This is a genomic window from Aeromonas sp. FDAARGOS 1407 (assembly GCF_019048725.1).
GTDB lineage: Bacteria > Pseudomonadota > Gammaproteobacteria > Enterobacterales > Aeromonadaceae > Aeromonas > Aeromonas enteropelogenes.
Genome location: NZ_CP077399.1, coordinates 875,001 through 982,500, shown reverse-complemented (window position 1 = coordinate 982,500; position 107,500 = coordinate 875,001). Strand labels below are relative to the sequence as shown.

General features: G+C 60.4%; 99 protein-coding genes (2 of these 99 only partly in view). 66 read left to right on the top strand and 33 right to left on the bottom strand.

Translation table 11 applies throughout. The features are described from left to right. The 3 genes in view from I6L37_RS04660 to pepQ are tightly spaced (at most 36 nt apart) and all read right to left on the bottom strand, a layout consistent with a single transcriptional unit that may run on beyond the window. Nucleotides 1-1,057, bottom strand: the 5' portion of a protein-coding gene (locus I6L37_RS04660) for a TrkH family potassium uptake protein (RefSeq protein WP_061476969.1). The gene continues 401 nt to the left of window position 1, outside the view; only the first 1,057 of its 1,458 coding nucleotides appear in the window; its start codon is at nt 1,055-1,057; the stop codon falls past the left edge of the window. 36 nt (nt 1,058-1,093) lie between these two features. Continuing rightward, a complete protein-coding gene (locus I6L37_RS04655) occupies nt 1,094-1,711 on the bottom strand; it encodes an IMPACT family protein (protein ID WP_216993389.1) in 618 nt (205 codons plus the stop codon). Next, nucleotides 1,711-3,033 carry a Xaa-Pro dipeptidase gene (gene pepQ, locus I6L37_RS04650; protein WP_216993388.1) on the bottom strand — a complete coding sequence of 441 codons (1,323 nt, stop codon included), beginning with the start codon at nt 3,031-3,033 and terminating at the stop codon, nt 1,711-1,713. Before pepQ ends, I6L37_RS04655 begins: the two co-directional genes overlap by 1 nt. A 191-nt stretch (nt 3,034-3,224) precedes the next feature. Between pepQ and I6L37_RS04645 the strand changes: the two genes are divergently transcribed. From I6L37_RS04645 to I6L37_RS04620, 6 genes are all read left to right on the top strand, one after another. Then, a complete protein-coding gene (locus I6L37_RS04645) occupies nt 3,225-5,162 on the top strand; it encodes an acetoacetate--CoA ligase (RefSeq protein WP_216993387.1) in 1,938 nt (645 codons plus the stop codon). Nucleotides 5,163-5,365: 203 nt separating this feature from the next. Continuing rightward, on the top strand, nt 5,366-7,513 hold the full coding sequence (gene fadB, locus I6L37_RS04640) for a fatty acid oxidation complex subunit alpha FadB (RefSeq protein ID WP_216993386.1): 2,148 nt from the start codon (nt 5,366-5,368) through the stop codon (nt 7,511-7,513). Next, nucleotides 7,514-8,698, top strand: a complete 1,185-nt coding sequence (gene fadA / locus I6L37_RS04635) for an acetyl-CoA C-acyltransferase FadA (RefSeq protein WP_216993385.1) — start codon at nt 7,514-7,516, stop codon at nt 8,696-8,698. A 268-nt stretch (nt 8,699-8,966) separates the two neighbouring features. Further along, a complete protein-coding gene (locus tag I6L37_RS04630) occupies nt 8,967-9,689 on the top strand; it encodes a response regulator (protein ID WP_042073435.1) in 723 nt (240 codons plus the stop codon). A 51-nt stretch (nt 9,690-9,740) separates the two neighbouring features. Further along, the gene (locus tag I6L37_RS04625) at nt 9,741-11,183 is read left to right on the top strand and encodes an ATP-binding protein (RefSeq protein WP_042027102.1); all 1,443 of its coding nucleotides are present in this window, start codon (nt 9,741-9,743) and stop codon (nt 11,181-11,183) included. Nucleotides 11,184-11,190: 7 nt separating this feature from the next. Then, a complete protein-coding gene (locus I6L37_RS04620; protein WP_216993384.1) occupies nt 11,191-12,429 on the top strand; it encodes an ABC transporter substrate-binding protein in 1,239 nt (412 codons plus the stop codon). Nucleotides 12,430-12,498: 69 nt separating this feature from the next. On the opposite strand, the gene I6L37_RS04615 is transcribed toward I6L37_RS04620, so the two are convergent. Then, on the bottom strand, nt 12,499-12,690 hold the full coding sequence (locus I6L37_RS04615) for a hypothetical protein (RefSeq protein WP_026456803.1): 192 nt from the start codon (nt 12,688-12,690) through the stop codon (nt 12,499-12,501). Between the two features lie 169 nt (nt 12,691-12,859). On the opposite strand from I6L37_RS04615, the gene tusA reads away from it, so the two are divergent. Further along, on the top strand, nt 12,860-13,105 hold the full coding sequence (gene tusA, locus I6L37_RS04610; protein WP_026456802.1) for a sulfurtransferase TusA: 246 nt from the start codon (nt 12,860-12,862) through the stop codon (nt 13,103-13,105). A gap of 20 nt (nt 13,106-13,125) precedes the next feature. Next, a complete protein-coding gene (locus tag I6L37_RS04605; protein WP_216993383.1) occupies nt 13,126-13,473 on the top strand; it encodes a RidA family protein in 348 nt (115 codons plus the stop codon). Nucleotides 13,474-13,590: 117 nt separating this feature from the next. On the opposite strand, the gene I6L37_RS04600 is transcribed toward I6L37_RS04605, so the two are convergent. Both I6L37_RS04600 and I6L37_RS04595 read right to left on the bottom strand, forming a co-directional pair. Then, the gene (locus tag I6L37_RS04600; RefSeq protein WP_124239956.1) at nt 13,591-14,247 is read right to left on the bottom strand and encodes an OmpA family lipoprotein; all 657 of its coding nucleotides are present in this window, start codon (nt 14,245-14,247) and stop codon (nt 13,591-13,593) included. A 145-nt stretch (nt 14,248-14,392) separates the two neighbouring features. After that, complete coding sequence (locus I6L37_RS04595; RefSeq protein WP_216993382.1) at nt 14,393-14,989, bottom strand: DNA-3-methyladenine glycosylase I; 597 nt, start codon at nt 14,987-14,989, stop codon at nt 14,393-14,395. Nucleotides 14,990-15,198: 209 nt separating this feature from the next. Between I6L37_RS04595 and glyQ the strand changes: the two genes are divergently transcribed. Together glyQ and glyS are read left to right on the top strand one after the other, a co-directional pair. Continuing rightward, entirely contained in the window at nt 15,199-16,122 is a 924-nt protein-coding gene (gene glyQ / locus I6L37_RS04590; protein ID WP_005339464.1) for a glycine--tRNA ligase subunit alpha, read from the top strand. A gap of 9 nt (nt 16,123-16,131) precedes the next feature. After that, on the top strand, nt 16,132-18,201 hold the full coding sequence (glyS, locus tag I6L37_RS04585; RefSeq protein WP_005339462.1) for a glycine--tRNA ligase subunit beta: 2,070 nt from the start codon (nt 16,132-16,134) through the stop codon (nt 18,199-18,201). A gap of 64 nt (nt 18,202-18,265) precedes the next feature. On the opposite strand, the gene I6L37_RS04580 is transcribed toward glyS, so the two are convergent. Beyond that, entirely contained in the window at nt 18,266-19,171 is a 906-nt protein-coding gene (locus I6L37_RS04580) for a hypothetical protein (protein ID WP_216993381.1), read from the bottom strand. A 152-nt stretch (nt 19,172-19,323) separates the two neighbouring features. On the opposite strand from I6L37_RS04580, the gene I6L37_RS04575 reads away from it, so the two are divergent. Continuing rightward, nucleotides 19,324-20,088, top strand: a complete 765-nt coding sequence (locus tag I6L37_RS04575) for an EAL domain-containing protein (protein WP_199416946.1) — start codon at nt 19,324-19,326, stop codon at nt 20,086-20,088. 124 nt (nt 20,089-20,212) lie between these two features. Here the strand turns inward: I6L37_RS04575 and I6L37_RS04570 are convergent, their stop codons facing one another. Together I6L37_RS04570 and I6L37_RS04565 are read right to left on the bottom strand one after the other, a co-directional pair. Continuing rightward, on the bottom strand, nt 20,213-21,430 hold the full coding sequence (locus I6L37_RS04570; RefSeq protein WP_199416945.1) for a 4Fe-4S binding protein: 1,218 nt from the start codon (nt 21,428-21,430) through the stop codon (nt 20,213-20,215). A 156-nt stretch (nt 21,431-21,586) separates the two neighbouring features. Further along, the gene (locus tag I6L37_RS04565; protein WP_216993380.1) at nt 21,587-22,294 is read right to left on the bottom strand and encodes a GntR family transcriptional regulator; all 708 of its coding nucleotides are present in this window, start codon (nt 22,292-22,294) and stop codon (nt 21,587-21,589) included. 282 nt (nt 22,295-22,576) lie between these two features. Between I6L37_RS04565 and I6L37_RS04560 the strand changes: the two genes are divergently transcribed. Together I6L37_RS04560 and I6L37_RS04555 are read left to right on the top strand one after the other, a co-directional pair. Further along, nucleotides 22,577-24,172, top strand: coding sequence for an alpha-glucoside-specific PTS transporter subunit IIBC (locus tag I6L37_RS04560; RefSeq protein ID WP_216994122.1), 1,596 nt, complete (start codon nt 22,577-22,579; stop codon nt 24,170-24,172). Then, nucleotides 24,169-25,488 (top strand): 6-phospho-alpha-glucosidase, encoded by a 1,320-nt coding sequence (locus tag I6L37_RS04555; RefSeq protein ID WP_199416328.1) that lies wholly within the window; start codon nt 24,169-24,171, stop codon nt 25,486-25,488. Before I6L37_RS04560 ends, I6L37_RS04555 begins: the two co-directional genes overlap by 4 nt. 64 nt (nt 25,489-25,552) lie before the next feature. Here the strand turns inward: I6L37_RS04555 and I6L37_RS04550 are convergent, their stop codons facing one another. Beyond that, on the bottom strand, nt 25,553-26,557 hold the full coding sequence (locus I6L37_RS04550; protein ID WP_199416329.1) for a substrate-binding domain-containing protein: 1,005 nt from the start codon (nt 26,555-26,557) through the stop codon (nt 25,553-25,555). Nucleotides 26,558-26,967: 410 nt separating this feature from the next. On the opposite strand from I6L37_RS04550, the gene I6L37_RS04545 reads away from it, so the two are divergent. Both I6L37_RS04545 and I6L37_RS04540 read left to right on the top strand, forming a co-directional pair. Continuing rightward, on the top strand, nt 26,968-27,915 hold the full coding sequence (locus tag I6L37_RS04545; protein ID WP_216993379.1) for a transposase: 948 nt from the start codon (nt 26,968-26,970) through the stop codon (nt 27,913-27,915). A 381-nt stretch (nt 27,916-28,296) separates the two neighbouring features. Then, the gene (locus I6L37_RS04540; RefSeq protein WP_026457318.1) at nt 28,297-28,704 is read left to right on the top strand and encodes a hypothetical protein; all 408 of its coding nucleotides are present in this window, start codon (nt 28,297-28,299) and stop codon (nt 28,702-28,704) included. A 71-nt stretch (nt 28,705-28,775) separates the two neighbouring features. On the opposite strand, the gene I6L37_RS04535 is transcribed toward I6L37_RS04540, so the two are convergent. The 3 genes from I6L37_RS04535 to I6L37_RS04525 form a co-directional block, all read right to left on the bottom strand. Then, nucleotides 28,776-30,002, bottom strand: a complete 1,227-nt coding sequence (locus tag I6L37_RS04535) for an aromatic amino acid transporter (RefSeq protein ID WP_216993378.1) — start codon at nt 30,000-30,002, stop codon at nt 28,776-28,778. 250 nt (nt 30,003-30,252) lie between these two features. Then, nucleotides 30,253-31,470, bottom strand: a complete 1,218-nt coding sequence (locus I6L37_RS04530) for a 4Fe-4S binding protein (protein WP_216993377.1) — start codon at nt 31,468-31,470, stop codon at nt 30,253-30,255. 190 nt (nt 31,471-31,660) lie between these two features. Continuing rightward, nucleotides 31,661-32,665 carry a substrate-binding domain-containing protein gene (locus I6L37_RS04525; RefSeq protein ID WP_042027085.1) on the bottom strand — a complete coding sequence of 335 codons (1,005 nt, stop codon included), beginning with the start codon at nt 32,663-32,665 and terminating at the stop codon, nt 31,661-31,663. A gap of 434 nt (nt 32,666-33,099) precedes the next feature. Between I6L37_RS04525 and I6L37_RS04520 the strand changes: the two genes are divergently transcribed. The 6 genes from I6L37_RS04520 (at nt 33,100) to I6L37_RS04495 (ending at nt 38,982) form a co-directional block, all read left to right on the top strand. Then, on the top strand, nt 33,100-34,221 hold the full coding sequence (locus I6L37_RS04520) for a branched-chain amino acid ABC transporter substrate-binding protein (protein WP_026457077.1): 1,122 nt from the start codon (nt 33,100-33,102) through the stop codon (nt 34,219-34,221). A gap of 67 nt (nt 34,222-34,288) precedes the next feature. Further along, nucleotides 34,289-35,215 carry a high-affinity branched-chain amino acid ABC transporter permease LivH gene (gene livH / locus I6L37_RS04515; RefSeq protein WP_026457078.1) on the top strand — a complete coding sequence of 309 codons (927 nt, stop codon included), beginning with the start codon at nt 34,289-34,291 and terminating at the stop codon, nt 35,213-35,215. Further along, the gene (locus I6L37_RS04510; RefSeq protein ID WP_216994121.1) at nt 35,215-36,483 is read left to right on the top strand and encodes a high-affinity branched-chain amino acid ABC transporter permease LivM; all 1,269 of its coding nucleotides are present in this window, start codon (nt 35,215-35,217) and stop codon (nt 36,481-36,483) included. The genes livH and I6L37_RS04510 overlap by 1 nt, the downstream gene beginning before the upstream one ends. A 97-nt stretch (nt 36,484-36,580) precedes the next feature. Beyond that, on the top strand, nt 36,581-37,348 hold the full coding sequence (gene livG, locus I6L37_RS04505) for a high-affinity branched-chain amino acid ABC transporter ATP-binding protein LivG (protein ID WP_216993376.1): 768 nt from the start codon (nt 36,581-36,583) through the stop codon (nt 37,346-37,348). A 14-nt stretch (nt 37,349-37,362) separates the two neighbouring features. Beyond that, the gene (locus I6L37_RS04500; protein WP_026457081.1) at nt 37,363-38,064 is read left to right on the top strand and encodes an ABC transporter ATP-binding protein; all 702 of its coding nucleotides are present in this window, start codon (nt 37,363-37,365) and stop codon (nt 38,062-38,064) included. A 72-nt stretch (nt 38,065-38,136) separates the two neighbouring features. Then, complete coding sequence (locus tag I6L37_RS04495) at nt 38,137-38,982, top strand: AraC family transcriptional regulator (RefSeq protein ID WP_216993375.1); 846 nt, start codon at nt 38,137-38,139, stop codon at nt 38,980-38,982. Here the strand turns inward: I6L37_RS04495 and I6L37_RS04490 are convergent. Beyond that, nucleotides 38,961-39,554, bottom strand: coding sequence for a LysE family translocator (locus I6L37_RS04490; RefSeq protein WP_254203544.1), 594 nt, complete (start codon nt 39,552-39,554; stop codon nt 38,961-38,963). The genes I6L37_RS04495 and I6L37_RS04490 overlap by 22 nt on opposite strands. A 169-nt stretch (nt 39,555-39,723) precedes the next feature. Between I6L37_RS04490 and glpE the strand changes: the two genes are divergently transcribed. The 10 genes from glpE (at nt 39,724) to I6L37_RS04440 (ending at nt 53,050) form a co-directional block, all read left to right on the top strand. Beyond that, a complete protein-coding gene (gene glpE / locus I6L37_RS04485) occupies nt 39,724-40,047 on the top strand; it encodes a thiosulfate sulfurtransferase GlpE (protein ID WP_026458642.1) in 324 nt (107 codons plus the stop codon). Then, nucleotides 40,044-40,874 (top strand): rhomboid family intramembrane serine protease GlpG, encoded by an 831-nt coding sequence (glpG, locus tag I6L37_RS04480; protein ID WP_042027077.1) that lies wholly within the window; start codon nt 40,044-40,046, stop codon nt 40,872-40,874. The genes glpE and glpG overlap by 4 nt, the downstream gene beginning before the upstream one ends. 89 nt (nt 40,875-40,963) lie before the next feature. Beyond that, the gene (locus tag I6L37_RS04475) at nt 40,964-41,221 is read left to right on the top strand and encodes an accessory factor UbiK family protein (RefSeq protein ID WP_042027076.1); all 258 of its coding nucleotides are present in this window, start codon (nt 40,964-40,966) and stop codon (nt 41,219-41,221) included. Nucleotides 41,222-41,470: 249 nt separating this feature from the next. Next, nucleotides 41,471-43,438 (top strand): ATP-binding protein, encoded by a 1,968-nt coding sequence (locus I6L37_RS04470; protein WP_216993374.1) that lies wholly within the window; start codon nt 41,471-41,473, stop codon nt 43,436-43,438. A gap of 76 nt (nt 43,439-43,514) precedes the next feature. Continuing rightward, nucleotides 43,515-44,864, top strand: coding sequence for a glutathione-disulfide reductase (gene gorA, locus I6L37_RS04465; protein ID WP_017785126.1), 1,350 nt, complete (start codon nt 43,515-43,517; stop codon nt 44,862-44,864). A 279-nt stretch (nt 44,865-45,143) separates the two neighbouring features. Next, nucleotides 45,144-46,838 (top strand): potassium-transporting ATPase subunit KdpA, encoded by a 1,695-nt coding sequence (kdpA, locus tag I6L37_RS04460; protein WP_216993373.1) that lies wholly within the window; start codon nt 45,144-45,146, stop codon nt 46,836-46,838. 55 nt (nt 46,839-46,893) lie between these two features. Then, nucleotides 46,894-48,951, top strand: coding sequence for a potassium-transporting ATPase subunit KdpB (gene kdpB, locus I6L37_RS04455; protein ID WP_216993372.1), 2,058 nt, complete (start codon nt 46,894-46,896; stop codon nt 48,949-48,951). A 158-nt stretch (nt 48,952-49,109) separates the two neighbouring features. Beyond that, nucleotides 49,110-49,637: a potassium-transporting ATPase subunit C gene (locus I6L37_RS04450; protein WP_216993371.1), complete on the top strand. Its 528-nt coding sequence runs from the start codon at nt 49,110-49,112 to the stop codon at nt 49,635-49,637. A gap of 102 nt (nt 49,638-49,739) precedes the next feature. Beyond that, nucleotides 49,740-52,328, top strand: coding sequence for a sensor histidine kinase KdpD (locus tag I6L37_RS04445; RefSeq protein WP_216993370.1), 2,589 nt, complete (start codon nt 49,740-49,742; stop codon nt 52,326-52,328). A 38-nt stretch (nt 52,329-52,366) separates the two neighbouring features. After that, nucleotides 52,367-53,050, top strand: coding sequence for a response regulator (locus I6L37_RS04440; protein WP_216993369.1), 684 nt, complete (start codon nt 52,367-52,369; stop codon nt 53,048-53,050). A gap of 4 nt (nt 53,051-53,054) precedes the next feature. Here I6L37_RS04440 and I6L37_RS04435 read toward each other — a convergent pair whose 3' ends face one another. Next, nucleotides 53,055-54,182, bottom strand: coding sequence for a multidrug effflux MFS transporter (locus tag I6L37_RS04435; RefSeq protein ID WP_216993368.1), 1,128 nt, complete (start codon nt 54,180-54,182; stop codon nt 53,055-53,057). A 92-nt stretch (nt 54,183-54,274) separates the two neighbouring features. On the opposite strand from I6L37_RS04435, the gene I6L37_RS04430 reads away from it, so the two are divergent. Next, nucleotides 54,275-55,099: a helix-turn-helix domain-containing protein gene (locus I6L37_RS04430; protein WP_042027066.1), complete on the top strand. Its 825-nt coding sequence runs from the start codon at nt 54,275-54,277 to the stop codon at nt 55,097-55,099. Here I6L37_RS04430 and I6L37_RS04425 read toward each other — a convergent pair. Further along, nucleotides 55,029-55,262, bottom strand: a complete 234-nt coding sequence (locus I6L37_RS04425) for a hypothetical protein (RefSeq protein ID WP_005307116.1) — start codon at nt 55,260-55,262, stop codon at nt 55,029-55,031. The genes I6L37_RS04430 and I6L37_RS04425 overlap by 71 nt on opposite strands. Nucleotides 55,263-55,544: 282 nt before the next feature. Here I6L37_RS04425 and I6L37_RS04420 point away from each other — a divergent pair, with 282 nt between their 5' ends. Beyond that, nucleotides 55,545-56,795, top strand: a complete 1,251-nt coding sequence (locus I6L37_RS04420) for a valine--pyruvate transaminase (protein WP_216993367.1) — start codon at nt 55,545-55,547, stop codon at nt 56,793-56,795. A 73-nt stretch (nt 56,796-56,868) separates the two neighbouring features. Here I6L37_RS04420 and I6L37_RS04415 read toward each other — a convergent pair whose 3' ends face one another. After that, complete coding sequence (locus I6L37_RS04415; RefSeq protein WP_010635613.1) at nt 56,869-57,309, bottom strand: Hsp20 family protein; 441 nt, start codon at nt 57,307-57,309, stop codon at nt 56,869-56,871. Between the two features lie 93 nt (nt 57,310-57,402). Further along, on the bottom strand, nt 57,403-57,816 hold the full coding sequence (locus tag I6L37_RS04410) for an Hsp20 family protein (RefSeq protein WP_216993366.1): 414 nt from the start codon (nt 57,814-57,816) through the stop codon (nt 57,403-57,405). Nucleotides 57,817-57,845: 29 nt separating this feature from the next. Here I6L37_RS04410 and I6L37_RS22030 point away from each other — a divergent pair, with 29 nt between their 5' ends. After that, nucleotides 57,846-58,106 (top strand): hypothetical protein, encoded by a 261-nt coding sequence (locus I6L37_RS22030; protein WP_254203543.1) that lies wholly within the window; start codon nt 57,846-57,848, stop codon nt 58,104-58,106. 120 nt (nt 58,107-58,226) lie between these two features. Here I6L37_RS22030 and gyrB read toward each other — a convergent pair whose 3' ends face one another. The 4 genes from gyrB to dnaA form a co-directional block, all read right to left on the bottom strand. After that, a complete protein-coding gene (gyrB, locus tag I6L37_RS04400) occupies nt 58,227-60,638 on the bottom strand; it encodes a DNA topoisomerase (ATP-hydrolyzing) subunit B (protein WP_216993365.1) in 2,412 nt (803 codons plus the stop codon). Beyond that, nucleotides 60,635-61,738: a DNA replication/repair protein RecF gene (recF, locus tag I6L37_RS04395; protein WP_216993364.1), complete on the bottom strand. Its 1,104-nt coding sequence runs from the start codon at nt 61,736-61,738 to the stop codon at nt 60,635-60,637. Before recF ends, gyrB begins: the two co-directional genes overlap by 4 nt. 2 nt (nt 61,739-61,740) lie before the next feature. Continuing rightward, nucleotides 61,741-62,844, bottom strand: coding sequence for a DNA polymerase III subunit beta (gene dnaN, locus I6L37_RS04390; protein WP_026456354.1), 1,104 nt, complete (start codon nt 62,842-62,844; stop codon nt 61,741-61,743). A gap of 83 nt (nt 62,845-62,927) precedes the next feature. Further along, complete coding sequence (gene dnaA, locus I6L37_RS04385; protein ID WP_042027058.1) at nt 62,928-64,298, bottom strand: chromosomal replication initiator protein DnaA; 1,371 nt, start codon at nt 64,296-64,298, stop codon at nt 62,928-62,930. A gap of 312 nt (nt 64,299-64,610) precedes the next feature. Between dnaA and I6L37_RS04380 the strand changes: the two genes are divergently transcribed. From I6L37_RS04380 to mnmE, 8 genes are all read left to right on the top strand, one after another. Further along, entirely contained in the window at nt 64,611-65,369 is a 759-nt protein-coding gene (locus I6L37_RS04380; RefSeq protein ID WP_216993363.1) for an amino acid ABC transporter substrate-binding protein, read from the top strand. Next, the gene (locus tag I6L37_RS04375; RefSeq protein ID WP_124239400.1) at nt 65,370-66,038 is read left to right on the top strand and encodes an amino acid ABC transporter permease; all 669 of its coding nucleotides are present in this window, start codon (nt 65,370-65,372) and stop codon (nt 66,036-66,038) included. Between the two features lie 11 nt (nt 66,039-66,049). Next, nucleotides 66,050-66,784, top strand: coding sequence for an amino acid ABC transporter ATP-binding protein (locus I6L37_RS04370; protein ID WP_216993362.1), 735 nt, complete (start codon nt 66,050-66,052; stop codon nt 66,782-66,784). Between the two features lie 270 nt (nt 66,785-67,054). After that, nucleotides 67,055-67,189 carry a 50S ribosomal protein L34 gene (gene rpmH / locus I6L37_RS04365; protein ID WP_005307156.1) on the top strand — a complete coding sequence of 45 codons (135 nt, stop codon included), beginning with the start codon at nt 67,055-67,057 and terminating at the stop codon, nt 67,187-67,189. Then, on the top strand, nt 67,189-67,548 hold the full coding sequence (gene rnpA, locus I6L37_RS04360; protein ID WP_026457269.1) for a ribonuclease P protein component: 360 nt from the start codon (nt 67,189-67,191) through the stop codon (nt 67,546-67,548). Before rpmH ends, rnpA begins: the two co-directional genes overlap by 1 nt. Further along, nucleotides 67,515-67,763, top strand: a complete 249-nt coding sequence (gene yidD / locus I6L37_RS04355; RefSeq protein WP_010672280.1) for a membrane protein insertion efficiency factor YidD — start codon at nt 67,515-67,517, stop codon at nt 67,761-67,763. Before rnpA ends, yidD begins: the two co-directional genes overlap by 34 nt. Before the next feature lie 5 nt (nt 67,764-67,768). Beyond that, a complete protein-coding gene (yidC, locus tag I6L37_RS04350; protein WP_026457270.1) occupies nt 67,769-69,415 on the top strand; it encodes a membrane protein insertase YidC in 1,647 nt (548 codons plus the stop codon). Nucleotides 69,416-69,513: 98 nt separating this feature from the next. Beyond that, nucleotides 69,514-70,875, top strand: a complete 1,362-nt coding sequence (gene mnmE / locus I6L37_RS04345) for a tRNA uridine-5-carboxymethylaminomethyl(34) synthesis GTPase MnmE (protein ID WP_216993361.1) — start codon at nt 69,514-69,516, stop codon at nt 70,873-70,875. Between the two features lie 145 nt (nt 70,876-71,020). Here the strand turns inward: mnmE and I6L37_RS04340 are convergent, their stop codons facing one another. Further along, entirely contained in the window at nt 71,021-71,638 is a 618-nt protein-coding gene (locus I6L37_RS04340) for a LysE family translocator (RefSeq protein WP_254203542.1), read from the bottom strand. Nucleotides 71,639-71,645: 7 nt separating this feature from the next. Next, nucleotides 71,646-72,752: an NADH:flavin oxidoreductase gene (locus I6L37_RS04335; protein ID WP_216993360.1), complete on the bottom strand. Its 1,107-nt coding sequence runs from the start codon at nt 72,750-72,752 to the stop codon at nt 71,646-71,648. A 114-nt stretch (nt 72,753-72,866) separates the two neighbouring features. Between I6L37_RS04335 and I6L37_RS04330 the strand changes: the two genes are divergently transcribed. Continuing rightward, nucleotides 72,867-73,799 carry a LysR family transcriptional regulator gene (locus tag I6L37_RS04330; protein ID WP_216993359.1) on the top strand — a complete coding sequence of 311 codons (933 nt, stop codon included), beginning with the start codon at nt 72,867-72,869 and terminating at the stop codon, nt 73,797-73,799. Nucleotides 73,800-73,905: 106 nt separating this feature from the next. Here the strand turns inward: I6L37_RS04330 and fhuB are convergent, their stop codons facing one another. The 5 genes from fhuB to I6L37_RS04305 all read right to left on the bottom strand — a co-directional run bounded on the left by fhuB (nt 73,906) and on the right by I6L37_RS04305 (nt 81,446). Further along, nucleotides 73,906-75,888, bottom strand: a complete 1,983-nt coding sequence (gene fhuB, locus I6L37_RS04325) for a Fe(3+)-hydroxamate ABC transporter permease FhuB (RefSeq protein ID WP_216993358.1) — start codon at nt 75,886-75,888, stop codon at nt 73,906-73,908. Further along, complete coding sequence (locus I6L37_RS04320) at nt 75,885-76,778, bottom strand: ABC transporter substrate-binding protein (protein ID WP_216994118.1); 894 nt, start codon at nt 76,776-76,778, stop codon at nt 75,885-75,887. Before I6L37_RS04320 ends, fhuB begins: the two co-directional genes overlap by 4 nt. A gap of 31 nt (nt 76,779-76,809) precedes the next feature. Then, the gene (locus I6L37_RS04315; RefSeq protein ID WP_216993357.1) at nt 76,810-77,574 is read right to left on the bottom strand and encodes an ATP-binding cassette domain-containing protein; all 765 of its coding nucleotides are present in this window, start codon (nt 77,572-77,574) and stop codon (nt 76,810-76,812) included. A gap of 46 nt (nt 77,575-77,620) precedes the next feature. Then, nucleotides 77,621-79,267 (bottom strand): multidrug ABC transporter permease/ATP-binding protein, encoded by a 1,647-nt coding sequence (locus I6L37_RS04310; protein WP_216993356.1) that lies wholly within the window; start codon nt 79,265-79,267, stop codon nt 77,621-77,623. Nucleotides 79,268-79,349: 82 nt separating this feature from the next. Next, complete coding sequence (locus I6L37_RS04305; protein ID WP_216993355.1) at nt 79,350-81,446, bottom strand: TonB-dependent siderophore receptor; 2,097 nt, start codon at nt 81,444-81,446, stop codon at nt 79,350-79,352. Between the two features lie 383 nt (nt 81,447-81,829). Here I6L37_RS04305 and mioC point away from each other — a divergent pair, with 383 nt between their 5' ends. From mioC to glmU, 15 genes are all read left to right on the top strand, one after another. Then, nucleotides 81,830-82,279, top strand: a complete 450-nt coding sequence (gene mioC / locus I6L37_RS04300; RefSeq protein WP_042025374.1) for an FMN-binding protein MioC — start codon at nt 81,830-81,832, stop codon at nt 82,277-82,279. A 508-nt stretch (nt 82,280-82,787) separates the two neighbouring features. Then, entirely contained in the window at nt 82,788-84,677 is a 1,890-nt protein-coding gene (gene mnmG, locus I6L37_RS04295) for a tRNA uridine-5-carboxymethylaminomethyl(34) synthesis enzyme MnmG (RefSeq protein WP_042025385.1), read from the top strand. Between the two features lie 8 nt (nt 84,678-84,685). Further along, nucleotides 84,686-85,312 (top strand): 16S rRNA (guanine(527)-N(7))-methyltransferase RsmG, encoded by a 627-nt coding sequence (gene rsmG, locus I6L37_RS04290; protein WP_042025373.1) that lies wholly within the window; start codon nt 84,686-84,688, stop codon nt 85,310-85,312. Nucleotides 85,313-85,338: 26 nt separating this feature from the next. After that, nucleotides 85,339-86,142 carry a ParA family protein gene (locus I6L37_RS04285; RefSeq protein WP_026455863.1) on the top strand — a complete coding sequence of 268 codons (804 nt, stop codon included), beginning with the start codon at nt 85,339-85,341 and terminating at the stop codon, nt 86,140-86,142. After that, the gene (locus I6L37_RS04280; RefSeq protein WP_042025372.1) at nt 86,139-87,047 is read left to right on the top strand and encodes a ParB/RepB/Spo0J family partition protein; all 909 of its coding nucleotides are present in this window, start codon (nt 86,139-86,141) and stop codon (nt 87,045-87,047) included. Before I6L37_RS04285 ends, I6L37_RS04280 begins: the two co-directional genes overlap by 4 nt. 190 nt (nt 87,048-87,237) lie before the next feature. Continuing rightward, a complete protein-coding gene (locus I6L37_RS04275; protein ID WP_042025370.1) occupies nt 87,238-87,648 on the top strand; it encodes an ATP synthase subunit I in 411 nt (136 codons plus the stop codon). A gap of 8 nt (nt 87,649-87,656) precedes the next feature. Beyond that, complete coding sequence (gene atpB / locus I6L37_RS04270; protein WP_042025369.1) at nt 87,657-88,439, top strand: F0F1 ATP synthase subunit A; 783 nt, start codon at nt 87,657-87,659, stop codon at nt 88,437-88,439. 58 nt (nt 88,440-88,497) lie between these two features. After that, nucleotides 88,498-88,740 (top strand): F0F1 ATP synthase subunit C, encoded by a 243-nt coding sequence (atpE, locus tag I6L37_RS04265; protein WP_005307205.1) that lies wholly within the window; start codon nt 88,498-88,500, stop codon nt 88,738-88,740. 55 nt (nt 88,741-88,795) lie between these two features. Beyond that, nucleotides 88,796-89,266 (top strand): F0F1 ATP synthase subunit B, encoded by a 471-nt coding sequence (gene atpF, locus I6L37_RS04260; RefSeq protein WP_026455860.1) that lies wholly within the window; start codon nt 88,796-88,798, stop codon nt 89,264-89,266. Between the two features lie 13 nt (nt 89,267-89,279). Next, nucleotides 89,280-89,813 carry a F0F1 ATP synthase subunit delta gene (gene atpH, locus I6L37_RS04255; protein WP_026455859.1) on the top strand — a complete coding sequence of 178 codons (534 nt, stop codon included), beginning with the start codon at nt 89,280-89,282 and terminating at the stop codon, nt 89,811-89,813. Nucleotides 89,814-89,828: 15 nt separating this feature from the next. Next, nucleotides 89,829-91,370, top strand: a complete 1,542-nt coding sequence (gene atpA, locus I6L37_RS04250) for a F0F1 ATP synthase subunit alpha (RefSeq protein WP_026455858.1) — start codon at nt 89,829-89,831, stop codon at nt 91,368-91,370. A 42-nt stretch (nt 91,371-91,412) separates the two neighbouring features. Next, entirely contained in the window at nt 91,413-92,279 is an 867-nt protein-coding gene (atpG, locus tag I6L37_RS04245; RefSeq protein ID WP_026455857.1) for a F0F1 ATP synthase subunit gamma, read from the top strand. A 33-nt stretch (nt 92,280-92,312) separates the two neighbouring features. Further along, entirely contained in the window at nt 92,313-93,701 is a 1,389-nt protein-coding gene (gene atpD, locus I6L37_RS04240) for a F0F1 ATP synthase subunit beta (protein ID WP_026455856.1), read from the top strand. 18 nt (nt 93,702-93,719) lie between these two features. Beyond that, nucleotides 93,720-94,148, top strand: a complete 429-nt coding sequence (locus I6L37_RS04235) for a F0F1 ATP synthase subunit epsilon (RefSeq protein WP_026455855.1) — start codon at nt 93,720-93,722, stop codon at nt 94,146-94,148. A 95-nt stretch (nt 94,149-94,243) separates the two neighbouring features. After that, nucleotides 94,244-95,605, top strand: coding sequence for a bifunctional UDP-N-acetylglucosamine diphosphorylase/glucosamine-1-phosphate N-acetyltransferase GlmU (gene glmU / locus I6L37_RS04230; RefSeq protein WP_216993354.1), 1,362 nt, complete (start codon nt 94,244-94,246; stop codon nt 95,603-95,605). 51 nt (nt 95,606-95,656) lie between these two features. Here the strand turns inward: glmU and creD are convergent, their stop codons facing one another. From creD to blrA, 3 genes are all read right to left on the bottom strand, one after another. After that, on the bottom strand, nt 95,657-97,027 hold the full coding sequence (gene creD, locus I6L37_RS04225; RefSeq protein WP_216993353.1) for a cell envelope integrity protein CreD: 1,371 nt from the start codon (nt 97,025-97,027) through the stop codon (nt 95,657-95,659). 145 nt (nt 97,028-97,172) lie between these two features. Then, nucleotides 97,173-98,594, bottom strand: a complete 1,422-nt coding sequence (blrB, locus tag I6L37_RS04220; RefSeq protein ID WP_216993352.1) for a beta-lactam sensor histidine kinase BlrB — start codon at nt 98,592-98,594, stop codon at nt 97,173-97,175. Between the two features lie 37 nt (nt 98,595-98,631). Then, complete coding sequence (gene blrA / locus I6L37_RS04215; RefSeq protein WP_216993351.1) at nt 98,632-99,306, bottom strand: beta-lactam response regulator transcription factor BlrA; 675 nt, start codon at nt 99,304-99,306, stop codon at nt 98,632-98,634. 122 nt (nt 99,307-99,428) lie between these two features. Here blrA and I6L37_RS04210 point away from each other — a divergent pair, with 122 nt between their 5' ends. Both I6L37_RS04210 and glmS read left to right on the top strand, forming a co-directional pair. Further along, entirely contained in the window at nt 99,429-100,202 is a 774-nt protein-coding gene (locus tag I6L37_RS04210) for a DeoR/GlpR family DNA-binding transcription regulator (protein WP_216993350.1), read from the top strand. Between the two features lie 57 nt (nt 100,203-100,259). Further along, nucleotides 100,260-102,092: a glutamine--fructose-6-phosphate transaminase (isomerizing) gene (gene glmS, locus I6L37_RS04205; protein WP_216993349.1), complete on the top strand. Its 1,833-nt coding sequence runs from the start codon at nt 100,260-100,262 to the stop codon at nt 102,090-102,092. Between the two features lie 69 nt (nt 102,093-102,161). Here the strand turns inward: glmS and I6L37_RS04200 are convergent, their stop codons facing one another. Next, on the bottom strand, nt 102,162-102,938 hold the full coding sequence (locus I6L37_RS04200; protein ID WP_026456834.1) for a LuxR family transcriptional regulator: 777 nt from the start codon (nt 102,936-102,938) through the stop codon (nt 102,162-102,164). A 210-nt stretch (nt 102,939-103,148) separates the two neighbouring features. Here I6L37_RS04200 and I6L37_RS04195 point away from each other — a divergent pair, with 210 nt between their 5' ends. The 6 genes in view from I6L37_RS04195 to I6L37_RS04170 are tightly spaced (at most 2 nt apart) and all read left to right on the top strand, a layout consistent with a single transcriptional unit that may run on beyond the window. Continuing rightward, nucleotides 103,149-103,910, top strand: a complete 762-nt coding sequence (locus I6L37_RS04195; protein ID WP_216993348.1) for a DUF3450 domain-containing protein — start codon at nt 103,149-103,151, stop codon at nt 103,908-103,910. Next, nucleotides 103,907-105,214: a MotA/TolQ/ExbB proton channel family protein gene (locus I6L37_RS04190; protein WP_216993347.1), complete on the top strand. Its 1,308-nt coding sequence runs from the start codon at nt 103,907-103,909 to the stop codon at nt 105,212-105,214. The genes I6L37_RS04195 and I6L37_RS04190 overlap by 4 nt, the downstream gene beginning before the upstream one ends. Continuing rightward, entirely contained in the window at nt 105,211-105,738 is a 528-nt protein-coding gene (locus tag I6L37_RS04185; RefSeq protein WP_026456831.1) for a MotA/TolQ/ExbB proton channel family protein, read from the top strand. The genes I6L37_RS04190 and I6L37_RS04185 overlap by 4 nt, the downstream gene beginning before the upstream one ends. Next, nucleotides 105,735-106,136, top strand: coding sequence for a biopolymer transporter ExbD (locus I6L37_RS04180; RefSeq protein WP_216993346.1), 402 nt, complete (start codon nt 105,735-105,737; stop codon nt 106,134-106,136). Before I6L37_RS04185 ends, I6L37_RS04180 begins: the two co-directional genes overlap by 4 nt. Further along, entirely contained in the window at nt 106,133-106,795 is a 663-nt protein-coding gene (locus I6L37_RS04175) for an energy transducer TonB (protein ID WP_042025357.1), read from the top strand. The genes I6L37_RS04180 and I6L37_RS04175 overlap by 4 nt, the downstream gene beginning before the upstream one ends. Nucleotides 106,796-106,797: 2 nt before the next feature. After that, nucleotides 106,798-107,500, top strand: partial view of a hypothetical protein gene (locus I6L37_RS04170; RefSeq protein WP_216993345.1) — the 5' portion only. Its footprint extends 476 nt past the window's final position; the window shows 703 of its 1,179 coding nt (coding positions 1-703); the start codon lies at nt 106,798-106,800; the stop codon falls past the right edge of the window.

Sequence of the window (107,500 nt, the reverse complement as noted above, 5' to 3'; positions counted from 1 at the left end):
CGGTACTCCCGGCGCAGCCCCCCACAAACGAGGAGAACATCAGCAGTACCGGCAGGAACAACGGCCATTCGGCAAATCCTGCCGTACTGAAGCCCGCCGTCGTAGCGATGGAGACAGACTGGAATAGCGCATGATCCAGTGTTTCCTTCCAGCTGTCGTAGTTGCCGTGTGCCATCAACACCAGGAAGCAGACCAGCGTCAAAGCCAGCTGGATGGCAAGGAAGACCTTCACTTCGGGATCCCGAAGATAGACACCGATCCGCAATGGCCGATGGGTGAAGGCCGCAAAGTGCAGAGTGAAATTCACCCCAGCGATCAACAGAAAGATCACCGTAATGAGGTTGATGGTCGAGCTGTTGAAGTAGCCCATGCTGGCATCGTGGGTCGAGAATCCACCGATCGCCACGGTCGCGAACGAGTGGCAGATGGCATCGAACAGCGTCATCCCTGCGGCCCAGAATGCCAGGGCACAGACAGTGGTGATGAACAGGTAGATATACCAGAGCGCCTTGGCCGTCTCGGCGATGCGCGGGGTCACCTTGTTGTCCTTGACCGGCCCCGGGATCTCGGCACGGTAGAGCTGCATGCCCCCGATCCCCAGCAGCGGCAGTATGGCAACCGCCAACACGATGATCCCCATCCCCCCCAACCATTGCAGCAGCTGGCGATAGAACAGGAACGCCTTGGGCAGCTCATCGAGCCCGGTCAGCACGGTTGCCCCTGTGGTCGTCAACCCGGAAAAGGATTCGAAAAAGGCCTCTGAAACCGACATGTCAGGCACATCACCCAGCATAAAGGGCAGAGCACCGACGCTGCCAAGCACGGTCCAGAACAGCACCACGATGAGGAATCCCTCTCTGGAGCCCAGTTCCCGCTTGTGATGACGATTGGGAAACCAGAGTGCCACCCCGAGCAGCAGGGCAATCACAAAGGCACTGACAAATTCAGAACCGCCCCCATCCCGATAGCCAAACGCCACCAGCGCTGGCAACAACATGGTCGAGCTGAACAGCGCCACCAGCAGGCCAACAATGCGGATAATGCTCAGGATGTGCATTCCTGCTCCCTATCAAGAATCAAAGAGCGATGGATTCTAGCCATCTAAGGGGCCAAGGGATACCCGCCCATGAGTCCGATCGGTCAATTCCCGATCGACCTGAGCCCAGACGGACGATTCCCAGGCCACCTGCAGGGAGACCTGTTGACCATACTCGGCCGCCAGCACCTCGCCACCGTAGTTGCCAACCAGAGCCTCGACCACTCCCATATCACCGTAATCACAGTGGATGATAGAAGGGGTGCGCGGTACCTTGAGTAAAGTGGTCAGCTGCTTGAGGGCGGTTCCGACGCCACCGCCATAGGCCTTGACCAGACCGCCGGTGCCAAGCTGGATCCCGCCGTAGTAGCGCACCACCACGGCGCAGATTTCGCCAAGTCCGGAGCCCATCAGCTGGGCCAGGATAGGTTTGCCCGCCGTCCCCGAGGGCTCACCATCATCGCTGAAGCCATAGACCTGGCTGTCTTGTGGGGCGCCCGCGACAAAGGCCCAGCAGTGGTGACGGGCCGCTGGGTGTTGTCGTTTGACCTCGTTCACCCACGCCTTGGCCGCCTCCACCGTCGGGGTATGGGCGATCAGGGTGATGAAGCGGCTCTTCTTGATCTCTTCGCTAAGCTCCAGCGGTGCTGCCGGGATGGAATAGGCAACCGCCATCAGAGCCCTGCTTGTCTGGTCATGTTCTCCACCCCGTCTGAGTGCAGCACCACGTTATCTTCGATGCGGATGCCACCAAACGGGCGCAGCGCTTCCACCTTGTTCCAATTGACCCGTTTGCCCTGTTCGCCTTGGCGCAGCGGCTCCAGTAGGGTGTCGATAAAGTAGAGCCCCGGTTCGATAGTGAACACCTGGCCCACCTCCATCACCCGGGTACAGCGCAGATAGGGGAACAGCTCGGGCGCCGCCAGATGAGTGCCACGTTCGTCCTGCATGAAGCCACCGGCATCGTGCACCTGCAGACCGAGGAAGTGACCGAGGCCATGGGGGAAGAAGACATTGGTCACCCCTGTGTTGATCATCTCGTCCACCGACATGTCCACCAGCTCGGTGGCCTGCAGCAGGCGCGCCAGCTTGTGGTGCATCAGCAGGTGCAGCTCGCTGTAACGGCGACCAGGCTTGATTTCCTTGATGATTTCCTGCTGCTGCACATCCAGCGCGGCAATAAGGTCGGCAAACTCGCCACGGCGCCACGCCCAGGTACGGGTAATGTCGGAGGCATAGCCATGAAAGTCGACGCCGGCATCGATGAGGAAGGAGTAACGCTCGGCATCCGGCACCCGCAGGGCGGAAAGGTGGGTGTAGTGCAAAATGGCCGCATTGCGGTTGATGGCGACGATATTGCCGTAGGGCGCCTCATTGGCCCCCTGCCCGACCGCCTTCATATAGGCCAGGTTGATCTCGAACTCGCTTGCCCCCGCCATGAAGGAGTCCTTGGCCGCGATATGGCCGCGCACCCCGATCCGGTTCGCCTCACGCAGGCACTCCAGCTCGTAGTCCGTCTTGTAGGCGCGGTGATAATGCAGATAGTTGAGGACCGCCTCCGGATTGGGCTGGGTCAGCCCCAGCAAGCCGGCCACCTCGAGATGTCCGCCCAGATAGGCCCACTCCTGCTTGTCGGCAGGCAGATGATCCGCCACCTGCTCAGGTCGGGTGAGGAAGCGGATCTCGAAGAAGTCGACCCAGAAGGCATTGGGCAGGTCCGCTACCTTGTGCCAGAAATCCACCGGGCGATAAAACAGCAACACCGGCTTGCTCACGCCATCCACCAGCAACCAGCAGTGGGGGTTGTCCAGCACTGGCAACCAGGCCTTGAAGTGCGGGTTCACCTTGAAGGGGTAATCCTGATCGTCGAGGAAGATGCGATGCGTCTGGCCGGAGTGGATGGCCAGCCCGCTGAGCCCCTGCTGTTGCAGTATGTCGCGGGTGCGCTGCTGCAAAGTGTCGAGGTGCTGGGCAAAAAGTTGGCTGTAGCTGCTCATGGCGTCCTGCTCCGAGATGAATGTGATTGCAGCATAACATCATGCACGGTGAGGCTCGACCCGTCACGCTGCCGCTTCGTGAGGTAACGCATACGTTACAAAACGTTTGTTATCAACAGGAAACCAATAATTAACAAATGAGGAACAATTCAATACACTGCCGGTAGATAACATGAAGTCAGGGATCACTCATGGACAACCTCTGCCTGTGGCAACCGGATCCGCTCAGGATGCAGCAATCCAACCTCTATCGCTTTATGGCCGAGGTCAATCGCTTCCATGGCCTGCAGCTACAGGACTATCCCCAGCTCTATCAATGGTCGGTGGAGAAGACGACCCGTTTCTGGCCGCTGGTGTGGCAGCATTGTGGCGTCAAGGGGGAGCTCGGCAACATAGTGGCGGAGAACCGCCAGGATATGCAGCGCACCCGCTGGTTTCCCGACAGCCGGCTCAACTTTGCCGAAAACCTGTTGCGCCGCCAAGATGACAGCCCGGCCATCATCTCTCGCATCGAAGGAGGCGCCAGTCGCACCCTGAGCTGGCGCGAGCTGGCAGATCAGGTTGCCCGGCTGGCCCAGTGGCTGCGCAGCCAGGGCATAGGCCGTGGCGATGTGATAGCGGCCTATCTGCCCAATATCCCGGAAACCGTGGTGGCCATGCTGGCGACCACCAGCCTGGGGGCAATCTGGACCTCCACCAGCCCGGATTTTGGCGAGGCCAGTGTGGTGGAGCGCTTCGGTCAGACCCGGCCCAGAGTACTGTTTGCGGTGGATGGCTATCGCTATAACGGCAAGGCCATCGACATCCAGGATAAGGTGGCGGGGGTCATCGGACAGCTCGACAGCATAGAGCAGACTGTGTTGATCCCCCTGCTGGACCACCCCCTGCAACTGGGCCACGACTGGCGCCAGATCCTGGCCAGTCAGCCGGATGCGGGTCTGCAGTTCGAGCCCATGGCCTTCAACGATCCGCTCTATATCCTCTATTCGTCAGGTACCACCGGCAAGCCCAAGTGCATCGTGCACGGCATCGGCGGCACCCTGCTGCAGCATTTGAAAGAACACCAGCTGCACTGCGACATCAAGCCGGGGGAGCGCATCTTCTATTTCACCACCTGCGGCTGGATGATGTGGAACTGGCTGGTGAGCGCGCTGGCCTCCGGCGCCACCCTGGTGCTCTACGACGGCTCTCCCTTCTACCCGGATGGCAACGTGCTGTGGGATCTCGCCCTCGACGAAGAGGTTGCCCTGTTCGGCACCTCCGCCAAGTATCTCGATGCGCTGCACAAGCAGGGCTATGCCCCGATCAAGACCCACAAGTTGCCGCAGTTGCGGCTGATTTGCAGCACAGGTTCCGTGCTATCGCCGGAGGGGTTCGACTACGTCTATGAGCAGATCAAAACAAATGTACAACTGTGCTCCATCTCCGGCGGCACCGACATCTGCTCCTGCTTCGTCATCGGCAATCCCTTGAGCCCCGTCTATCGCGGCGAGAGCCAGGGACGCGGCCTCGGCCTCGCGGTCCAGGTGTTCAACGAGGCGGGCCAGCCAGTGCAGGGTGAAAAGGGCGAGCTGGTCTGCACCAAGCCCTTCCCGGCCCAGCCCATCGGCTTCTGGGGGGATGAGAGCGGCGAAAAATACCACGCAGCCTATTTCGATCGCTTCGACAACATCTGGTGTCACGGCGACTGGATTGAACTGACCGCGACCGGCGGCATCCTCTTCTACGGCCGCTCCGACGCCACCCTCAACCCAGGGGGCGTGCGCATCGGCACCAGCGAGATCTACCGCTACGTCGAGCAACTCGACGAGGTGGAGGAGAGCATCGTCATCGGCCAGCAGTGGCAACAGGATGAGCGAGTGGTGCTGTTCGTCAAGCTCAGGGCTGGCCTCAAGTTGGATGATGCCCTGCGCGAACGCATTCGCCAGCAGATCCGCCAGCACTGCACCGCCCGTCACGTGCCCGCCCGCATCCTGCAGGTAGACGCCATCCCCCGCACCAAGTCCGGCAAGATAGTGGAGCTGGCGGTACGGGAAGTGGTGCACAACCGCCCCGTCAACAACACCCACGCCCTCGCCGATCCCGAGGTGTTGAACCAGTACCGCAATCGGGTAGAGCTGGCCAGCTGACAAAAATCTCAGTTCACAACAGGCGCCGCAAGGCGCCTGTTTTTTATCCGTTTTGTGATGGCGAGCCGCCCCACAAAAACTGTTAAACAAATGTTTTAAATAGGTGTTGAAAATGTCTCCTTTTGGATCAATAGTGAGCCTCGCCCCCTGCTGGGGATAAAGGAGCACCACGCCCCACTGTGTGGGAACAAGGAGACACTCTCATGATCTACCAAGGCGAAACCCTGTCGGTCAGCTACCTGGAAGACGGCATTGCCGAACTCAGGTTCGACGCACCGGGTTCAGTCAACAAGCTGGATCGCGCCACCCTGCTCTCCCTGAGCGAAGCGATCGCCGCATTACAACAAGAACGTGAACTAAAAGGTCTGATCCTCACCTCCGGCAAAGACGCCTTCATCGTCGGCGCCGATATCACCGAATTCTTGGAACTGTTCGATCTGCCGCAGGAAGATCTGCTCGGCTGGCTGAAAAAGGCCAACGACATCTTCAATGCCATCGAGGATCTGCCAGTGCCGACCCTGTCCGCCATCAAGGGCCACGCCCTGGGCGGCGGCTGCGAAACCATCCTCTCCACCGACTTCCGGCTGGCTGACACTACAGCCAAGATCGGCCTGCCCGAGACCAAGCTCGGCATCATGCCCGGCTTTGGCGGCACCGTCCGCCTGCCGCGAGTGATCGGCGCCGACAACGCGCTGGAGTGGATCACCACTGGCAAGGATGTCCGTGCCGATGACGCTCTCAAGGTCGGCGCCATCGATGCCGTGGTCGCCCCGGATGCGCTGCAGAGCGCCGCCGTGCAGATGATCAAGGACGCCATCGCGGGCAAGCTGGACTGGCAGGGCCGCCGCGCCGCCAAGAAGGCCCCGCTGCGCCTCTCCAAACTGGAAGCCATGATGAGCTTCTCCACCGCCGCCGGCATGGTTGCCGCCGTGGCGGGCAAACACTATCCGGCACCGATGGCCGCCGTGAAGACGGTGGAAGCCGCCGCCGGTATGGGTCGGGACGAGGCGCTGGCCGCCGAGGCCGCCACCTTCATCAAGCTGGCGAAAACCGACGTGGCCAAGGCGCTGGTCGGCATTTTCCTCAACGATCAGCACATCAAGGCGCTGGCCAAGAAGGCCGCCAAGCAGGCGAACAAGGCCACCGGCCATGCCGCCGTGCTGGGTGCCGGCATCATGGGGGGCGGCATCGCCTACCAGTCCGCCAGCAAGGGCATCCCGGCGGTGATGAAGGACATTAACGAGAAGGCGCTGGCGCTCGGCATGAATGAGGCCACCAAGCTGCTTAACGGCCAGCTCGAAAAGGGTCGCATCGACGGCATCAAGATGGGCCAGGTGCTCTCCGCCATCACGCCGACCCTCAGCTATGACAACGTCAAGCATGTGGATCTGGTGGTCGAGGCCGTGGTCGAAAACCCGAAAGTGAAGGCGGCCGTGCTGAGTGAAGTGGAAGGCGTGATCGGCGATGACGCCGTGCTCGCCAGCAACACCTCAACCATCCCCATCTCCCTGCTGGCCAAGAGCCTGAAGCGCCCCGAGAACTTCTGCGGCATGCACTTCTTCAACCCGGTGCACCGCATGCCACTGGTGGAGATCATCCGCGGCGAGCAAACCTCGGACGACACCATCAATCGCGTGGTGGCCTACGCCGCCGCCATGGGCAAGTCACCTGTGGTGGTCAACGACTGCCCGGGCTTCTTCGTCAACCGCGTGCTGTTCCCCTACTTCTTCGGCTTCAACAAGCTGGTTGCCGACGGCGCCGACTTCGCCGCCGTCGACAAGGTGATGGAGAAGGAGTTTGGCTGGCCCATGGGCCCCGCCTACCTGCTGGACGTAGTCGGCATCGACACCGGCCACCATGCCGGTGATGTGATGGCGCAGGGTTTCCCGGCCCGCATGACCAAGGAAGGCCGCACCGCCATCGACGTGATGTATGAGGCGAGCCGCTTCGGTCAGAAGAATGGCAAGGGCTTCTACGCCTACGAGGCCGACAAGAAGGGCAAGCCGAAGAAGGTGGCCGACGCCGCCAGCTACGAGCTGCTGACCCCCATCGCCAAGCCGAAACAGGATTTCGACAAGGAGGCCATCATCGCCCGCATGATGATCCCGATGATCAACGAGGTGGTGCTCTGTCTGGAAGAGGGCATAGTTGCCACGCCAGCCGAAGCCGATATCGCGCTGGTCTACGGTCTGGGCTTCCCTCCCTTCCGCGGCGGCGTGTTCCGCTATCTGGACACTATCGGTCTGGATCGCTATGTCGCCATGGCCGACCAGTATGCCGATTTGGGCCCCCTCTACCATGTCAGCGACAAGCTGCGTGAGATGGCCGCCCAGGGCAAAACCTTCTACTGATTGCGGAAAGGAGATCCATTCATGAAAGACGTAGTCATTGTCGACTGTATCCGGACCCCCATGGGCCGGTCCAAGGGTGGCGCCTTCCGCAACGTGCGTGCAGAAGACTTGTCCGCGCACCTGATGAAGTCCATCCTGCTGCGCAACCCCAACCTCGACCCGAACGAGATCGAGGATATCTACTGGGGCTGCGTGCAGCAGACCCTGGAGCAGGGCTTCAACATCGCCCGCAACGCCGCCCTGCTGGCCGGCATCCCGAAACAGGTGGGGGCGGTCACCGTCAACCGCCTGTGCGGCTCCTCCATGCAGGCGCTGCACGATGCCTCCCGCGCCATCCAGGTGGGTGACGGCGACATCTTCATCATCGGTGGCGTCGAGCACATGGGTCACGTGCCCATGAGCCACGGGGTGGACTTCCACCCCGGCATGGCCAAGTCGGTGGCCAAAGCCTCCGGCATGATGGGGCTGACCGCCGAGATGCTCGGCAAGCTGCACGGCATCAGCCGTCAACAGCAGGACGAGTTTGCGGCCCGCTCCCACCGCCGTGCCCACGCCGCCACGGTGGAGGGTCGCTTCGCCAGGGAGATCGTCGGGCTGGAAGGGCACGACGCCAGCGGCGCCCGCTTCTTCTACGACTATGACGAGGTGATCCGCCCCGAGACCACAGTCGACACCCTGAGCCAGCTGCGCCCTGTGTTCGACCCGGTCAACGGTACCGTCACCGCGGGCAGCTCCTCGGCCCTGTCCGATGGCGCCGCCGCCATGCTGGTGATGAGTGCGGATCGCGCCAAGGCGCTCGGCCTCACGCCCCGCGCCAAGGTACGAGCCATGGCCATCGCCGGCTGCGACGCCGCCATCATGGGTTACGGCCCGGTGCCGGCAACCCAGAAGGCGCTCAAGCGTGCCGGCCTGACCGTCGGCGACATCGACTTGTTCGAGCTGAACGAGGCGTTTGCCGCCCAGTCCCTGCCCTGTGTGAAGGATTTGGGTCTGCAAGACCTGGTGGACGAGAAGGTAAACCTGAATGGCGGTGCTATCGCCCTGGGTCACCCCCTGGGCTGCTCCGGAGCCCGCATCTCCACCACCCTGATCAATCTGATGGAGGAGAAGGACGCCACCCTGGGGGTCGCCACCATGTGCATCGGTCTGGGTCAGGGCATCGCCACCGTGTTCGAGCGGGTGTAATACCGGCATCCTTGTACTACTGAACGTTGTCCCTTTCGGGGCCAGTTTGACTGGCCCCTTTTCAGATCTGTGGTCGCCGCCACACGGGGTGGCGACCTGACGTCAGAAACTGGTTATGGGCCGTCCCGTTTGGGTCGGCCTTTTTTTGTTTTCCTCTTCCCGACCCGCGGATATTGCCCCTAACCTCACATTAGATGGGGGGCTTGCTTGCTTTTTGCTCCCCCGACAGGTTCAATCTGCACAAAAAAATGGGTGGATGCACATACATATGTCAATGAGCAAACAACTGCTGATCGTCGATGACGACCAAGAGATCCGCGAGCTGCTCAACGAGTACCTGACCCGGGCAGGCTTCGAGGTATTGACCGCAGCGGAGGGCAACGAGATGCGCCAGCAACTCGCCCAGCACAGCCCGGACCTGATCATTCTGGACATCATGATGCCCGGCGACGACGGCTTTACCCTCTGCCAGCAGATCCGTCGCGACTCCCAGGTTCCTATCATCATGCTGACGGCGGCCTCCGACGAGGCGGATCGGGTGATCGGTCTCGAACTCGGTGCCGACGACTACATCGCCAAGCCGTTCAGCCCGCGCGAGCTGCAAGCCCGCATCAAGGCGCTGCTGCGCCGCGCCGAATTCCGCCAGCCGGAGAAAGAGAAAGAACCTAGCCGCCGGCTGCGTTTTGCCGAGTGGACCCTGGACACCCTGAGCCACCAGCTGACCCACGAGGATGGCAGCCTGCTGGATCTCTCCGGCAGCGATGCCATGCTGCTCGGCATGTTCCTGCAGCAACCCGGCGTGGTGCTCGACCGCGACACCATCTCCGATGCGACCCGTGGCCGCGAGAGCCTGCCGATGGAGCGCGGCATCGACGTACAGATCAGCCGGCTGCGCCAGAAGCTGGGTGACAACGGCAAGAGCCCGCGCATCATCAAGACCATCCGCGGCAGCGGCTACATGCTGATCGCCGAGGTTCACGAGCTCCCATGAAGAGCAGACAGGTAGCAACAGCATGCTGATCAACCACAGGCACGAACGGCCATGACCAATAAATGGTCCTGGGGGATACTGGTGCCCCGCTCCCTGCTATCGCGGATGCTGCTGCTGTTGCTGCTGGCGATCCTGCTCTCCCAAACCATTCTCACCGGCATCTGGATGCAACAGATCCAGAAGCGGGAGCTGGAGGGGATGCTCAGCACCACCCGCAACCTGGCGCTATCGGCCGCCTCCACCGTCAACTTCTTCAAGTCGCTGCCGCTGCAGTATCGCCACATCGCCCTGGACCAGCTGCGCAACATGGGGGGCAGCCGCTTCTTCGTTTCCCTGAACGAGGAGGAGATCCACATCAGCGCCATCCCCGACAGCGAGCGCAAGATGCTGGTGCTGCAGGAGGTCGAAGGGGTGCTGAGCCGCAAGCTCTCCGACGCCATGGCGATCAAGGTGGATTTCTCCCGGCCCGAAGATCTCCACGTCTTCAACAACGACACCCTGCTGGCGGATCTGCCCTCCTCCTGGGCCCGCTATACCCTGTCGCTGGAACCCATCAACCCCCCGGTGCTGGTGACCCAGATCGAGATAGAGCCGGGCGAGTGGCTCTATCTGGCAGCCCTGTTGCCGGCCCCTTACATGACGCTGGATGACACCGTCATGCCGAGCAACCAGGTGCGCTTCATCGCCCTGATGACAGTGTTCCTCTGCTTCTTTACCTTCATGCTGGTGCGCTGGCAGACCCGGCCCCTGCGCCGCCTCGCCAAGGCGGCGGTCAACCTCGGCAAGGATATCGACCAGCCACCCCTTCGGGAGGAAGGCGCCTCCGAGATCGTCGCCGCCACCCGCGCCTTCAACATCATGCAGCACCGCATCCGGCGCTATATCGATGACCGGGAGCGGTTGTTCAGCTCCATCTCCCACGACCTCAAGACCCCCATCACCCGGCTGCGGCTGCGGGTCGAGCTGCTGGACGACGAAGTCCAGATCGGCAAGTTCAACAAGGATCTCGACGAGCTGGAGCTGATGGTCAAGGGGGCGCTGCAGACGGTGAAAGAGACCGACATCCACGAGAACATCGAAGAGATCGACATCAACGCCCTGCTGGAGCAGATGGCCGAGTCGATGAACCTGCACGACGAGCGGCTGACCATAGAAGGGCACTGCAAATGGCCTTATCGTGGCAAGCTGCTGGCCCTCAAGCGCTGCATCGGCAACCTGGTGGACAACGGCATCAAATATGGCCAGAAGGTGCGCATCATCATCATGGACGACGAGGAGATGCTAATCCTCTTCATCATGGATGAGGGCCCCGGACTGCCGGAAGATCAGTTCGAACGCATCTTCGAGCCCTATTACCGACTCAGCACGGATCAGGCAGGGACCGGCCTCGGGCTCGGCATTGCCCGCAACATCGCCCATGCCCACGGCGGCGATCTGGTGCTGGAAAATCGTCCGCAAGGCGGCCTGCAGGCCACCCTCTCCCTGCCAAGGTAGTACTCCCATGAAGTGGCTTCCCCTCACTCTGTTTGCTCTGTTGTCCGGTTCTGCCTACGCCTCCCAGGTGGAGGTGCTGCACTGGTGGACATCCGGGGGCGAGGCAAAAGCAGTCGAAGTGCTCAAATCCGAGTGGATCGCCAAGGGCAACGAGTGGAACGACTTCGCGGTACAGGGGGGGGGCGGCAAGAGCGCCATGACGGTGCTGAAAAGCCGGGCGCTGGCGGCCAATCCGCCGGAGGCGGCCCACCTCAAGGGATTCGAGCTCAAGGAGTGGGCCGGTCTCGGCTTCCTGCGCGATCTCTCCCCCATGGCCGAGCACCTCGGCTGGTATGACAGCATGCCCCCCATGGTGCGGGAGACCCTCAGCCAGAACGGCGCCCTGATGGCGGTGCCCACCGGCATCCACCGGGTCAACTGGCTATGGCTCAACCGCAAGATTTTCGACAAGTACCAGCTCACCCCACCCACCGACTGGGCCCAGTTTGTGGCGGTCGCAGAACGGCTCAAAAAGCGCGGGATCACCCCGCTGGCCATTGGCAACGAACCCTGGCAGCTGGCGGTACTGTTCGAAACGGTGGCACTCGGTGAAGGGGGCAAGGAGTTCTACCGCAAGGCCTTTATCGAACAGGATAATGACACCCTGACCGGCCCCGTGATGGTGAAGGTGTTGACCCGCTTCCAGCAGCTGCGCGCCTATGTGCCGGAGAAATACGCCGGACTGAAGTGGCACCAGGCCACCAACTTGCTGGAGAGCGGTGGCGCCGCCATGCAAGTGATGGGGGACTGGGTCAAGGGGGAACTGAGCGCCGGCAACTACCGGCCTGGCGAGGATGTGGCCTGCCTGCCAAGCCCGGGCAGCGAGGGACTGTTCAGCTACAACCTGGACTCCATCGCCATGTTCAAGCAGCGGGATCCGGCCCAGCTGCAGGCCCAGGGCGAGCTGGCCAGCCTGCTGATGACCCCCTCCTTCCAGCAGGAGTTCAACCGGGTCAAGGGTTCGATCCCGGCACTGGTCAACCCGGACATGAGCAAGTTCGATCGCTGCGCGGTGCGCTCCTATCAGGACTTCCTGCAAGCCGAGAAACAGCACAACCTGCTGCCCAGCATGGCGGAGGGGATGGCCACCTCCACCAACATGCGCCAGGCAATCTTCGATGTGCTGAGCAACTTCTTCAACGACCCCAGAGCCAACCCGCAGCTGACGGCGCAGCATCTGGAGCGGGCCATGCGCTCGACCCGCTGATAAACCACCGGACGGCGGAAATGACAAAGGCGGAATTGCTCCGCCTTTGTGGTGAACCCTGCATCAGGTTCAAGGTTGATCGTTCTCGTCCTCATCTTCGTCGTAGTAATCGCTGAGCTCGATCCAGAGCCCCAATCCAACCATCACCAGAGAACCGAACCAGGTGCCTGTGTTCCCGATCGGGCTGCCCATCACTATCATGGCGAAAGACAAGAACCCCATGCCTGCGTAGGCCTGCAATCTGCCGTAGGAGACTTGCATATTCACCTCCTTGTTGAATATGGTGCAATTTTTATATTACTCATCCGGCGCAAGGTGGGTAGGCCCGTGACAACATTTCAGTTACATGTGCCAAGAAAAGGCCGATAATTTGCTTATTTTTTAGCCCTGAGTATCATTGGCAGCCGAATTGGTTGAAGGTTAACAAGAGATGAGTGATTTATTCTGCGACGCAAACCATGAGTTGGACGCGATCGGGCTCCGTTGTCCGGAACCCGTGATGATGGTGCGCAAAAAAGTACGCCTGATGGCCGAGGGCGAGACCCTGCTGGTCAGTGCCGATGATCCCTCAACCACCCGCGACATTCCCAGCTTCTGCCGCTTCATGGATCACACCCTGATCGCCAGCGAGACAGAACAGGCCCCCTATCGCTATCTGATCCGCAAGGGTCAGTGAATCCTGCACAGGAGCACACCATGACAACCATTACCCGTATCGGCACGACCCAGCGTTGGTCAGACGTGGTCATCCATAACGGCACCCTCTATGTGGTGGAAGTACCTGCCAGCGAAGAGGCCGACATCCACCAGCAGACCCGCGAGGTGCTTGAGAGCCTGCAACGCCTGCTGGAAGCCAACGGCTCCGGCGTCGACAAGATCCTGATGGCCAACATCTATCTCAAAGACATCGCTGACATCGCCGCCTTCAACGAGCAGTGGGATGCCTGGATCCCGGCAGGTACCGCCCCCGTTCGCGCCTGCGTCCAGGCCCGCCTGGCCCATGAAGGCTACAAGGTGGAAGTGCAGCTGACCGCTGCGATCTGATCCGGGACGACATTGACCCGACGACACAGTATCCGCCGGGCCGCCCATCCGGCCACTGGATAACAAAAGGCCCCGCCATCGCTGGCGGGGCCTTTTCGTAGACGACAACCGGACCGCTTAACCGATCGGGGTCAGGGTGATGGTCACCCGGCGGTTCTGAGCCTTGCCTGCGGCCGTGCTGTTGGTGGCGATCGGCTGATCCGGACCCACGCCGTAGGTGGAGATGCGGCTACCGCTCACGCCCTGGCCGATCAGCTGGGCGGCGACGGCGTCGGCACGCTCGCGGGAGAGACGCATGTTCAGCTCGCGGGAGCCGGTGCTGTCGGTGTGACCGACCACGTTCAGGCGGGTCTTGTCGAACTCGGAGACCACCATGGCCACGCCGGACAGGGTGTTGGCACCGGCCGCTTTCAGCTGGGCACTGGAGCTGTCGAAGGTGACGTTGTTCGGCATGTTGAGGATCAGCTGATCACCGTTGCGGGTCACGCTGACACCGGTGCCCTGCAACTTCTCGCGCAGCTTGGCTTCCTGTACGTCCATGTAGTAACCGATACCACCGCCCAAGGCGGCGCCGGCGGCCACGCCGGTCAAAATGCCCTTCTTGCGATCGCCCTTGCTGGAGGAGAGTGCCCCCACGGCCGCCCCGGCCGCCGCACCCGCCAGCGCGCCCCAGGCGCCCTTGGAAGTCTGGGATTCACCGGTATAGGGGTTGGTAGTACAGCCGCTCAGGGCAACGGTCAGCGCCAGAGCTGGCACCAGAATCTTGGCTCGCATGAAAAAACCTCTGTAAAAACAATCCGGCACCATGCCGGGGGCCGGATTGTAGCGTGCCATCGCGCCATTGTCTGACGCAGACCTGAACGGCTGGCGAGAGTGCTGTTTTTTTATACGAAACCGAGTGAGGCCACCACGCGGCTGGCTACCCGCGGACCTGATCAGCGGGCCTCATCACCTGCTGGCACTCGGCGTGGCAGGGGCAGGTCACCAGATGATCGTTCACCATCCCCACCGCCTGCATGAAGGCGTAGCAGATGGTGCTGCCGACGAAGGTGAAGCCGCGCTTCTTGAGCGCCTTCGACATGGCATCCGACTCCGCTGAGGTCGCCGGAATGTCGCCGTTGCCCTGGCGCTGGTTGACGATGGGGGCGCCACCCACGAAGCCCCACAGATAATCGACAAAGTCGATGCCTTCGACCTCCAGCGCCAGATAGGCGCGGGCGTTTTTGATGATCGACTGCACCTTGAGCCGGTTGCGGATGATGCCGGTATCCTGCATCAGCCGCTCCACGTCCTGCTCGTCGAACTGCGCGATGCGCACCGGATCAAAATCCGCATAGGCGCGATGGTAGCTCTCGGTGCGCTTCAGGATGGTGATCCACGACAGCCCCGCCTGCTGGCCGTCGAGGCAGAGCTTGGCAAACAGCTCGCGCGAGTCATGGACCGGCCTTCCCCACTGCTTGTCATGGTATTCAATGTATTCCGGGTCTTTGGTCACCCAGGCGCAACGCAACTCCATTCCCTCTCTCCTGTCATTTCATCCAATCCCCGGGGTCGATGCCAACCCGGGCGTGGGAGTGCCGACAACCCCTCTCGCCCAGGCCCGGCGCAGCGTCATCACATTAATCCGCTGTAATTTCGCCTATTATCCGACCATGCCAGACGGTATACTCCTTCGGTTCACATTCAGCAAATCTTGCTCTGATTTCATTTCGCGCGAAAAAAATTATGCAAAAATTCGATGTCAAAACCTTTCAGGGCCTGATCCTGCAGCTGCAGGACTATTGGTCCCGCCAGGGCTGTACCATCATTCAGCCGCTGGATATGGAAGTGGGTGCCGGTACTTCTCACCCCATGACCTGTCTGCGTGCCCTGGGCCCGGAGCCCATCGCCTGCGCCTACGTGCAACCGTCCCGCCGTCCGACTGACGGCCGCTACGGTGAAAACCCGAACCGCCTGCAGCACTACTACCAGTTCCAGGTGATCATCAAGCCTTCCCCCGACAACATTCAGGAACTCTATCTGGGCTCCCTGAAAGAGCTGGGTATGGATCCCGAGATCCACGACATCCGCTTCGTGGAAGACAACTGGGAAAACCCGACCCTGGGTGCCTGGGGTCTGGGTTGGGAAGTGTGGCTGAACGGCATGGAAGTGACCCAGTTCACCTACTTCCAGCAGGTTGGCGGCCTCGAGTGCAAGCCGGTCACCGGCGAGATCACCTATGGTCTCGAGCGTCTGGCCATGTACATCCAGGGCGTGGACAGCGTCTACGATCTGGTCTGGTCTGACGGCCCGCTGGGCAAGACCACCTACGGCGACGTGTTCCACCAGAACGAAGTGGAGCAATCCACCTACAACTTCGAACACGCCGATGTGGAGTTCCTGTTCCACTGCTTCGAGCAGTACGAGAAGGAAGCCCAGAACCTGCTGGCACTGGAAAAACCGCTGCCGCTGCCTGCCTACGAGCGCATCCTCAAAGCCGCTCACTCCTTCAACCTGCTGGATGCCCGCAAGGCCATCTCGGTCACCGAGCGTCAGCGCTACATCCTGCGCATTCGCACCCTGACCAAGGCCGTGGCAGAGGCATACTACGCCTCCCGCGAAGCGCTGGGCTTCCCGATGTGTCAGCGCAGTGAGAACAAGCAAGGTTAAGGAACGGACATGGCACAACATACATTTCTGGTAGAGATCGGTACTGCTGAGCTGCCGCCCAAAGCCCTGCGCTCCCTGGCCGAAGCCTTTGCCGACAACTTCAAAGCCGAACTGACCAAGGCCGATCTGGCCTTCGGCGACGTCGAGTGGTTTGCCTCCCCGCGCCGTCTGGCGCTGAAGGTAAGCGAGCTGGCCGGCGAACAGCCGAGCAAGAGCGTCGAGAAGCGCGGCCCGGCCGTGGCTCAGGCGTTCGATGCCGAAGGCAAACCGACCAAGGCTGCCGAAGGCTGGGCCCGTGGCAACGGCATCACCGTTGAGCAGGCCGAGCGTCTGGTCACCGACAAGGGCGAGTGGCTGGTTCATACCGCCAAGGTCGAAGGCCGTCCGGCCGTCGATCTGCTAGGCGAACTGGTTGCCTCCGCACTGGCCAAGCTGCCGATCCCGAAAATGATGCGCTGGGGCGACAAGACCATCCAGTTCGTGCGTCCGGTCTTCACCGTGACCCTGCTGCTGGATGGCGAGCTGGTTCCCGCCCACATTCTGGGTATCGACTCTGCCCGCACCATCCGCGGTCACCGCTTTATGGGCGAGAGCGAGTTCACCATCGACAACGCCAGCCAGTACCCGCAGATCCTGCAGGAGCGCGGCATGGTGATTGCCGACTTCATGGCGCGCAAGGCCAAGATCAAGGCTGACGTCGAAGCGGCCGCTGCCGCCTTCGGTGGCGTGGCCGATCTGGACGACGCCCTGCTGGAAGAAGTGACCGCACTGGTCGAGTGGCCGGTGGTGCTGACCGCCAACTTCGAAGAGAAGTTCCTGGCCGTGCCGGCTGAGGCGCTGGTGCACACCATGAAGGGCGACCAGAAGTACTTCCCGGTCTACGACAAGAACGGCAAGCTGCTGCCGAAGTTCATCTTCGTCACCAACATCGAGTCCAAAGACCCGAGCCAGATCATCAGCGGCAACGAGAAGGTGGTTCGCCCCCGTCTCTCAGACGCCGAGTTCTTCTTCAAGACCGACCTCAAGCAGACTCTGGCCTCCCGCCTGCCGCGCCTTGAAACCGTGCTGTTCCAGCAACAGCTGGGCACCGTCAAGGCCAAGGTCGAGCGCATCGAGACCGTTGCCGGCTTTATCGCCGAGCGCATCGGTGCCGACGTGGCTCAGGCCAAGCGCGCCGGTCTGCTCTCCAAGTGTGATCTCATGACCAACATGGTCGGCGAGTTCACCGACACCCAGGGTGTCATGGGGATGCACTACGCCCGTCACGATGGCGAAGACGAAGCAGTGGCCGTGGCCCTCAACGAGCAGTACATGCCGCGCTTTGCCGGTGATGCCCTGCCGTCCGGTCTGGTTGCCTGCGCCGTCGCGCTGGCCGACAAGTTCGACACTCTGGCCGGAATCTTCGGCATCGGCATGCTGCCAAAGGGTGACAAGGACCCGTTCGCCCTGCGTCGCGCCGCCATCGGTGCCCTGCGCATCATGACCGAGAAGCAGCTGGATCTGGATCTGGTTGAACTGGTGGAAGAAGCGGTACGCGTCTACGGCGACAAGCTGACCAACAAAACCGTCGTTACCGACGTGGTCGACTTTATGCTGGGCCGCTTCCGCGCCGCCTATCAGGACGAAGGCATCGGTGCCGACGTGGTGCTGGCCGTACTGGCCCGCCGCCCGACCCGTCCGCTCGACTTCGATCGTCGCGTCAAGGCCGTCAGCCACTTCCGCACGCTGGATGCCGCACTGGCTCTGGCTGCCGCCAACAAGCGCGTGAGCAACATTCTGGCCAAGGTCGAAGGCGAATTGCCGACTGCCGTCAAACCGGAACTGCTGGTCGATGCCGCCGAGAAGGCGCTGGCTACCCAGGTTGCCGAACTGCAAGCCGAACTGGCCCCGCTGTTCGCCGCCGGTGACTATCAGGCTGCCCTCACCCGTCTGGCCGCCCTGCGCGAGCCGGTCGACACCTTCTTCAACGAAGTGATGGTGATGGCCGACGACGAAGCCCTCAAGGCCAACCGTCTGGCGCTACTGAACAACCTGCGCAACCTGTTCCTGCAAGTCGCGGATATCTCCCTGCTGCAGTGATTCTGGTTGAGTCAGTGATATTAAAAACGGCGCCGCGAGGCGCCGTTTTTTATAAAAATAACTTTTAAATAGAAGATGAATAATCTTTAAAATTATTACCTACGAGGACATTCTCTAATACAATAAAATCAACATGATCATTAATTAATGGCGCATTGAGCAATCCAACTACATTCAACCAACAAATTAACGCTGAATACTTGCCTTCATAAAAACCAACAAGCTCATGATCACCATCACTATTTTTATATATAGATAACAAATGGCCATAGCTATTTAACTCAACGTTTATTAATGAGGCACTTTGTTGTAAAAAGCCAGATATAAAACCATCTGGTACATTTGAGTCAGGCACATTAAACGTTTTGTTATACTTCTTGCTCAGTGATAACGTACCCAACGCTGCCAATATGCTAATAAAGCTACCTTCTATATAAGCTTTCATTTTGGGGTCAAGCTCATTTAGTTCTATATATTGATGAGGGTATAACTGTGGACTAGTATAAATTAACACATCTAATCGTTCAGAATGCCTAGAAAGCAAACTAAGAATTTCTTCTAATTTCATTGTGGCTTTCTGTACATCTAATTGCTTCTTTTGATAGTAAACTGCAAACGCAGCGCCAAGGAATGTCAAAAAAGAAAAAATAGTTCCTATTGTGCCGCCAATAAAACTACCAAAATTCGACCACGCTTGATCAGATGTAGATAATGAATAATGTGAGATTGGTGCAAATATATAGATGTAGAGAAGTAACGGAGCACTAACCAAAACCAACACACAAAACATCACAATAATAAAATTTCGCTTTCCCATAGACTTCGCTCCATATTTTAGCAATGCTAATAATAAAGCTACAGGCTTAATTAGCGAAGAATTATCACCTCGGTAGGTTCGATTAGCCGTCAGGCGTAATCGGACGTTCGCGTAAATAGGCTCTCCCGCCATAACCGCCAGCCGAATTTCCAACTCCGGCTGGCCGCCCCGGCTTCACGGCAACAACCGCAACCAAAGCCTCTCGTTCGTCCGATTACGCTGCGCTAATCGAACCTACAGGGGGCAATGAGCTGTTATCATTTGAGACAGTGCCCAGCGCCGCCACGGCCAATCAGAGGAACGTCATGGATATACCTGCTGCCCCGTCCCCCGCCATCTGCCAGCAGTGTCAGGAGCAGGTCGATCTCGACTTCGACTTCACCATGGCCTTTCAGCCCATCGTCGATTGCAGCCAGCACACCGTCTTCGGCTACGAGGCGCTGGTGCGGGGGATCAACAACGAACCGGCGCAGAGCGTGATTGCCCGGGTCAACGACGACAACCGCTACCGTTTCGATCAGCTTTGCCGCATCAAGGCCATCGCGCTGGCCGCCCGACTCGGGATGAAGGGGATGCTGAGCATCAACTTTCTGCCCAATGCGGTCTATCGCCCGGAGCGCTGCATCCGCACCACCCTGCAGGCGGCCCGCGAGCACCACTTCCCCATCGCGCAGATCATGTTCGAGCTGACCGAGGTAGAGCAGGTGCAGGATAGCCAGCATCTTCGCGGCATCGTCGATCACTATCAGGCCCTCGGCTTCAAGACGGCAATCGATGACTTTGGCGCCGGTTACTCGGGTCTCAACCTGCTGGCCGATTTTCACCCCAACATCGTCAAGCTCGATATGCACCTGCTGCGCGGCATCGACCATGACCCGACCCGGCAAGCCATAGTGCGCCACTGTCTGGCGCTGTTTGCGGAGTTGCAGATCACCCCGCTGGCGGAGGGGATCGAGACCCGCGAAGAGATGGCCTGCCTGCGGGAGATGGGCATCAACCTGATGCAGGGCTACCTGTTCGCCCGCCCCGGCTTTGAAACCCTGCCCGAGATGGATTTCGCCAGCCTGTAAGCCAGTCGGTCTGCACTGCCTCCCCCTCAGCCCACTCCCACCCGAATAAGAAAACGGACACCCGAGGGTGTCCATGTGCATACCCTGTGACCTTGCGCCATGGTTACACAGTCACCCTCCCCGGTTAATGGGTCAGCTGTGGCAACAGTTGCAACAGGTGAGCCCGTATCGCCAGCGGCGTCTGGCTGACCCAGATCTCCAGCAGGCCATACGCGAGCAACGGCAGCACCAGCAGCAACAGGCAGAGCAGCCCCAGCAAACGGCTTGGTGCGAGCCGATGCACCTTGCTGCCAAGGTGCAGGGCCTCGACCCGCTTGGGGCAGGCGGCCACGCAGCTCAGGCAGCCGGTGCACTCCAGGCTGCGTACCGCGATAAGCTGGTGCACCGCAATGCGCGATGGACAGGCCCGGCTGCACTTGTCACAGCCGTGACCCTGGCTTCGCAGGCAGCGGGCCGGGTCGCGGCGAATGCGCAGCGGCGTCAGTAGCCCCAGCAGGGCGAGCCAGGCGCCATAGGGGCAAAGGTAGCGGCAGAATCCCTGACGAAAGGTCGCGGTAAGCAGCAACACCCAGCCGAGGCACAGACCCGAGATCAGGGTCAGGTTGAAGAAGAAAGCCCCCATCTTCATATCCGCCGCCTGATGGTAGGGGCTGGTGAAGTAGCCGGGCAGGGCAGCAGCCGGCACCGCCAGCAGGATGATGAAGAGCAGAAAGCCGAGCACCAGAAATTTCTGGGTGCGCAGGGCAAGATCCAACCAGCGCGGCGGGCTCCACTCCCCCGGCAGCAACCGGTGGCGCAGGCCATGTAGCCATTCCCCCACCAGCCCGAGCGGACAGAACCAGGCACAGAACGCCCGCCCCAGCAGCAGGGCCGACAGGGAGAGCACCAGTACGGTGACGGTGGCCGCCGGATGGTGGGGATCCACCAGCCCCTGCGCGAACCAGGCCCGTAGCCCGAGGCCACCGGCGATGGGCAGGAAGGCATCCACCACGTCCGGGCGCACCAGCCAGGGGCTCATCCCCTGTCCCAACTGCCAGATATGCAGGCTGTATTGCACTGTGACCAGCCCCCAGCAGAGCAGCAGCAGATGGCGAGGGCCTGCCCGCAACTGCTGACTGTCGATCGCCCCGAACACGGGCAACGGCCGCCTCTGATGCCGGAGGGCAAGCACGGCGGTGACCGTCCCCAGTGCGAGCCAGAGCAGGCTGTCGGCCGCCAGCAACCAGACCAGCCCCAGCAGGCCGAGCGCAAGACGCCCCGGCCAGCCGGTGCGCACCTGCCACGCCAACAACACCAGATAAACCATACCGGCCACCATGGTTATCGCTTCAATCACGCTCATGCATCCCCCACTGCCTACATCCGGATCCGGCAGCAAGGATAACTAACATTTGAGTTAATTATTTTGATCTGCATGGGCCGAGGGAGGAGTTATGGCCAATGCCTCCCTCGCAGGCTCTCCCCTCTTTCAACGACACGCTGCCTCATCAGCCAGGCACTAGCCGCGGGCACGGTGGAGGTGGTAGTCAACGCGATAGTCGTTGGCATTACGGAACATGATGGAGTAGTTGAGGAACTCTCCGCTCTCGCTGTATGAGAGTGAGGTGAGCCGCAGGATAGGGGCCCCCTGCTCGATATGGAGCAGCTCGGCAGTAGCCCGATCCGCCAGCACGGCACTGAAGCACTCATAGTTACCCGCAATCGCGATGCCGCACTCCCGTTCGATGTAGTCGAATTTGGACCCTTCCAGATGGGCGACCGACAGATTGCGAAACAGTCTGACCGGCATATAGCTCTCTTCCAGCAGCAGAGCCCGACCATCCACCGAGCGGATCCGGCTGGAGTAATAGACGGGTTCATTCACCTTAACCCTCAGCTGACTGGCGATGGCCGGTGGCGCGGGCATGGTGCGAAATTCCAACACCTGGCTGGTCAAAGTGCGCCCCTGCTCGCGCATCAGTTCGGTAAACCCGCTCAGACCTTTGGTCTCATGCTGAACATCCTTTTTCGTCACATAGGTGCCGCTGCCGTGGCGCCGCTCGACCAATCCCCACTCGATCAACATATCTACCGCTCTGCGGATGGTCATGCGGGAGACGCCATACTGTTCTGCCAGCGCTTTTTCGCCCGGCAACACATCTCCCACCCGACACTCGGCACCGTTTACCCTGATCCTGAGTCGATCAGCCACCGATTTATAGATCACTGCTAGACATCTCCTGTGGTCACAACGCCAACCATCTTATTCTTAAGCAAGTGGATAAATTGCATAAAAACAATAACTTAAATTTAAACTAAAGCTGCAAGAACATCACGAAACCAAGAGGTACAACAATATCGCAAAAGTTAGACATCTTTGTCTAAATAACTGCATGCGTCAGATCACATTATTCCAAGATATTTCATGAGGTCTCTTTTTATCGTTGCTAATTTGCATCTGGCAACACCGGCAAGGATTCGATTAGCTATTTCAACCAAGGGACAATATATGCTCAGTCAAATTCAACGTTTTGGCGGAGCAATGTTCACTCCTGTACTGCTTTTTCCTTTTGCAGGTATGGTAGTAGGCATTGCAATTATGCTGAAAAACCCGATGTTTGTCGGTGAATCACTGGCAAACCCACAAGGATTATTCTTCCAGATCATCCATATTATTGAAGAAGGTGGCTGGACAGTATTCAGGAATATGCCGCTTATATTTGCGATTGGCCTGCCAATCGGTCTGGCAAATAAGGCGCAAGCCAGAGCCTGTCTGGCTGTATTGGTCAGCTTCATGACCTGGAACTATTTTATCAACGCCATGGGCATGACCTGGGGCAGTTATTTCGGGGTCGACTTCAGTCAGGATGTGGGGGGGGAAAGTGGCCTCGCCATGGTAGCGGGGATCAAGACCCTGGATACCAGCATCATAGGGGCCATCGTCATCTCCGGCATCGTGACGGCACTGCACAACCGTCTGTTTGATCGCCAACTGCCGGTCTTTCTCGGCATCTTTCAGGGCAGCTCCTTTGTCACCATTGTCGCCTTCTTCGTGATGATCCCCTGCGCCTGGCTGACCCTGCTTGGCTGGCCAAAAGTACAGATGGGCATCGCCTCCCTGCAGAATTTCATGCTGGTCTCGGGTCCGGTCGGGGTGTGGGTATACACCTTCCTCGAGCGAATTTTGATCCCGACCGGCCTGCATCACTTTATCTACGGCCCCTTCATCTTCGGCCCTGCAGCAGTGGAGGGTGGCATTCAACTCTACTGGGCACAGCACATGCTGGAGTTCAGCCAGAGCACTCGCCCGTTGATTGAGCAGTTCCCTCAGGGTGGTTTTGCCCTGCATGGCAACTCGAAGATTTTCGGTGCCATGGGGATTGCTCTAGCCATCTACGCCACAGCAGCCAAAGAGAACAAGGCCAAGGTAGCAGGCCTGCTGATCCCGGCCACCCTGACCGCCATTCTGGTCGGTATCACCGAGCCGCTGGAGTTCACCTTCCTCTTCATCTCGCCGCTGCTGTTTGCCATCCACGCCCTGCTGGCAGCCACCATGTCGACTGTGATGTACCTGTTTGGCGTGGTCGGCAACATGGGTGGAGGTCTGCTCGACCAGTTCCTGCCGCAGAACTGGATACCCATGTTCCACAACCATGCGGGAATGATGTTCACCCAGATCGCTATCGGGTTGGTCTTTACCGTAATCTGGTTCCTGATATTCCGCGCGCTGATTATCAGGCTCAATCTTAAAACACCTGGCCGGGAAGACAGTGAAATAAAGCTTTATTCCAAGTCAGATTATCAGGCAGCCAAAAACCAGCGGGGCAGTGATAGTGCAACACAAATTATCGAAGCGCTTGGTGGAGTCAAAAATATACGCAGTCTGAATAATTGTGCCACCCGCTTAAGAATATCTCTGGTTAACAGCAAGCTAGCCGCTGCAGATGAGGAGTTTATTAAATTAGGGGCCCATGGTGTCGTCCGCCATGGCGATAGTATCCAGGTAATTATCGGTCTGCATGTACCTCAGGTACGTGAAAATATGGAATCGATTATGAACAACAGTCATCAACAATCGTCTTTAGTAATGGAGTCAAAATCATGAAAAAATTCTCTGTAGTCATTGCCGGTGGTGGTAGCACTTTTACTCCAGGTATCGTTCTGATGTTGCTGGAAAATCAGCATCGCTTCCCGCTCAAGGAGATCAAATTCTACGACAACGATGGTGCCCGTCAGGAGATCATCGCCGAAGCCTGCAAAATCTTGCTGAAAGAGAAGGCTCCCGAGATCGCCTTCAGCTATGGCACCGACCCCAAAGCAGCATTTAGCGATGTAGATTTTGTCATGGCCCATATCCGGGTTGGCAAATATCCGATGCGCGAGCTGGACGAGAAGATCCCGCTGCGTCATGGGGTGGTCGGTCAGGAGACCTGCGGCCCGGGCGGTATCGCCTACGGCATGCGCTCTATCGGCGGGGTGCTGGAGCTGGTCGACTATATGGAGCAGTACTCACCCAATGCCTGGATGCTCAACTACTCCAACCCGGCCGCCATTGTGGCCGAAGCGACCCGTCGCCTGCGTCCCAACGCCAAAATCCTCAACATCTGCGACATGCCGATCGGGATCGAGGGGCGCATGGCCCAGATTGCCGGTCTCAAATCCCGCAAAGAGATGCGGGTACGCTATTACGGCCTCAACCACTTTGGCTGGTGGACCCGCATCGAGGATCTGGAAGGTAACGACCTGATGCCGAAGATCAAGGAGCACGTCGCCCGCCACGGCTATGTGCCCAATAGCGCCAGCCATGCCGAAGCAAGCTGGAACGATACCTTCGCCAAGGCAAAGGATGTGTGGGCGCTCGACCCGGATACCCTGCCCAACACCTATCTGAAGTACTACCTCTACCCGGACTATGTGGTGGCCCACTCCAACCCGGAACACACCCGCGCCAACGAGGTGATGGAGCACCGCGAGAAGCAGGTCTTCACCGCCTGTAGCGACATCGTCAAGGCAGGCAATTCAGCAGCGGGCGAGCTGGAGATCGATGAACACGCCTCCTATATCGTTGACCTGGCAACCGCCATCGCCTTCAACACTCAGGAGCGGATGCTGCTGATCGTTCCCAATCGCGGCGCCATCCCCAACTTTGACTCGGAAGCCATGGTCGAGATCCCCTGCCTGGTCGGCAGCAGTGGGCCAGAGCCGTTGCAGGTGGGCAGCATCCCGCTGTTCCAGCAGGGCATGATGGGCCAACAGGTCGCGGTCGAGAAACTGGTGGTCGAAGCCTGGGTTGAGCACTCTTACCAGAAACTGTGGCAAGCCATCACCCTCTCCAAGACAGTGCCCAGTGCATCGGTGGCCAAGTCCATTCTCGATGACTTGATAGAGGCCAACCAAGCCTACTGGCCGGAACTGAAATAAACCGCCCATAAACAAAAACCCCCTCGTGACAGAGGGGGTTTTTCGTGTTGGCAACGGGTGTGGATTAACGCAACGGTTTGACCGAGCGACGGACGATCAGCTCCGGCTGTACCGTCATCGATTCCACTTCCAGCTCCTTGTTGCGGATCCGGCTGACCAGATGCTTCACCGCCAGCTGGCCCAATTCCGCCTTCGGGTGACGGATGGTGGTCAGCGGCGGGCTGGAGAAGCGCGCCATCTCCACATCGTCGTAGCCGATGATGGAGATATCGTCCGGCACCTTGACTCCCGCTTCCCAGGCAGCGCAAATCGCGCCGATCGCCATGGGATCATCGAAGGCAAAGACCGCGGTCGGACGAGGCTGCAGGGCCAAGATGCGCTGCATGGCATCGAAGCCGCTCTGGCTCTCGTAGTCCCCTTCAAAGACCTGTTCATCTTTGAGGGTCAGACCGTGTTCGCCCAGCGCATCACGTACCCCATCCAGTCGCTGCTGGGTGGTCGGCTTGGAGAGCTGGCCAGTGATGCAGACGATGTCGCGGTGCCCCAGCTCCAGCAGATGGCGTACGGCCATGCGGGCGCCGATGCGGGCGTTGTCGTTGATGACGTTGGCGAAATCGCACTCGTTGCCCCAGTCCAGCACCACTTGCGGCACGTTTTTGTGGATACGCAGCATGTCCCTGAACTGGGTGTCGATATCGGTCCCCAGCACCAGCAGGCCGTCGACCCGCTTTTCCATCAGTATGCGCAGATAGTGCTGCTGGCGGGGCGGCTGGTTCTCGGTGTTGCACAGGATCAGGCTGTAACCCTGCTCGAAGCAGTAGGCTTCCACCCCCTGTACCACTTCCGCGAAGAAGGGGTTGGCACTGGTGGTCACCAGCATGCCAATGGTCTTGGTCGAATTGATCTTGAGACTGCGCGCCACCGAGTTGGGCGCGTAGTTCAGCTCTGCCACCGCCTCAAGCACTTTCTGGGTTGCGTCTTCGCTGACCCGACGGGTGTGATTGAGTACATGTGAGACGGTGGAGATGGATACGCCTGCGCGCGAGGCGACATCCTTGATAGTTGCCATCTCTGTCTCCTGAATAACAAAGGCGGAACAGTAGCAGATTTCCCGAATAAAGGCTTGGTTTTAACGGGCGCAGCCAGTGAATTATCAATGCTGGCTAATCTATGCGGTCATTTCTTTTTGCGCAAACGGATTTTGGTCAAAATGAGAGCGGACGCAGAATGAAATATCGTCAGTTTTTTACTCTGGAAATTGTCACCATGACAATTTGTTAACTGTATGTTGCACCATCACAGCGACATTAAACTCCAATAAACAGCAATAAACTGCGTGTTAGTTTCACAAAACCCCTCTCGCGCCTGCTCCGGTTAGTATCTTTAACATCTTGTTATAGCAAAAGCTGGGACACCCACCTCTTTGACAACGACATGACTGGCTGCTTGGCTTGATACATCACTGCCGAGGAAGTTGCCATGACCATCGCCCGTTCACGCCAGATCAGCCTCGCCGATACACCCTATTACCATGTGGTCAGCCGCTGTGTACGGCGGGCCTTTCTCTGCGGTCAGGATGAGCACTCCGGCCAAAGCTACGAACACAGGCGCCAATGGGTTGCCGACAAGCTGGGCCAGCTGTCGCAAGTCTTTGCCATCGGCATCTGCGCCTATGCCGTGATGAGCAACCACTATCATCTCGTGCTCAAGGTGCAGGCCGATATTGCCAATGAGTGGAGCGAGCGGGAGGTGGCAGAGCGCTGGGCTCGCCTGTTTCAGTGGCCCTTGCTGGTAAGGCGCTGGTATCAGGGTGATGAACTGATAGAGCCCGAGCTGGACGTGGTGCACCAGCTGATAGCCCAGTGGCGGGAGCGCCTCTATTCCATCAGCTGGCTGGTGCGCCTGCTGAATGAGGCGCTGGCCCGCCAGGCCAATAAGGAAGACTGTTGCAAGGGGCACTTCTGGGAGGGACGCTTCAAGAGCCAAGCCCTGCTCACCGAATCGGCACTACTGGCCTGCATGACCTATGTTGACCTCAACCCCATTCGGGCCGGCATTGCCACTACACCGGAAGAGAGCCATTTCACCAGCATACAGCAACGGATTGAACAGACAACGGATCCAGTCAATCCGACCCCATTGCTGTTGCCTTTTGCCAAGGAAGGCAATGAAGTCCTTCCCTGCAGTTTTGCCGACTACCTGACCCTGGTGGACTGGACAGGGCGCTCGCTCCGCCTGGATAAGCGTGGCCATATTCCGCATCATCTTGCCCCCGTCTTGCAACGCCTGAGCATGCATGAGGAGCAATGGTTGGGACAGGTCACTCTGTTTCGACGCCACGGCATCCGAGCGATAGGTGACAGAATCTGCTGCCAACGTTATGCCGAGCATTGCGGCCAGACCCGATGTTACCAACCCCATTTATGACATCAGCTTGGTGTACACCTTGATGAACTTCTGACACCAGCCTCGTGCCCGCACCGAGGCACAATAACCCCTTGCCGCCGAGTAGCCCTTTCCCGTATTTCAACCAATCGATCCTATCTGTCGCCGCTCTCCCCGATGATGTTCCATGCTCAGCGACCCTCAAATCAGCCAACCTGCAAACGCGCCTCTTCTGGTTATTCATTTTCCCCCAAGGTGGATGTCCCGAAACAGGAATCCAATATCTTCCATAGGTGGGTGTCCCAAAACAAAACCAAAACAAAGCGAGAACCGCTGCGGCGCGTATAGGCAGCTCGCCGATTTGGTCATATCTTGTCAGGGCGGCTCTGCCTGGGTGACAGGGCCCCTTCACGAGGTGCAACGATGAAACGAGCAATCCAGGCCGCCCTGCTGGCCGTCACCATGGCCGCCGCCGGGGTGCAGGCCGCCGACAAAATCACTACGGTACCGGTGCAGTTTGCCAAGGGAGCCCACAGCGCCCAGGTAAAAGGCAACTTCTCCGGTTACAACACCATCCACTACACCCTGGTTGCCAAGGCGGGCCAGACCATGACGGTCAAGATCGGCGGCAGCAGCAACGCCAACTTCAATGTCTTCGCTCCCGGTGCCATCCCGGGTCAGGCCGAGGCGCTGGGTCGCAATGATGGCAATGGTCAGTGGCAATCGACCCTGCCCACCTCGGGCAAATACCTGATCCAGGTCTATCAGATGCGCGCCTCCGCCCGCCGCGGCGAGCAGGTGCCCCACACCCTGTCAGTCAGCATCCAGTAACCGGCCTGCTGTGCTTAAGACATAAAAAACGGCGCCCGCAGGCGCCGTTTTTCTCTTTCCATGTCCGTGACCTAGCCGGTATAGGCAGGCAGCAGTCCCGCCATATTGAGCAGGTGGAAGGCGGCGGTCAGCACACCAAACAGAATCACCAGGGCGATCATGACAATGCCACCCGGGGCACGGAAGCCCTCGTGCTTGCCCCCTTGTTGACCCTTGCCAGCGCGCACCTTCCACGCCAGCAGAGGCGGAATGATGCAAGTCCACAGGGTGGCCACGGCGCCGGCGTAGCCGATGGCTACCAGGAAGCCGAACGGGAACAGCAGCGAGAGCACCAGAGGCGGCAGGAAGGTCACCGCCCAGGACTTGGCGCGGCCGCCGCGGCTGTTGTCAAACTTGAACAAGTCCGCCAGGTAGTCGAACACCCCGAGCCCCACCCCGATAAAGGAGGAGAGGATCGCCGCCATGGAGAAGGCGTTGAGGGCGCTCGCCACCGCTTTGGACTCGATCACCGAGCCGAGCGCCTTGAGCAGGGCGTCTACGTTGCCGCCCTGTTCGATCACCGGGCCGAACTCGCTGCGCGGCAGATTGCCGAACACGCTCAGCAGCCAGACGGTGTAGAAGGCCAGGGCGATAACGGTACCGCCCAGGATGGCGCGGCTGGCACGGCGCTCCTCACCATAGTAGGCGCGCATCGACGACACCGAGTGGTGATAGCCGAACGAGGTGAGTGCCACCGGCAGCATGCCGAGGGCGTAAGGGGCGTAGCTGGCGTGCTCGCTCATCCGGTCAAACAGCAGCTCGGGGCTAATCTTCATCGACAGGCCCGAGATGCCGAAGGCGAAGCTCAGCATCATCAGGATGATGAGCAGCACCGAGATGCGGTCCACCGCCCGGGTGGAGTGCCACACCAGGGCCGAGAAGACCAGGGTGAACAATACTGAGGCGGCGTGGCTGCCGATCCCCGTCATCTCCTGAATAATGAGGCCGGACGAGGTGATGTAGGCGTAGAGCAGGATGCCACCGACGAAGTAAACGCTCAGGTTGTTGAGGGCATTGATCTTCTCCCCCAGCAGATCCCGGGTCACGGTGTCGAAGGAGACGCGCAGCGGATAGCCCTTGTAGGATTCGAGCAGCATCCAGCCCGACACCGTCATCACCACCATGGTCAGCGCCACCGCAAGCAGTGACCAGAGGGTCCAGGCACCCGCCCCAGCACTCGGCAAGCCCAGCATGCCGGCCCCCACACAGACGCCGGCAATGATGCATGCCCCGCCCACCAAGGATGGTTTGTGTTCCATAAATCCCCTTTACTCCTGCCCTGTTTGCACTGCAAAGAAATGGCGCAGCCATGACTACGCCCTGACGGCCGCCCGCACGCTGGCAGGCGACAAGATGTTGTTTTCATAAAGAAGATGAAACATAAAGCGGGCTCGTTCGAAAATGTTTCAACGCCCCTGCTCAACGTTTCACCCGTGCGACTTTACCTGCCAGCCCGTCAGGTATCAAATCCCGTGCCCTATTCGAAGGCAGATCCCCCGCCCCAGCCACTCAATGGCTCAGTTGCGGCAGGATCTGCAGCAGCTGGCCGCGTACCTCCAGCGGGGTCTGACTGACCCAGAATCCCAACACGCCATAAGAGAGCAGCGGCAAGATCAGCAACAACAGGCAGAGCAGCGCCAGCAGCCAGCGAGGCATGAGCCTACGACGCCGGGTGCCCAGCGCGAGGGCATCGGCCCGCTTCGGGCAGGCAGCCACACAGCTCAGGCAGCTGGTGCATTCGAGGCTGCGCACCGCAATCAGCTGGTGCACCTGGATACGGGACGGGCAAGCCCGGCTGCACTTGTCACAGTCGTGGCCGGCGCTTCGCAGGCAGCGGGCCGGATCCCGGCGGATGCGCAGGGGCGTCAGCAGGCCCAGCAGGGCGAGCCAGGCACCATAAGGGCAGAGATAGCGGCAGAACCCCTGACGGAAAGCGGCAGTGAGCAGCAACACCCAGCCGAGGCAGAGACCGGAGATGAGGGTCAGGTTGAAGAAGAAGGCCCCCATCTTCATGTCCGCCGCCTGGTGATAGGCACTGGCGAAGTAGCCGGGCAGGGCGGCATCCGGTACCGCTAGCAGCACGATGACCAGCAGAAAGCCAAGCACCAGAAACTTCTGGCCACGCAGGATCAGATCCAGCCAGCGCGGCGGCGTCCACTCCCCTGGCAACAGTCGGCTACGCAGCCGATGTAGCCACTCCCCCACCAGGCCGAGCGGGCAGAACCAGGCGCAGAAGGCCCGCCCCAGCAACAGGGCTGACAAGCTGAGCACCAGCACGGTGACGGTAGCGGCCGGATGGTGGGGATCCATGATGCCCTGGCTTAGCCAGGCCCGCAGCCCGAGCCCGCCGGCGATGGGCAGGAAACCATCCACCACATCCGGACGCATCAACCAGGGAGGCGTTCCCTGCCCCAATTGCCAGATATAAAGGCCATATTGCACCGTCACCAGCCCCCAGGAGAGCAACAGCAGGTGGCGGGTCCAGGCCCGCAGCGACTTGCCGTCGAGCTGACCCAGAAGTGGCAATAGCCGGGTTCGGCTGAGCAAGGCGAGCGCCGCTACCACCAACCCCAGTGCGAACCAGAGGGTAACATCCGCCGCCACCAGCCAGGCGGCAGCCAGCAGGGAGAGAGAGAAGTACCAGGATCGGCCTGCCCTCTCCTGCCACTGCAACAGCACCAGATAGACCAGGCCACAGGCCAGGGTTACGGCTTCGATCAGGCTCACTCTTCCCCCACTACGCACATCAGGACAAGGGGAACAGAGTAACTAACATCTGGTTTGATTATTTTGATCTGCATGGGCAGAGGAGGAGATTCATCCCAAACTACCCGCCACCACATGAAGTGCCATCGCCACAAACAAAAACCCCCTCGCCAGCGAGGGGGTTTTTCGTGGTGTCCATACTGGATGGCAATCAGCGCAGGGCTTTCACCGAACGGCGGACGATGAGCTCGGGCTCGACCGTCATCGACTCCACTTCCTGCTCCTTGTTGCGGATCCGGCTCACCAGCTGCTTGACTGCCAGCTGGCCCAGTTCCGCCTTGGGATGACGGATGGTGGTAAGCGGCGGGCTGGAGAAGCGCGCCATCTCGACGTCGTCATAACCGATGATGGAGATGTCGTCCGGCACCTTGACCCCGGCTTCCCAGGCGGCGCAGATGGCACCGATCGCCATGGGATCGTCAAAGGCAAATACCGCAGTCGGACGAGGCTGTAGGGCCAGGATGCGCTGCATCTGGTCGAACCCGCTCTGGCTCTCGTAATCCCCTTCGAAGATCTGTTCATCTTTCAGGGTCATGCCGCGCTCGCCCAGGGCATCGCGCACCCCGTCCAGTCGCTGCTGGGTGGTGGGTTTGGCAAGATGTCCGGTGATGCAGACGATGTCGGTGTGACCCAGCTCCAGCAGGTGGCGCACCGCAAGGCGCGCACCGATGCGGGCGTTATCGTTGATCACGTTGGCGAAATCGCACTCGGTTCCCCAATCCAGCACCACCTGGGGCACGTTCTTGTGGATGCGCAGCATGTCGCGCAACGGAGTGTCGATGTCGGTTCCCAACACCAGCAGGCCATCGACCCGCTTCTCCATCAGCATGCGCAGATAGTGCTGCTGACGGGGCGGCTGGTTCTCGGTGTTGCACAGGATCAGGCTGTAACCCTGTTCGAAGCAGTATGCTTCCACACCTTGCACCACTTCCGCAAAGAAGGGGTTCACGCTGGTGGTCACCAGCATGCCTATGGTCTTGGTTGAATTGATTTTCAGACTGCGCGCGACCGAGTTGGGCGCGTAGTTGAGTTCTGCCACCGCCTCAAGCACTTTCTGGGTCGCGTCTTCGCTGACCCGGCGAGTGTGGTTGAGCACATGTGAGACGGTGGAGATGGATACGCCCGCTCGGGAGGCGACATCCTTGATAGTGGCCATCTCTGTCTCCTGACTGTCAAAGGCGGAACATTAGCAGATTTCCCGAATAAAGGCTTGGTTTTAACGAGCACTGCCAGCGATTTGTCAATGCTGGCTAATTTAGGCGTTCATTTCTATTTGCGCAAACGGATTGTGGTCAAAATGGGAGCAGCATCAGAGTAAAATATCGCCAGATTAATCCTCTACACTTCATCACAACTACATCTTGTTACCCAGTTGTTAACTCAACATATCAATATTAAATTCCAAATCAAGATTTAAAACAGGTTATTTGTTTCAAAATAAGCTCTTTCGACCCGCTCTGGTCAGTATCTTTAACAGCTTGTTATTGCCCCGTGAGGAATGATAGAACCTTAAATATTGCCGGACAGGTAGGATCAGGATCCGGAATGGCACATGGAAATGAAACAATCCACTGATTAAGGGACGAATCAATGAATAACTTCGGAAAAATGGCGGTAAGAGCAGCGGTTTCTTTGGCTCTGTTTGGATCGGCTTCAATGGTCCACGCAGCCGATACGGTCAAGATCGGCATCGCCGGCCCGGTGACCGGCCCGGTCGCCCAGTACGGTGACATGCAGTTTACCGGCGGCAAGATGGCGGTCGAGCAGATCAACAAGGCTGGCGGCATCAATGGCAAGCAGATCGAGGCGGTCATCTATGACGACGCCTGCGATCCCAAGCAGGCGGTCGCGGTCGCCAACAAGGTGGTCAATGACGGCGTCAAGTTCGTGGTCGGCCACCTCTGCTCCGACAACACCCTGCCCGCCTCCGACATCTATGAAGATGAAGGGATCCTGATGGTGACCCCGGCCTCCACCAACCCCAAGATCACCGAACGCGGCTATCAGCTGGTACTGCGTACCATCGGCCTGGACAGCGATCAGGGCCCTACGGCCGCCAAGTACATCATCGAGCAGGTCAAGCCCCAGCGCGTGGCCGTCATCCACGACAAGAAGCAGTATGGTGAAGGCATCGCCTCCAGCGTGAAAGCGGCGCTGGACAAGGCGGGCGTCAAGGTGGTGGCGTTCGAGGGTATCACCGCCGGTGACAAGGATTTCTCCGCCCTGATCGCCAAGCTGCAGAAAGAGAACGTCGACTTCGTCTACTACGGCGGCTATCACCCCGAGCTGGGCCTGATCCTGCGCCAGGCTGGTGAGAAGGGTCTGAAGGCCAAGTTCATGGGTCCGGAAGGGGTGGGTAACAAGGACATCTCCGCCATCGGTGGCCCGGCTTCCGAAGGCCTGCTGGTCACCCTGCCGAACAAGTATGACCTGGTGCCGGCCAACGCCCCGCTGGTTGCCGCGTTCAAGGAGAAGGGCCAGGACTCATCCGGCCCGTTCGTGTGGACCACCTATGCCGCGGTGCAAACCCTGGCTGCCGGTATCGCCAAGGCGGGTGAAGATGATCCTGCAGCCGTCGCCGCCGCCATCAAGGCCGCACCGATCGATACCGTCATGGGCCCGCTTACCTGGGCACCGAATGGTGACCTGAAAGGCTTCGAGTTCGGCGTCTTCCAGTGGCACGCCGACGGTTCCTCCAGCCAAGTCAAATAATCTGCCGATCCGGGGGTGAACCTGTTCACCCCCTCCTCTCTTTGCGGGCAAGTACAGGGAACGCAGTATGTCCGAACACTTTCTCTATCTGGTTCAGCAGCTGCTGAACGGATTGACCATAGGTAGCACCTATGCCCTGATCGCCATCGGTTACACCATGGTGTATGGCATCATCGGCATGATCAACTTCGCCCACGGCGAGGTTTACATGATCGGCTCCTATGTCGCTTTCATGGTGATGGCGGGGCTCATGATGATGGGCATCGACAGCACCTTCCTGCTGCTGGGGGGCGCCTTCCTGGTCAGCATCATCATCACCGGCACCTATGGCTGGAGCATAGAGCGGGTCGCCTACCGGCCGCTGCGGGGCGGCAACCGCCTGATCCCTCTCATCTCCGCCATCGGCATGTCGATCTTCCTGCAGAACATGATGCGGATGGCCCAGGGCTCGCGCGACATCGCCATGCCCAGCCTCATCTCCGGCGGCTGGTCGCTGGGTGAAGCCGACGGCTTCCAGGCCAGCCTCTCCTACATGCAGCTCATCATCTTCGTGGTGACCTTCATCACCATGCTGGCGCTGACCCAGTTCATCGGCCGCTCCCGCATGGGCCGCGCCTGCCGCGCCTGCTCGGAAGATATCAAGATGGCCAACCTGCTGGGGATCGACACCAACGTGGTCATCTCCATCACCTTCGTGCTGGGGGCCGCACTGGCCGCCGTCGCCGGCGTACTGCTCGGCATGTATTACGGCGTCATCAACCCCTACCTGGGCTTTATGGCCGGCTTGAAAGCCTTCACTGCGGCTGTGCTGGGCGGTATCGGCAGCATTCCGGGCGCCGTGCTTGGCGGCCTGCTGCTCGGCGTGGTGGAAGCGCTCACCGCCGGCTATCTCAGCACCGAATACAAGGATGTGATGGCCTTCGCCCTGCTTATCTTTGTGCTGCTGTTTATGCCGACAGGTATTCTCGGCCGACCGGAAGTGGAGAAGGTATGATGAAACACCAATTTATCCATGCCTGTATCGCCAGCCTGGTGCTGCTGGTGCTCTCCTTCTGGCTGCTGGGCTTCAAGCTCGAGACCGACGGTTCCCGCCTGCTGGTAGTGAGTCGCCTCGATGTGTCGCTGGCCTGGCTGCTGGGCGGCGCCACCCTGGTGTTCTGGTTCCAGATGCTGCGTGGCCAGATCGCGCGCCTGTTCCAGGCCTCCATCAGTGGCTTCTCGGTTGGCTTCACCAAGCTGGTGCTGCCGAGCCCGGAGGAGGCACCCAAACTCTATAACCTCACCGCCGTGCTGGTACTGCTGTTCGCGGTGAGCTGGCCCTTCATGGCCTCTCGCGGTGCCATCGATCTCGCCACCCTGACGCTTATCTACATCATGCTGGGTCTGGGCCTGAACGTGGTGGTGGGCCTCGCCGGCCTGCTGGATCTGGGCTATGTCGGCTTCTACGCGGTCGGCGCCTACAGTTACGCCCTGCTCAACAGCTACTTCGGGCTGAGCTTCTGGGAGTGCCTGCCCATCGCGGGCGGCCTGGCAGCCCTGTTCGGCTTTCTGCTCGGCTTCCCCGTGCTGCGATTGCGGGGGGACTATCTGGCCATCGTCACCCTGGGATTCGGCGAGATCATCCGCATCCTGCTCAACAACATGACCAGCCTGACCGGCGGCCCGAACGGTATCTCCGGCATTCCCAAGCCGACGCTCGGTGGCCTGGAGTTCAACCGTACCGTCAAGGATGGCGGCTTCGAGACCTTCCACGAGTTCTTCGGCATCACCTACAACGCCAACCACAAGGTGATCTTTCTCTACCTGATGGCGCTGGTGCTGGTGGTGGCGACCCTGTTCGTCATCAACCGCCTGCTGCGCATGCCGCTGGGCCGTGCCTGGGAAGCGCTGCGGGAAGACGAGATCGCCTGCAAATCGCTCGGCCTCAACCCCACCATCATCAAGCTGACCGCCTTCACCATAGGCGCCTGCTTCGCGGGGTTTGCCGGCAGCTTCTTCGCCTCGCGCCAGGGCTTCATCAGCCCGGAATCCTTCGTCTTCATCGAGTCGGCCATCGTGCTGGCGATCGTGGTACTGGGCGGCATGGGCTCCCAGATCGGGGTGGTGCTGGCCGCCATCGTGATGACGGTATTGCCGGAACTGGCCCGTGAATTCAACGAGTACCGCATGCTGATGTTCGGTCTGCTGATGGTGTTCATGATGATCTGGCGGCCCCAAGGACTGCTGCCAATGACCCGTCCCCACCTGGAGCTGCGTAAATGAGCAACATATTGTTGGAAGTCTCAACCCGGCCGATGGGCTCCCCGACCGGATCGGCAAGCCGTCCGGCACTCTGCCAACTGACGGAGGAGCCGCGCCCATGAGCAACAAGTTAATGGAAGTCTCCAATCTGTCGATGCGCTTCGGCGGCCTGCTGGCGGTCAACGGTGTCGAGCTGGATGTCGAGAAGGGCGAGGTGATCTCCATCATAGGCCCCAACGGAGCGGGCAAGACCACCATCTTCAACTGCCTGACCGGCTTCTATCGCCCGACCGGCGGCGTGATCCGCTACAAGGGTGAAGAGATCCAGGGGCTGCCCGGCCACAAGATCGCCCGCAAGGGAATCGTGCGCACCTTCCAGCACGTGCGGCTGTTCAAGGAGATGACGGCGGTGGAGAACCTGCTGGTCGCCCAGCACCAGCACCTCAACACCGGCTTCCTCGCCGGACTGTTCAAGACCCCGGCCTTTCGCCGGGCCGAGCTGGAGGGACTGGATCAGGCCGGCTTCTGGCTCGACAAGGTGGGGCTCAAGGATCTCGCCAACCGCGCCGCCGGCAACCTGGCCTACGGCCAGCAGCGCCGGCTCGAGATCGCCCGCTGCATGGCGACCCGTCCAGAGCTGCTGATGCTGGACGAGCCGGCTGCGGGCCTCAACCCGAAAGAGACCGACGAGCTCAACGAGCTCATCATGAACCTGCGGGACGAGTTCGGTGTGTCAGTGCTGCTCATTGAGCACGATATGAAGCTGGTGATGGGCATCTCCAACCGCATCTTCGTGGTCAGCCAGGGCACCCCGCTGGCCAACGGCAAACCGGATGAGATCCGCAACAACCCGGCGGTGATCAAGGCCTATCTGGGCGAATCGTAAACACAGGAGTCACGATGTTAGAACTTCGCAACGTATCGACCCACTACGGCAAGATCCAAGCGCTGCACGACGTCAGCGTCGAGGTAAAAGAGGGGGAAATCGTCACCCTGATCGGTGCCAACGGCGCTGGCAAGACCACCTTGCTGATGACCCTGTGCGGTGAACCCAAGCCCAGCAGCGGCTCCATCTGGTTCGAGGGGGAGCAGATAGACTCGCTCTCCACCGCCCGCATTATGCGCAAGGATATCGCCGTGGTGCCGGAGGGGCGCCGCATCTTCGCCCGCCTGACGGTGGAGGAGAACCTGTTGATGGGGGCCTTCTTCGTCGACAAGTCCGAGCAACACGCCCTGCTGGATCAGGTGTTTACCCTGTTCCCGCGACTGCACGAGCGGCTGGAACAGCGAGCGGGCACCATGTCCGGCGGCGAACAGCAGATGCTGGCCATCGGCCGTGCCCTGATGAGCAAGCCGCGTTTGCTGCTGCTGGACGAGCCCTCTCTCGGGCTGGCTCCCATCGTCATCCAGCAGATCTTCGACACCATAGAGCAGCTGCGCCAGAAGGGGATGACCATCTTCCTGGTGGAGCAAAACGCCAACCAGGCCCTCAAGCTGGCCGACCGCGGCTATGTGCTGGAGAACGGCCACGTGGTGCTGCAGGACACGGGGGCGGCCCTGCTGGCCAACCCGGCGGTGCGCCAGGCCTATCTGGGTGGCTAGCCAGTTGCAGCGGCCAGACCCGAACAGCACAGCCACGCGAGCATATGGCTCACGTGTCGGAGCGACTGGCCGATGAGCAGGCAAAAGGAAGCGCAGGATCACCACCACTTCTGGGGGCACCCTGCGCTGCCCTTTATCGAGGCGCGAGCGGTACAGGATGGCCGCCGTGTCTGTTATGACAAGCACAGCCACCCCCACTTCTCCATTGGCGCCATCACCGGTGGCCACAGTCACTATCTCAACCAACGCAACAGACAGGAGGTCAGCACCGGCAGCCTGGTGCTGATGAACCCCGAAGAGGTGCATGCCTGCAACCCGATCACGGATCAGCCCTGGTCCTATCTGATGTTCTATCTCGATACGGAATGGCTGCGCAGCCAGCAGGAGGAGGCGGGATTGGGCAGCGAATTTCGCCCCTTCGACATGACTGCCAGCCGGGATCCCCTCCTATATCAAGGGTTGCAGCGCCTTTACCGCCAGCTGGTTCAAGAGGATGACTCCCTGGTCCGGGAGGTGGCCTGCCACCAGTTCAGTCGCCAGCTGCTGGCCAGGCTGACGCCGGCGACCTGGGATGATCGCCCCCCACAACACCTGCAGCGGGCAGCTGAGCTGATGCCAGACGACAGCGCCAGCATGCTGACCCTGCAGCAGCTGAGCACAGTGGCCGGCCTCACCCCGTCCCACTTCGTGCGCAGCTTCAGCCGCCACTACGGCATGACGCCCCACGCCTATCTGCTCGATCAACGCATCCGCCACGCCCGTACCCTGCTGCGCCAGGGACAGCCGCTGGCGGAGGTGGCACTGGCGAGCGGCTTTGCCGATCAGGCCCATTTCCAGCGTCAGTTCAAACGGCGGGTCGCCACCACCCCGGGCCAGTACAGGTCACAGCTTGCCCGTCAGGGCGAATGCATCAGATAAGCTGCGCTCAACAGCAACAACAGGGCCATGGCCCGGTTGAACCAGCGCAGCCGGACCGGGGAGAGCAACAGCCCCTGCAGATAGCTGCCGACATAGGCCCAGCAAGCGATGGAGCAAAGGCAGATAACCAGATAGATACCGGTGAACAGCATCATCTGCCCGCTCCCGCCCACGGCACCATAGACCCCCATCCCCATGCTGGCCGCCAGCCAGGCTTTGGGATTGAGCCACTGCATCAGGGCGCCGTACCAAAAGGCGGGAGGTACTCCGCCCCCCTCTTCCAGCTCCCCCTTGTCCGCCACCAGCTGCCAGGCCATGTAGCAGAGAAATAGGATGCCACCCCAGCGAACGGCGCCACTCGCCACCGGCCATTGCGACAGGGCGGCGCCGAGCCCCAGCCCCATCAGCAGGAGCAGCAGGATGAAACCCAAGGTCGCCCCCACCACGTGACGCAGGCTGGCAAGAAAGCCGTAACGGGCTCCGCTGCCGAGGGCAACCAGATTGACCGGCCCAGGCGAGATGGACATGGCCAGGGAAAACCCGGCCATCGACAGCAACAGACTCATTTCCATGGCATACCTTCCAACAAGAGAGTGAGCCTCCAGCCTAGCCATCCAGTCCGGCCCGATATTGAAGGAAATTGCGATCGCCGGCGGCAATAACCCGACACTTTGCGGGCTTAGCGGCGGCGCCAGCTTGCGGTACACTGGCCGGTAATCCACCTATTCGCAGGACATGTCAATGGACCAGTTTGCCCATATCAGTGCCCATGATGCCCACCAGAAGCTCGCCGCCGGTGACGCCCGCCTGGTCGATATTCGCGACCCGCAATCCTTCGCGGCGGCCCACGCGGTCGGCGCCTTCCACCTCACCAATGGCACCCTGGTGCACTTCATGAACGAGGTGGACTTCGATACCCCGGTGATCGTGATGTGCTATCACGGCAACAGCAGCCAGGGGGCGGCCCAGTACCTGCTGCAACAGGGTTACGACGAGGTCTACAGCCTGGATGGCGGCTTCGAGGCCTGGCGCAGGGAGTTCCCCGTCGAGGCGGGCGAGGCATGATCCAGCTGCTGGTGCTCGACAACGCCCGCATGGCCCAGGCGCTGGTGGACTATCTCGCCACCCTGGGCATCTCGTGCGAGCTGACCCAGTCCGAGCTTGGCGTCTCGGTCTGGCTGGCGGACGAGCAGCGCCTCGCCCAGGCCCAGCAGGAGGTCAAGCGTTTCCTGGCCGAGCCGACCCACCCCCGTTACATGGAGGCCTCCTGGCAATCCGGCCGGGCTGATGCGCGCATCGACTACAGCAAGGGGATGACGGATCCGATCACCGATTTCCTCCATCAGGCCGGCCCGCTGACCCTGGTGGTCATCATCGCCTGCCTGGCCATCTACGGACTGGATGCCATCGGCCTGCCGATCTTCGATCAGCTGGCGTTCCACCCGACCCTGGCCCAGTTCACCGACTGGCAGGCGTGGCGCTACTTTACCCCGGCCCTCATCCACTTCTCGGTGCTGCACCTGGTGTTCAACCTGCTCTGGTGGTGGTATCTGGGAGGCCAGATTGAGCAACGGCTCGGCAGCGGCAAGCTATTGATCCTGCTGCTGGTCGGTGCCGCCCTGCCCAACATCGCCGAGTTCTTCGTTAGCGGTCCGCGCTTTGGCGGCCTCTCCGGCGTGGTCTATGCCCTGCTCGGCTACAGCTGGATGCGCAGCAAGCTACAACCGGCCTGCGGCCTCGTCATGCCGCCGGCGCTGATGGGCTTCATGCTGTTCTGGCTGGCCCTCGGCTTCTTCGACCTGCTCGGCAACACAGCCAACACAGCTCATCTGGTCGGCCTGCTGGTGGGTCTGCTGCAAGGCTGGCTGGATCGCCATCACAAACCAGCCTGAGTCGATTTGACATAAACAAACGCCGTCCCGATCTCGGCAAAGCGAGGCAATTGTCGGTAGAATGTCTGCCAACGATTGAGGAGAACGTCATGATCGACCCGAAGAAACTGGAAGAGATCGCCAAACAGGTACACAACGCCCTGCCCCCCGGCATCCGCAGCATGGGTGAAGAGGCAGACAAGAAAATTCGTCAGGTACTGCAAGCCCAGCTGAACAAGCTGGATCTGGTCAGCCGTGAAGAGTTTGACGTGCAGACCAAGGTGCTGCTGCGCACCCGGGAAAAATTGGCCGCTCTCGAAGCCAAGCTGGCACAGCTGGAACAACAGCTCGGCCCCAAGGGCGAATAATCGAAACCCCGGCCCAGGCCGGGGTTTTTGCTGGACGGACAAAGCGGACTCCCGATTTCCTGCAAAAGAGCCCTCTTTCATCCTTGTGTCACAAAAGCAGCCCCATGCTGCAGCATGGCGGCAGCAGATGAGTTAGCCTCCGTGAAGTTGGACGCAGCACGAGAGTGGTCGTACGCCACGCCGGAATGACGACACAAGTACATGAAGCAGTTAAACTAAACAACACCGCATCCAGACCGCAAGGACGCCATGTCAGGACTCTTCTTAAAGACCGCCAAGGCCGTTGGCCGCAACGGGCTCTCATACCGTCTGCTCTCTTATATTCTGGTGTGCAGTACCGTATTGGCCATGATCATCACGGCGCTTCAGCTCGCCTGGGATTATCGCAAGGATGTAGCCGTCATCGAGGACAGCATCGGCCAGATTGAAGCCTCTTTCCTGCAACCCATCGCCGCCAGTCTGTGGAATCTGGATGAAGAGCAGGTCAAGGTACAGATCGAAGGGATCATGAACCTGCCCAACATGCAGTTCGTGATGGTCAAGGAGATGCTCGGCAACACCGAAGTGCCCTTGCTGACCCAGGGGGTGGAGCGCCCGAGCTACGACATCTCCCGCGAGTTCAATCTCACCTACCAGGATGAGGTGGTCGGCAAGTTGTTCGTCGCCGCCTCCCTCGAGCAGATCTACCAGCGCCTCATCGAAAAATCCGTGCTGATCCTGGTCAGCCAGACCATCAAAACCCTGGTGGTCTCATTCTGCATCCTGACCATCATCTACTACATGGTGGTCAGACACCTCAATCGCATCGTTCACTACGCCCAGAGATTCACTCTGGACAGTCTCGACATGGAGCTGGAGCTGGAAGGCCGCCCCCTGCCCCGCAAGAATCCTGACGAGCTGGACACCCTGGTCGCCTCCCTCAACCAGATGCGAACCCGCCTAAACGACGAGTTTGCCGCACGCCATCAGGCGGCGGAACAGCTGCAACAGGAGCGGGATTTCTCCGCCACTCTGATCAACTCGGCCAACATGGTTATCTGCTGCATGGAGCCGGATCTCTCCATCGCCAGCATCAATCCGGCAGCCATCATGCTGACCGGTTACCACCAGCAGGAGATTCTGCATCACAACTGGCTGGATCTGTTCGTCAGCAAGGAGCAGCAGGAGGAGCTGGCACTGACCCTCGCCAGCCAGGGCTATATCGAGGATAAAGAGGTCATGATGCAGGATCAGCAGGGCCACCAGCTGGTGCTGCAGTGGACCTTCGCCCCCTTCTACGAGGGATTGAACCTCAAGTATCTGATCGGATTCGGTTATGACATCACCCGCCTCAAGAAGATCGAGCGGGAAATCAGCCAGCTCAACGAACAGCTGGAAGGCAAGGTGGTGGAGCGCACCCGCAGCCTGAGCGATGCCAACGACCAGCTTGGCAAAGCCTACGACGACCTGAAGCAGGCCCAGCAGACTCTGGTTGAGTCTGAGAAAATGGCTTCTCTCGGTTCTCTGGTGGCCGGGGTGGCTCACGAGATCAACACCCCCATCGGCATCAGCGTCACCGCGTCCTCCTACCTGCAGGAGCGGGTAGCCGACTTCAAGCAGCACATCGAGGCCAAACAGCTCTCCCGCTCCTACCTCAACGAGTTCACCGTCAACCTCGACGAATCCATGCAGCTGCTGCAGGGCAACCTGCGCCGCGCCTCCGAGCTGATCGCCAGCTTCAAGCAGGTGGCCGTCGATCAATCCTCCGAGGCTCGCTACAACTTCAACCTCGCCGACAACCTGCACCAGGTAGTGGTCTCCCTCGGCCACAAACTAAAGAAGGCCCAGTGCGAGGTGGACATCCAGTGCGATCCCAAGCTGTCGATCTTCTCCTTCCCCGGCAGCTTCACCCAGATCTACTCCAACCTGATCCTCAACTCCATCAACCATGGTTTCGAGAATTGGGACAAGCCGAAGAAGATCACCATCAAGGTGGAGCAGCAGGGTGAAGAGCTGATGATCGACTACAGCGACAACGGCCGCGGTATCCCGCCCGACATTCTGCCCCGCATCTTCGATCCCTTCGTCACCTCCAAGCGGGGCCATGGCGGCAGTGGTCTTGGCACCCACATCATCTACAACCTGGTGGTACAGTTGCTGCGTGGCCGCATCCACTGCGCCAGCGAACCTGACAGCGGCGCCCAGTTCCATATTCGCCTGCCAATCCAGCATAACTGAGTGCCAGCTCTTGTGAGCTGGCCACTTTGTCCCCATCATGCTGTGATTGCATTCCAAATGAGCGGAGAATCTCGCAATGGCACAGCATTTTGACTATATCGCCATCGGCGGTGGCAGTGGTGGCATCGCCTCGGCCAACCGGGCTGCCATGTACGGCAAGAAAGTCGCCCTGATTGAAGCCAAAGAACTGGGTGGTACCTGCGTCAACGTCGGTTGCGTACCGAAAAAAGCCATGTGGTATGCCGGCCAGATCGCCGATGCCCTGAAATATGGCGCCGACTACGGCTTCGACACCACTCTCAACCACTTCAGCTGGGCCAAGCTGGTCGAGTCCCGCCAGGCCTATATCGGCCGCATTCATCAGTCCTACCAGAACGTGCTGGGCAAAAACCAGATCACCGTCATCAAGGGCTTCGCCCGCTTCGTCAGCAGCAACACCATCGAGGTGAACGGCGAGCAATACAGCGCCGATCACATACTGATCGCCACCGGTGGCCGCCCCGAAGTGCCGGCCATTCCGGGTGCCGAACTGGGCATCGACTCCGACGGCTTCTTCGAGTTGCAAGAACAACCCAAGCGGGTTGCCGTGGTGGGTGCCGGTTATATCGCGGTGGAGATCGCCGGCGTGATGCAGGCGCTCGGCTCCGAGACCCACCTGGTGGTGCGCAAGCACGCACCGCTGCGCAACTTCGACCCCATGATCCACGAGACTCTGGTGGAGATCATGGCGCAGGAAGGACCCAAGCTGCACACCCACGCCATTCCGAAAGCCGTGGTCAAGAACGCCGACGAGAGCCTGACCCTGCAGCTGGAAGATGGTCGCCACCTCACCGTCGACTGCCTGATCTGGGCCATCGGCCGCGTCCCGGCCACCGACAACCTCAACCTGGCCGCCACCGGCATCACGCTTGACGAGAAGGGCTTTATCCCGACCGACAAGTTCCAGAACACCGCCGTCGCCAACCTCTATGCGGTGGGTGACAACACCGGCCGGATCCAGCTCACCCCGGTGGCTGTTGCGGCGGGCCGCCGTCTCTCCGAGCGGCTGTTCAACAACAAGCCAAACGAGCACCTCAACTACGATCTGGTGCCGACCGTGGTATTCAGCCACCCGCCCATCGGCACCATAGGGCTGACCGAGCCGGAAGCCATCGCCGAATACGGTGAAGATCAGGTCAAGGTCTACCGCAGCCAGTTCACCGCCATGTACTCGGCGCTGACCCAGCATCGCCAGCCCACCCGGATGAAGCTGGTCTGTGTCGGCCCGGAAGAGAAGGTAGTCGGCCTGCACGGCATCGGCTTTGCCATGGACGAGATCCTGCAGGGCTTCGGCGTCGCCATGAAGATGGGTGCCACCAAGGCGGACTTCGACAACTGTGTTGCCATTCATCCCACCAGCGCGGAAGAGTTTGTGACAATGCGCTAACCGCATATCAGAGTCACAGCCACTTGCTACCAAACCCGGCTCAGGCCGGGTTTTTCGATCTTTCTCCTCCCCCAAATAGTGCCCACACCTGCTTTTTTACGCCGATTTTACGCCTGCCAAATCCGGCTTTATGGCGCCTTTACGCCGGTTATTCCTACCATTTGGTCGTCAATTACACCAATGGAGTCGATATGAATTGGCTATATCTGCTGCTGGTCCTCGCCCTCGCGGGCTATCTGCTGCGCGCCCTCGCGCGCCCCCATGAGTGAGGAACCGGATATGTGGCAAGAGATCATCTATCCCGTCGCGTTCGTACTGCTGGTGCTGCTGCCGGCGCCTCTGCTTGGCAACTACCTGTATCGGGTGTTTGAAGGCAAGAGTCGCTGGCTGGCCCCGCTTGAGCGCGCCACCCTGACCTGCTGCGGCACGGACGGGCGCGAGCAGGACTGGAAGTCCTACGCCCTCAGCCTGCTGGCCTTCAACGGTGCCGGCTTCGGCCTGCTGTTCCTGATCCTGCTGGCGCAGGGGCTGCTGCCCCTCAACCCGCAACAGCTGCCCGGGCTGAACTGGCAACTCGCCTTCAACACCGCGGTCAGCTTCATGACCAACACCAACTGGCAGGCCTACTCCGGCGAGGCCAGCCTCTCCTACTTCAGCCAGATGGTGGGGCTCACCACCCAGAACTTCGTCTCGGCTGCCACCGGTGCCGCCGTCGCCATCGCCCTGTTTCGCGGCATCGCCCGCCAGCAGACCACCCACCTTGGCAACTTCTGGCAGGATCTGGTGCGCTTCTGCCTCTACGTGCTGCTGCCGATGGCATTGATCCTGGCGCTGCTGCTGGTCTGGCAGGGGGTACCCCAGAGCCTGTCGGCCTACCTGCCGTTCCATGCCCTGGAAGGCCAGGAGCAGCTGTTGCCGCTCGGCCCGGCCGCCTCCCAGATCGCCATCAAGCAGCTCGGTTCCAACGGCGGCGGCTTCTTCGGCGTCAACTCGGCCCATCCGTTCGAGAACCCGACCGCCCTCTCCAACTGGCTGGAGATGGTCGCCCTGCTGACGCTGGCCGCCGCCATGGTCTGCACCCTGGGTCGCTACGTGAAGGACCTGGCCCACAGCCGCGCCATCCTTGTCGCCATGACCCTGATGATGGTGATCGGGCTCTTCGTCTCCATCACCCAGGAGCTGAAACCGGACCCTGCCCTCGCCCAGCTCACCACTGACGCCAGCAACATGGCCGGCAATTGGGAAGGCAAGGAGAGCCGCTTCGGCCCCCTGCTCTCCAGCATCTGGGAAGTGGCGACCACCAGCGCCTCCAACGGCTCGGTCAACGCCATGCACGACAGCTTCACTCCCCTCGGCGGCATGGTCGGCATGATCAACATGCTGCTCGGCGAGGTCATCTTCGGCGGGGTCGGCTCCGGCATCTACGGCATGATGCTGTTCGTGCTGCTGACCGTGTTCCTGTGCGGCCTGATGGTGGGGCGTACCCCGACCTATCTGGGCAAACGGCTCGGCATCACCGAGATGAAATGGGTGGTCGCCAGCATGCTGGTGATGCCGGTCGGGGTATTGGTGATCGGCGGTATCACCCTGCTGATGCCGGACTCCGCCACCGTCATCGGTCACGACGGCCCCCACGGCCTGTCCCGACTGATCTATGCCTACGCCTCGGCCGCCGGCAACAACGGCTCCGCCTTCGCCGGCCTGGCCGCCGCCGACAGTTGGCAGTGCATCGCCATCGGGCTGGCCATGCTGCTCGGCCGCTTCGGCTACATCATCCCCGTGCTGGCCATCGCCGGCCAACTGGCCCGCGCCCCGCGCCAGGAGCGAAGCGAGGGGGACTTCCCCGTCAGCGGCCCGCTCTTCATCACCCTGCTGATCGTCACCGTGCTGCTGATGGGGGGTCTCTCCTTCCTGCCGGTACTGGCGCTGGGTCCGGTGGCGGAACACCTGAGCCTGCTGGGAGGTGCCTTCTGATGCTGCACACCTCACTGATCGCCGTGGTCAACTATTCGATGCTGGGAGCTTTCCAATGAGCAAGTCCGCTTCAATGAGCACCGACACCCTCAAGGTGAAGGGCAAGAAACAGAAATCACAGATCATGCAGGCCATGGTGGAAGCCCTCTATCGCTTCAACCCCAAAGCGTTGCTGGGCAGCCCCATCCTGTTCACCCTCTGGCTGGCGGCCGTGATGGCCAGCGTGGAATCCCTGCTGGGGCAACCTGTCTCCGGCGTCGCCCCTTCGCTGGCCTGGCAGCTGACCGCCTGGCTCTGGCTCACCCTCTGGTTTGCCAACTTCGCCGAGACCCTGGCCGAGGGGCGTGGCAAGGCGCGGGCCGACAGCCTGAAGGCGGGCATGAGCCAGCTCAGGGCACGCCGGGTCACCCACCCGCAAGATGACAAGGGGGAGTGGGTGCCGGCCACCAGCCTGCGCAAGGGCGATCTGGTGCTGGTGCGCAGCGGCGAGATGATCCCGGCCGACGGCGAAGTGGTCGCCGGCATCGCCTCGGTCAACGAGGCGGCCATCACGGGGGAATCCGCCCCCGTCATCCGCGAGTCGGGCACCGACCGCAGTGGCGTGACCGGCAACACCACCGTCGTCTCCGACGAGATCTGGGTGCGCATCAGCAACAATCCGGGCGAAAGCACCCTGGACCGCATGATTGCCCTGGTGGAAGGGGCCAAGCGCCAGAAGACCCCCAACGAGATGGCGCTGGATGCCCTGCTGGTGGGGCTGACCCTGATCTTCCTGCTGGTGGTGGCCACCCTGCCCTGGTTCCTCGACTACAACGGCACCCAGGTGCCCAGGCTCTACCTGCTGGCGCTGTTCATCACCCTGATCCCGACCACCATCGGCGGTTTGCTCTCCGCCATCGGCATCGCCGGCATGGACCGGCTGGTGAAGCTCAACGTGATCGCCAAGTCGGGCCGGGCGGTGGAGGCCGCCGGCGACGTGCGCACCCTGCTGCTGGACAAGACCGGCACCATCACCTTCGGCAACCGGATGGCGGATGAACTGATCCCGGCCCCCGGTATCGATCCGGCCCTGCTGGCCCAGGCCGCCATGCTGGCCTCGCTGGGTGACAACACGCCGGAGGGCAAATCCATCCTGACCCTGGCTGGCAAGAGCCACACCAGACCGAGCCAGCTGGAGAGCGACATCCTGATCCCCTTCAGCGCCGAGACCCGGCTGAGCGGGCTGGATCGCAACGGTCATCAATATCGCAAGGGGGCGGTGGATGCCGTGCTGCGCTATCTCTCCCTCGATCGCAAGGCGGTGCCCGAGCCCATCCTCAAGTCAGTGGACAGCATAGCTCGCCAGGGCGGCACACCCCTGCTGGTCTGTACCCACGAGAAGCTGCTGGGGGTGGTGTTCCTCAAGGACATCATCAAGCCGGGCATCAAGGCCCGCTTCCAGATCCTGCGCCACATGGGGATCCGCACCGTGATGATCACCGGTGACAACCCGCTGACCGCCGCAGCCATCGCCGCCGAGGCCGGGGTGGACGACTTCATCGCCGAGGCGACGCCAGAGAAGAAGCTGGCCTACATCCGCCAGGAGCAGGCCGACAGCCGGCTGGTGGCCATGTGCGGGGACGGCGCCAACGACGCACCGGCACTGGCCCAGGCCGACGTGGGGCTGGCCATGAACGAGGGCACCCAGGCCGCCAAGGAGGCGGGCAATCTGGTGGATCTCGACTCCAACCCCACCAAGCTGCTGGACGTGGTGCTGGTGGGCAAGCAGTTGCTGGTGACCCGTGGCGCCCTGACCACCTTCTCCATCGCCAACGACGTGGCCAAGTACTTCGCCATCCTGCCGGCCCTGTTCATCGCCGCCTATCCGCAACTGGGGGCGCTGAACCTGATGCAACTGGGCAGCCCCGAGAGCGCCATCCTGTCAGCCATCATCTTCAACGCCCTGATCATCGTCGCGCTGGTGCCGCTGGCCCTGCGCGGGGTCAGCCTGCAGGGCACGGCGGCCAGCCTGCTGCGCCGCAACCTGCTGCTCTACGGTGTCGGCGGCCTGATCGTGCCCTTTATCGGAATCAAGTTGATCGACCTAGTTATCACCGGCCTGGGGCTGGTGTGATGAAGACGCAGCGCGATGGTATCCACGGCCAGATCGTGCCCCCATGCATGGGCATCAAGCTGATCGACCTGGTCATCACCGGCCTGGGGTTGGTGTAACGGCATCACCGGATGCGGGGCAGACCCGCATCCACTCAACGTATTTGGAGCAAACACATCATGATCGCAATCAGAACCCTGCTGACCCTGACCCTGCTGCTGGGGGTGGCTTATCCGCTGGCCGTCACCGGACTGGCCCAGCTGCTCTTCCCCTGGCAGGCCAACGGCAGCCTGCTCACCAATGACAAGCAGCAGGTGGTCGGCAGCGCCCAGCTGGCCCAGAAGTTCGAACGGGCCGACTACTTCCACTCCCGCCCCTCCGCCAGCGACTTCGCCACCATAGGTGGCGGCGCCAGCAACCTGGGGATGAGCTCGCCGCTGCGGGCCGAGTTTGCCGCAGCGGCGGCCAGGGCACAGCCGGAAGCCAGGGTCCCCGCCCTGCTGACCCGCTCCGCCTCCGGCCTCGATCCCCATCTGCCGCTCGATGCGGTGCTGGCTCAGGTGGACCGGGTCGCCGGGCAACGGGGGCTGGATCCCGTTCGGCTGACGGAGCAGGTCAAGTCGGCGGCACAAGCTGGTATCCTTGGCCCGCAGGTGGTCAACATTCTCCAGTTGAACCTGCAACTCGATCATCAAAAGGGCGCCTGAGGGCGCTCCTTGCCGTTCGGGAAGGCTCCCTTTCGACAACGGGGACAAGCATGAGCAATGAGGTCACGGCCGCGGTTCGGCCGATGCAACGGGAGCGCAGGGATGCGTGATGAAGTGAGGGCGGACGCCCTGCTGGCGAGCCTGGAACAGGAGCACAGGGGCAAGCTGAAGGTGTTTCTCGGCGCGGCCCCCGGTGTGGGCAAAACCTACGCCATGCTGCAGGCGGTGCGGGAACAGGCCAGGGAGGGGGTCGACATCCTGATCGGGGTGGTGGAAACCCACGGTCGCCAGGAGACCCTGGCCCTGCTCGACAAGCTCGCCATCCAGCCGCGCAAGCTGCACCTGCACCGCCAGCAGCGGCTGGAGGAGATGGATCTGGACGGCCTGCTGACCCGCAAACCCGCCATCGCCGTGGTGGACGAGCTGGCCCACAGCAACGCCCCCGGCAGCCGCCACGAGAAGCGCTGGCAGGATGTGGAGGAGCTGCTCGGGGCCGGCATTGACGTCTACACCACCCTCAACGTGCAACACCTGGAGAGCCTCAATGATCTGGTGTGGCAGCTGACCGGGGTCAGGGTCAAGGAGACCCTGCCCGACCAGGTGCTGCTGGAGGCCGACAGCCTGGTGCTGATCGACCTCCCCCCCAAGGAGCTGCTCGGCCGCCTCAAGGAGGGCAAGGTCTATGTGCCCCACCAGGCCAAGGCCGCCCTGCAGTCCTTCTTCTCCCTCAACAACCTGACCGCCCTGCGGGAGCTGGCGATGCAGACCGCCGCCAGCCACGTGGAGGGGGATCTGCAACTGCAGTGGCAGGCCGCCGGCAAGACCACCTTGCCGCTGAGAGGCAAGCTGATGGTCTGCCTCGGCGACGAGCACGGCGCCGCCCTGGTGCGCTACGGCCACCGCTTCGCCCAGCGCCGCCAGCTGCCCTGGCTGGTGGTGCACGTCGACAGCAAGGGGCAGCGTTCCGCCGAACAGGAGCAGGCGCTGGCGCTCGCCTCCCAGCTGGGTGCCAGGGTGCTGACCCTCTCCAGCCCGGCGGTGGCCGATGCCCTGCTGGAGACGGCCGAACAGCAGCAGGTGTCGCAACTACTGCTGGGCAAACCCCACAAGGCGCCGTGGCGCCGCTCCCTGGTGCAACATCTGCTCAGGCAGGCACAGGGGCTCGAGATCACCCTGGTGGACACAGAGAAGCGCAAACCCGGCCTGAACTGGCAGCCGCTTCACCCCAAGGACATTCGCCAGAGCCTGCTGGCGGTGGTCATCATGGGGACCACCTCGGCCGCCGTCTGGGGGCTCTCCCACTGGCTGCCGCCCGCCTCCCTGCCCATGCTGTTCGTGCTGGGAGTGCTGGCCACCGCGCTCACCACCAGCCTGGTGCCCGCCATCCTGGCTGCGGTGCTGGGCTTCGTCGGCCACAACCTGCTGTTCACCGTCCCCTACTTCTCCCTCAGCGTCGCCAGCCACAGCGACCTGCTCACTCTGTTCGTGCTGCTGATCGTCGGCATCACGGCCGGACGGCTCGCCTCCCGTCAGCGCCAGCAGCTGGTCGGCCTGCGCGAGACCCAGCAGCTGGGCAACGCCCTGCTCTCCCTGAGCCAGGGGCTGGCCACCGCCAGCAGCCCGGTCGAGGTGCTCAGGCAAGGGAGCCAGGCCATCTCGCTGGCACTGGGCCAACCGGTGTTTGCACTCGATCGGCACTACCAGTACTGGGCCGGCTCGACCGAGCACAAACCGGGACAGACCGACAAGGCTGCCATCGACTGGTGTCTGGCCCAGAAGCAGAGCGCCGGCGCCCACACCGCCACCCTCAACGCGGCCGAGGCCCAGTACCATCACCTCAGCGATGATCTGGTGCTGGGCATACTGCTGGCCAATCCGCTCGCCTCCTCGGCCGAGCATCAGCTGCAGGCGCTGCTCACCGATATCCGCGCCGCCCTGGCCCGGATCGACCTCAACGAGCGGCTGGCCGACAGCCAGCTGCAGGCAGAGACCGACCGGATGCGCGCCGCCCTGCTCTCTTCTGTCTCCCACGATTTGAAGACGCCGCTCGCCACCATCATGGGGGCCGGCAGCACCCTGCTGGAATATGGTGACCGGATCAGCAGCGAAGACCGCAGCGAGCTGTTGCACTCGGTGCAGGAGGAGGCGCGCCGCCTGCACAGCTATGTGCAGAACCTGCTGGACATGACCCGCATCGGCTCACCCGACTTCCAGCTGAAACGGGATTGGGTCGATCTTGCGGATCTGGTGGAGAATGCCCGCCGCCGGCTCGACTCTTCCTGGCGCCAGCACAAGCTGCTGGTGCACTTCGATCAGCAGATCCCCCGGCTCTATGTGCACGGCGCCCTGATCGAGCAGGTGCTGGTCAACATCCTCGACAACGCCTCCCGCTACTCGCCGGCTGGCACCCCCATCGAGTTCAAGGTGATGCTGGCGGACCCCGACCTCATCATCGACATCATAGATATCGGGGTTGGCATCGCCGAGTCGGACCGAGACAAGATCTTCAATCTGTTCTACACCCAGCCGGTCGGTGATTGCGGCAGCCGTGGTACCGGGCTTGGCCTCGCCATTTCCCGCGCTATGATAGAGGTCCATGGGGGCCGCATCTGGGCCTTTTCCGGCCCCAACGGCAACGGTACCTGCATGCGCATCTCTCTGCCGCTGGCCCTCAACGCACCGGCGGCCTGATGGTCGCCGCCCTTTTTCATCAGCGAGCTGGAGGTTGAATGGCTCACATACTGGTCATCGACGACGAGGCGGCCATCCGCCGTTTTTTGCGGATCAGCCTGATCGCCGAAGGCCATCAGGTCAGCGAGGCGGTCGGCGTCAACGAGGGGCTGGCGCAGTATCGCCACCTCAACCCCGACCTGGTGATCCTGGATCTGGGCCTGCCGGATGGGGATGGCCTCCAGGTGTTGCAGGCCATTCGCGAGCACCATCAGCATCCGGTACTGGTGCTGTCGGCGCGGGACTCGGAGCAGGAGAAGGTGCGGCTGCTGGATGCTGGAGCCAATGACTACATGAGCAAGCCGTTCGGCGTCGGTGAAATGATGGCCCGTATCCGGGTGCTGCTGCGCCAGCGGGCCGGGGTCAGTAGTGGCGAACAGCGCCACTTCCCCCAGTGCGGGCTGACCCTGGACAGCAGCAGCCACAGGGTCACCCTGGGGGAGGAAGAGGTACCCCTCTCCCGCAAGGAGTTCGCCCTGCTGCAGGCGCTGGTGTGCCACCCCGGCAAGCTGGTGCTGCAGACCCAGCTGCTCAACGACATCTGGGGGCCGAGCCACAAGGAGGACACCCACTACCTGCGCATCGTCATCGCCAGCCTGCGCAAGAAGCTGGGGGATAATCCCCAACAACCCAGTCTGATCGAGACCGAATCCGGCATCGGCTACCGTTTTATCGGCAGCTGATGTTTCACGTGGAACGACGCCAGCAACAACACAGGGCCAACAGACCGCAGCCACCGAGCAGCAGACCGAGATCCTGCAGCCAGGCGGCGACGGCGAGCCCCAGGCTAAGCAGCAGGTAGTAGCCGAGCCCGAACAAGGCACCGGCACTGCCTGCCACCTCTCGATAGGCCAGCAGCGCCTGGCTCAGCACATTGGGGATAGCCAGCCCGAATGCTACCACCACCCCCATCATGGGCAGCAGAAACCAGAGCGACGCCTGACTGGCCCACACCAGCCAACCCGAGCCCAGCGCCAACACGGCGGCGAGCCGGATCAGGGATCCAGGCGACCAGCCACGTCCAAGCAGACGCTTGTTGAGCAGACTGCCCCCCAGAGTCGCCAGTGCCAGCACGATACCGGAGTAACCAAACTCACCCGCGCTCAACCCCAGCCCGGCAAACAGAAACGGCGCCAGACTGTAGTAGCCGAACAGCATGGTGTTGAACAGCGCCACCAGAGCGGCGCTGCGCCACAAGCCGCTATCACGCACCATCCGGCATGCCAGCGGCCAGAGTGCCACTCGCTGGGTGGTGATCGGCCGGGTTTCCGGCAACTGCCGGCAGGCCATCAGCAACAAGCCGATTGCCAGTGCCAGCAGGGCGCCAAATACCCCGAGATAACCAAAACCATCGGCCAGCAGGCCGCCGCTCACCAGCCCCAGCACTGGGCTGAGGGAGAGCGCTATGCCCATCACCGAGAAGACCCGCGCCAGATCGCTGCCCTGATAGCTGTCGCGCAGCATGGTCTGGGTCACCACTGAACCCACGGCGGCGCCGAAGGCCGCAATGACCCGGGCCAGCAGCAGGGTTTCAAACTGGGTGGCCAGCAACGCCAGCAGGGTGCCGGCGCCATAGGTCAGCAACCCCGCCAACATGGCTGGGCGCCGACCGATGAGATCGCACAACCGACCCCAGCAAACCACGCCCGCCGCAAACGCCAGAAAATAGACCGACAGGGTCTGGGATGCCTGCCCCTCACTCACCCGAAACTCAGTGGCGATATGGGTCAGTACCGGGCTGTAGATGGTCTCCACTATCTGCGGAAACATCATCAGTCCGACCACCAGCCAGAGCGGTGGCAACTTGTTGTTCATGACAAACCTCCTTCACTAGAGGCCGTCATTCTAGAGTGACGCCAATTGTCTGATTACAATAAGCAGGACTATAAACATCAAGAATCGGACACATGGCCTTTATTCTTCCCGATCACCCTTTTGATCCGGACCAGCACGACGGCAGTGCCATCGGTATCGCCGCCGCCCTCGGCTGGCACGACTCTGGCCGCCACCAGCACAGGCGCCATCAGCTGCTGTTCGCCCAGGCCGGTTGCATGACCATAGAGCTGGACGATCAGGTCTGCCTGCTGCCGCCGACGCGGGCCGCCTGGTTGCCGGCGGGTCTGCCCCATCGGGTGCTGATGCGCGGGGTGGTGGCTTATCGCTCCCTCTATTTCACAACCGAACCCGGCTTGCCGGCCGAGATGGCGGTGCTGGCGGTCAACCCGCTGCTGCGGGAGATCATCGAACGGATGGCGCTCTGGCCGTGGGACAAACCGGAGGCAGAGCAGACCTGCACACTAGCATTATTGAAAGAGGAGCTGGCGCAAGCGCCGCGGGAATCCTGGCAGTTGCCGCTGCCGTCAGACCCACGTCTGGCCGGCTGGCTGCAGGAAGTGAAGCGGGGCGATGCCCTGCCCGATCGGCTCAACCGGCTGGCCGAACGGGTGGGTGCCAGTGACAAGACCATAGGTCGTATCTTCATGCGGGAGACCGGCATGAGCTACCAGGCCTGGCGTCAGCAGTGGCGACTGCTGCGAGCGCTGGAGCTGCTGGCAGAAGCCGAGCCCATCAGCCGGGTGGCGGCTGCGCTGGAGTTCGCCAGCGACAGCGCCTTCATCGCCTTCTTCAGGCAACATACGGGGCAGACCCCCTTGCGCTATCTCAACTCTCGGGGTGAGTCGCATCGGCCGAGCTCGCCTCCACCACCAGGGTATCCAGCGCCAGCGGCTTGAGGTTGTGAATGGCTTCCGCCACCACGGCATGGGAGGCCTGCTGCTGCTGGGCCAATATTTCCTGCTCCAGCTTGACGCTGTCCAGTTCGGGTCTGGGGTATTCGTCGGCCATGACGTTCAGGCTCAGGCTGCTGGCAATCAAGGTTGCGATCAGGATTTTCATCTGGTGTGCTCCGGTGTGGTTGAGATGACCAGATAACTATTCCAATTGTCGTGCCACATCTATAACAACATGATTTTGTTTAAATTAATTGTTTTTAGATAATAAATGGCGCCAGTTGGAAAACATCCTGTAGTCAGGATTGAACCAACAAGTGGTTATTTTCACCACACTAGATTTTGCCTGCTGTTCCACGTGGAACGTCCCATTTTTTTGATCGACACCCGCTTTTAAACTGAGCTATGGTGCTAGCTCCCCCGTAACTGACTCTGGATCTGTCACCGAATGGAATTTTCCTTGTTCGGCGAGAAGTTCACTCGCCATGCCGGTATTACCCAACTCATGGATGACCTTAATCAGGGGCTGACCAATCCGGACGCCATCATGCTGGGTGGCGGCAACCCAGCCCCCATCCCTGCCATGCTGGAACGCTTTCAGGCCGAGGCCAAGAGCCTGCTCGACAACGGCGAGCTGGTGAAGGCGATGGCCAACTACGATGGCCCCCAGGGCAAGGACAGGTTCACCAAGGCGCTGGCGGCCCTGCTCAGCAAGGAGCTGGGTTGGGAGATCTCAGCCCGCAACATCGCCCTGACCAACGGCAGCCAGAACGCCTTCTTCTATCTGTTCAACCTGCTGGCGGGCGAATTTGCCGATGGCCGCAAGAAGAAGGTGCTGTTCCCGCTCGCCCCCGAGTACATCGGTTATGCCGACTCGGCTCTGGCGGACGACTACTTCGTGGCCTACAAACCCACCATCGAGAAACTGCCCAACGGCCAGTTCAAGTACCACGTGGACTTCGAGAGCCTGCAGGTGGGTGATGACATCGGGGTGATCTGCGTCTCCCGGCCGACCAACCCGACCGGCAACGTGCTGACCGATGAAGAGATCGAGCACCTCGATCAGATCGCCCGCGACAAGGGTATTCCGCTGCTGATCGACAACGCCTACGGCGTCCCCTTCCCTGGCATCATCTTCAGCGAGGCCAAGCCGTTCTGGAACGCCAACACCATCCTCTGCATGAGCCTCTCCAAGCTCGGCCTGCCGGGTACTCGCTGCGGCATCGTCATCGCCGACGAGAAGATCATTCAGGCCATCACCAACCTGAGCGGTATCATCAATCTGGCACCGGGCAGTCTGGGCCCAGCCATCACCATTCCGATGATCGAGAGTGGCGAGATCATCGCCCTCAGCGAGCAGGTGGTGAAACCCTTCTATCGGCAGAAGGCGGAGCTGGCGGTGCAACTGCTGCGCGAAGCCATCCCCGATCCGCGCTTCCACATCCACAAGCCGGAAGGCGCCCTCTTCCTCTGGCTCTGGTTCGAAGGGTTGCCGATCCACTGCCAGGAGCTGTACGAGCGACTGAAGGCGAAGAACCTGCTGATCGTGCCGGGCCACTACTTCTTCCCTGGCATCGACGATCCGGAGTGGCGTCACAGCCGGGAGTGCATCCGCTTCAACTACTCCCAGAGCGAGGAGCTGGTGCGGCGCGGCATCGCCATCCTGGCCGACGAGATCAACGCCCTCTACGCCGGCTAATCCGCCCGGCGATACAAAAACAGAGAGGCCTGCAATGCAGGCCTCTCTTCTATCAGCTGGTCAGCGATACTGTTTAGCCGGGCAGCGCCAGCTGCTCGGGTTTGCCGATGGGGATGGCGCGGGGCTTGAGCGCCTCCGGCAGCTCGCGCGCCAGCTCTATGGTCAGCAGACCATGCTCCAGCTTGGCACCCTGCACCTCTACATGCTGGCTCAGCTTGAAGGCGAGCTCGAAGTCCCGCTCGGCGATCCCCTGATGGAGGAACTGGCGCTCACCCATGGTGGCGACCTTGCGCCCCTTCACCTTGAGGGTGCCGTTTTCGGTCTCCAGCTCCAGCTCATTGCGATCGAAACCAGCCACGGCAACCGTGATGAGGTAGCTGTCGTGATCGCGTTTTTCGATGTTGTACGGGGGGTAGGCCGAGGTCTTCTGATCGAACAGGCCTTCCAGCTCACGGGCCATCCGCTCGAAGCCGACGGCATTGGAATAGAGATGAGAAAAATCGAGGTTACGCATGATCCTATCCTTCTATAAAGCAACAGGGTTTACTCTCCACAGGCCCGTCAATCGGCACCCGGGAAACATCAACAATGCAACGAGGTCAGGCTGTCAGCCGTTGATCTCGATCTTGCGGGGCTTCATCGCCTCGGGCACTTCGCGCACCAGGTCAATGTGCAGCAGACCGTTCTTCAGATCGGCCCCCTTCACCCGCACATAGTCGGCCAGCTGGAAGCGACGCTCGAAGCCGCGTTCGGCTATGCCTTGATAGAGGTAGTTACGCTCGGTATCGGCCTGCTTGTTACCCTTCACCGTCAGCAGATTCTCCTGGAAACTCAGCTCCAGCTCTTCCTGGGTAAAGCCCGCCACCGCCATGCTGATGCGGTAGTCGCTGTCACCCAGCTGCTCGATGTTGTAGGGGGGGTAACCGGCATTGCCATTGCTGGCCGCAGATTCGATGAGATTGGCCAGATGATCGAAACCGATGGCAGAACGATAGAGCGGAGAGAAGTCGATAGAACGCATAGTATTATCCTCCTTTGAGCGATAACTGATTGTTTGCCCTCCTGATGGACGGGCGCCTGGTCGAAACCTCTGTCGAGCGTTCCGGCCTTGTTATCTATATAGGGGCCCGCTTTCGGCTTTCAAGGGCTCTGATCGAAAAATCTTCTCTCCGCCCATTTGCTGGCTTTTTCCTCATTGGGCTAACTCTGATCCAGGAAACGACCCGGATGGCGTTTGGTTACACCTGTATGGCTCTCGATCCGGACGGCCATCGTCTGCGCCTCTACTGTCCGGCCCCCGAGCTCAGCTGAGTCGGCACCGTCACACCAAGGAGGAGCCATGTTTCACGTGGAACATGCCACCTTCTCCGCCCAGAAAACAAAAAGCCGGTCACAAGGACCGGCTTTTTATATAGCGCTGATAGCGTCGCATTAGACGTCGAGGTTGGCCACCCGCAGGGCGTTGGTCTCGATGAAGTCGCGACGCGGCTCTACTGCGTCACCCATCAGGGTGGAGAATAGCTGGTCGGCACCGACGGCATCATCGATGGTGACGCGCAGCATGCGACGGGCTTCCGGATCCATGGTGGTTTCCCACAGCTGGTCCGGGTTCATCTCACCCAACCCTTTATAGCGCTGGATGTAGATGCCGCGCTTGCCTTCGCCCATCAGCCACTCGACCGCTTCGACGAAGCTGGCGACCGGCTGCACCTTCTCGCCACGCTTGATGTAACCACCTTCCTCGATCAGGTTGGCGATCTCCTTGCCCAGCGAGACCAGCTGACGGTACTCGGAGGATTGCAGGAAGTCGTAGCTGATCGGGTATTCGCGGTCGACACCGTGCTGACGTACCACGGCGTGCGGCACGAACAGACGGCGCTCTTCATCGCGGCGCACCTGCATCTGGTACTGGATGCCGTGGTTGCTCTCGTTGAGCACGGCTTCCATGCTCTGGCACCAGGCCTGCAGATCGCTCTCGCTGGTCAGCAGTGCTTCGTTCAGTTCCGGCTGATAGATCAGCTGGGTCAGCACGGCTTCCGGCGCACGGCGGGACATGCGGGTGATGAGGTGGGTCACGGCGCGATGCTGGTTGACCAGACGCTCCAGTGCTTCGCCACCGATGGCCGGGGCGGACTCGTTGACGTGCAGGGTCGCACCGTCCAGTGCCATGGCGGTCTGGTACTGCAGCAGCGCATCTTCGTCTTTCAGATACTGCTCCTGCTTGCCCTTCTTCACCTTGTAGAGCGGCGGCTGGGCGATGTAGACGTAGCCACGCTCGATGATTTCCGGCATCTGGCGATAAAAGAAGGTCAGCAGCAGGGTACGGATGTGCGCACCATCGACGTCCGCATCGGTCATGATGATGATGTTGTGATAGCGCAGCTTGTCCGGGTTGTACTCGTCGCGACCGATACCACAGCCCAGTGCGGTGATCAGGGTGCCCACCTCCTGGGAGGAGATCATCTTGTCGAAACGGGCCTTCTCCACGTTCAGGATCTTGCCCTTGAGTGGCAGGATGGCCTGGTTCTTCCTGTTGCGACCCTGCTTGGCGGAACCGCCAGCAGAGTCCCCTTCCACTATGTAGAGTTCGGAGAGCGCCGGGTCTTTTTCCTGACAGTCGGCCAGCTTGCCGGGCAGACCGGCGATATCCAGCGCGCCCTTGCGGCGGGTCAGTTCGCGGGCCTTGCGGGCCGCTTCACGGGCACGGGCCGCATCGATGATCTTGTTGACCACGATCTTGGCATCGCCCGGGTTTTCCAGCAGGAAGTCGGCCAGCTTCTCGCCCATCGCCTGTTCGACTGCGGTCTTCACTTCGGAAGAGACCAGCTTGTCCTTGGTCTGGGAGGAGAACTTGGGATCCGGCACCTTGACGGAGATAACGGCAATCAGACCTTCACGCACGTCATCGCCGCTGGCGGCAGACTTGGCCTTCTTGCTGTAGTCCTCTTTGTCCATGTAGGAGTTGAGGGTACGGGTCAGCGCGGTACGGAAGCCCACCAGGTGGGTGCCACCATCACGCTGCGGAATGTTGTTGGTGAAGCAGTAGACCCCTTCCTGATAGGCGTCGTTCCACTGCATCGCCACTTCGACGCCGATACCGTCCTGTTCGGTGGTGAAGTGGAACACCTTCGGGTGGATCGGGGTCTTGTTCTGGTTCAGGTACTCGACAAACGCCTTGATGCCGCCTTCGTAGCAGAAGTGCGCCTCGCGGCCGTCACGCTCGTCCATCAGACGGATGGAGACGCCGGAGTTGAGGAAGGAGAGCTCGCGCAGACGCTTGGCCAGGATCTCGTAGTGGAACAGGGTGTCGCTGAAGATGGTCGGGCTCGGCCAGAAACGCACTTCGGTCCCGGTGGTGGTGGCATCGCCGATCTGCTTGAGCGGGGCCTGTGGCTCGCCCAGGTGATAGGTCTGCTCGTAGACGTGACCGTTGCGACGGATGGTCAGCAACAGCTTGTCAGAGAGCGCGTTCACCACGGAGACGCCCACGCCGTGCAGACCGCCGGACACCTTGTAGGAGTTGTCATCGAATTTACCGCCGGCGTGCAGCACGGTCATGATGACCTCTGCGGCGGAGCGACCCTCTTCCGGGTGAATGTCGACAGGAATGCCACGGCCGTTGTCGCGGACGGAGACGGAGCCGTCGGAATGGATCTTGACCTGAATCTCGGAGCAGTAGCCAGCGAGCGCCTCGTCAATGGAGTTATCGACCACTTCGAACACCATGTGGTGCAGGCCCGAGCCATCATCCGTATCGCCGATATACATCCCCGGGCGCTTGCGGACCGCATCCAGGCCCTTCAGTACCTTGATATTCGAGGAGTCGTAAGTATTTTCACTCATAGCTTACTCTCTGCCTTCTCTAACGTTTCGGAGATCTTGCCTTGTTCCACGTGGAACAACTTGCAGTCATTCGCATCCATCATGTCTGCGAGCTGACCAGTGTCGATGGCGGTGATGAACACCTGAGACGCACACTGCTTCAGCCTTGCGGCCAGCAAACGACGCTTCTCGACATCCAGCTCAGAGGCAAAATCGTCAATTAAAAAAATACAGCCACGGCTGCTATGTTGATTCAAATAGAGCCCTTGGGCCAGCCGCATGGCACAGACCAGCAACTTCAACTGACCCCGGGACAAAATATCCTGAGCAGGCACCCCGTTCGCCTTGAGGCGCACATCGGCTTTTTGTGGACCGACGCCGGTATAGCCCAGCGACCGATCCCGCTCAAATCCCGCCTCAAGCAACTCGTTGAGGGGGGTATCCTTCTCCCAGCCCCGATAGAAACCTAGGTTGATATCGAATTCCGGCAAAAAGTCCGCCGTCATCTCCTTGATAAGGGGCGTAATAGCCTGACAATAATTGGCGCGAAACGCCGCCAACTCGCCCCCCAACCGCACCAGCTCCTGATCCCAGAACGCCAGCTGGCGATACTGGGTGCTCTGGCGCAGCAGCGCATTGCGCTGTTTCAGCAGGCGCCGCACTCGACCCCACAGGGCGAAGAAGGTCGGCTCTTGATGAAAAACCCCCCAGTCGAGCCAAGCCCGGCGAGCCTGGGGCCCGCCGGTCAGCAGATTGAAGCCATCTGGATGGATCAACTGCACCGGCAGCAGCTCGGCCAGATCGGCCAGACGCTGGGCCTGGGCCCCGGCAATCTTGAGCTGGGTCTCGCCACTCTTGTCCTTGGCGAGACCGATGGGGACCTGGCGTCCCTCCAGTTCGCACTGGGCGAACAGGGTAAACGCCCTCTCCCCCTGGCGGATGACCCGCCCGGTCAGGTGAGTGCGAAAGGAGCGCCCCAGACCGAGGTAGTGAATGGCTTCCAGCACGCTGGTCTTGCCGCTGCCATTGCACCCGACCAGGATGTTGAGGCCGGGTGACAGCTTGAGACTGGCTTGCTGGATATTGCGAAAGTCGCTGAGCTGGAGTTTGACCAGAGACACGACTAGATCCGCATCGGCATTACCACATACTGAGCATCCTGATTGTCAAAATCCTCAATAATGGCACTGCTGACGGAATCGCTCAGACTGACCCGGATTTGGTCACATTTTAACGTATTCAGCACGTCCAGCACATAAGAGACGTTGAAGCCGATCTCCATCTCGCCAGCGGCATATTGTACGTCAAGCAGCTCTTCGGCTTCTTCCTGTTCCGGGTTGTTGGCGGTGATGCGCAGCAGGTTTTCCTGCAGATTGAGACGCACACCACGGAATTTCTCGTTGGAGAGGATGGCGGCACGGGCAAAGGCCTGGCGCAGATCCTCGCGACCGGCGATCAGGGCCTTGTCGCTGTTGCGCGGAATGACACGGCGCCAGTCCGGGAAGCGGCCATCCACCAGCTTGGAGGTGAAGATGAAACCGTCGAGGGCGGCGCGCAGGTTACTGCGGCCGATCTGCAGCCGCACCGGCTTGTCTTCCGCCTCCAGCAGACGCACCAGTTCCAGTACCCCTTTGCGCGGCAGGATAACCTGATGATCGGGCAGCGATTCCCCCACTACCTCGCGGCGGCAGGTAGCCAAGCGGTGACCGTCGGTCGCCACAGTGCGCAAGCCATGCCCTTCGCTCTCGAACAGCATGCCGTTCAGGTAGTAACGCACGTCCTGGCTCGCCATGGAGAACTGAGTAGCATCGATCAGCTTCTTCAGTTCCAGCTGGCTGATGTCGAACTCGAGCACGGACTCCCAGTCCTCGATGTTCGGGTATTCGGTCGCCGGCAGGGTCGACAGGTTGAAGCGGGAGCGGCCGGAACGGATGATCAGGCGCTCGCCTTCGGTATTGAGACGGATCTCGGCGCCTTCCGGCAGGCCGCGGCAGATATCCAGCAGCTTGCGTGCCGGCACTGTGGTGCGGCCATCTTCACTGGCCCCGTTCAGATAGACCTGACCGATCATCTCTACTTCAAGATCGGTACCGGTCAGTGACAGCAGACCGTTGCTGACATCAAGCAGCACGTTGCCGAGGATCGGCAGGGTCGGTCGGCCACCGAGGGCGCCGGACACCAGTTGCAGAGGACGTAACAGGGCCTCACGGCTAATTTCGAGCTGCATCTGTGCTCTCCGTAGTGATTAGGAGGAAAGGATTCGGATCAGGTTGGAATATTCGATCTGCATCTGTGCACTTGGTTCCGTTATCAGGAAGAAAGGGTACGGATCAGGTTGGAATAGTCCTCCTTGATGTCGTGACTCTCTTCCTTCAGCTGCTCGATCTTGCGGCAGGCATGAAGAACGGTGGTGTGGTCACGGCCACCAAAGGCATCACCTATCTCCGGCAAACTGTGGTTGGTCAGCTCCTTGGCCAGCGCCATCGCCAACTGGCGAGGACGGGCGACGGAGCGGGAACGGCGCTTGGAGAGCAGATCCGCCAGCTTGATCTTGTAGTACTCCGCCACCGTCTTCTGGATATTGTCGATGGTGACCAGCTTCTCCTGCAACGCCAAGAGATCGCGCAGCGCTTCGCGCACGAAATCGATGTTGATGGCGCGACCGGTAAAGTTGGCATTGGCGATCACCCGGTTAAGAGCCCCTTCCAGCTCACGGACGTTGGAACGCAAGCGCTTGGCGATGAAGAAGGCCACTTCGTCCGGCAGGTGGATCTGGTTCTCGTCGGCCTTGCGCATCAGGATGGCAACCCGGGTCTCCAGCTCCGGCGGTTCGATCGCCACGGTCAGACCCCAGCCGAAGCGGGACTTGAGACGATCCTCGACACCGTTGATCTCCTTCGGATAGCGATCCGAGGTCAGGATGATCTGCTGGTTGCCTTCGAGCAGGGCGTTGAAAGTGTGGAAGAACTCCTCCTGGGAGCGCTCCTTGTTGGCGAAGAACTGGATGTCATCGATGAGCAGGGCGTCGACGCTGCGGTAATAGCGCTTGAACTCTTCGATGGCGTTGTTCTGCAGCGCCTTCACCATGTCCTGGACGAACCGCTCGGAGTGCATATAGATGACTTTTGCATCTTTTTTGCTCTCCTTGATGGCGTTACCGACGGCATGCAGCAGGTGAGTTTTACCCAGACCAGTGCCGCCATAGAGGAACAACGGGTTGTAAGCGCCACCCGGGTTATCCGCCACCTGACGGGCAGCCGCACGGGCCAACTGGTTGGACTTACCTTCGACGAAATTCTCGAAGGTATAGTTCACGTTGGTGTTGCTCTTGTGGTTCGGTTCCGGCTTGGCTTCGGCCTTGCTTTCCCAGCTCTTCTGCAAGTTATTCACAGGTGCGGCGCCCTGTGCCGGCGCTCTGGCGACGGCCACGGGATGGGGACGATTACCGATATCAAAACGCAGGGCGGGGCCATCGACCCCGCAGAGTTCATTGATGATGCCGTTCACCCGGATGAGGTACTTGTCTCGTACCCAGTCCAGAACGAAGCGATTCGGTGCATACAGGGTCAGAGTATTGTCACTCAACTCCGCTTGAAGCGGCCGGATCCACATGCTGAATTCTGCCGAGGGCAACTCATCTTGCAGCCGGTTAAGGCACTGCTGCCATAGCGAAGCAGTCACTCTAAACTCCTGTCGATTGATTAACTAAAGACCGGCTATTCTACTTTTTTAGCCGCCGGATCTCCAGCCGTCACCCCGTGGATCCAGCAAATAAGATCCTTGACTTTCAAGGATCCAGCGCCATTGGATCATCATTCATCCCCAAAGTTACCCACAGCTTGATCCACCGCCATAAACGATGGATTCGGACCTCATCGTCATGTTATTTCATATAACAAAATGTCATTTATTTTTTAAATTTTATTCCAATAACATCAGCGCGAAACTAGTTATTCCAACTACAAATACAAGACATTCAGAGAGAGAAACCCCATGAAAACATCTATCAAGCTCATTTCCGGCGCTGCCATTCTGCTGGCCACCCTGTCCGGCCAAGCCATCGCCCAGGAAACCATCAAGGTTGGCATGTCCGGCAAATACTTCCCGTTCACCTTCGTCAAGCAGGACAAGCTGCAAGGCTTTGAAGTGGATATGTGGAACCAGATCGGCGAACGCACCGGCTACAAGGTCGAATTCGTGACAGCCAGCTTCTCCGGCCTGTTCGGCATGCTGGAAACCGGCCGTATCGACACCATTTCCAACCAGATCACCATCACCGACGAGCGCAAGGCCAAGTACAACTTCTCCCAGCCTTACGTCTATGACGGCGCCCAGATCGTGGTCCGCAAAGGCAACAGCACCATCCATGGCTTCAAAGACCTGGAAGGCAAGACGGTGGCCGTGAACCTCGGCTCCAACTTCGAAGAGCTGCTGCGCAAAAACGACCCGAACAAGAAGATCGATATCCGTACCTATGACTCCAACTTCGAGCAGGACGTCGCTCTGGGTCGTATCGATGCTTTCGTGATGGACCGCGTCTCCACCGCCCAGCTGATCAAGGAGTCCAAGCTGCCGCTGCAACAGGCTGGCGCACCGTTCGAAACCATCGAGAATGCCCTGCCCTTCCTGAAGACTCCGGAAAAAGAGGCTGTGCTGAAGAAGGTTGACGAGGCCCTGAGCACCATGCGCAAGGATGGTTCCCTGCGTCAAATTTCCGAGAAATGGTTCGCCGCGGATATCACGACCAAATAAATGATGGATTTCGACTTCGAATACACGCTGGGGCTGTTTCCCATTCTGCTCAAATACCTGGGCACCACGATGGAAATGGCCCTGTGGGGATTCGTATTTGCACTCGTACTGTCGCTGGCCCTGGCGATAGTACGGGTGTTTCGCGTTCCCGCAATTCACTGGCTGGCGATGCTCTATATCTCGTTCTTTCGGGGTACTCCGCTGCTCGTCCAGCTGTTCCTGCTCTATTACGGGCTGCCGCAACTCTTCCCCATCTTCGTGGGGATGGATGCCTTTACTGCCGCCATCATAGGGTTGACCCTGCACTTCGCCGCCTACATGGCCGAGTCGATCCGTGCCGCCATTCTGGGGATACACAAGAGCCAGATGGAGGCCTCGCTCAGTATCGGCATGAGCCGTTACCAGGCGATGCAACGGATCATTCTGCCGCAGGCGGCCCGCATCGCGACCCCGTCGCTGATGAACTACTTCATCGACATGATCAAGAGCACCTCGCTGGCGTTTACCCTGGGGGTGGCCGAAATCATGGGCAAGGCGCAGATGGAGGCCTCCTCCTCCTTCAAGTTCTTCGAGAGCTTCATGGCGGTGGCCCTGGTCTACTGGGTAGTGGTCATCTTCTTCACCCGCTTGCAGCATCTGCTGGAAGTGCGCCTCAACCGTGCCTATTAAGGAGGGTCGCCATGATCAAGCTAACCGGCCTCGCCAAGGCATATGACGGCAACCAGGTGCTGAACAGCATCGATTTGGAGGTCAAAAAGGGGGAAATCGTCGTCATTATCGGTCCCTCGGGTACCGGCAAGTCGACCCTGCTGCGCTGCCTCAACCTGCTGGAAACCCCGGATGCGGGCCAGCTGGTCATCGACGACCTGCAACTCAACCTGGCCAACGCCAGCGAACAGCAGGCCATCGAACTGCGCAAGCGAGCCTCCTTCGTATTCCAGAACTACGCCCTGTTTGCCAACAAGACGGCACAGGACAACATTGCCGAAGGGCTGATCACCGTCTGGAAGCAGCCGAAGGCGGAGGCCCGCGCCACCGCCCTCGGCATCCTGGAAGACATAGGCCTGGCCGACAAGAAGGATGCCTACCCGGCCTCCCTCTCCGGCGGCCAGCAGCAGCGAGTGGGCATAGGCCGCGCCATGGCGGCCCACTCCAAGGTCATCCTGTTTGACGAGCCCACGTCAGCCCTCGATCCCGAATGGGTCGACGAGGTGCTGGGGCTGATGAAGAAACTGGCACGCCAGCACCAGACCATGGTGGTGGTCACCCATGAGATCGAATTCGCTCGGGATGTCGCCGATCGGGTGATCTTCATGGAGGGAGGGCGGATCGTGGAGCAGGGTCCGCCAGATCAGATACTGGTCGATCCCAAGGATCCCCGTACCCGGGAGTTCCTGCGCAAAGTGCTGAAATAGCTCTCTCTTTGGCGGCCTGGCCGCCTTTTTTATTGGCGGATCCCTTGTTTAACAACGGCCAGCCAGTATAATCCGGAGCCCTTGATCCTCCGGATCCTCACACCCTGCCATGGTCCTTTCAAGACCGGAACAGGATGGAAGGGAACGGCGGATTGACTAAAAGCCGAACTCTGTTTAGAATTCGGCCTCTTTTGCTAGTCGTCACACGCTATAGCTGGCGCGTCGGCTAAGTGTGACAATCAAAACTGTACAGTAATACGGAATCGAATCATGAAACGTACTTTTCAACCGTCCAACCTGAAGCGCAAGCGCTCTCACGGTTTCCGCGCCCGCATGGCTACTGCCAACGGTCGTAAAGTTCTGGCCGCTCGTCGTGCCAAGGGTCGTGCTCGTCTGGTAGTTTAATGCCTACCCAGCACACCTTCTCTCGGGAGTTACGTCTGTTAACTCCCGAACACTTCAAACGCGTATTCGCCGAGCCTGTCCGGGCCGCTTCCCCGCAAATTACGCTTCTCGCCTGCCCCAATTCACTCGAACACCCACGTCTTGGTCTCGCCGTGCCCAAAAAAGCACTCAAGCGTGCCGTCTGGCGTAACCGTGTCAAACGTGTGGTTCGGGAAAGTTTCCGCCTCAAACAGCATCAGCTGCCCGCTATCGACATCGTGGTGATCGCCAAGGCCGGTGTGAAAGAGATGGATAACGAGGAACTGTTCAAGTTACTGGAAAAGCTATGGCGCACTCTGTCACGCCGTTGCAATGGGTAGCTATCAAACTGATACGCCTGTATCAGCTAATCATTAGTCCCCTGCTGGGGCCGCGCTGCCGTTTTACCCCGACTTGTTCCCAATTTGCGATAGAAGCAATCCGACTTCACGGTTTCATAAAAGGCGTTTGGTTAGCTAGCAAACGTCTATTAAAATGCCATCCCTTATCCGAGGGTGGTTATGACCCGGTTCCGCAACCAAAGCGAAGAAACTGAAGACTATGGAATCACAACGCAATCTACTCCTGATCGGTTTGCTGTTCGTGAGCTTTTTGCTCTGGCAACAGTGGGAGTCCGACAAGGCTCCGAAGCCGGCCCCGACAACCGTGGCCCAAACCGAACAATTCGTACCTGAAGCCGGTCAGTCCGGTGATATTCCTCAGGTTTCCGAGCAAGCCAATGCGAGCGCCGCACGCAAGCTGATCACCGTCTCCTCCGACGTGCTCAAGCTGACCCTGGATACCCAGGGTGGTGACATCGTCTCTGCCGAACTGCTGGCCCACAAGCTGGAAGAGGGCAAGGACAAGCCATTCGTGCTGCTGACCAGCCAGCCTGACCACATCTATGTCGCCCAGAGCGGCCTAGTTGGTCGCAATGGCCCTGACAGCCAGGCCGAAGGTCGTCCCACCTATGAAGCCGCCCAGACCAGCTACCAGCTGGCTGACGGTCAGGATCAAGTCGTGGTTCCCATGACCTGGACCGACAGCAAGGGTGTGGTCTTCACCAAGGAATTCGTGCTCAAGCGCGGTGACTACGCCGTTGGCGTCGATTACAAGATCGACAACAAGTCTGCCGAGCCGGTCCAGGTACAGTTCTATGGTCAGCTGAAGCAGACCATTGCAACGCCGAAGGATCAGGAAGGTCATGCCATGGTGGCCAGCGCCTACCGTGGTGGTGCCTTCTCCAGCGAAGACACCCGCTACAAGAAGTACACCTTCGACGAGATGAAGGATGCCGACCTGAGCAAGACCACCCAGGGTGGTTGGGTCGCCATGCTGCAACATTACTTCGTCTCTGCCTGGGCGCCGAATGCCAACGACACCAACAGCTTCTACAGCCGCGTGATCCCGGGCAAAGCCCAGGCCATCATCGGTTACAAGGCGCCGCAGGTTGACGTGGCCGCCGGTCAGCAGGTCGAACTGACCAGCAAGTTGTGGGTCGGTCCCAAGCTGCAAGACCAGATGGCCAAGGTAGCCAATCACCTCGACCTGACCGTCGACTACGGCTGGCTCTGGTTCATCGCCCAACCGCTGCACTGGCTGCTGACCGTGTTCCACGGTTTTGTCCAGAACTGGGGTGTGGCCATCATCATGCTGACCCTGCTGGTTCGCGGCATCATGTTCCCGCTGACCAAGGCCCAGTACACCTCCATGGCCAAGATGCGCATGCTGCAGCCCAAGATTGCTGCCCTGCGCGAGCGCTTCGGCGACGATCGTCAGAAGATGTCTCAGGGCATGATGGAGCTGTACAAGAAGGAGAAGGTCAACCCGCTGGGTGGCTGTCTGCCGATCCTGGTTCAGATGCCGATCTTCATCGCCCTGTACTGGGCACTGATGGAGTCCGTTGAGCTGCGTCACGCGCCGTTCGCCCTGTGGATCACCGACCTGTCAGTGAAGGACCCCTTCTTCGTGCTGCCAATCCTCATGGGTGCCTCCATGTGGTATCTGCAGAAGATGAGCCCGACCACCATTACCGACCCGATGCAGCAGAAAGTGATGCAGTTCATGCCGATCATCTTCACTTTCATGTTCCTCTGGTTCCCGGCAGGTCTGACCCTGTACTGGCTGGTGAGCAACGTCATCTCCATCATCCAGCAGACCATCATCTACCGTCAGCTGGAGAAGAAAGGCCTGCACTCACGCAACTGATGCGCAGCCAATCTTCCTGTGATGACAAAAGAGGCGGCCTTCGGGCCGCCTTTTTTATTACAATGTCCACCAATTACCGAACAAACGAGCCAAGCAAGATGACTACAGATACGATCGTGGCCCAGGCCACCGCCCCCGGCCGTGGCGGCGTCGGCATAGTCCGGGTCTCCGGTCCCGCCGCCGAACAGGTGGCCGAGATAGTACTCGGCAAACGCCCGCGAGTGCGTTATGCCGAATATCTGCCGTTCAGGGATGAGCAAGGCGAAGTGCTGGATCAGGGTATCGCCCTGCTGTTCAAGGCCCCCAACAGCTTCACCGGCGAAGACGTGCTGGAGCTGCAGGGCCACGGCGGCCCGGTCATCATGGACATGCTGGTGCGCCGCATCCTGCAGATCAAAGGGCTGCGCCCTGCCCGCCCCGGCGAGTTCAGCGAGCGCGCCTTCATCAATGACAAGCTGGATCTGGCCCAGGCCGAAGCCATCGCCGACCTCATCGAAGCCTCCAGCGAGCAGGCCGCCCGCAGTGCCATGCACTCCCTGCAGGGACAGTTCTCCAGCAAAATCCAGCAGCTGGTGGAGAGCCTGATCCGCCTGCGCATCTATGTGGAAGCAGCCATCGACTTCCCGGACGAGGAGATCGATTTTCTCTCCGACGGCAAGGTAGCGGGGGATCTTTACGCCATCATGGAGTCGCTGGACGAGGTTCGCAGCGAAGCCAGGCAGGGCGCCCTGCTGCGGGAAGGGATGAAGGTGGTGATCGCCGGTCGTCCCAACGCCGGCAAGTCGAGCCTGCTCAATGCCCTGGCCGGGCGCGAGTCCGCCATCGTCACCGAGATCGCCGGTACCACCCGCGATGTGCTGCGCGAGCACATCCACCTGGATGGCATGCCGCTGCACATCATCGACACTGCCGGCCTGCGCGACACCCAGGACAAGGTGGAGCAAATCGGTATCGAGCGTGCCTGGGCCGAGATCGAGCAGGCCGACCGGGTGCTCTTCATGGTGGATGGCACGACGACAGATGCGGTGGACCCGCGGGAAATCTGGCCGGAATTTGTTGATCGGTTGCCAAAAAACATCGGCCTCACCGTCATTCGCAACAAGGCCGACCTGACCGGTGAAGATCTGGCGCCGAGCGAGGAGCTGGGCCACGCCGTCTATCGCATCTCAGCCAAGACCGAGCTGGGGCTGCCCGCCCTGCGCGAGCACCTGAAAGCATGCATGGGCTTTCAGGGCAATACCGAAGGGGGCTTCATGGCCCGCCGCCGCCATCTGGACGCGCTGGAGCGGGCCGCCGAGCGGCTGCTGGTGGCCAAGGAGCAGCTGGAGGTATTCGTCGCCGGCGAGCTGGTGGCCGAAGAGCTGCGTCTGGCGCAGGAGTCCCTCTCCGAGATCACCGGCGAGTTCAGCTCAGACGATCTGCTGGGCCGGATCTTCTCCAGCTTCTGCATCGGCAAGTAAGGCCGAACTACAACGCCGGGAGCCAGCAAGAAACAGATGCCGTTTTGACGGCATCCCCATCTTCTCGCGGCTCCTGACGCCTCCTGATAACCCTGTCAGCCATGGTTTTAACACCATGGCTGACAGGGTCTCCCCTCGATTGATATCAACCACCGACTAGCCAGTAGCCGGCGACTCCCATCATCAGCAGGGAAGAGACCCGCCCCAGCAGATCCCCGCGCCCCTGCCCCTGTAACAGCCGATTCGCCCGCTGCCCGCCGTAGGCGTAGAGCAGCAGGTTGACGCACTCGATCAGGATGACCAGGGCGACAAACAGCAGGGTCTGCAGCTCGGTCGAGAGGGTCGGGCTGATGAAGGGCGGCAGCAGGGTCATCATGAAGAGCCAGGACTTGGGATTGGAGATGGCGACCGTAAAGCCGCGCAGCACCAGCCCAGGGCGCCCGCTGTCCTCCTGGCGGGTCGCCCCCTGCTTCCCGCCGCCGCGCCAGCTCGTCACCCCCATCCACAGCAGATAGAGGGCGCCGAGGTATTTAAAGCCCTGCATCAGGGCCGGCTGCTCGGCCAGCACCCGGGTATAGCCGAGCAAGGCGGTGAGTGCGATCAGCCCCACCCCGGCCAGCTCGCCACCGATGACCCACAAGGTGCGGCGCAGCCCCAGGCTGGCGCCAAAGCTCATGGCCAGCATCATGCAAAGGCCCGGGGAGACCGAGATGAGAAAGAAGGTCGGGATAAACATCAGCAGCAGGGTCCACTCGCTCATCATGTTCCCCTCAGGCCGCATCGCACGGGGCAAGCACCCCCATGCCGGCCAGGTAGTCGAGGGCGCTTGGGGTGAAGCCGATCTCCGCGAGGTGCGCCGCCGTGAAGGGCGCGCGCTGCAGCGGCAGGCCGCGGCTCACCCGTTCCATCCAGTCCGGATTGCCGATGGCCGCCGTGCCCACCGCCACCAGATCGGCGCCGCCGGCCAGAGCCAGCTCGGCCGAATCTGCGTCGTGGATCTTGCCCGCCACCATGAGCGGCACCCGCCCGGCCAACCCGACCCGCACCGCCTCCAGCAGGGCGCCGCCGTCGGGATCCCCCGCCACCGCCTTGAAGCTGTCCCCCATGGAGAAGTGCAGGTAGTCGATCCCCTCATCCGCCAGCAGGTGCGCCACCGCCAGCTGATGGGGCAGCTCTATGCCCTGGATATGGGCATAGCTCTCGGGGGAGAGGCGCACCCCGACCAAAAAGTCCTGGGGCAGGCGGGCGCGGATGCCGCGCACTATCTCCACCAGGAACCGCGCCCGGTTGGCGATGCTGCCTCCCCAGCGGTCGGTGCGCCGGTTGTGCAGGGGGTTGAGGAAGTTGCAGAGCAGGAAGTTGTGGGCTGCGTGCAGCTCGACCCCGTGCAGGCCGGCGCCATGGGCCCGCTCGGCGGCACCCACGAAGGCTTCAATGAGCGTCAGTATCCCCTCCTCCGTCAGCCCCTTGACCCCGAGCGGGTAGCGCCCACCCGGCGCCAGCTCGCACGGGCCGACCGGCGCACCGTCGTTCAGTTCGGGCAGGGCCCGCATCCCGCCGTGATGCAGCTGCACCACCGCCAGCGCCCCGGCCTGCCGCGCACTGTCGGCCAGGGCCGTGAAGGCCTGCTGCTGGGTGTCGGTCATCAGGGCCGGCTGCCCCGCCCAGCAGCGTCCGCCAGGCTGCACCTGGGTGGCGGCGGCGATGAGCAGGCCGAAGCCGCCGCGGGCGCAGCGCGCCAGCCAGTCGAGCTCGGCCTGAGCGGGATCGCCGCCTGCCCTGCTCATGTTGTGGGTCAAAGGGGCCAGCACGGCCCGGTTCTTGAGCCGCAATCCGGCCCGTTCGAAGTGGAAGCTGTAGCCAAGTGCCTTGTTCATCGCCCTCTCCCGGGATCGCAATGGAATGGCCGCCACTATAAACCGGGACAATCAGGATATAATCAGGCACACAAGCAAGGCATTCATTCCCAGCAAGACACAATAGGCCACCCCATGAGTCACCACAAGCTCGACACCCTCTACCTGATGCGCCTGCTGGTCGCCATCGTCCGCTGCGGATCCTTCGCCGCGGCGGCGGCCCAGCTCGGCATCACCCCGAGCAAGGCGTCCAAGGATCTGCGCCACCTGGAGCAGAGCCTCGGCAACACGCTCCTGAGCCGCACCACCCGCCGGGTGCAGTTGACCGACGCGGGGGAGCTCGCCTACCACCAGGCCGACCAGATGATCGCCCTGCACGAGCAGCTGCTGGACGGCCTGCAGCGCCGCCGCTCGGCCCTGTGCGGGGAGCTGCGCATCACAGCGCCGGATCTGTGGGGCGAGGTGGTGCTGACCCCAGTGCTGCTGCACTTTCGCGCCGACCACCCGGAGGTGCGGATCATCGCCGACTTCAGCAATACCCCGGCCGACCTGCTGCGCGACAATTTGCACGTGGCGTTTCGCAGCACCGAGCTCGGCACTCAGCCCTATCTGGCGCGCCCCATCGCGGTGGACGATCTGGTGCTCTGCGCCAGCGCCGACTACCTGGACCGCCACCCGCCCTTGAGCGAGCCGCAGGATCTGCAGCAGCACCCCCTCATCACCCGCTGCCAGGAGTACAGCCGCCACGAGCGCTGGACCCTGCTTGCCCAGGGGCGCGAGATCCCGCTGGAAGTGGCGGGTGAGCTGGCCTTCAGCAGCAAGAAAGCGATTCACCAGGCGATGCGCCAAGGGCTGGGGATCGCCCGCTTGCCGCGCTACCTGGTGGCGGCCGAGCTGGCCGAGGGGGTGGTGCGCGAGGTGCTGCCCGACTACCGCCCCAAGGGGGCCCATTTCTGCGCCCTCTACACCCAGCGCCGGGCCGAGTCGGCCCTGGTCGGCCACTTCCTCGACTACGTCACCGAGGCGCTAGGGAAAACACAATCCGGACATCCGGACGATAACCAATAAGAAGAGGGAGGCATGATGCCTCCCTCTCCGCTTTGCCAATCACTCAGCCCCGTGACTTTCATCCCTCGCTCAACGTTCGATTTGTACTCATTTTTCAAACAACAGGCTAGATCCTGCGCAGGCACCACATGAAGTAAGCACCTCCTAACAGGGTGGAGACCAGTCCCACCGGCAGATCCTGCGGAAACAGGATCTGCTGGCCGATCCAGTCGGCCGATACCATCAGGAGGGCTCCGGATCCGGCGGCGCCGAGCAGGTGCCAGCGCGCCCGCACCAGCCCCATCAGCTTGGCCATGTGCGGTGCCAGCAAACCGACGAAGGAGAGTGGCCCCACCACCAGAGTGGCACTGGCGGTGAGCACGGCCACCAGCAGCAGGATGACAAGCTGGGCCAAGCTCAGGCGAATGCCGAGCGCGGTGGCTACCGCCGCCCCCATCGGCATCAGATCGAGCCAGCGACTGATCAGCAGGCAGGCCGCCAGCATCAGGAGCGCCAAGCCCACCAGCGCGGATGCTACCGGCAGGGTGACGTAGTAGGTGGAACCGGACATCCAGGAGAGCAGCTGCTGTACTCGCAGGTCGCCGTTGGCGAGCGCGATGGCCTGCAGCGGCTCGAACAGCGCCGTGATGGCGATACCGGAGAGCAGGATCCGCTCCGGCTGAAAGCCGTGTCTGCGGTTGATCGCCACCAGCAGCAACAGGCAACCGAAGGCGCCGACCAGCCCTCCTAACAGCATCATGGCCAGCGGCAAGGCGGGCAGCAGCAGCGCCGTCCCTATCACTCCCATAAAGGTGCCACCACTCACCCCCAGCAGCTCCGGGCTCGCCATGGGGTTGTTGCTGACCCGTTGCAGCAGGGTGCCCGCCAGCGCCAACAGCACGCCGGCCGCAGCGGCCGCCAGGGTACGCGGCAGTCGCCATTCCAGCTGGGCCTGCCATCTGAGCCAGCTTGGCCAGCTCCAGCCATGCATCCCCTGCCCGAACAGCAGGGAGATCAGGACGGCTGCCAGCAACCCGAGCAGCAGCAGGCCGATGAGACGAGCCGGAGCCGGGTGACGGGCCACCAGCAGGGTGGCATTTGCCTTCGGCGTGCCAGACTTGATGCCAAGGCGCGGGATCAGCCAGAGCAGCAGTGGTGCGCCCAGCAGCGCCGTCATGGCGCCGGTCGGGATCAGCACGGGCCAGAAGCGGCTCAGGGTCTGCAGCAGCAGATCGGTGGCCGTCAGCAGCAAGGCCCCCAGGACAGGCGCCCACACCAGCCGCAGGGCCAGTTTTCTTACCCCCAGCAAGCGCACCAGGGCGGGCGCCGCCAACCCGATGAAGCCGATCAGCCCCACCACGCTCACCACGCAGGCGGTGACGAACACCGCCAGCCCCAGTCCGGCTAAACGCAGATGCTGAAGGGAGACCCCCAGGCTGCGGGCACTGGCATCATCCAGCTCCAGCACCGCCAGCGGGCGCACCAGCACAGCGGCCAGCACACCGGCCACCAGCAGCCGCGGCAGCAGATAGGTGGCCCCGCTCCAGCTGTTCTGGACCAGGGAGCCGCTGCCCCACACCAGCAACCCTTTCAGCTCCTCCTGGAAGAACAGCAGCAGCCCCATGCTGATGGCCGCCAGATAGAGGTTGATCACCAGACCGGCAAACACGATGACCACGGGATTGAGCTGACGGCGCCAGGCCAGGGCGAACACCAGTGCCATGGCGAGGCTGCCACCAGCCATGGCTATCCACTCCCGCCCCAGCAGCAACCAGGAGGGAGCGAACAGGGTCACCATCATCAGTGCCAGCTGGGCGCCGGAGGCGACCCCCAGGGTGGTCGGCGAGGCAAGCGGATTGCGCAGCACCTGCTGCATCAGGGTACCGGCCAACCCAAGGGCGGAGCCGGCCAGCAGGCAGATGGCAAGGCGCGGCAGCCAGCTGAAGTACACTACCGCCTGGCGGGCATCCTCCAGTTCGGGTGAGAAGAGGCTCTGCCACCAGAGTGAAGCTGGCAACTGGCGTGACAACTCCCAGCAAATCAGCGAGAGGGTCAATCCCAGCAGGATCAGGGAGGGCCGCCGCAGCGGCAATGGGAAGAGGCGCGTCATTTGGGCTCCCCTCCAACCTTGGCGTCCTGCAGCAATGCCTCGCTGAGCAGGGTGGCGAAGCGACGGGCGGCGATGACGCCACCGAAACTCCAGACGGCGGGCAGATGCAGCACGGGCGCCTGCTTGACCAGAGGCAGATGCTGCCACAACCCGGGCTCCTGCAGTCGCTCGTTCACCCCGACAGGAATGGGGTCGACCACCACCAGCCGCGCCTCGGGGAAGGCTAAAAACTGCTCTATGCTGGCCACCGAAAAGCCCCAGGCATTAGTCTGCCCGGTCCAGGCATTGCGCAGCCCGAGCTGTTGCATCACCGCTTCGAACAGGCTGTCGCGACCAAATACCCGCACATGACGCTCGTCGATGAACTGCACCACCAGCAAAGGGGAAATATCAACGGGCAGAGTGGCTTTCATCTGCGCCAGATCCGAATCCAGCGAGGTCAGCTGCTCCCTCGCCTCGGCGGTTTTGTTTACCAGTCCGGCCACGGTCAGGGTCGCCTCGTGCAGCCGCTGCCACAGATCGCTGCCTGGTTCATAGAGGGCGATGGACTGCACGGGGGCGATGCGGGACAAGGTGGCGGTCAAAGGCTCCGCCAGTGGAGATATCAGGATGCGATCGGGTTTGAGCTCCGCCAGCAGTTCGCGGTTGGGTTCGGCCCGCAGGCCTATGTCTACCACTTCAGCGGGCAGCCTGGGTTCGCCGACCCAGGCATGGTAGGAACCGACATCCCCCACTGCCAGCGGTGTCACCCCCAGCGCCAGCAGGGTTTCGGCTATGGTCCAGTCGACGGTAGCGATACGGGGCGTCCCGCTGCCGACCTCTGTGGCAACGGCTTGCGGTTCGGCCAGCGTCGCAAACGGCAGCAGCAGGCTGACGAGGCAGGGAGCCATCTTCAACAAACGATTCAAGAGAGGCCCCCTATTAGACGATGGCAATGGCGTGGTCATGGGCCGGGTGGCGAATGACCTCCATCGGGATGCCATAGATGGCGTGCAGGGTCTCGCGGGTCATGATCTGCCCGGGCTCGCCGTGGGTCAGCAGGCGGCCTGAGTGCAGCGCCACCAGCCGATCACAGAAACGGGAGGCCATGTTGATGTCGTGAATGACGATGATGACCCCGATATTGAGCTGACGGCTCAACTGCTTCACGAGCGTGAGTACCTCCACCTGGTGAGCGACATCCAGCGCTGCCAGCGGCTCGTCCAGCAGGATGAAGCGACTCTCCTGAGCCAGCAGCATGGCCAGCCAGACCCGCCCCCGTTCGCCACCGGAGAGGGTGTCCACCAGCCTGTCGGCGAAACGTTCGGTATGGGTGAGGGAGATGGCCCTGTCCACCTGGCGACGATCTTCCTCTCCCATGCGGCTCAGCAGGCCGCGCCAGGGATAGCGCCCCATCTCCACCAGCTCCCGCCCGAGCAGGTTCTCGGCGCTCGGCAGATGCTGGGGCAGATAGGCCACCTGGCGGGCAAAATCCCGATTGCCCCACGCCTGCAACGGCTTGTTATCGAACCGGATCTCGCCACCACTGAGCGGCTGCTGGCGGGCCAGCAGCTTGAGCAGGGTGGATTTGCCCGAACCATTGTGACCGATGAGGCCATAGACCTGCCCCTGCTCGAAGCGCAGATCGGTGGGGTGCAGCAGCGTGCGGTCCTTGACCGCAAAGCTGGCTGATTTCATCTCAAACATAAGCTGTACCTGTGCTGGCCAAAGGCCAGTCTCATCGCTGCCGGCATCAGGCCGGCACCTCGCAATCCAGATGGGCGATCGCATCCCGGCTCGCCTGCTCGCGCCATTCACCGGTCAGTTCGGTGAGCCGGCCCTGACGCATCTCCAGCAGGCGATCCGCCAGGGAGAAGTAATGGTCGTCGTGGCTGATGGCGATCACCGTCTTGCCCATCTCCTTCAGTCGTGGCAACAGCACCTGATAGAAGATGCGACGGAACTGGGGATCCTGATCCGCTGCCCACTCGTCAAACAGCATCACTTCGCGCTGCTCCGCCAGTGCCAGCAACAGGGCAACCCGCTTGCGTTGACCCTGGGAGAGGTCGATATCGGTGATGAAGTCCTCCTCAATGGCAAGCTTGCTGCCCATCTGCAACCGTTCCAGCCACTCGGCGATCAGCGCGTCCTTCGGTTCCGGCCCCAGCAGGTGCTGGAACAGGTGGTAGTCGGTGAAGATGGCGGAGAAGAGCGCCAGATAGGCGTTGCGATCGGTGACCGGCTCGCCATCCAGCAGGATCCGGCCAGAAACAGGCTGATAGAGGCCGGTCAGCAACATGGCCAGGGTCGATTTGCCGGAGCCGTTGCCGCCTATGATGAAGATCTGCTCCCCCTTCTCGATGGTGAGATCGATGGGGCCCACGGCAAAGCCGCCCTCCCCCTGATAGTGAAAGCTCACCTGCTCCAGCTCGATGCGCCGCCAGGCGCGGGGGGCAGGCGGCAGCGGGAAATCGAGTTCCGGCTCAGCCAGCGCCAGAGCGGCAATCTTGTCGAATGCCACCTGGGCGGCAAGCAGGGTCGGCAGCGCACCAATCCCCTGCAGCAACGGCGTGCGCAGGAACAACAGGGTCAGGGCAAAGGTGGCGGCCACATTGGTGTTGGCCCAGCCCAGGCCGTTGGCCAGGAAGAAGACCAGGCCGATGGCTCCCAGCATCATGATATTCGACCAGTTCACCGCGCTCAGGTGATAGGTGTCGGCGCGGATGATCTGCTGGCGGTAGTCCTGCGCATTCTGCAGATAAAGCTGGTGGTAGACGAAGTGGGCCCGTTCACGGTTGAGCGCCAGCTCCTTGCTGCCGGCGATGATCGCCTGGTAATTCTGATAGAGCCGATCCTCGGCCTGACGCATGCGGGAGAGATGGCGATAAACCCGGTTCACCAGCAGCCAACCCACCACCATGGTGACGGTGACCCAGAGGGTGGTGACGCCGAGCAGGGCCGGCGACAGCCAGCCCAGGTAAATGGCCGATCCCAGGGTGAGCACCAGCCCCTGCACCAGCTCCGGCAGGCGCACGAAGGCGATGGTGATCTGGCCGATGTCGCTGGAGAGAGAGGCGAGTAATGGCCCCTGCCCTATCTGGCGGATGCGGCCGACATCGGTATCCAGCAGCTGCTTGAGCAGACGGCCGCGCAGCTGGTAGACAAAATGATGACCAAGGGTGGTCAGGGCCAGCTGGGAGCCCAGGGTGATCACCAGCAGCAACAGAATAAGGCCAATCAGCTGGCCAAGCACTGGTAGCGGCTCGCCAACTGATTCGATAAGAGATTGATTGATAAAGGCTATCACGCCAATTCCGCTGACGGCACTGAGCAAGCTGAGCAGAACAATGGCGAGAAAGGGCCAACGATATTGGCGGTAAACCAGAGACAAGAGTTCCATAAAGGACCGCTATTTCAGGGGAATGCTCAAAACAAGATGCCGGGAAAAACAGGGCGGGAGCCTCGGCCCCCGCCCTGCCTTATTACCAGCGGTAGTTGATGCTGCCCACTACGCTGCGCGGTTCGCCGTAGTAGCAGTAGTAGTCACAGCTGGCCACATAGGTTTCACCCAGCAGGTTGTTGACGTTGATCTGGGCTCGCCAGTTCTTGGCAAAGTCATACCCGATCATCGCATCCCACACGGTATGGGCCGGCACCTCGGCAGAGCCATAGATGGGGTTGTAACCGGCATCCACGGCACCGATACCGACGCTGGAACCGACGTAACGCACGCCGGTACCCAGCTCGAGACCCGATGCCACACCCTGCTGCACCTTGTAGTTACCCCAGAAGGAGGCCATGTGGCGCGGGATCAGGCTGGCACGACGATCGCCGTTGCCGGTGTCGTTGGTCTTGGCATCGGTATAGGTGTAGGCGGCGGTCAGGCGCAGCGCGTCGGTGGCCTGCACGCTTCCCTCCAGCTCGACGCCACGGGAGGTGACTTCACCCGCCTGGGTTTGCTGGCCGGATCCTGTAGAGACGAGCGAGTTGGTCTGCGCCAGATCAAACAGAGCCAGGTTGATGTAACCGTCGAGGAAGGCAGGCGCATACTTGATGCCGGTTTCGTAGAGCTTGCCCTCGAGCGGCTTGTAGGAGCTTCTGGTATTGGGATCGATCCCCGGCAACACCTCGAACGACTCGGCATAGGCCACGTAGGGAGAGAGGCCGTTATCGGCCAGGTACATCAGGCTGCCGGAGAGGGAGAGCTCGTGGTCATACTGCTTCTCGTCCTTGGTCGCGTTGGTGTTGTGGGTCTCCACATAGTCGAAACGGCCACCGGCGGTCAGCAACCAGCGATCATCCCAGCGGATCTGGTGCTGGGCATAGAAGCCGCTCTGGCCCTTGGTGCTCTTCTGGTGGGTGGCGCTAGACTCGTCAAACCCGGGGAAGCCGCTGTAATCAGGGTGGAAGGTGTTGATGGATCCCATGCCGTAGTTGTCGGCCTCGACCCCTTCGTTGACATGGCGCTGCAGATCCACCCCCAGCAGCAGGGTCTGCTCGGTACGATCCGTGTTCCAGTAGCCCACCATCTGGTTGTCCATGGTGGCGCTCTTGGTATCGCCATCGCGGTAAACCAGGCCACGGTAGGCAGTGGTGCCTTCATAGGTGGGGAAGATATAGGTCTGGCGCAGCAGCAGATCGTTGTAGTTGAAGCGGACGTTCTGCTTGAACTCCCAGGTCTGGTTGAGCTGGTGGGCCAGCTCATAACCGGCGGAGATCTGGGTGTTGCGGTTGCGATCGTAATCCGGCTGACTCAGGTTGGTAGCGGGATCGATCTGGCCACCCGAGGTATTGAGGGTACCGTAGACAGGGAAGAAGCCGTTGGTGGGTACCCCTTCGTCGTGCTTGAAGCTGGCCAGCAGGGTCAGGCTGGTGCGATCCGAGATATCCAGGGTGACGCTCGGCGCCAGATAGACGCGATCGTTGTAACTGCCGTTCAGCACGCCGTCCCGTTCGCTATAGAGGGCGACCATGCGATAGCGGCTGTTGTCGGTCAGCGCATCGGAGACATCCACCCCGATTTGTCGGTGATCCCGGTTGCCCAGCTGAAGATCCACCTGCCCCTGGGGAGTAGTAGTCGGTCGCTTGCTGATGGCATTGATCACCCCGCCGGGAGGCGCCTCGCCGTAGAGGATCGAGGCCGGGCCTTTCAGCACTTCCACACTCTCCAGACCGAACGGTTCCGGCGTCCAGACATAGTAGCCGGTGCTGAACAGACGGTTGCCATCGAGATAAGAGGCAGCATCGAAGCCGCGCACCTTGAACCAGTCGGCATCGGTATCGGCACCATAAGACTGGGAGAGCACGCCGGAGCGATAGCGCAGCGCCTCATCCAGCTTCAGTACGGCGTGCTGGTCCAGCTCTTCACGGTTAACCACGGAGACGGCGCGAGGCGTCTCGGCCATGGGCACTTCCACCTTCATGGCGGTTCCTGTGACCACCATGGTTTCACTGGCCTTGGGCAGCTCGGCGGGAGTCTGTTCGGCCATCACAGGTAGAGAGGCCAGCAGGCCGGACAGCGAGAGCATACCCAGCCCTCTCTTTCTGCAGAGTTCTGTAGTGTTTTTTTGCGCAATCATATTAAGTCTCGTATATCAATGAGTTATGTTGTTTTAATTGTTATTTTGGGTCGTTTTTAGCGACATCACCCTGTTCCGTGGGTGAATAAAGCAGCGCAATCCTACTACAGGAAACAGCTCAATCGATATAGTTATTAGCAATCGTTACCATCCGCATTAGCTTCTTGTGGGCGCCTTGCCAGCCGATCTCGCCGACAGAAGGAGTCATCAGGAACGCCCCGTAAAGAGATATATATAAGGAAGCAGAAAAGGGCCCACAACCCCCGGATCCAGATCGCCGTTCTGGGTGGATCCATTATCCCCAAGCTTTATCCATATTTATCCACACCCTTTGGCGGTAGAATCCGTCTCTTCCTTTCTTGTCTGAAATCAGGATCCATTCCATGGCCAAACTCAATATCGTCGTCGGCTCCATGCTGGGCGCCGCCGAATATGTCGCAGACCACGTCGCCAGCCTGCTGGAACAGGCGGGCCATCAGACCAGGATCCACAACCCGGCCCGACTGGCCGAGGTGCTGGGCGAACCAGAGGAGATCCTGCTGGTGGTCACCTCAACCCACGGCGCCGGTGATGTGCCTGACAACCTGCAGCCTTTCGCCAGGGATCTTGCCGAGCAGCGTCCGGATCTCGATAACCTCAGGTATGGCGTGATCGCTCTGGGTGACAGCAGTTATGACACCTTCTGCCAGGGCGGCAAGACGCTGGATCATCTGCTGAGCGAGTGCGGTGCCAGCCGGATCGGCGAGCGGCTCGACATCGATGTGACCCAGCACGAGATCCCGGAAGATGCGGCGGAAATGTGGATCCGGGAGTGGATGGCGATGATCGCCTGATCAGGAACGGGAGATCCGCAAAAAAATGCGATCTCCCGACTTATCCCCAGATCGGCTATCCACCAGGTTATTAACAGCCGGATCCGGATAAGTTGTTCTACAAGGTTACCCACAGCAACCGTCAGTTTTGTGAATAACTACAGGTTTAACCTCTGTAAAACCTATAGTTATCCTATGAATTAGATCCAGACCCACCTGGTGTTGTGCATAAACACAAGGGTTGTCCCCGGGTTTAAAGGGGTAGGATCCAAGCTTTTCCACAGTCATGGATCGTTCTTAACTGAATGATCTTTATGATCAAAAAGTGCTTATCAACAGAAGCGGCGGATCCTAATAAAAGATCCAGTAAAAGATCGATCTAAAGATCCTTAAGATCTAATAAGCAGATCCTCCCTTCATACTGAACGTTAAGTAGACGTTCCCCTCAGGACGCTAAACAGATAGAATGATCCGCCCTTTTAGCCCAGGCAGAGAAAGATCTTCAGGCGTGCAGATCAAGGTGATCCCAATGCAATACCATGAACAATTTGATGTGATCGTCGTCGGTGGCGGTCATGCCGGAACAGAAGCAGCAACAGCGGCGGCCCGCATGGGCATGAATACCCTGCTGCTCACCCACAATATCGATACGCTGGGGCACATGTCCTGCAATCCGGCGATCGGCGGGATCGGCAAGGGACACCTGGTCAAGGAAGTTGACGCACTCGGCGGGATCATGGCGCGTGCCATCGATCTTGGCGGGATCCAGTTCCGCACCCTCAACTCTTCCAAGGGCCCGGCGGTACGCGCCACGCGCGCCCAGGCGGATCGTCTGCTCTACAAGGCGGTCGTGCGCCAGATGCTGGAGAACTACCCTAACCTGAAGATCTTCCAGCAGGCCTGTGACGATCTGATCATGGACGGGGATCGCGTCGCGGGTGTGGTGACCCAGAGCGGGATCCGCATCAGTGGCAAGACAGTGGTACTGACCGTCGGTACCTTCCTGAACGGTTTGATCCACATCGGGATGGAAAACTACAAGGGTGGTCGCGCCGGGGATCCTCCCTCGATCGCATTGGCCCAGCGCCTGCGTGAAATGCCGCTGCGCATCGATCGCCTCAAGACCGGCACGCCGCCTCGCATCGATGCCCGTAGCGTCGATTTTTCCGTGATGCAGGCGCAGCACGGTGACGATCCACGTCCTGTGTTCTCCTTCATCGGAGATGCCAGCCAGCATCCGCGCCAGGTCCCCTGCTACGTCACCCACACCAACGAGCGTACCCACGACGTAATCCGCAACAATCTGGATCGCAGTCCCATGTACGCTGGGGTGATCGAAGGGATAGGCCCCCGTTACTGCCCCTCCATCGAGGACAAGATCACCCGGTTCGCCGACAAGACCGCGCACCAGATTTTCGTCGAGCCGGAAGGCCTGACTACCCACGAACTCTATCCGAACGGGATCTCCACCAGCCTGCCATTTGACGTGCAGGTGCAGATCGTCCGTTCGATCCGGGGCTTCGAGAACGCCCACATCACTCGCCCCGGCTACGCCATCGAGTACGATTTCTTCGATCCGCGGGATCTCAAGGCGAACATGGAGAGCAAATGCATCCCCAACCTGTTCTTCGCCGGCCAGATCAACGGGACGACCGGTTACGAAGAGGCGGCAGCCCAGGGCCTGATGGCCGGTCTGAACGCCGCCCTGCGTGCCCAGGACAAGGATCCCTGGCATCCGCGCCGGGATCAGGCCTACATGGGCGTGATGATGGACGATCTCTCCACCCTGGGCACCCGCGAACCCTATCGCATGTTCACCAGCCGCGCCGAATATCGCCTGCTGCTGCGGGAAGACAACGCCGACATCCGTCTGACCACCATCGGTCGTGAACTGGGTCTGATCGACGACGAGCGCTGGGGCAAGTTCAACGCCAAGATGGAACAGGTGGAACTGGAGCGTCAGCGCATGCGCTCGACCTGGATCCACCCGCAACATCCGTCTCTGGAAGCGGTCAACGCCCTAGTCAACACTCCGCTGACCCGCGAGCAGAGCCTGGAAGAGCTGCTGCGTCGTCCCGAAGTAACCTACGATGCCCTGATGGCCATCGACGGGGTCGGTCCGGCCATCGCCGATCCGGCCGCCGCCGAGCAGGTGGAGATCCAGATCAAGTACGCCGGTTACATCGAGCGCCAGAACGACGAGGTGGAGAAGCAGCTGCGCAACGAGAACACCCTGCTGCCGCTGGATCTCGACTACCGCGATGTGAACGGCCTCTCCAACGAGGTGAAAACCAAGCTGAACGATGCCAAGCCGCAGACCATTGGTCAGGCCTCCCGCATCTCGGGGATTACCCCGGCAGCCATCTCCATCCTGCTGGTTCACCTGAAAAAACACGGCCTGCTGCGTAAAACCGCCTGAGGAATCCCATGTTGGAAAGATTGAACGGCCTGCTCATGCAGGCCGGAATTGTTATCACCGATACCCAAAAGAGCCAATTGGTGCAGCTGGTCGAGTTGCTGCACAAGTGGAACAAGGCTTACAATCTCACCTCGGTGCGTGATCCGGACGCCATGCTGGTCAAGCATATTCTCGACAGCCTGGTGGTGAGTCCCCACTTGCACGGGGAACGCTTCATCGACGTGGGCACTGGCCCCGGCTTGCCTGGCCTGCCGCTGGCGATCATCAATCCGGACAAGCAGTTCGTGCTGCTCGACAGTCTGGGCAAGCGGATCAACTTCATCCGCCAGGTCATTCTGGAGCTGGGGTTGACCAACGTCACGCCAGTCAAATCCCGGGTGGAAGAGTATCAACCCGAACAGGGATTTGACGGTGTGCTCAGCCGGGCCTTCGCCTCGCTGGAAGACATGCTGAGCTGGTGTCACCATCTGCCGTCAGCACAGGGCCGCTTCCTGGCCCTCAAGGGACAATATCCCGAACAGGAGCTGGCCCAGTTGCCTGCCAATATCCGTCTGGTAGCCTGTCACGAGTTGCGGGTGCCGGAACTGGAAGGGGAACGTCACCTGCTGGAATTCAAACATATCCAGCCCGAATAGGGTCGCAGTATCAATTAGGGGATCGTGTGGGAAAAGTCATCGCCATAGCCAACCAGAAGGGTGGGGTGGGTAAAACCACCACTTGTGTGAACCTGGCCGCCTCCATGGCTGCCACCCGGCGCAAGGTGCTGGTGATCGATCTGGATCCGCAGGGCAATGCCACCATGGGCAGTGGCGTCGACAAGTACGATGTCGAGCGCACCGCCTATGAGCTGCTGATCGAAGATGCCCCCATCGGCGAGGTGATCATCCCCGAAACCACCGGGGGCTATCACCTGATCGCCGCCAACGCCGACGTCACGGCGGCCGAAATCCGTCTGATGGAGTTCTTCGCCCGCGAGATCCGCCTGCGCAACGCGCTGGCCTCGGTACGGGACAAGTACGACTACGTCTTCATCGACTGTCCGCCCTCTCTCAACATGCTGACGGTGAACGCCATGGCGGCCGCCGACTCGGTGCTGGTGCCCATGCAGTGCGAATATTACGCGCTGGAAGGGCTTACCGCCCTGGTCGATACCATCAGCAAGCTGGCGGCCGTGGTCAATCCGGATCTCAAGATCGAAGGGGTGCTGCGCACCATGTTCGATCACCGCAACCGGCTGGCCAATGATGTGTCCGATCAGCTAAAACAGCATTTCGGTGACCGGGTCTACCGCACCATCATCCCCCGCAACGTAAGACTGGCAGAGGCGCCGAGCTTCGGTGCCCCGGCCATGCACTATGACAAATCATCGGTGGGCGCCAAGGCCTACCTGGCGCTGGCCGGCGAGATACTGCGCCGCCAGGAACAGGAGCGTCAGGCGACCATCGCAGACCGAGAGAGCATATGACTCTGAAAAAACGTGGTCTGGGCAAGGGGCTGGATGCCCTGCTCAGTACCAGCACGGCTGCCCGCCAGAAACAGGTGATGAGCGATCAGCGCACCGAGCAGGCCATGGCCCCCGCCAACCAGGGGGAGCTGCGCAAGCTGCCGGTGGAGTGGCTGCACTCCGGCAAGTACCAGCCGCGTAAGGATATGTCGCAGGATGCTCTGGAAGAGCTGGCCAATTCCATCCGCGCCCAGGGGGTGATCCAACCCATCGTGGTGCGCCCTGTCGCCGAAAAGTCTTTCGAAATCATCGCCGGTGAACGACGCTGGCGTGCCTCCCAACTGGCCCGTCTCGAAGTAGTTCCCTGTATCGTCAAGGATGTGCCCGACGAGTCGGCAGTGGCCATCGCCCTCATCGAGAACATCCAGCGCGAAGATCTCAACGCCATCGAAGAGGCGGTCGCCCTGCAGCGGCTGCTGACCGAGTTTGAACTCACCCACCAGCAGGTGGCCGAGGCGGTGGGCAAGTCTCGCACTACTGTGACCAACCTGCTGCGCCTCAACCAGCTCAACGATGACGTGAAGCGCTTCGTCGAACACGGCGATCTCGACATGGGTCATGCCCGTGCCCTGCTGGCCCTGAGCGGCCAGGCCCAGTCCGAGCTGGCCAAGCTGGTTGCCCAGAAGGGGTTGACCGTGCGGGATACCGAGAAACTGGTGCAAAAGGCGCTGGAGCCGGAAAAAGCCAGGGTGGAAACGGCACGCGATCCCCAGTTTGGCTACCTGGAACGCCAGCTGGCGGAAAAAATTGGTAATCAGGTACAACTTCAGCCTGGCAAGCGGGATAGCGGAAAGTTAGTAATTAGTTACGAGAACTTGTCCGATTTGGACCGTATATTGGGCTATTTTGGCGTGTCGGAATCGTGATTTTTACGCTTTTTGTAGTAATAAAACATCCATTCCTTTTGATATGTACATAACCTGAATTTAGCGCTGAAAGCCGCAAAAAATAAGGATTTTTGTCATATTGCAATAGCTGCCCTCAAGGGTATAATTTGACCGGCTTTAAGAGCTGTTAACATGGGGTCTTCGGATCCCGATTTTTTACAGTTCTGTAATGTTCAGGGGTACGTTGGTGAAGCAGAAAATAGCCTTGGAAGGTTTGACACTGGCCTTGGTTATGCTCGTTTGTCAGCTGGTCCTGATCCTGGCGATGAGTGCCGTCTGGTATTACCTGACTGGCGCCAGCGCTGGTTACTCCTCCCTCTATGGAGGGGGGATGTACTGGGTTCCTCAAGCCCTGTTTACGGTCTGGGTATTGCGCCGCAAGGTGGATGCCGAGAGTGTGGGCCTGGTCTTGCGGGACTTTTATGGTGGGGCAGGGATTAAGCTCATAACTACAACAGGACTCTTTGGCCTGCTGTTTGGTGCAGGTGTTGAAGTGCATGCCGCTTCGTTCTTCACCACTTATATCCTCGCCCTCGTTGTACAGTGGATGGTCTCATTCACACTTAACAACCACTATTAGGAAAACTCATGTCTGCAACCGGAGAAGTCCTGACTCCTCAGGGATATATCTCCCACCACTTGACCCACCTGCAAGTCGGGTCTGGGTTCTGGACAGTCAATATCGACTCAATGGTATTTTCTGTTCTGTTGGGCGCCCTGTTTATCTGGTTGTTCCGCCGTGTCGCCGTCAAGGCTACCAGCGGGGTACCGGGTAAGCTGCAGTGCTTTGTGGAGATGCTGGTCGAGTTTGTGAGTGGTAACGTCAAGGACATCTTTCATGGTCGAAACAAGGTCATCGCACCTTTGGCCCTGACGGTGTTTGTGTGGATCTTCCTGATGAACCTGATGGATCTGATCCCCGTTGACTTTATCCCCCACGCTGCACAATTGATGGGTATTCCCTATCTGCGTGTGGTTCCCTCTGCTGACGTTAACATCACCATGTCCATGGCTTTGGGCGTGTTCTTCTTGATTCTGTATTACAGCATCAAGGTCAAGGGAATCGGCGGGTTTGTGAAGGAGCTGACGCTTCAGCCTTTCAACCACCCGGCGGCCATCCCGGTTAACCTCATCCTGGAAACTGTTACGCTGATTTCCAAACCTGTTTCTCTGGGTCTTCGACTGTTCGGCAACATGTATGCTGGCGAACTGATCTTTATCCTGATTGCGGGTTTGTTACCCTGGTGGTCACAGTGGATTCTGTCCGTGCCTTGGGCAATCTTCCACATCCTGATCATCACTTTGCAGGCGTTTATCTTCATGGTTCTGACCATCGTCTATCTGTCGATGGCGCAGGAAGATCATGGTTGATGCAACTCAAATAATCCTTTTTATACAATCAATTACATCTTAATAAATGGAGATCCTCATGGAAAACTTGAACATGGACCTGCTGTACATCGCTGCTGCAATGATGATGGGTCTGGCTGCTATCGGTGCATCCATCGGTATCGGTATTCTGGGTGGTAAGTTCCTGGAAGGTGCTGCTCGTCAACCTGATCTGATCCCTGTTCTGCGTACCCAGTTCTTCATCGTAATGGGTCTGGTGGATGCGATTCCGATGATCGCCGTTGGTCTGGGTCTGTACGTGATGTTTGCGGTTGCTGGCTAAGTCGATACGACATCTCCAGGCATAACCCATTAACTAACTAAAGAGGACATCGGCTGTGAATATCAACGCCACCCTCCTCGGCCAAGCAATTGCTTTTTTCTTCTTCGTAGTGTTTTGCATGAAGTACGTATGGCCGCCGCTGATGGCTGCCATCGAAGCCCGTCAGAAAGCCATTGCTGACGGTCTCTCTTCTGCCGAACGAGCCAAGAAAGATCTGGATTTGGCCAAGGCCAACGCCGTAGATCAGCTGAAAGAAGCCAAGCTCCAGGCTGCTGAAATCATTGAACAGGCCAACAAACGCAAGGCCCAGATCATTGATGAGGCAACTGTCGGGGCCCAGGCCGAGCGGGAAAAAATCCTGGCTCAAGGCCGTGCCGAGATTGAAGCTGAACGTCATCGTGCCAAAGAAGAACTGCGCAAGCAGGTTGCAACTCTTGCCATCGCTGGTGCAGAGAAGATCCTGGCGCGCCAAATCGACCAGGCTGCCAACAGCGACATCGTCGACAAACTGGTAGCAGAACTGTAACGGGAACGGGGCTATGTCTGAACTGACTACAATCGCTCGCCCCTACGCCAAGGCTGCTTTCGAGTTTGCCGTTGAGCACAAGGCGGTTGATCAGTGGCTGGGGATGCTCAGCTTCGCGGCGGAAGTCGTGAAGAACGAGACCATCCACTCCCTGGTAAACGGCTCTGTGGCTGCCGAAGAACTGGCAAAACTGTTTGTCAGCATCTGCGGTGAGCAACTCGACGAGCATGGCCAGAACCTGATCCGGGTGATGGCTGAGAATGGTCGCTTGGGTGTGCTGCCGGCGGTCGTTGCCGAATTTGTGGTGCTCAAGGCTGAACTGGATAAAGAAGTTCAGGCTGACGTGATTTCGGCGATCGAACTGACCGACCAGCAGAAAGCCAATATTCAGGCTTCTCTGGAACAACGTCTCGCGCGCAAAGTGAAGCTGAATTGCAGCATTGATGCGTCCTTGATGGCCGGAGTGCTCATCAAGGCCGGTGATCTGGTTATCGACGGCACTGTCCGCGGCAAGCTGGATCGCATGGCTGACGCGCTGCAATCTTGATTGGGGTATTAGAGCATGCAACTGAATTCCACTGAAATCGCCGAGCTGATCAAGCAGCGCATTGCGCAGTTTGATGTAAAGAGCGAAGCGCGTAACGAAGGTACTATCGTCTCCGTGAGCGACGGTATCATTCGTATCCACGGCCTGGCCGATGCCATGCAGGGTGAGATGATCGAGCTGCCGGGTAACCGCTTCGCTCTGGCATTGAACCTGGAGCGTGACTCCGTTGGTGCCGTAGTAATGGGTCCCTACGCCGATCTGGCCGAAGGGATGAAAGTACAAGGTACTGGCCGCATCCTGGAAGTGCCGGTTGGTCGTGGTCTGTTGGGCCGGGTGGTCAACACCCTGGGTCAGCCTATCGACGGTAAAGGTCCGGTCGAGCACGATGGCTTCTCTCCGGTAGAAGTGATCGCCCCGGGCGTTATCGAGCGTAAGTCTGTTGACCAGCCTGTCCAGACCGGTCTGAAAGCCATCGACGCCATGATCCCCATCGGTCGTGGCCAGCGTGAGCTGATCATCGGTGACCGCCAGGTAGGTAAAACTGCCATTGCGATCGACACCATCATCAACCAGAAAGACTCCGGCATTAAGTGTGTCTACGTTGCGATCGGCCAGAAGGCCTCCACCATCGCCAACGTGGTGCGCAAGCTGGAAGAGCACGGCGCCCTGGCCAACACCATCGTGGTGGTGGCTTCTGCGTCCGAAGCGGCTGCCCTGCAATACCTGGCTCCGTACTCCGGTTGCTCCATGGGTGAATACTTCCGTGACCGCGGTGAAGATGCCCTGATCATTTACGATGACCTGTCGAAGCAGGCCGTTGCATATCGTCAGATCTCCCTGCTGCTGCGCCGTCCGCCAGGACGTGAAGCATTCCCGGGTGACGTTTTCTATCTGCACTCCCGTCTGCTCGAGCGTGCTGCTCGCGTCAACGAAGAGTACGTTGAGAAGTTCACCAAGGGTGAAGTGAAAGGCCAGACCGGTTCTCTGACCGCCCTGCCGATCATCGAAACCCAGGCCGGCGACGTTTCTGCGTTCGTACCGACCAACGTGATCTCCATCACCGATGGCCAGATCTTCCTGACTTCCCAGTCTTTCAACGCCGGTATTCGTCCTGCGGTTGACCCGGGTATTTCCGTGTCCCGTGTGGGTGGTGCTGCCCAGACCAAGATCGTCAAGAAGCTGTCCGGTGGTATCCGTACCGCGCTGGCCCAGTACCGCGAACTGGCCGCATTCGCCCAGTTCTCTTCCGACCTGGATGACGCGACTCGCAAGCAGCTGGACCACGGTCAGAAAGTGACCGAGCTGATGAAGCAGAAGCAGTACTCTCCGATGAGCGTGGCTCACCAGTCTCTGGTGCTGTTCGCTGCGGAAAAAGGCTATCTCTCCGATGTCGAACTGAACAAGATCCTCGACTTCGAAGCCGCTCTGCTCTCTTACGCCAATACCCAGCATGCCGAGCTGATGGCTGAAATCAATGCCAAAGCCGACTACAACGACGCGATCGTTGGCAAGCTGACTGCGTTGCTGGATAACTTCAAGGCAACCCAGACCTGGTAAGCGTGTGTGGCAGCGCAAGCTGCCACCTGATGGAGAGAAGAGATGGCCGGCGCAAAAGAGATACGTAACAAGATCGGGAGTGTGAAAAACACTCAGAAGATCACCAGCGCTATGGAAATGGTGGCAGCGAGCAAGATGCGCCGTGCGCAGGATCGCATGTCTGCCAGCCGTCCGTACGCTGAAACCATGCGCAAGGTGATCGGCCATATCGCTCAGGGGAACCTGGAATACAAGCACCCCTACCTCATCGAACGTGAGGTCAAGCGAGTGGGTTACATCGTCGTCTCCACCGACCGTGGCCTGTGTGGTGGTCTGAACATCAACCTGTTCAAGGCTGCCCTCAATGATATGAAGCAATGGAGCGCGAAAGGAGCCAAGGTTGACCTGGCCCTGATCGGCAACAAAGCCTCCAACTTCTTTGAACGGCACGGCGCCAAGGTGAAAGCTCACGTCGCAGGACTGGGCGATAACCCGAGCGTCAATGACCTGATTGGTTCAGTCAAGGTCATGCTGAAGGCTTACGACAACGGTGAGATTGACAGGCTGTATCTGGTGTACAACAAGTTCATCAACACCATGGTGCAGCAACCACGGGTCGATCAACTGCTGCCTTTGCCCGTAACTGAAGACAGCAAGCTGGTCAAGAAACACCACTGGGATTACCTCTATGAGCCGGATCCCAAGAAGCTGCTGGATACCCTGCTGGTTCGTTATGTCGAATCCCAGGTGTACCAGGGCGTAGTGGAAAACTTGGCCAGTGAACAGGCAGCCCGAATGGTTGCCATGCAAGCCGCGACTGACAACGCCGGCAACCTGATTAACGATCTGCAACTGGTATACAACAAGGCCCGTCAGGCCAGTATTACCCAGGAGCTCACAGAGATCGTTTCCGGTGCTGCTGCGGTGTAAGGCAAGGGTTATCAAAGGTTTAGAGGATTTGACATGAGTAACGGTTTCATCGTCCAAATCATCGGCGCTGTGGTGGACATCGAGTTCCCGCAGAATGCCGTGCCCCAGGTGTACGATGCTCTGAAGGTCGTCAGCGAAGGTCAAGGCCAGGGTCTGGTGCTGGAAGTTCAGCAGCAGATCGGTGGCGGCGTCGTTCGTTGCATCACCATGGGTTCCTCCGACGGTCTGCGTCGTGGGTTGGAAGTAATGAATAGCGGTAAATCCATCCAGGTTCCGGTCGGTACTGCGACCCTGGGTCGGATCATGAACGTACTGGGCGAGCCAATCGACGAGAAAGGCCCGATCGGTGAAGAAGAGAGCTGGTCCATCCACCGTGAGGCCCCCAGCTACGAAGATCAGTCCAACAGCACCGAGTTGCTGGAGACCGGCATCAAGGTTATCGACCTGGTATGTCCGTTCGCCAAGGGTGGTAAGGTCGGTCTGTTCGGTGGTGCCGGTGTAGGCAAAACCGTAAACATGATGGAGCTGATCCGTAACATCGCGATCGAGCACAGCGGTTACTCCGTGTTCGCCGGTGTGGGTGAGCGTACCCGTGAGGGTAACGACTTCTACCACGAGATGATGGAGTCCAACGTACTGGACAAAGTATCTCTGGTTTACGGTCAGATGAACGAGCCGCCCGGAAACCGTCTGCGCGTGGCGCTGACCGGCCTGACCATGGCCGAGAAGTTCCGTGACGAAGGTCGTGACGTGCTGTTCTTCGTGGACAACATCTACCGTTACACCCTGGCCGGTACCGAAGTATCCGCACTGCTGGGCCGTATGCCCTCCGCAGTAGGTTACCAGCCGACCCTGGCCGAGGAGATGGGTGTTCTGCAAGAGCGCATCACCTCCACCAAGACTGGTTCCATCACCTCTGTACAGGCCGTTTACGTGCCTGCGGATGACTTGACCGACCCGTCTCCGGCGACCACCTTCGCCCACCTGGATGCGACCGTCGTACTGTCCCGTCAGATCGCGGCTCTGGGTATCTACCCGGCCGTTGACCCGCTGGACTCCACCTCCCGTCAGCTGGATCCGCTGGTGGTTGGCAAGGAGCACTACGAGACCGCTCGTGGCGTTCAGACCGTACTGCAGCGCTACAAGGAGCTGAAGGACATCATCGCCATCCTGGGTATGGATGAACTGTCAGAAGAAGACAAACTGACCGTAGCCCGTGCCCGTAAGATCGAGCGTTTCCTGTCCCAGCCGTTCTTCGTGGCAGAAGTGTTTACCGGTTCTCCGGGCAAATACGTGCCGCTGAAAGAGACCATCCGTGGTTTCCAGGGCATCCTGAAAGGCGAGTATGACGATCTGCCCGAGCAGGCGTTCTACATGGTTGGCGGTATCGACGAAGTCGTCGAGAAATCCAAGAAACTGTAAGCCTCGACTGGAGGGCCCATGGCAGAGATGATCTCCTTTCACCTGGACGTGGTGAGCGCCGAAGGAAAATTGTTTTCCGGTCGCGTGCAATCCGCTCAGGTAACAGGCTCCGAAGGTGAGTTGGGTCTCCGCCACGGTCATGCTCCGTTGCTGACTGCCATCAAGCCGGGCCTGGTCCGCTTGGTGAAGCAGAACGGAACTGAAGAGGTGCTGTACATCTCCGGCGGCATGCTGGAAGTACAACCTGAATCCGTGACCGTGCTGGCGGACACCGCGATTCGCGCCGACGATTTGGATGAGGCGAAAGCCCAGGAAGCCAAACGCGCGGCCGAGGAGCGGATCCACAGCTCCCATGGTGATATCGACTACGCCCAGGCCGCTACCGAGCTGGCCAAGGCGATGGCCCAACTGCGGGTCATCGATATCGTCAAAAAGAATTACCGCTGATAACGGTGATGCAAAAAGCGACCTTCGGGTCGCTTTTTTTTTGCCCGTTGGATAGACTCCGCCGGGTATTTCCACACAAGTTCAAGGTTGAAGCCATGTCTCTCAACGTCGTGATCCTGGCGGCGGGTAAAGGTACCCGCATGCGTTCTTCCCTGCCCAAGGTGCTGCACCCGGTGGCCAACAAACCCATGGTTTCCCACGTGATCGATACCGCCCGTCAGGTCGGTGCCGAGCAGTTGCACCTGGTCTATGGCCACGGTGCCGAGCTGCTGAAGGAGCGGATCCAGGCCGCCGATGTGAACTGGGTGCTGCAGGCGCAGCAGTTGGGGACCGGCCATGCGGTGGCCCAGGCCATCCCGTTCTGGAACGACGACGATGACGTACTGGTGCTCTACGGCGACACCCCGCTGATCCAGCTCGAGACCCTGCAACGGCTGCTGGCCGCCAAGGCGGAGGGCGGCATGGCGCTGCTGACCGTGGTACTGGACAACCCCACCGGTTACGGACGCATCGTGCGCGACAACGGCCAGGTGGTCGGTATCGTCGAGCAGAAAGATGCCAATGCCGAGCAGCTTGCTATTCGTGAAGTAAACACCGGCGTGCTGGTGGCGAGCGGCACCCAGCTGCGCGGCTGGCTGTCCCGTCTGGACAACAAGAATGCTCAGGGTGAGTTCTACCTGACCGATGTCATCGCCATGGCCCATGCCGATGGTTGCCCCATCGCCGCCGTGCACCCGGAGCGTGCTGCGGAGGTGGAAGGGGCCAACAACCGGGTTCAGCTGGCGGCACTCGAGCGCAGCTATCAGCAGATGCAGGCCGAGAAGTTGATGATTGCCGGTGCCACCCTGATCGACCCCGCCCGTTTCGATCTGCGCGGCGAACTGGAAATCGGTGAAGAGGTGGTGATCGACGTCAACGTCATCATCGAAGGCAAGGTGACGCTGGGCAACCATGTGCGTATCGGCGCGGGAGCCGTGCTGAAGGATTGCGTGATCGGCGATCACACCGAGGTGAAGCCTTACTCCGTCATAGAGGGTGCCCAGGTGGCTGATCAATGCTCGGTCGGTCCGTTCGCCCGCCTGCGCCCGGGCGCTGTGCTGGAGCAGGACGCCCATGTCGGCAACTTCGTCGAGATGAAGAAGGCGCGGCTGGGTGTTGGTTCCAAGTGTGGTCATTTGACCTACCTGGGGGATGCCGAGATCGGTGCCAAGGTGAATATCGGTGCCGGCACCATCACCTGCAACTACGATGGGGTGAACAAGTTCCAGACCATTATCGAGGATGACGTCTTCGTCGGTTCCGACACCCAGCTGGTGGCGCCGGTGCGCATCGGCAAGGGGGCCACCCTGGGGGCTGGCTCCACCATCACCAAGGATGTGGCGGAGAACGAGCTGGTGATCACCCGAGTACCCCAGCGTCACATCAAGAACTGGGCTCGCCCGGTCAAGAAGAAGTGATGCCCGATCAATAAAATGCAACCGGCGCCCTTGGGCGCCGGTTTTTTTGACTTATGACTTATGGCTGGTGTCACTCGTCGATGGGAGGGGAGCTGCCCAGACGGTGGTGGGGGAGTCATAGTCCATCACCTGATACCAGTCCAGCTTGCGGGTCAGTACCATGATCAGCGCCAGGATGGTGAACAACAGCAGGGCGCCGAGCAGCAGGGCTATCTCTTCGGCCTGCAGCAGCCCGAACAGGATGGCGTAGACCAGCCCCAGCAGGGCCGCGAAGCCGATCCCCTGTCTGGGCCCACCCAGCACATGGCTGAGGTAAAAGCCATTGAGGGCCACGCTGGCGAGGGCGGCGATCAGATAGGCCAGGGCAAAACCCAGATGTTCGGTCAGCGCCAGCAGTACCAGATAGAAGATGACCAACCCCATGCCCACCAAGGCGTACTGGATCGGGTGTACCCGCAATCCCTTGAGCAGCTCGAACATGAAGAAGCTGATGAAGGTGAGACCGATAAACAGCAGGGCATATTTGGCCGCCCGTTCGTTCAGCTGGTAGTGATCCACCGGCTGCACCAGGCTGACGCTGAAGGCAGGCAGATCGCCACTGGCACCCTTCATCATCCGGTTGAAACGGCTCTCCATGTCGGTGGCAAACCAGCTGCTCTGCCAACTGGCGTAGAACCCCTTTTCGGTGAGGGTGCGACTGGCCGGCAGAAAGTCGCCGATGAAGTTGGGATGGGGCCAGTTGCCGTTTAAATTCAGCTTGCAGTCCTGGCCGAGGGGCACCACCTCCAGCGCATTCATCCCCTGCAGATCCAGCTCGATATGAAAGATACCCTCGTCATCAGCCAGAGCTGGCAGCGGTGCATGGATGCCGGCCAGCTTGTCCCCGAGCCTGGCGCCGGGGGCAAACGGGATCCGCTGTTTGCCCAGTTGCAGCGCAGGCACACTGCTGATGCCGCGGGCATCGGATAGCACCAGGCTCAGATAAGGGTTGCCAGCCACCAGGGTGGGATCCGTGTCATCGAACTCCTGTGGTTTGTCGTCCTTCCCGGTTGGCAGACGTCCGGAGAGGGAGAGCCGGGTCTGATAAACCTGAGCCTGATAGATGCCGAGCTTGCGCGGGGTGACCGCCATGCCGGCCTGCACGTTCAGCTGTTCGGGCAGCCGATAACGGTAAAGCTGTTCGGTGCGTTCGAAGCGCTTGCCATCCTGTTCCACCGTGACGGTGCGGGTATAAGGCTGCACCAGGACGGGGCCGAGCAGGCGTTGCGGGCCGCTGCTGCTGGCCATGATGCTGTGAATGGCCTGACTGCGGTAGGCCTGGCGCTCCCGGTTTAGCTCCATGATGGAGTGCACCGGTACCATCAGCAGCAGGCTGAGCAACAGCAGCAGAACGATCTTGTGGCTGAATATCTGTTTGACCATGACACCTCTCCTTGTTGAATGGGGCGAGTGTGCCGTGCACGGGTGAAGGGGAGATGGGGCTGTGTGAAGCTACTGTGAAGGAAGACAAAAAAAACCGGTATCGGGCGCCGCTTTGCATGCGAAATACAAAGCGGCGGGAGCTCGGTCAGGCGAGTGGCAACCAGAGCTCGGCGCTGGCGCCTCCCTGCTGACGATTGACCAGTGTCAGGCGGCCACCATGCTGGTGGGCCACCTCATGGGCGAAGCTGAGGCCAAGGCCGCTGCTCTTGCCCCTGTCGGGACGAGGCAGGGAGTAGAAACGCTCGAAGATCCTGGGCAGGGCATAGTCAGGAATGCCCGGCCCCTGGTCGCAAACCCGAAAGCAATAGCCGCCATCCAGGCGGGTACCGCTCAGGGTCACCACCCCCTCGGCGGGGGAAAAGTCGATGGCATTGTCCAAGAGGTTACCAATCGCCTGCTCCACCAGCAGGGGATCCCACTTCTGTCTGGGAACGCTGGCCAGTTCGCCCACCAGCCTGACCTGGCGGCGGTGGGCGATGATCTGGCGGGCATCAAGGGCGCGTTTGCCGAGGCTTGCCGGCTCCACCGGCTGGCGATCCAGCCCCTGCCCCGACTCCAGTCTGGCCAGTTGCAGCATGCGTTCAATCAGCTGCTGCATACGGGCCGTCTCCTGGTTGATGTTGCCGATGAAGCGGCTGGCCACCTCGGGGGGCGGTGTTTCGGCCAGGATCTCCCCAGCCCCGCGAATGGCGGCCAGCGGGCTCTTCAGCTCATGGGTCAGGGCATGTACGTAACGTTCGATATAGCGTTTGCCATCGAGCTGATGGCGCATGGTTTCCAGGGAATGACCGAGGCGATCCAGTTCGACCGTATGCAGCCGTGGCAAGGGCGCCACCTCCCCTTTGCTGACCGAATCGGCGTAGTGCACCAGCTTGCCGATGGAGCGGTTGAGCCACCACACCAGCAGGCTGCCGATCAGCAGGGAGACAAGCAGCATCTGACCCCCGGCGCGCAACAATTCCTGCTCCCCCCGTTTGATGGCTGGCATCAGGGTGCGGTTGGGTTTGGCGACGGTGAGGGAGCCGATAATGTTATCCCCATCCCGCAGGGGGGCCGCCACATGCATGGTCGAGCTGGCGGGATCATCGGGATCGGTGCGGGTGCTGCGGGCGCCATATTCGCCGCGCAGGGTCAGGTAGACGTCGTTCCAGCGGGAGTAGTCTTTGCCCAGATCCGTTCCGTCGGAGTCGTAAATCACTACGCCGTGTGCATCGGTCACATAGATGCGGTACTCGGCCTGTTGCTTGAGGTGACCGTCGATCAGGGCATTGATGGGCGTCTGGTTAAGTCGGGCAAAGGCACTGGCCAGTCGCCCGTTCATCATATTGCCCTCCTGCAAATCGTCGAGCGCCAGTGGCGCCAGCAGTTGGGTCATGTCCACCAGGGTATCTTCGGTGGCGCTGCGTACGCCAGGTTTGATCTCCTCGACGAAGATCTCCATCACGAACCAGGCGGCCAGTACGAAGATCAGCAGCAGTCCGCATAGCAGTTGCAGTCCCAGTCTCATATCCGTTCCCTGTCTTGCCGCCGTTGCACACCTGTTCTCATGCCAGCTCCAGGCTGTAGCCCAGTCCGCGATGGGTCAGGATCAGGTTGGCATCCGGGTCCTGATCTCGCAGCTTGGCGCGGATGGTCTTGATGTGGGTATCGACGGTGCGCTCCAGGCTCTCCTCCGCATCCTGCCACACCAGATCCATCAGCTGCTGGCGCGAGTAGACCCTGCCTGGTGACTGCATGAGCGTCTTGAGCAGCAGGTATTCGTAGCGGGTAAGTACCAGAGGCTGGCCGTGAAAGTGGATGCGGGCCCGCTCCTCATCCAGAGTCAGAGCTGCACTCTGCTTGGGGACCGTCGGCTGGCTGCGGCGCAGAATGACTCGCACCCGGGCGCATACCTCCCGTGGCGAGAAGGGCTTGGCCACATAGTCGTCGGCACCGATCTCCAGCCCAATCAGTCTGTCTATCTCCTCGCTGCGGGCAGTCAGAAACATCAGGGGTACATCGCTGCGGACCCGTACCTGCTTGCACAGCTCGAACCCGCTAATGTCGGGCAGTCCCACATCCAGGATCAGAAAATCGGGCTGTGCCTGTGCCAGCCGGGTCAGTAGTTGCTGGCCCAGCATGAACCACTCCACCTCGAACCCGTCGGTTTGCAGGGCATAGATCAGGGTATCGGCAATGCTGGCTTCATCTTCCACCAGCCAGATGAGTCGTTTTTGCATGGCATCCTCGTCGCAAGTCGGCACCCCATTCTGGCACCTAACCAAATTGGATCCTATTTGCGGTTTGATTTTTGCCAAAAAGGCACTAATATTTCGACATTCTTTCGAATCGAAACTTAAAGATGACTAAACGTAATACCCAGCAGCGTCGTCACACCATAGTGACTCTGGTTAACGAACAGGGTGAGGTCAGTGTCGATGCCCTCGCCAAACACTTTTCCACCTCTGAAGTGACTATTCGCAAGGATCTGGCGGTGCTGGAAACCGGCGGCCTGTTGCTGCGCCGCTATGGCGGCGCTGTGCCCCTGCCGAGCGAGATGGTGGTGGAGTCCAATCCGGAGCAAGTTTCGAACCGAAAGATGTCAATCGCCCGTGCCGCCGCGGAGCGGATCCGCGATCACAACCGCCTTATCATCGACAGCGGCAGCACCACCAGCGCCATGATCCCGCTGCTCGGCAACAAGCGCGGCCTCATTGTGATGACCAACTCTCTCAATGTGGCCGGCGCCCTGCGCGAGCTGGAAAATGAGCCTACCCTGTTAATGACTGGAGGCACTTGGGACCCTCATTCCGAGTCCTTCCAGGGTCAGGTGGCGGAGCAGGTGCTGCGCTCCTACGACTTCGACCAGCTGTTTATCGGCGCCGACGGCATAGATCCGGAACGCGGCACTACCACCTTCAACGAGCTGGTGGGGCTGTCGCGGGTGATGGCCGAGGTATCGCGGGAGGTGATCGTCATGGTCGAGTCCGAGAAGATTGGCCGCAAGATCCCCAATCTCGAGCTGCCCTGGTCAAGCATCCAGACCCTGGTTACCGATGACGGGTTGGCTGCCGAGGCCCGTGAATTGATTCAAGCCAAAGGGGTGACACTGATCTGTGCCCCTGTTGCAGGCTGATATTGAAGTCTGAATTATCCAAACGAACTTTCGTTTTTACGTCTCAAGGAGAAGTCTATGTGTGGCATCGTCGGGGCTGTTGCCCAGCGTGATGTGGCTGAAATCCTGGTTGAGGGGCTGCGCCGCCTCGAGTACCGCGGCTACGACTCGGCCGGGGTGGCCGTGTTCAGCGCCCTGCACCCCCTGCAGCGGGTACGCCGCCTCGGCAAGGTGGCCGAGCTGGCCAAGGCGCTGGAAGAGCAGTCCGTGCACGGCGGCACCGGTATCGCCCACACCCGCTGGGCGACCCACGGCGAGCCCTCCGAGCGCAACGCCCACCCCCACGTCTCCGAACACATAGTGGTGGTGCACAACGGCATCATCGAGAACCACGAGCCCCTGCGTGATCGCCTGAAAGAGCTAGGCTACGTCTTCACCTCCGACACCGACACCGAGGTGATCGCCCACCTGGTGCACCACGAGCTGAAAGAGGCGCCGAACCTGATCACCGCCATGCAAAAGGCGGTCAAGCAGCTGCGTGGCGCCTACGGCACCGTCGTGATGGACACCCGTGACGACAGCCGTCTGGTGGTGGCCCGCTCCGGCTCCCCCCTGGTGATCGGCCGCGGCATCGGCGAGAACTTCATCGCCTCCGACCAGCTGGCCCTGCTGCCGGTGACCCGCCGCTTCATCTTCCTGGAAGAGGGTGATGTTGCCGAGGTGACCCGCCGCGACGTGCAGGTGTTCGACATCGACGGCAAGCCGGTGGTGCGCGAGGAGAAAGAGTCCGACATCTCCCACGATGCCGGTGACAAGGGCGAGTACCGTCACTACATGCTCAAGGAGATCCACGAGCAGCCGGCCGCCATCAACCAGACCCTGGACGGGCGCCTGGGCATCGATCACGTGGTGGTCGAGTCCTTCGGCAACGGCGCACGAGCCATCTTCGACAAGGTTGATCACATCCAGATCGTCGCCTGCGGCACCTCCTATCACTCCGGCATGGTGGCCCGCTACTGGTTCGAGTCCATCGCCGGTGTCTCCTGTGACGTAGAGATCGCCTCCGAGTTCCGCTATCGCAAGTCGGTGGTGCGTCCCAACAGCCTGCTCATCACCCTCTCCCAGAGCGGTGAGACCGCCGACACCCTGGCAGCCCTGCGTCTGGCCAAGGCCTCCGGCTACATGAGCTCGCTGGCCATCTGTAACGTGCCGGGGTCCTCCCTGGTGCGTGAGTCGGATCTGGCCTTCATGACCCGTGCCGGCGCCGAGATCGGCGTGGCCTCCACCAAGGCCTTCACCACCCAGCTGGCCGGCCTGCTGATGCTGGTGGCCGCCATCGGCCGCTGCCGCGGCAACCTGGACGCCGCCGCCGAGGCCGCCCTGGTCAAGTCCTTGCAGGCGCTGCCCCAGCGCATCAAGGAGAGCCTCTCTTTGGCTAAGCAGATCGAGACCCTGGCCGAGGAGTTCGCCGACAAGCACCACAGCCTGTTCCTGGGCCGTGGCGATCAGTACCCCATCGCCATGGAAGGGGCACTCAAGCTCAAGGAGATCTCCTACATCCACGCCGAGGCCTATGCCGCCGGTGAGCTCAAGCACGGCCCGCTGGCCCTGATCGATGCCGAGATGCCCATCATAGTGGTGGCGCCGAACAACGACCTGCTGGAGAAGCTCAAGTCCAACGTGGAAGAGGTGCGCGCCCGCGGCGGTATCCTCTACGTCTTCGCGGACGCCGAGACCGGCTTCAAGAGCGACGAGACCATGCGGGTGATGAACCTCAACCATATGGAAGAGGTGATCGCGCCCATCGTCTATACCGTGCCGCTGCAGCTGCTCTCCTACTACGTAGCCCTGATCAAGGGCACCGACGTGGATCAGCCTCGTAACTTGGCCAAATCCGTGACCGTGGAATAAGCCATTGCCACGAATGAAAAAAGAGCCGCTATGCGGCTCTTTTTTATTGGCTGTGTTGTCAGGTAGGCGTCATGACAGCCGCAGGTTGGTGATGGTCACCTCATCCAGTGAGGGCACTATGATGCCGCTGGTGATCCCCTTGGCGATGGCCTGGCTGCGGTTCTTCGAGTCGGTCTTGTTGGTGACCTGGGTGAGGTGGAAGTTCACGGTCCGCTCGCTGATACCAAGGATGGTGGCGATCTCCCAGGAGGTCTTGCCCTCGCTGGCCCAGAACAGGCACTCCTTCTCCCGATCGGAGAGCTCGGTCAGGTATCTCATCAGGTCCGGTCTGCTCTTGATGAGCTGCAGCGCAGAATTGAAGATGTAACTGGCACAGAAAGAGAGCAGGGGAACGTTTTCAAACATCAGGTCGGAATTGGATTTGTCCTTGGTAATGAATGAGAGGATGCCATGTTCCCCCTGCGGAGTATGTAGCGGGAAGGAGACGCCGTTGCGCACCCCGAAGTCCGCCGCCAGGTTCATCACATCCCGGCTGGCACTGGGTAACCAGGGAGAGTCGCAATCTAGCTTGTTCCAGAAGATCGGCTGGGTCTGCTTCAATCCCAGATAGACGACCGGATCCTGGGTCAGATACTGATTCTCGCTGTAGGCATCGAACCAGCTGGTCGGGCAGTTGTTGAAAAGTGCCACGTGGGATTTTTGCATGCTGATGGGGAAAATAATCAGCAGCCGGAAGTAATCAAAGCCCATCTGATGACTAAAACGCTCCAGCAGTTGCTGGATGTCGCTGGTTTTGGTGGCCTTGGTGAACTGGTCTATGTGTTCCCAGATCGCATCGTTGAGCATGACTTTCTCCTCTCTCGACCAGCTATCCGTCTGACCGAAAAGATTTTTCTAGTTATTTATAATTTTTGAGATGGCATCCAATGCCATTATTCCGTGCGTGTTTAAAAATTATCCTGTTTTTTGCCGTCGAAGGCCAAGGAAATCCTCTGATTGATACTGTCCCCACTCTCTGAGACAATGAGAATAGTTATCATTGTTAAGAATTATATCATGCACAAGTATTGGGGTTTGGCCCTGTTGCCATTAACAGTTCACTTCGCTGCCAGTGCCGATGATCTGGTTGCGCCCTCCCTGAAAAACAGCATTGCTGCCGGAAAAGCCTCCCAGCAGCGGGTGGAAAAAGCCGCTGATGCGGCCGTTGCCGCTCGACTGGAGCTGCAAAATGCCCAGCTGCAACTGCGGGATCTGGAAGCCTACAACCGCTACATGCAGTCTTTGGTGGCCGATCAGCAAAATGAGCTGGACAAGCTCACTCGTCAGCTGGATGCGGTACAAGAGACCCGTCAGGGCCTGATCCCCCTGATGCTGCAGATGCAGGCCGATCTGGAACAACTGGTGCAAGAGGATATTCCGCTGCGCAAGGAAGAGCGTGTGGCGCGAGTCGAACAGTTGAAAGCCACCATGGCCAGAGCCGATGTGAGCGAAGCCGAGAAGTTTCGCCAGCTGCTGCAGGCCTACCAGATCGAAGCCGAATATGGCAGCCGAATGGACAGCTACTCCACCGAAATCGCCCTGGACGGTGCCTCGCGCCGGGTCGATGTACTGGCGGTAGGCCGCGTGGCCCTGCTGGCCATGACTGCGGATCGCAGCCAGGCCTGGCGCTGGTCTGTCGAAAACAAACAGTGGCAAGCCCTCGATGGCCAGTGGCTTTCCCCCATTGCCGATGCCCTGGATATCGCGGCCGACAAGAAGGTTCCGCAATTGTTGAATGTCCCCCTGTCTGTCAGCCGTAGTCAGGAGGCCCAATCATGAGAGTCGCCATGAAGTGGTTTCCCCTTGTTATCGCCCTCTCCCTCGGGACCAATGCCGCCATTGCCAATGATGAGTGGCAACAGCAGGAACAGGCGCGCGAGCAGCAGGCACAACAGGATCTGGCGGCAGTCTCCGGCGAATTGAATCGCGCCCGTGCCAGGCTGGCGGAAGCCCAGAACCTCAGCAAGCAGCTGGCCAGCCAGTTTGCCAGCAATGAAAAACAGCTGGTCGAACTCAACGGCCAGTGGGATCAGGCTTCCAGTGACATGAACGAGATCTTCGCAGTCGTTCGTCAGGGGGCTGGTGAGGCGGTCAAGCTGCTCTCCGAATCGGCAGTGCAGGGACAATATCCGGATCGCCTTGCTCCTCTGAAAGCCATGGCACAAGACAAGGATGTGCCGGATCGCGCCGCCCTCGCCTTGTTGCCAGCGACCTTGCTACAGGAGATCCGTGAATCGGGTCGGGTAGCCCAGTTCAACGGCAAGGTGCTCGACGCTCAGGGAAATGCCAGCGCGCAATCGCTGAGCCGGCTAGGCAGCTTTGCCCTGTTTGGCGATACGGGCTTCCTGCAACCGACCGCAGAGGGGCTGAGCCCGGTGCTGGGTCTGCCTGGCAACGTACACTCCGAGCTGGCGTCTTATCAGGGTCAGGAGGGAGAAGCGCTGCCGCTGGATCCTTCCCACGGCACCTTGCTCGAAATGCTGGCCCAGACTCCAACCTTCTGGCAGAAGGTTCTGCAGGGGGGACAGGTTGGCGCCATTATCGTGCTGCTGGCCCTCATCGGCCTTGGCATCGCTGCGGTACGACTGTGGACACTGACCCGCGAGCTGACCCTGGTGCGTCGCCAGCTCAAGCAGGGTGAATACCATGCCGACAATGCCCTTGGCCGGGTACTGACGGTGGCGGATCAGCATCCCGAACTGAGCATGGAAACGCTGGAGCTGCGTCTCGATGAGGCGATCCTGCAGGAGACACCCCGTCTCGAGCGCGGTATCGGCATGGTCAAGGTGATCGCGGCCATCGCCCCCATGTTGGGTCTGCTCGGTACCGTGACCGGGATGATCGGTACCTTCCAGGCCATCACCCAGTTTGGTACCGGTGATCCCAAGATCATGGCCGGTGGCATCTCCATGGCCCTGGTCACCACGGTACAGGGGCTGGTGGCGGCCATTCCGCTGATCCTGGCCCACAGTTTGCTGCAATCCCGTTTCAGCGAACTATCCAATGTGCTGGAGCAACAGGTGGCCGGCATTCTGGCAGAACGTGCCGAGAGCAATCTGCAAGGGATGGAGCGAGCGGCATGATGTTCGACATCTGGCAGCAGCTGCAGAGTTTCATGGGGCGAGGTGGCCCCGTGCTCTGGGTCATTCTGGCCCTGCTGGTGCTGATGTGGATTCTGATGATCGAGCGGCTGCTCTACCTCAGTCTGGGTTTTGGCCCACTGCAGTACCAGCTGTTCACTCGCTGGCAGGCGCGCAGCGAGCGCCATAGCTGGCATGCCAGGGCCATTCGTGGCCGCTGGCTGGCCCAGGCGGAGCTTGCACTCAACCGACATCTGATCTTCATCCGCACCCTGGTGGTGCTCTGCCCCATGCTGGGTCTGCTCGGCACAGTGACCGGCATGATAGGCGTATTCGATGCGTTGGCAGCGGCCAACCGTTTTAACCCCGAGAGCATGGCGGGCGGGATCTCCCGCGCCACCATTCCCACCATGGCCGGCATGGTGGTGGCCCTCTCCGGCGTGTTGTTACTCAGTCGGCTCGAGAGCCAGGCCAAGCGAGCGCTGGCCAAGACCCGGGACGGCCTGCGAGAAGAGAAAATACAATGAGACGGCAATCCAAACGCCAGCGTGATGAAGTGCAGATCGACATGACCCCCATGCTGGATATCGTGTTCATCATGCTGATCTTCTTTATTGTCACCACCTCCTTCGTGCGCGAAGCAGGGCTCGAGGTACACAGACCCCAGGCCAGCCAGGCCAAGGCACAGAAATCCTCCAGCATCATGTTGGCGATCGGCGCCCAGGGGCAGATTTTCCTCGACCGCAAGCAGATCGACGTGGAGCGGGTACAGGTCAGCGTCGCCCGACTGCTGGCGGAGCAGCCCGATGCCAGCCTGGTGATCCAGGCCGACGAACGGGTGCCCCATGGCAAGGTGGTGCGGGTAATGGATGAAGCCAAGGCGGCGGGCATCGCCAACATCGCCGTAGCGGTGGCGCCGAAATGAGATACAAGCTGATGAGCCTGGGACTGGGGGTTGCCCTCAGTCTGGCGATCCTGCTGTTCATGGCCACCCTGGTGGAGCCCCCCAAGGGGGAGAAGATGGCGCGCGAACAAAAGCCCATTGTCATCAACATGCAAAATGAGGTGACCGAGGTGCAGGTGCGCGAGCGTCCCGTTCCCCAGGAACCAGAACCCTTGCCGGAGCCTCCCGCTGCTCTGGCATCCACCCCATTGCCTCTTCCTGCAGCAGCCCCTCTGCCTGCGGTGCAACCCAGCCTGGATCTGGTCTCCAGCCTCAGTGCGGTACAGGTCTCAGCCCCTGGCGTGGCGACCAGCCCCACACCGGTCGCGAGCGGCAACTTCCATGGCCAGCAACAGGGCGCCGGGATCGGTGCCGGTGACATGCTGATGCCGCTGCAACGAGTCGAACCTGTTTATCCCTACCGTGCCCAGCAGGCGGGGATCGAAGGCTCCGTCACCTTGCGCTTCAGCGTCGATGCCGAGGGACGGGTGCAGGATGTGGAAGTGGTCGAGGCCAAGCCCAAGCGGCAGTTCGAACGTGCGGCCATTCAGGCGATCAACAAGTGGCGCTATCAGCCAAGGCCCGGCGCCAGCGACAAGCTGGTGCAAGTCATCACGCTCAAATTCAAACTGGAGTCATAACCATGTTGCGGGTCTGGATCTGTCTGCTGGCCCTGGTCAGCCAAGCCTGTCTGGCGATGGAGGTGAGCCCGCACTTCTCTCGCCAGCTTGAACCCGTGATGAAGCTCTATCAATCCGGCCAGTGGCAACAGGCCCAGGGCAAGGCGGCCAGACTCAAGCCTGGCACAGATGTAGAACGAGCCTGGCTCGCCCAGCTGCAGGCATCGCTCGCAGCAAACCTGCAGCAGACCGCGCAGGCGAGCCGCTATGTGGAACAGGCGCTGGCTTATAAAGAGTGGCCAGAGCAGCAACGGCTGCAACTGCTGCGGCTGCGCGGTGATATCCAGGCCCAGCAATCCAACTGGTCCGGTGCCATCGCCAGCTACAAGGCGGCGCTGGCCATCAAGGCTGACGATGCTCTTCGCCTGCGTCTGGCCGGTCTCTACTACCACAACAAGCAATACGGCGAGGCGGCCAGCCAGAGCGAACAACTGCTTAGAAAGAGTTGGCAGAAGCAGGCAGCCATCATTCGTCTCTCTGCTCTCACCGCGCTGCAGCGTTACGGGGTTGCTGCCGATCAGGCCGCAGAGCTGATCCGCCATGAACCACAAGAGAGCAAGTGGTGGCAACAGGCGGTGTCTCTCAACCTCTCCGCCAAGCGCGGCGATCAGGCGCTGGCCTTGTTGCAAACAGCTATAGATAAAAAACTGATGGATGATGCCGCTG

Bases quoted from the DNA above. Each gene is read 5' to 3' on its own strand.
- I6L37_RS04655 (WP_216993389.1), bottom strand. From the start codon at position 1,711: ATGGCGGTTGCCTATTCCATCCCGGCAGCACCGCTGGAGCTTAGCGAA.
- pepQ (WP_216993388.1), bottom strand. From the start codon at position 3,033: ATGAGCAGCTACAGCCAACTTTTTGCCCAGCACCTCGACACTTTGCAG.
- I6L37_RS04645 (WP_216993387.1), top strand. From the start codon at position 3,225: ATGGACAACCTCTGCCTGTGGCAACCGGATCCGCTCAGGATGCAGCAA.
- fadB (WP_216993386.1), top strand. From the start codon at position 5,366: ATGATCTACCAAGGCGAAACCCTGTCGGTCAGCTACCTGGAAGACGGC.
- I6L37_RS04630 (WP_042073435.1), top strand. From the start codon at position 8,967: ATGTCAATGAGCAAACAACTGCTGATCGTCGATGACGACCAAGAGATC.
- I6L37_RS04625 (WP_042027102.1), top strand. From the start codon at position 9,741: ATGACCAATAAATGGTCCTGGGGGATACTGGTGCCCCGCTCCCTGCTA.
- I6L37_RS04620 (WP_216993384.1), top strand. From the start codon at position 11,191: ATGAAGTGGCTTCCCCTCACTCTGTTTGCTCTGTTGTCCGGTTCTGCC.
- I6L37_RS04615 (WP_026456803.1), bottom strand. From the start codon at position 12,690: ATGCAAGTCTCCTACGGCAGATTGCAGGCCTACGCAGGCATGGGGTTC.
- tusA (WP_026456802.1), top strand. From the start codon at position 12,860: ATGAGTGATTTATTCTGCGACGCAAACCATGAGTTGGACGCGATCGGG.
- I6L37_RS04605 (WP_216993383.1), top strand. From the start codon at position 13,126: ATGACAACCATTACCCGTATCGGCACGACCCAGCGTTGGTCAGACGTG.
- I6L37_RS04600 (WP_124239956.1), bottom strand. From the start codon at position 14,247: ATGCGAGCCAAGATTCTGGTGCCAGCTCTGGCGCTGACCGTTGCCCTG.
- I6L37_RS04595 (WP_216993382.1), bottom strand. From the start codon at position 14,989: ATGGAGTTGCGTTGCGCCTGGGTGACCAAAGACCCGGAATACATTGAA.
- glyQ (WP_005339464.1), top strand. From the start codon at position 15,199: ATGCAAAAATTCGATGTCAAAACCTTTCAGGGCCTGATCCTGCAGCTG.
- glyS (WP_005339462.1), top strand. From the start codon at position 16,132: ATGGCACAACATACATTTCTGGTAGAGATCGGTACTGCTGAGCTGCCG.
- I6L37_RS04575 (WP_199416946.1), top strand. From the start codon at position 19,324: ATGGATATACCTGCTGCCCCGTCCCCCGCCATCTGCCAGCAGTGTCAG.
- I6L37_RS04570 (WP_199416945.1), bottom strand. From the start codon at position 21,430: ATGAGCGTGATTGAAGCGATAACCATGGTGGCCGGTATGGTTTATCTG.
- I6L37_RS04560 (WP_216994122.1), top strand. From the start codon at position 22,577: ATGCTCAGTCAAATTCAACGTTTTGGCGGAGCAATGTTCACTCCTGTA.
- I6L37_RS04555 (WP_199416328.1), top strand. From the start codon at position 24,169: ATGAAAAAATTCTCTGTAGTCATTGCCGGTGGTGGTAGCACTTTTACT.
- I6L37_RS04550 (WP_199416329.1), bottom strand. From the start codon at position 26,557: ATGGCAACTATCAAGGATGTCGCCTCGCGCGCAGGCGTATCCATCTCC.
- I6L37_RS04545 (WP_216993379.1), top strand. From the start codon at position 26,968: ATGACCATCGCCCGTTCACGCCAGATCAGCCTCGCCGATACACCCTAT.
- I6L37_RS04540 (WP_026457318.1), top strand. From the start codon at position 28,297: ATGAAACGAGCAATCCAGGCCGCCCTGCTGGCCGTCACCATGGCCGCC.
- I6L37_RS04535 (WP_216993378.1), bottom strand. From the start codon at position 30,002: ATGGAACACAAACCATCCTTGGTGGGCGGGGCATGCATCATTGCCGGC.
- I6L37_RS04525 (WP_042027085.1), bottom strand. From the start codon at position 32,665: ATGGCCACTATCAAGGATGTCGCCTCCCGAGCGGGCGTATCCATCTCC.
- I6L37_RS04520 (WP_026457077.1), top strand. From the start codon at position 33,100: ATGAATAACTTCGGAAAAATGGCGGTAAGAGCAGCGGTTTCTTTGGCT.
- livH (WP_026457078.1), top strand. From the start codon at position 34,289: ATGTCCGAACACTTTCTCTATCTGGTTCAGCAGCTGCTGAACGGATTG.
- I6L37_RS04510 (WP_216994121.1), top strand. From the start codon at position 35,215: ATGAAACACCAATTTATCCATGCCTGTATCGCCAGCCTGGTGCTGCTG.
- livG (WP_216993376.1), top strand. From the start codon at position 36,581: ATGAGCAACAAGTTAATGGAAGTCTCCAATCTGTCGATGCGCTTCGGC.
- I6L37_RS04500 (WP_026457081.1), top strand. From the start codon at position 37,363: ATGTTAGAACTTCGCAACGTATCGACCCACTACGGCAAGATCCAAGCG.
- I6L37_RS04495 (WP_216993375.1), top strand. From the start codon at position 38,137: ATGAGCAGGCAAAAGGAAGCGCAGGATCACCACCACTTCTGGGGGCAC.
- I6L37_RS04490 (WP_254203544.1), bottom strand. From the start codon at position 39,554: ATGGAAATGAGTCTGTTGCTGTCGATGGCCGGGTTTTCCCTGGCCATG.
- glpE (WP_026458642.1), top strand. From the start codon at position 39,724: ATGGACCAGTTTGCCCATATCAGTGCCCATGATGCCCACCAGAAGCTC.
- glpG (WP_042027077.1), top strand. From the start codon at position 40,044: ATGATCCAGCTGCTGGTGCTCGACAACGCCCGCATGGCCCAGGCGCTG.
- I6L37_RS04475 (WP_042027076.1), top strand. From the start codon at position 40,964: ATGATCGACCCGAAGAAACTGGAAGAGATCGCCAAACAGGTACACAAC.
- I6L37_RS04470 (WP_216993374.1), top strand. From the start codon at position 41,471: ATGTCAGGACTCTTCTTAAAGACCGCCAAGGCCGTTGGCCGCAACGGG.
- gorA (WP_017785126.1), top strand. From the start codon at position 43,515: ATGGCACAGCATTTTGACTATATCGCCATCGGCGGTGGCAGTGGTGGC.
- kdpA (WP_216993373.1), top strand. From the start codon at position 45,144: ATGTGGCAAGAGATCATCTATCCCGTCGCGTTCGTACTGCTGGTGCTG.
- kdpB (WP_216993372.1), top strand. From the start codon at position 46,894: ATGAGCAAGTCCGCTTCAATGAGCACCGACACCCTCAAGGTGAAGGGC.
- I6L37_RS04450 (WP_216993371.1), top strand. From the start codon at position 49,110: ATGATCGCAATCAGAACCCTGCTGACCCTGACCCTGCTGCTGGGGGTG.
- I6L37_RS04445 (WP_216993370.1), top strand. From the start codon at position 49,740: ATGCGTGATGAAGTGAGGGCGGACGCCCTGCTGGCGAGCCTGGAACAG.
- I6L37_RS04440 (WP_216993369.1), top strand. From the start codon at position 52,367: ATGGCTCACATACTGGTCATCGACGACGAGGCGGCCATCCGCCGTTTT.
- I6L37_RS04435 (WP_216993368.1), bottom strand. From the start codon at position 54,182: ATGAACAACAAGTTGCCACCGCTCTGGCTGGTGGTCGGACTGATGATG.
- I6L37_RS04430 (WP_042027066.1), top strand. From the start codon at position 54,275: ATGGCCTTTATTCTTCCCGATCACCCTTTTGATCCGGACCAGCACGAC.
- I6L37_RS04425 (WP_005307116.1), bottom strand. From the start codon at position 55,262: ATGAAAATCCTGATCGCAACCTTGATTGCCAGCAGCCTGAGCCTGAAC.
- I6L37_RS04420 (WP_216993367.1), top strand. From the start codon at position 55,545: ATGGAATTTTCCTTGTTCGGCGAGAAGTTCACTCGCCATGCCGGTATT.
- I6L37_RS04415 (WP_010635613.1), bottom strand. From the start codon at position 57,309: ATGCGTAACCTCGATTTTTCTCATCTCTATTCCAATGCCGTCGGCTTC.
- I6L37_RS04410 (WP_216993366.1), bottom strand. From the start codon at position 57,816: ATGCGTTCTATCGACTTCTCTCCGCTCTATCGTTCTGCCATCGGTTTC.
- gyrB (WP_216993365.1), bottom strand. From the start codon at position 60,638: ATGAGTGAAAATACTTACGACTCCTCGAATATCAAGGTACTGAAGGGC.
- dnaN (WP_026456354.1), bottom strand. From the start codon at position 62,844: ATGCAGCTCGAAATTAGCCGTGAGGCCCTGTTACGTCCTCTGCAACTG.
- I6L37_RS04380 (WP_216993363.1), top strand. From the start codon at position 64,611: ATGAAAACATCTATCAAGCTCATTTCCGGCGCTGCCATTCTGCTGGCC.
- I6L37_RS04375 (WP_124239400.1), top strand. From the start codon at position 65,370: ATGATGGATTTCGACTTCGAATACACGCTGGGGCTGTTTCCCATTCTG.
- I6L37_RS04370 (WP_216993362.1), top strand. From the start codon at position 66,050: ATGATCAAGCTAACCGGCCTCGCCAAGGCATATGACGGCAACCAGGTG.
- rpmH (WP_005307156.1), top strand. From the start codon at position 67,055: ATGAAACGTACTTTTCAACCGTCCAACCTGAAGCGCAAGCGCTCTCAC.
- rnpA (WP_026457269.1), top strand. From the start codon at position 67,189: ATGCCTACCCAGCACACCTTCTCTCGGGAGTTACGTCTGTTAACTCCC.
- yidD (WP_010672280.1), top strand. From the start codon at position 67,515: ATGGCGCACTCTGTCACGCCGTTGCAATGGGTAGCTATCAAACTGATA.
- yidC (WP_026457270.1), top strand. From the start codon at position 67,769: ATGGAATCACAACGCAATCTACTCCTGATCGGTTTGCTGTTCGTGAGC.
- mnmE (WP_216993361.1), top strand. From the start codon at position 69,514: ATGACTACAGATACGATCGTGGCCCAGGCCACCGCCCCCGGCCGTGGC.
- I6L37_RS04340 (WP_254203542.1), bottom strand. From the start codon at position 71,638: ATGATGAGCGAGTGGACCCTGCTGCTGATGTTTATCCCGACCTTCTTT.
- I6L37_RS04335 (WP_216993360.1), bottom strand. From the start codon at position 72,752: ATGAACAAGGCACTTGGCTACAGCTTCCACTTCGAACGGGCCGGATTG.
- I6L37_RS04330 (WP_216993359.1), top strand. From the start codon at position 72,867: ATGAGTCACCACAAGCTCGACACCCTCTACCTGATGCGCCTGCTGGTC.
- fhuB (WP_216993358.1), bottom strand. From the start codon at position 75,888: ATGACGCGCCTCTTCCCATTGCCGCTGCGGCGGCCCTCCCTGATCCTG.
- I6L37_RS04320 (WP_216994118.1), bottom strand. From the start codon at position 76,778: ATGGCTCCCTGCCTCGTCAGCCTGCTGCTGCCGTTTGCGACGCTGGCC.
- I6L37_RS04315 (WP_216993357.1), bottom strand. From the start codon at position 77,574: ATGTTTGAGATGAAATCAGCCAGCTTTGCGGTCAAGGACCGCACGCTG.
- I6L37_RS04310 (WP_216993356.1), bottom strand. From the start codon at position 79,267: ATGGAACTCTTGTCTCTGGTTTACCGCCAATATCGTTGGCCCTTTCTC.
- I6L37_RS04305 (WP_216993355.1), bottom strand. From the start codon at position 81,446: ATGATTGCGCAAAAAAACACTACAGAACTCTGCAGAAAGAGAGGGCTG.
- mioC (WP_042025374.1), top strand. From the start codon at position 81,830: ATGGCCAAACTCAATATCGTCGTCGGCTCCATGCTGGGCGCCGCCGAA.
- mnmG (WP_042025385.1), top strand. From the start codon at position 82,788: ATGCAATACCATGAACAATTTGATGTGATCGTCGTCGGTGGCGGTCAT.
- rsmG (WP_042025373.1), top strand. From the start codon at position 84,686: ATGTTGGAAAGATTGAACGGCCTGCTCATGCAGGCCGGAATTGTTATC.
- I6L37_RS04280 (WP_042025372.1), top strand. From the start codon at position 86,139: ATGACTCTGAAAAAACGTGGTCTGGGCAAGGGGCTGGATGCCCTGCTC.
- I6L37_RS04275 (WP_042025370.1), top strand. From the start codon at position 87,238: ATGTTCAGGGGTACGTTGGTGAAGCAGAAAATAGCCTTGGAAGGTTTG.
- atpB (WP_042025369.1), top strand. From the start codon at position 87,657: ATGTCTGCAACCGGAGAAGTCCTGACTCCTCAGGGATATATCTCCCAC.
- atpE (WP_005307205.1), top strand. From the start codon at position 88,498: ATGGAAAACTTGAACATGGACCTGCTGTACATCGCTGCTGCAATGATG.
- atpH (WP_026455859.1), top strand. From the start codon at position 89,280: ATGTCTGAACTGACTACAATCGCTCGCCCCTACGCCAAGGCTGCTTTC.
- atpA (WP_026455858.1), top strand. From the start codon at position 89,829: ATGCAACTGAATTCCACTGAAATCGCCGAGCTGATCAAGCAGCGCATT.
- atpG (WP_026455857.1), top strand. From the start codon at position 91,413: ATGGCCGGCGCAAAAGAGATACGTAACAAGATCGGGAGTGTGAAAAAC.
- atpD (WP_026455856.1), top strand. From the start codon at position 92,313: ATGAGTAACGGTTTCATCGTCCAAATCATCGGCGCTGTGGTGGACATC.
- I6L37_RS04235 (WP_026455855.1), top strand. From the start codon at position 93,720: ATGGCAGAGATGATCTCCTTTCACCTGGACGTGGTGAGCGCCGAAGGA.
- glmU (WP_216993354.1), top strand. From the start codon at position 94,244: ATGTCTCTCAACGTCGTGATCCTGGCGGCGGGTAAAGGTACCCGCATG.
- creD (WP_216993353.1), bottom strand. From the start codon at position 97,027: ATGGTCAAACAGATATTCAGCCACAAGATCGTTCTGCTGCTGTTGCTC.
- blrB (WP_216993352.1), bottom strand. From the start codon at position 98,594: ATGAGACTGGGACTGCAACTGCTATGCGGACTGCTGCTGATCTTCGTA.
- blrA (WP_216993351.1), bottom strand. From the start codon at position 99,306: ATGCAAAAACGACTCATCTGGCTGGTGGAAGATGAAGCCAGCATTGCC.
- I6L37_RS04210 (WP_216993350.1), top strand. From the start codon at position 99,429: ATGACTAAACGTAATACCCAGCAGCGTCGTCACACCATAGTGACTCTG.
- glmS (WP_216993349.1), top strand. From the start codon at position 100,260: ATGTGTGGCATCGTCGGGGCTGTTGCCCAGCGTGATGTGGCTGAAATC.
- I6L37_RS04200 (WP_026456834.1), bottom strand. From the start codon at position 102,938: ATGCTCAACGATGCGATCTGGGAACACATAGACCAGTTCACCAAGGCC.
- I6L37_RS04195 (WP_216993348.1), top strand. From the start codon at position 103,149: ATGCACAAGTATTGGGGTTTGGCCCTGTTGCCATTAACAGTTCACTTC.
- I6L37_RS04190 (WP_216993347.1), top strand. From the start codon at position 103,907: ATGAGAGTCGCCATGAAGTGGTTTCCCCTTGTTATCGCCCTCTCCCTC.
- I6L37_RS04185 (WP_026456831.1), top strand. From the start codon at position 105,211: ATGATGTTCGACATCTGGCAGCAGCTGCAGAGTTTCATGGGGCGAGGT.
- I6L37_RS04180 (WP_216993346.1), top strand. From the start codon at position 105,735: ATGAGACGGCAATCCAAACGCCAGCGTGATGAAGTGCAGATCGACATG.
- I6L37_RS04175 (WP_042025357.1), top strand. From the start codon at position 106,133: ATGAGATACAAGCTGATGAGCCTGGGACTGGGGGTTGCCCTCAGTCTG.